86 protein-coding genes, 2 pseudogenes, 1 riboswitch and 1 other annotated feature (1 of these 90 cut by a window edge) are annotated in these 87,029 nt (G+C 38.0%); of the genes and pseudogenes, 45 read left to right on the top strand and 43 right to left on the bottom strand.

The window, feature by feature from the left end; translation table 11 throughout:
* Nucleotides 1–125 precede the first annotated feature (125 nt).
* Nucleotides 126–1,766: an Nramp family divalent metal transporter gene (locus tag CBG10_RS06015; protein WP_179225400.1), complete on the bottom strand. Its 1,641-nt coding sequence runs from the start codon at nt 1,764–1,766 to the stop codon at nt 126–128.
* Nucleotides 1,767–2,289: 523 nt separating this feature from the next.
* Here CBG10_RS06015 and CBG10_RS06010 point away from each other — a divergent pair.
* The 6 genes from CBG10_RS06010 to CBG10_RS05985 all read left to right on the top strand — a co-directional run bounded on the left by CBG10_RS06010 (nt 2,290) and on the right by CBG10_RS05985 (nt 8,415).
* Nucleotides 2,290–3,300, top strand: coding sequence for a zinc-dependent alcohol dehydrogenase family protein (locus CBG10_RS06010; RefSeq protein ID WP_003665087.1), 1,011 nt, complete (start codon nt 2,290–2,292; stop codon nt 3,298–3,300).
* Nucleotides 3,301–3,560: 260 nt separating this feature from the next.
* Nucleotides 3,561–4,073 (top strand): TetR/AcrR family transcriptional regulator, encoded by a 513-nt coding sequence (locus CBG10_RS06005; protein WP_094503823.1) that lies wholly within the window; start codon nt 3,561–3,563, stop codon nt 4,071–4,073.
* Nucleotides 4,074–4,083: 10 nt separating this feature from the next.
* The gene (locus tag CBG10_RS06000) at nt 4,084–5,142 is read left to right on the top strand and encodes an ABC transporter permease (protein WP_094512000.1); all 1,059 of its coding nucleotides are present in this window, start codon (nt 4,084–4,086) and stop codon (nt 5,140–5,142) included.
* A 17-nt stretch (nt 5,143–5,159) separates the two neighbouring features.
* Nucleotides 5,160–5,846: an ABC transporter ATP-binding protein gene (locus CBG10_RS05995; protein ID WP_019251908.1), complete on the top strand. Its 687-nt coding sequence runs from the start codon at nt 5,160–5,162 to the stop codon at nt 5,844–5,846.
* Between the two features lie 98 nt (nt 5,847–5,944).
* Nucleotides 5,945–7,927, top strand: a complete 1,983-nt coding sequence (locus CBG10_RS05990) for an ABC transporter ATP-binding protein/permease (protein WP_094511999.1) — start codon at nt 5,945–5,947, stop codon at nt 7,925–7,927.
* 251 nt (nt 7,928–8,178) lie between these two features.
* Nucleotides 8,179–8,415, top strand: a complete 237-nt coding sequence (locus CBG10_RS05985) for a hypothetical protein (protein WP_065867209.1) — start codon at nt 8,179–8,181, stop codon at nt 8,413–8,415.
* Nucleotides 8,416–8,519: 104 nt separating this feature from the next.
* On the opposite strand, the gene CBG10_RS05980 is transcribed toward CBG10_RS05985, so the two are convergent.
* The gene (locus tag CBG10_RS05980) at nt 8,520–8,837 is read right to left on the bottom strand and encodes an ArsR/SmtB family transcription factor (RefSeq protein ID WP_003665080.1); all 318 of its coding nucleotides are present in this window, start codon (nt 8,835–8,837) and stop codon (nt 8,520–8,522) included.
* Between the two features lie 163 nt (nt 8,838–9,000).
* Entirely contained in the window at nt 9,001–10,713 is a 1,713-nt protein-coding gene (locus CBG10_RS05975; RefSeq protein ID WP_094511997.1) for a LysM peptidoglycan-binding domain-containing protein, read from the bottom strand.
* Nucleotides 10,714–11,140: 427 nt separating this feature from the next.
* Between CBG10_RS05975 and CBG10_RS05970 the strand changes: the two genes are divergently transcribed.
* Nucleotides 11,141–12,085 (top strand): LacI family DNA-binding transcriptional regulator, encoded by a 945-nt coding sequence (locus CBG10_RS05970; protein WP_094509182.1) that lies wholly within the window; start codon nt 11,141–11,143, stop codon nt 12,083–12,085.
* A 132-nt stretch (nt 12,086–12,217) separates the two neighbouring features.
* On the opposite strand, the gene CBG10_RS05965 is transcribed toward CBG10_RS05970, so the two are convergent.
* The gene (locus CBG10_RS05965; protein WP_003665077.1) at nt 12,218–12,403 is read right to left on the bottom strand and encodes an LBP_cg2779 family protein; all 186 of its coding nucleotides are present in this window, start codon (nt 12,401–12,403) and stop codon (nt 12,218–12,220) included.
* 224 nt (nt 12,404–12,627) lie between these two features.
* Here CBG10_RS05965 and CBG10_RS05960 point away from each other — a divergent pair, with 224 nt between their 5' ends.
* From CBG10_RS05960 to hisS, 3 genes are all read left to right on the top strand, one after another.
* A complete protein-coding gene (locus CBG10_RS05960; protein ID WP_094501425.1) occupies nt 12,628–13,248 on the top strand; it encodes an LVIS_2131 family protein in 621 nt (206 codons plus the stop codon).
* Nucleotide 13,249: 1 nt separating this feature from the next.
* Entirely contained in the window at nt 13,250–14,446 is a 1,197-nt protein-coding gene (locus CBG10_RS05955) for an MDR family MFS transporter (protein WP_094511996.1), read from the top strand.
* Nucleotides 14,447–14,767: 321 nt separating this feature from the next.
* Complete coding sequence (gene hisS / locus CBG10_RS05950; protein ID WP_094511995.1) at nt 14,768–16,045, top strand: histidine--tRNA ligase; 1,278 nt, start codon at nt 14,768–14,770, stop codon at nt 16,043–16,045.
* Between the two features lie 85 nt (nt 16,046–16,130).
* Here the strand turns inward: hisS and CBG10_RS05945 are convergent, their stop codons facing one another.
* The 3 genes from CBG10_RS05945 to CBG10_RS05935 all read right to left on the bottom strand — a co-directional run bounded on the left by CBG10_RS05945 (nt 16,131) and on the right by CBG10_RS05935 (nt 18,951).
* Nucleotides 16,131–16,625, bottom strand: coding sequence for a helix-turn-helix domain-containing protein (locus CBG10_RS05945; protein WP_020843404.1), 495 nt, complete (start codon nt 16,623–16,625; stop codon nt 16,131–16,133).
* Between the two features lie 103 nt (nt 16,626–16,728).
* Complete coding sequence (locus CBG10_RS05940) at nt 16,729–17,367, bottom strand: NAD(P)H-hydrate epimerase (RefSeq protein WP_094511994.1); 639 nt, start codon at nt 17,365–17,367, stop codon at nt 16,729–16,731.
* A gap of 198 nt (nt 17,368–17,565) precedes the next feature.
* Complete coding sequence (locus tag CBG10_RS05935; RefSeq protein ID WP_094511993.1) at nt 17,566–18,951, bottom strand: L,D-transpeptidase; 1,386 nt, start codon at nt 18,949–18,951, stop codon at nt 17,566–17,568.
* A 517-nt stretch (nt 18,952–19,468) separates the two neighbouring features.
* On the opposite strand from CBG10_RS05935, the gene CBG10_RS05925 reads away from it, so the two are divergent.
* Nucleotides 19,469–20,125, top strand: a complete 657-nt coding sequence (locus tag CBG10_RS05925) for a L,D-transpeptidase (RefSeq protein WP_094511992.1) — start codon at nt 19,469–19,471, stop codon at nt 20,123–20,125.
* A gap of 198 nt (nt 20,126–20,323) precedes the next feature.
* On the opposite strand, the gene CBG10_RS05915 is transcribed toward CBG10_RS05925, so the two are convergent.
* Nucleotides 20,324–20,905: a hypothetical protein gene (locus CBG10_RS05915; RefSeq protein WP_094511991.1), complete on the bottom strand. Its 582-nt coding sequence runs from the start codon at nt 20,903–20,905 to the stop codon at nt 20,324–20,326.
* Between the two features lie 84 nt (nt 20,906–20,989).
* Here CBG10_RS05915 and CBG10_RS05910 point away from each other — a divergent pair, with 84 nt between their 5' ends.
* Both CBG10_RS05910 and CBG10_RS05905 read left to right on the top strand, forming a co-directional pair.
* Nucleotides 20,990–22,201, top strand: coding sequence for a D-alanyl-D-alanine carboxypeptidase family protein (locus CBG10_RS05910; RefSeq protein ID WP_094511990.1), 1,212 nt, complete (start codon nt 20,990–20,992; stop codon nt 22,199–22,201).
* A gap of 99 nt (nt 22,202–22,300) precedes the next feature.
* The gene (locus CBG10_RS05905) at nt 22,301–23,122 is read left to right on the top strand and encodes an alpha/beta hydrolase (protein ID WP_225361460.1); all 822 of its coding nucleotides are present in this window, start codon (nt 22,301–22,303) and stop codon (nt 23,120–23,122) included.
* A gap of 185 nt (nt 23,123–23,307) precedes the next feature.
* On the opposite strand, the gene CBG10_RS05900 is transcribed toward CBG10_RS05905, so the two are convergent.
* The 3 genes from CBG10_RS05900 to CBG10_RS05890 form a co-directional block, all read right to left on the bottom strand.
* Nucleotides 23,308–24,429, bottom strand: a complete 1,122-nt coding sequence (locus CBG10_RS05900) for a glycerol dehydrogenase (protein WP_094501445.1) — start codon at nt 24,427–24,429, stop codon at nt 23,308–23,310.
* 156 nt (nt 24,430–24,585) lie between these two features.
* Nucleotides 24,586–26,715 carry an LTA synthase family protein gene (locus CBG10_RS05895; protein ID WP_003665059.1) on the bottom strand — a complete coding sequence of 710 codons (2,130 nt, stop codon included), beginning with the start codon at nt 26,713–26,715 and terminating at the stop codon, nt 24,586–24,588.
* A gap of 125 nt (nt 26,716–26,840) precedes the next feature.
* Nucleotides 26,841–27,104 carry a hypothetical protein gene (locus CBG10_RS05890; protein WP_094511988.1) on the bottom strand — a complete coding sequence of 88 codons (264 nt, stop codon included), beginning with the start codon at nt 27,102–27,104 and terminating at the stop codon, nt 26,841–26,843.
* 140 nt (nt 27,105–27,244) lie between these two features.
* On the opposite strand from CBG10_RS05890, the gene CBG10_RS05885 reads away from it, so the two are divergent.
* Both CBG10_RS05885 and CBG10_RS05880 read left to right on the top strand, forming a co-directional pair.
* Nucleotides 27,245–27,898 (top strand): histidine phosphatase family protein, encoded by a 654-nt coding sequence (locus CBG10_RS05885; protein WP_094511987.1) that lies wholly within the window; start codon nt 27,245–27,247, stop codon nt 27,896–27,898.
* Nucleotides 27,899–28,066: 168 nt separating this feature from the next.
* A complete protein-coding gene (locus CBG10_RS05880) occupies nt 28,067–29,620 on the top strand; it encodes a YfcC family protein (protein WP_094511986.1) in 1,554 nt (517 codons plus the stop codon).
* A 42-nt stretch (nt 29,621–29,662) separates the two neighbouring features.
* Here CBG10_RS05880 and nhaC read toward each other — a convergent pair whose 3' ends face one another.
* Both nhaC and CBG10_RS05870 read right to left on the bottom strand, forming a co-directional pair.
* Nucleotides 29,663–31,072, bottom strand: coding sequence for a Na+/H+ antiporter NhaC (gene nhaC / locus CBG10_RS05875; protein ID WP_094511985.1), 1,410 nt, complete (start codon nt 31,070–31,072; stop codon nt 29,663–29,665).
* Nucleotides 31,073–31,383: 311 nt separating this feature from the next.
* Nucleotides 31,384–32,712, bottom strand: a complete 1,329-nt coding sequence (locus tag CBG10_RS05870; RefSeq protein ID WP_094511984.1) for a nucleobase:cation symporter-2 family protein — start codon at nt 32,710–32,712, stop codon at nt 31,384–31,386.
* Between the two features lie 105 nt (nt 32,713–32,817).
* Nucleotides 32,818–32,916, bottom strand: a riboswitch (purine riboswitch).
* A 166-nt stretch (nt 32,917–33,082) separates the two neighbouring features.
* Between CBG10_RS05870 and CBG10_RS05865 the strand changes: the two genes are divergently transcribed.
* A complete protein-coding gene (locus tag CBG10_RS05865; RefSeq protein WP_094511983.1) occupies nt 33,083–34,516 on the top strand; it encodes a C69 family dipeptidase in 1,434 nt (477 codons plus the stop codon).
* 41 nt (nt 34,517–34,557) lie between these two features.
* Here the strand turns inward: CBG10_RS05865 and CBG10_RS05860 are convergent, their stop codons facing one another.
* Nucleotides 34,558–35,475 (bottom strand): magnesium transporter CorA family protein, encoded by a 918-nt coding sequence (locus CBG10_RS05860; protein ID WP_003665048.1) that lies wholly within the window; start codon nt 35,473–35,475, stop codon nt 34,558–34,560.
* Nucleotides 35,476–35,621: 146 nt separating this feature from the next.
* On the opposite strand from CBG10_RS05860, the gene CBG10_RS05855 reads away from it, so the two are divergent.
* The 3 genes from CBG10_RS05855 to trxA are packed head-to-tail and all read left to right on the top strand — an operon-like array spanning nt 35,622 to nt 37,635.
* Nucleotides 35,622–36,542 carry an RluA family pseudouridine synthase gene (locus CBG10_RS05855; RefSeq protein ID WP_094501456.1) on the top strand — a complete coding sequence of 307 codons (921 nt, stop codon included), beginning with the start codon at nt 35,622–35,624 and terminating at the stop codon, nt 36,540–36,542.
* A gap of 18 nt (nt 36,543–36,560) precedes the next feature.
* On the top strand, nt 36,561–37,316 hold the full coding sequence (locus tag CBG10_RS05850) for a TerC family protein (RefSeq protein WP_094511982.1): 756 nt from the start codon (nt 36,561–36,563) through the stop codon (nt 37,314–37,316).
* Nucleotide 37,317: 1 nt separating this feature from the next.
* Entirely contained in the window at nt 37,318–37,635 is a 318-nt protein-coding gene (trxA, locus tag CBG10_RS05845) for a thioredoxin (RefSeq protein WP_094501458.1), read from the top strand.
* Between the two features lie 67 nt (nt 37,636–37,702).
* Here trxA and CBG10_RS05840 read toward each other — a convergent pair.
* From CBG10_RS05840 to CBG10_RS05785, 11 genes and pseudogenes are all read right to left on the bottom strand, one after another.
* A pseudogene (locus tag CBG10_RS05840) lies at nt 37,703–37,936 on the bottom strand (MATE family efflux transporter); the annotation flags it as partial.
* A gap of 165 nt (nt 37,937–38,101) precedes the next feature.
* On the bottom strand, nt 38,102–38,434 hold the full coding sequence (locus tag CBG10_RS05835) for an ArsR/SmtB family transcription factor (RefSeq protein ID WP_094511980.1): 333 nt from the start codon (nt 38,432–38,434) through the stop codon (nt 38,102–38,104).
* A gap of 47 nt (nt 38,435–38,481) precedes the next feature.
* Nucleotides 38,482–39,045: a cadmium resistance transporter gene (locus tag CBG10_RS05830; RefSeq protein ID WP_094508864.1), complete on the bottom strand. Its 564-nt coding sequence runs from the start codon at nt 39,043–39,045 to the stop codon at nt 38,482–38,484.
* A 65-nt stretch (nt 39,046–39,110) separates the two neighbouring features.
* Complete coding sequence (locus CBG10_RS05825; protein ID WP_003665035.1) at nt 39,111–39,875, bottom strand: ABC transporter ATP-binding protein; 765 nt, start codon at nt 39,873–39,875, stop codon at nt 39,111–39,113.
* Nucleotides 39,868–40,767, bottom strand: a complete 900-nt coding sequence (locus CBG10_RS05820) for an ABC transporter permease (protein ID WP_003665032.1) — start codon at nt 40,765–40,767, stop codon at nt 39,868–39,870. Before CBG10_RS05820 ends, CBG10_RS05825 begins: the two co-directional genes overlap by 8 nt.
* Nucleotides 40,764–41,759 (bottom strand): tryptophan ABC transporter substrate-binding protein, encoded by a 996-nt coding sequence (gene trpX / locus CBG10_RS05815; RefSeq protein WP_094511979.1) that lies wholly within the window; start codon nt 41,757–41,759, stop codon nt 40,764–40,766. The genes CBG10_RS05820 and trpX overlap by 4 nt, the downstream gene beginning before the upstream one ends.
* A gap of 374 nt (nt 41,760–42,133) precedes the next feature.
* A complete protein-coding gene (locus CBG10_RS05810; protein WP_094511978.1) occupies nt 42,134–43,165 on the bottom strand; it encodes a C40 family peptidase in 1,032 nt (343 codons plus the stop codon).
* A 370-nt stretch (nt 43,166–43,535) separates the two neighbouring features.
* Complete coding sequence (locus tag CBG10_RS11495) at nt 43,536–43,730, bottom strand: MFS transporter (RefSeq protein WP_094501468.1); 195 nt, start codon at nt 43,728–43,730, stop codon at nt 43,536–43,538.
* 155 nt (nt 43,731–43,885) lie between these two features.
* A complete protein-coding gene (locus CBG10_RS05800) occupies nt 43,886–44,509 on the bottom strand; it encodes a DUF3278 domain-containing protein (RefSeq protein ID WP_094511976.1) in 624 nt (207 codons plus the stop codon).
* Nucleotides 44,478–44,702, bottom strand: coding sequence for a helix-turn-helix transcriptional regulator (locus CBG10_RS05795; RefSeq protein ID WP_094501472.1), 225 nt, complete (start codon nt 44,700–44,702; stop codon nt 44,478–44,480). Before CBG10_RS05795 ends, CBG10_RS05800 begins: the two co-directional genes overlap by 32 nt.
* A gap of 581 nt (nt 44,703–45,283) precedes the next feature.
* Nucleotides 45,284–45,898, bottom strand: a complete 615-nt coding sequence (locus CBG10_RS05785) for a helix-turn-helix transcriptional regulator (protein WP_094501476.1) — start codon at nt 45,896–45,898, stop codon at nt 45,284–45,286.
* Between the two features lie 207 nt (nt 45,899–46,105).
* Between CBG10_RS05785 and CBG10_RS05780 the strand changes: the two genes are divergently transcribed.
* The 3 genes and pseudogenes from CBG10_RS05780 to CBG10_RS05770 all read left to right on the top strand — a co-directional run bounded on the left by CBG10_RS05780 (nt 46,106) and on the right by CBG10_RS05770 (nt 48,988).
* Entirely contained in the window at nt 46,106–47,647 is a 1,542-nt protein-coding gene (locus tag CBG10_RS05780) for an ABC-F family ATP-binding cassette domain-containing protein (RefSeq protein WP_094511975.1), read from the top strand.
* Between the two features lie 40 nt (nt 47,648–47,687).
* Nucleotides 47,688–48,318, top strand: a pseudogene (locus tag CBG10_RS05775) (putative ABC transporter permease).
* Between the two features lie 76 nt (nt 48,319–48,394).
* Nucleotides 48,395–48,988, top strand: coding sequence for a glycoside hydrolase family 73 protein (locus CBG10_RS05770; protein ID WP_094511974.1), 594 nt, complete (start codon nt 48,395–48,397; stop codon nt 48,986–48,988).
* Nucleotides 48,989–49,059: 71 nt separating this feature from the next.
* Here the strand turns inward: CBG10_RS05770 and brnQ are convergent, their stop codons facing one another.
* Nucleotides 49,060–50,445, bottom strand: coding sequence for a branched-chain amino acid transport system II carrier protein (gene brnQ / locus CBG10_RS05765; protein ID WP_094501483.1), 1,386 nt, complete (start codon nt 50,443–50,445; stop codon nt 49,060–49,062).
* Between the two features lie 51 nt (nt 50,446–50,496).
* Nucleotides 50,497–50,736: a binding site (T-box leader), on the bottom strand.
* A gap of 63 nt (nt 50,737–50,799) precedes the next feature.
* A complete protein-coding gene (locus tag CBG10_RS05760) occupies nt 50,800–52,035 on the bottom strand; it encodes a DUF2325 domain-containing protein (RefSeq protein WP_094511972.1) in 1,236 nt (411 codons plus the stop codon).
* Between the two features lie 135 nt (nt 52,036–52,170).
* Between CBG10_RS05760 and CBG10_RS05755 the strand changes: the two genes are divergently transcribed.
* Entirely contained in the window at nt 52,171–53,250 is a 1,080-nt protein-coding gene (locus tag CBG10_RS05755; RefSeq protein WP_094511971.1) for a DHHA1 domain-containing protein, read from the top strand.
* Between the two features lie 186 nt (nt 53,251–53,436).
* On the opposite strand, the gene CBG10_RS05750 is transcribed toward CBG10_RS05755, so the two are convergent.
* Nucleotides 53,437–53,721 carry a hypothetical protein gene (locus CBG10_RS05750; RefSeq protein ID WP_019251956.1) on the bottom strand — a complete coding sequence of 95 codons (285 nt, stop codon included), beginning with the start codon at nt 53,719–53,721 and terminating at the stop codon, nt 53,437–53,439.
* Nucleotides 53,722–53,947: 226 nt separating this feature from the next.
* Between CBG10_RS05750 and CBG10_RS11490 the strand changes: the two genes are divergently transcribed.
* From CBG10_RS11490 to CBG10_RS11185, 6 genes are all read left to right on the top strand, one after another.
* Complete coding sequence (locus CBG10_RS11490; protein ID WP_225361467.1) at nt 53,948–54,295, top strand: Rpn family recombination-promoting nuclease/putative transposase; 348 nt, start codon at nt 53,948–53,950, stop codon at nt 54,293–54,295.
* Nucleotides 54,282–54,770, top strand: coding sequence for a hypothetical protein (locus tag CBG10_RS11485; RefSeq protein WP_225361469.1), 489 nt, complete (start codon nt 54,282–54,284; stop codon nt 54,768–54,770). The genes CBG10_RS11490 and CBG10_RS11485 overlap by 14 nt, the downstream gene beginning before the upstream one ends.
* A gap of 228 nt (nt 54,771–54,998) precedes the next feature.
* A complete protein-coding gene (locus CBG10_RS05740) occupies nt 54,999–55,958 on the top strand; it encodes an Lreu_0056 family protein (protein ID WP_094511970.1) in 960 nt (319 codons plus the stop codon).
* A gap of 30 nt (nt 55,959–55,988) precedes the next feature.
* Entirely contained in the window at nt 55,989–56,309 is a 321-nt protein-coding gene (locus CBG10_RS05735) for a DUF7671 family protein (RefSeq protein WP_019251959.1), read from the top strand.
* Nucleotides 56,310–56,314: 5 nt separating this feature from the next.
* Nucleotides 56,315–56,998, top strand: a complete 684-nt coding sequence (locus CBG10_RS05730; protein WP_094511968.1) for an NAD(P)H-dependent oxidoreductase — start codon at nt 56,315–56,317, stop codon at nt 56,996–56,998.
* 2 nt (nt 56,999–57,000) lie between these two features.
* Nucleotides 57,001–57,174 carry a hypothetical protein gene (locus CBG10_RS11185; RefSeq protein ID WP_179225360.1) on the top strand — a complete coding sequence of 58 codons (174 nt, stop codon included), beginning with the start codon at nt 57,001–57,003 and terminating at the stop codon, nt 57,172–57,174.
* Between the two features lie 279 nt (nt 57,175–57,453).
* Here the strand turns inward: CBG10_RS11185 and CBG10_RS05725 are convergent, their stop codons facing one another.
* On the bottom strand, nt 57,454–57,831 hold the full coding sequence (locus CBG10_RS05725; protein WP_438861243.1) for a DUF488 domain-containing protein: 378 nt from the start codon (nt 57,829–57,831) through the stop codon (nt 57,454–57,456).
* Between the two features lie 62 nt (nt 57,832–57,893).
* On the opposite strand from CBG10_RS05725, the gene CBG10_RS05720 reads away from it, so the two are divergent.
* The 9 genes from CBG10_RS05720 (at nt 57,894) to cls (ending at nt 67,339) form a co-directional block, all read left to right on the top strand.
* Complete coding sequence (locus CBG10_RS05720) at nt 57,894–58,526, top strand: DNA-3-methyladenine glycosylase (protein ID WP_094511966.1); 633 nt, start codon at nt 57,894–57,896, stop codon at nt 58,524–58,526.
* Nucleotides 58,527–58,529: 3 nt separating this feature from the next.
* Entirely contained in the window at nt 58,530–59,675 is a 1,146-nt protein-coding gene (locus tag CBG10_RS05715; protein ID WP_094511964.1) for an AAA family ATPase, read from the top strand.
* On the top strand, nt 59,672–60,964 hold the full coding sequence (locus tag CBG10_RS05710) for a vWA domain-containing protein (protein WP_094511963.1): 1,293 nt from the start codon (nt 59,672–59,674) through the stop codon (nt 60,962–60,964). The genes CBG10_RS05715 and CBG10_RS05710 overlap by 4 nt, the downstream gene beginning before the upstream one ends.
* A gap of 3 nt (nt 60,965–60,967) precedes the next feature.
* The gene (locus tag CBG10_RS05705; RefSeq protein WP_094501499.1) at nt 60,968–61,261 is read left to right on the top strand and encodes a hypothetical protein; all 294 of its coding nucleotides are present in this window, start codon (nt 60,968–60,970) and stop codon (nt 61,259–61,261) included.
* A gap of 73 nt (nt 61,262–61,334) precedes the next feature.
* Nucleotides 61,335–63,239: a M13 family metallopeptidase gene (locus CBG10_RS05700; RefSeq protein WP_094511962.1), complete on the top strand. Its 1,905-nt coding sequence runs from the start codon at nt 61,335–61,337 to the stop codon at nt 63,237–63,239.
* A 143-nt stretch (nt 63,240–63,382) separates the two neighbouring features.
* Nucleotides 63,383–64,006, top strand: a complete 624-nt coding sequence (locus CBG10_RS05695) for a helix-turn-helix domain-containing protein (protein ID WP_094501503.1) — start codon at nt 63,383–63,385, stop codon at nt 64,004–64,006.
* Nucleotides 64,006–64,509: an O-acetyl-ADP-ribose deacetylase gene (locus tag CBG10_RS05690; RefSeq protein ID WP_094501505.1), complete on the top strand. Its 504-nt coding sequence runs from the start codon at nt 64,006–64,008 to the stop codon at nt 64,507–64,509. Before CBG10_RS05695 ends, CBG10_RS05690 begins: the two co-directional genes overlap by 1 nt.
* 100 nt (nt 64,510–64,609) lie before the next feature.
* A complete protein-coding gene (locus CBG10_RS05685; protein ID WP_094511960.1) occupies nt 64,610–65,770 on the top strand; it encodes an MFS transporter in 1,161 nt (386 codons plus the stop codon).
* Between the two features lie 75 nt (nt 65,771–65,845).
* On the top strand, nt 65,846–67,339 hold the full coding sequence (cls, locus tag CBG10_RS05680; protein ID WP_094511959.1) for a cardiolipin synthase: 1,494 nt from the start codon (nt 65,846–65,848) through the stop codon (nt 67,337–67,339).
* 216 nt (nt 67,340–67,555) lie between these two features.
* Here cls and CBG10_RS05675 read toward each other — a convergent pair whose 3' ends face one another.
* The 7 genes from CBG10_RS05675 to CBG10_RS05645 all read right to left on the bottom strand — a co-directional run bounded on the left by CBG10_RS05675 (nt 67,556) and on the right by CBG10_RS05645 (nt 74,691).
* Complete coding sequence (locus CBG10_RS05675) at nt 67,556–68,095, bottom strand: MerR family transcriptional regulator (RefSeq protein WP_225361470.1); 540 nt, start codon at nt 68,093–68,095, stop codon at nt 67,556–67,558.
* Between the two features lie 109 nt (nt 68,096–68,204).
* Nucleotides 68,205–69,128 (bottom strand): cysteine synthase A, encoded by a 924-nt coding sequence (gene cysK / locus CBG10_RS05670; protein ID WP_094501513.1) that lies wholly within the window; start codon nt 69,126–69,128, stop codon nt 68,205–68,207.
* Between the two features lie 5 nt (nt 69,129–69,133).
* Complete coding sequence (locus tag CBG10_RS05665; RefSeq protein WP_019251974.1) at nt 69,134–69,961, bottom strand: homoserine O-acetyltransferase/O-succinyltransferase family protein; 828 nt, start codon at nt 69,959–69,961, stop codon at nt 69,134–69,136.
* A 241-nt stretch (nt 69,962–70,202) separates the two neighbouring features.
* On the bottom strand, nt 70,203–72,131 hold the full coding sequence (locus CBG10_RS05660) for an ABC transporter permease (protein WP_094511957.1): 1,929 nt from the start codon (nt 72,129–72,131) through the stop codon (nt 70,203–70,205).
* Nucleotides 72,131–72,886 carry an ABC transporter ATP-binding protein gene (locus CBG10_RS05655; protein WP_094511956.1) on the bottom strand — a complete coding sequence of 252 codons (756 nt, stop codon included), beginning with the start codon at nt 72,884–72,886 and terminating at the stop codon, nt 72,131–72,133. Before CBG10_RS05655 ends, CBG10_RS05660 begins: the two co-directional genes overlap by 1 nt.
* Before the next feature lie 112 nt (nt 72,887–72,998).
* Nucleotides 72,999–73,979, bottom strand: coding sequence for a sensor histidine kinase (locus CBG10_RS05650; protein WP_094511954.1), 981 nt, complete (start codon nt 73,977–73,979; stop codon nt 72,999–73,001).
* Entirely contained in the window at nt 73,972–74,691 is a 720-nt protein-coding gene (locus CBG10_RS05645; protein ID WP_080998047.1) for a response regulator transcription factor, read from the bottom strand. Before CBG10_RS05645 ends, CBG10_RS05650 begins: the two co-directional genes overlap by 8 nt.
* Nucleotides 74,692–74,770: 79 nt before the next feature.
* Here CBG10_RS05645 and CBG10_RS05640 point away from each other — a divergent pair, with 79 nt between their 5' ends.
* The gene (locus CBG10_RS05640) at nt 74,771–75,613 is read left to right on the top strand and encodes an aldo/keto reductase (protein ID WP_019251978.1); all 843 of its coding nucleotides are present in this window, start codon (nt 74,771–74,773) and stop codon (nt 75,611–75,613) included.
* 172 nt (nt 75,614–75,785) lie between these two features.
* Here the strand turns inward: CBG10_RS05640 and pnuC are convergent, their stop codons facing one another.
* Both pnuC and greA read right to left on the bottom strand, forming a co-directional pair.
* The gene (gene pnuC / locus CBG10_RS05635; RefSeq protein WP_029507427.1) at nt 75,786–76,538 is read right to left on the bottom strand and encodes a nicotinamide riboside transporter PnuC; all 753 of its coding nucleotides are present in this window, start codon (nt 76,536–76,538) and stop codon (nt 75,786–75,788) included.
* A 250-nt stretch (nt 76,539–76,788) separates the two neighbouring features.
* Nucleotides 76,789–77,286, bottom strand: a complete 498-nt coding sequence (gene greA / locus CBG10_RS05630; RefSeq protein WP_094501527.1) for a transcription elongation factor GreA — start codon at nt 77,284–77,286, stop codon at nt 76,789–76,791.
* A gap of 106 nt (nt 77,287–77,392) precedes the next feature.
* Between greA and CBG10_RS05625 the strand changes: the two genes are divergently transcribed.
* On the top strand, nt 77,393–78,514 hold the full coding sequence (locus CBG10_RS05625) for a hypothetical protein (RefSeq protein WP_094511953.1): 1,122 nt from the start codon (nt 77,393–77,395) through the stop codon (nt 78,512–78,514).
* Between the two features lie 23 nt (nt 78,515–78,537).
* Nucleotides 78,538–78,864 carry a hypothetical protein gene (locus CBG10_RS05620; RefSeq protein ID WP_019252967.1) on the top strand — a complete coding sequence of 109 codons (327 nt, stop codon included), beginning with the start codon at nt 78,538–78,540 and terminating at the stop codon, nt 78,862–78,864.
* Nucleotides 78,865–78,920: 56 nt separating this feature from the next.
* Here CBG10_RS05620 and CBG10_RS05615 read toward each other — a convergent pair whose 3' ends face one another.
* The 4 genes from CBG10_RS05615 to CBG10_RS05600 are packed head-to-tail and all read right to left on the bottom strand — an operon-like array spanning nt 78,921 to nt 81,481.
* A complete protein-coding gene (locus CBG10_RS05615) occupies nt 78,921–79,145 on the bottom strand; it encodes a hypothetical protein (RefSeq protein ID WP_003664967.1) in 225 nt (74 codons plus the stop codon).
* A gap of 13 nt (nt 79,146–79,158) precedes the next feature.
* Nucleotides 79,159–79,665, bottom strand: coding sequence for a YbhB/YbcL family Raf kinase inhibitor-like protein (locus tag CBG10_RS05610; RefSeq protein ID WP_094511952.1), 507 nt, complete (start codon nt 79,663–79,665; stop codon nt 79,159–79,161).
* A 35-nt stretch (nt 79,666–79,700) separates the two neighbouring features.
* Nucleotides 79,701–80,483 (bottom strand): tyrosine-protein phosphatase, encoded by a 783-nt coding sequence (locus CBG10_RS05605; protein ID WP_094511950.1) that lies wholly within the window; start codon nt 80,481–80,483, stop codon nt 79,701–79,703.
* 29 nt (nt 80,484–80,512) lie between these two features.
* Complete coding sequence (locus CBG10_RS05600; protein WP_094511949.1) at nt 80,513–81,481, bottom strand: SGNH/GDSL hydrolase family protein; 969 nt, start codon at nt 81,479–81,481, stop codon at nt 80,513–80,515.
* Nucleotides 81,482–81,675: 194 nt separating this feature from the next.
* Here CBG10_RS05600 and CBG10_RS05595 point away from each other — a divergent pair, with 194 nt between their 5' ends.
* From CBG10_RS05595 to CBG10_RS05585, 3 genes are read left to right on the top strand one after another with little or no spacing between them, the layout of a single operon-like run.
* Complete coding sequence (locus tag CBG10_RS05595) at nt 81,676–82,854, top strand: galactokinase (protein WP_094511947.1); 1,179 nt, start codon at nt 81,676–81,678, stop codon at nt 82,852–82,854.
* A gap of 26 nt (nt 82,855–82,880) precedes the next feature.
* On the top strand, nt 82,881–84,332 hold the full coding sequence (locus CBG10_RS05590; RefSeq protein ID WP_094511946.1) for a UDP-glucose--hexose-1-phosphate uridylyltransferase: 1,452 nt from the start codon (nt 82,881–82,883) through the stop codon (nt 84,330–84,332).
* A gap of 37 nt (nt 84,333–84,369) precedes the next feature.
* Nucleotides 84,370–85,362 carry a LacI family DNA-binding transcriptional regulator gene (locus tag CBG10_RS05585; RefSeq protein ID WP_094501541.1) on the top strand — a complete coding sequence of 331 codons (993 nt, stop codon included), beginning with the start codon at nt 84,370–84,372 and terminating at the stop codon, nt 85,360–85,362.
* Nucleotides 85,363–85,431: 69 nt separating this feature from the next.
* Here CBG10_RS05585 and CBG10_RS05580 read toward each other — a convergent pair whose 3' ends face one another.
* On the bottom strand, nt 85,432–86,043 hold the full coding sequence (locus CBG10_RS05580; RefSeq protein WP_019251989.1) for a DedA family protein: 612 nt from the start codon (nt 86,041–86,043) through the stop codon (nt 85,432–85,434).
* 249 nt (nt 86,044–86,292) lie between these two features.
* Between CBG10_RS05580 and CBG10_RS05575 the strand changes: the two genes are divergently transcribed.
* Nucleotides 86,293–87,029 carry the 5' portion of a cation:dicarboxylate symporter family transporter gene (locus CBG10_RS05575; RefSeq protein ID WP_094511944.1) on the top strand. Its footprint extends 577 nt past the window's final position, so 737 of the gene's 1,314 nt are visible here — the first part of the coding sequence; the start codon lies at nt 86,293–86,295; the stop codon falls past the right edge of the window.

Below are 87,029 nucleotides of genomic sequence, written 5' to 3'. Positions count from 1 at the left end.
ATGAATATGTCCAAGACGCTCCAGTCAATTCAATGTGATTAAGTTGTCGAACCGCCGTATACGGAACCGTACGTACGGTGGTGTGAGAGGTCGATAATTGAAATAATCAATTATCTCCTACTCGATTAATCTTCTACAACTGAATCTTTCATTTGAGCTTCACGTTGGCCGAATCCTCTACCTTCAGCAGCAAACCGCTTGTCCCCTTTATAGAGTTCAACACAAGTCCAGATAAGAAGAGCAAGAATAACAATGATTGTGGTATAAGCGAGAACGTCAGATGTTCCTTTTGACCAAATACCAAAGCCTTCGTAAGTTGCAGGAAGGTTGTAAAGGTTTAAGAAGGTAAGGGCAATTACAGAAATCCAACCACAAACCTTAACCCAGCCCCTATTCTTAAATTCACCCATTTCAACTTCACTGTTAGTCATCATTAATAATGGTAACATTGAGAACGGAAGGGCAAAAGCTAAGAATACCTGTGAATTTTCCATTAAAAGGTTCAAGGCGGTATGTTGTTGGATAGTATTTTCACCGCTCGTCATTGCAACACAAGCAATAACCGGAATAACGGAAATAATCCGAGTAACTAACCGTCGTGCCCATAAAGGCATTCGCATATGAATGAAACCTTCCATAATAACTTGACCAGTTAATGTTCCAGTAATTGTTGAATTTTGCCCAGAAGCAAGTAAAGCAACGGCAAATAAAGTAGATAATACACCTGACTTAGCAACAGCAATTAACACTGGATTACTAAGCATTGAGGTATTGTTTAGGGCATCATACAGACCGAAGAAAGAGCTATCTTGAACAGCACCAGTCTTGAAAACAGCAACCCCCATGATCAAAAGGAGGGAATTAACGATAAACGCAAGAGATAATTGGATATTTGAATCCCAAGTAGTAAAGCGAACTGTTTGACGAATACTATCAAGATCATTATGATCGATCTTCCGAGTCTGAGAAATAGCTGAATGAAGGTATAGGTTGTGAGGCATAACTGTTGCACCGATAATACCTAGTGTACCAGTTAATGGAGTGATGCCACCGATTTCAGGATGTTGAGCAATTGCTTTGGCTGATGGAAGAAGACCCATAAATACGCCACCCCAGTTAGGGTTAGATAAAGCAACTTGGTAAGCAAAAACAAACAAGATTACCAAAATCAAACATGCAACAATTGCTTCGATTTTCCGGAATCCGATCTTGGTTAATAATAGCAGTACTAAAACATCAAGAACAGTAATAAATACAGATGGGATTAACGGAATATGGAACAGTAAGTTTAATGCGATAGCAGCTCCGATAACTTCAGCGATATCCGTAGCCATAATCGCCAACTCAGTCATAATCCATAAAATAATACCTAATGCTTTACCGGTACGTGCCCGTGTTGCCTGAGCAAGGTCCATTTGGCTCACGATTCCGAGTTTAGCCGCCATGTATTGAAGTAACATCGCAATCAAACTTGAAATCAAGATAGTAGTCATTAAGGTATATTGGAAACTCTGTCCACCAGTAATTGAAGTTGACCAGTTACCGGGATCCATGTAACCCACGGCAACTAATGCACCGGGACCAGAGTAAGCGAATAATGTTCGCCAGAAGCCTTTTCCACGAGGAACTTCAACTGTTCCGTTGATTTCCTCTAGTGATTTACCGTTAGCATATTCAATTAATTTATGCTTACGGTGTTGATTCTTTGTGTCGTCCACGCCAAATCCACCTTTCATTTGAGTTTTGTTAATTAGATTGGAAATCATAATTAACTAAGTTCGAATACTTTGTTAGGGTAACATAAAAAAATATATCCTGCAATGGAAAATCGCCGTTATAACGGCCGTTTGGGCGATCCTGAGGAGCGGTTGGAGATAAGTTTTGGCGTACCTAATAGCAGTTAAGCGCTTGCAAAAATGTAGAGAAATTTTCTATATAAATTTAGAATTTTCTTCTTTATATGTAGAAACATTGGATTTATTGAATATAAAACTTAAATTGGCTAAAAGAAGCTTTGTGAAATTATGTAATTGAAAAATGATGGTAAAACCATTTATGTAATAGCAAAAAAATAGCATAAACTTAGTGAAGAAAAAAATATTTAAAAATATTACTTTTTTTCAAAAACCTTTTATATCGGCTTTTGTTTGAGTTTATATTTAGTGAGTTTAACGTTTTATGATGATAAAAAGAATGTGAGGTAATTGTTGGACGTTTGACAATTAAGGCGTTTTCACACTATACTAACACTTGACAAATGATTAAATTCACAAGAGAGGTATTTTGATTATGAAGGCACTTGTTTTAACAGGTAAAAAGCAACTTGAAATTGAAGATATTAAAGAACCTGAAATTAAGCCTGATGAAGTCTTAATTCACACTGCCTACGCTGGTATTTGTGGTACTGATAAGGCACTCTATGCTGGTCTTCCTGGATCTGCATCAGCTGTTCCTCCTATTGTTTTAGGTCACGAAAACTCAGGTGTAGTTACAAAAGTTGGTTCAGAAGTTACTAACGTTAAGCCAGGTGATCGTGTAACTGTTGACCCTAACATTTACTGTGGTCAATGTAAGTACTGCCGGACTCAACGCCCAGAATTATGTGAACACCTTGATGCTGTTGGTGTTACTCGTAACGGTGGTTTTGAAGAATACTTTACTGCTCCCGCAAAAGTTGTTTACCCAATTCCTGATGATGTTTCATTAAAGGCTGCTGCCGTGGTTGAACCAATCTCATGTGCAATGCACGGTGTTGACTTACTTGAAACTCACCCATACCAAAAGGCTTTAGTATTAGGTGATGGTTTTGAAGGTCAATTATTTGCACAAATCTTAAAGGCACGTGGTATTCATGAAGTTACCTTAGCTGGTCGTTCAGACGAAAAGTTGGAAAACAACCGAAAGCACTTCGGCGTTAAGACTATCAACACTACTAAGGAAGAAATTCCTGCTGATGCATATGACATCGTTGTTGAAGCTGTTGGTTTACCAGCTACTCAAGAACAAGCACTTGCAGCGGCTGCTCGTGGTGCTCAAGTATTAATGTTTGGTGTTGGTAACCCTGATGATAAGTTCTCAGTAAACACTTACGATGTATTCCAAAAGCAACTTACAATTCAAGGTGCCTTCATTAATCCTTACACTTTTGAAGACTCAATTGCCCTTCTTTCTTCTGGGGTTGTTGACCCACTACCACTCTTCTCACATGAATTAGATCTTGATGGTGTGGAAGACTTTGTTAGTGGTAAGTTAGGTAAAGTTTCAAAAGCTGTTGTTAAGGTTGGCGGCGAAGAAGCTTAATCTAGATTGAGATAAAAATTAAATCTATTGAAAACGAGGCGAGATAAATTTCTCACCTCGCTTTTTTATGCTTTATTTCATATGCAAGTGAATGTAATTAGCAATTAAATCAAACCTTAGGCAAAGCGCTACAATCGCAAAATTTGCAGAAATAGCAGTATTATAATTTTTATCCAATGATTGACACAGTGTCACTTTAGTGATAATGTATAAAATATATTCACAGTGACACGGTGTCACGATGTGGTGGAGGAATTAAGATGCCAAGTACAACATTTGAAAATTTAAATCAACAGAAAAAAGAACTCATTACTAATGCACTATTAACAGAATTTAGTCAACATAGCTTAGCAAGTGCCCAAGTTGCACGGATTGTAAAGCAAGCTGGAATCGCCAGAGGAGCATTTTATAAGTATTTTACAGATTTAACGGAGGCGTATCAGTATCTTTACCAAGTGGCAATTTTAGAAATCCATACACCAATTACCCGGGCTAACCACATTTTAGCTGCGAGTGATTATGTTAATCAGATTAAAGCTTTTGTAGATGAGATCAACGGAAGTAAGTACCGTGATTTTATGCGTTTACACTTTCAAACAAATGAGGGATTGTTACGTGATAATACGCAACCGCGAATTAAAATTCATAGTGCTCAAGAATGGAGTGTAATGGTTTTAAGTCATGAAACAATTAAGGATTGCCTTCTTCAACCCAATAAACAAGGTGAAGCAATTGAACGGCTATCCAAGGTACTAACTGCACTATTGCAGTAGGAGGTAGAATATGTTTTTAGCACTAAAAGAAATAAAACATGAAAAGCTGCATTACGGATTAATCGTTGCCATGATTGTTTTGATTAGTTACTTAATGTTTTTCTTAATGGGAATGATGTTGGGATTGCAAAATGAAAATGATGCTGCTATTAAAGAGTGGGGTACGGAAACTGTTTTTCTAAATAAGAATAGTAATGATAATCTTGGACAATCGATTATTACTCGCGATCAACTAGCAGGTAAGGGTCAAAAAAATGTTGCGCTTGTTGGACAGACACCAGTAGTTCTTAAAGAAAAAGGAGCAAGTAAAGAAAGTGCTCAATTTATCGGTTTAGATCCTGACCAATTTATTTCCCGGGAAAAGATCAAGATTACAAGTGGTCGTCAAGCCGAGGGAAATAACGAAATTGTTGTTGATAAGAGTTTAAGCAAAAAGGGATATCATTTAGGAGATCGAGTAACAATCAATTCTCAAAATGAGAAATATAAGATTGTTGGTTTTGTCAATGACGCTAAATTTAGTGTTGCGCCCGTCGTATATGGTAGTTTGCCAGTTTGGCAGGAACTGAGAGGATTAAATAGTTCGGCCGTTGCTAGCGGACTCTTTTCTGACCATAATCTTAGTAAAAGTTCTTACCCCGATCTCCAACACTATACTGTTAACGAATATATTAATAAGCTACCGGGATATTCAGCACAAAATAATACCTTTACTTTTATGATTGGGTTCTTAATGGTAATTTCGTTAATTGTAATTGCGGTCTTCTTATATATTCTTACCATGCAAAAAATAAGTCATTATGCAGTTATGCGCGCTCAAGGAATTCCTGCGCGGCACTTAATTCTTGCAACGGTTACTCAATCAATTTTCCTAATGATTAGTGGTGTAATAGGGGGAATCCTTTTAACCCTTCTTACGAGTGTGGCAATTCCAATGTCGGTACCAGTTATTATGAATTGGCCACTAATTAGTTTAATGGCAGTAGGATTAATAGTTCTTGGGATGATTGGTTCATTATTACCAGTGCGAATGATTATTAAAATTGACCCAGTACAGGCCTTGAATTAAGATGGGAGGCAAATGTTATGTCAAAATTGAAGTTAGTAGATGTTAACAAATATTATGGCGAAGGAATTAGCCGTGTTCATGTTCTTAAAGATGTTAATTTTTCTGCTAAAGCGGGAGAATTAAATTTGATTTTAGGACCTTCTGGATCAGGAAAGAGTACCTTTTTAACAATTGCGGGCGGTTTACAAACACCTACTTCAGGAAAAGTGTTAATTGATGGAATTGATATTGAAAAGTTATCTTCTAAAAAGCGTGATGAACTGCGCTTGCAGAAAATTGGCTTTATCCTTCAGTCCTATAACCTATTACCCTATCTAAATGTGGCGGATCAATTTAAACTTGTTGATCGCATAAAGAAGAGGGGGAACGTTTCATCGGAAGCCTTTAATGAATTATTGGAAAAGCTTGCGATAAAAAAGCTGCTCAAACAATATCCTTCTGAGTTGTCAGGAGGTCAAAACCAGCGGGTAGCGATTGCGCGTGCACTTTATACTGATCCTGAGATAATTCTTGCAGACGAGCCAACAGCGGCCTTAGATAGTAATTTAGTAAAGATAGTTGGGCAATTATTTCATGATCTAGCTAAAAAGAGAAACAAAGCGGTGATTGCTGTAACCCATGATTTACGTTTACGTGAATATGCAGATAATGTTTACGAGTTAGCTGATGGAAAGCTGACATTAAGTGAAAATTACTCAGAATAATAATATAAATAATGTTAAAGAATTATGAGTAAAAGGCTTTTTCATCACGAACCTTGCTATAATAAACGGACTAAATAAATAGTAAAGGGGAGGATGCAGTGGCTTTTTTAGAATTAAAAAACATATATAAATCGTATTATCTTGACAAAGAGGAATTCCCAGTTCTTAAAGGGATTAGCTTACAGTTTGATCGGGGAGAATTTGTGTCCATCCTTGGTGAATCAGGTGGTGGGAAGTCCACTTTAATGAATATCATTGGGGGACTTGATCGTAACTTTGAAGGTGAAGTCCTTGTAAATGGTAAACTCCTTGACCATAAAAAGGAAAAGCAACTAGATAGCTATCGGCGTGCAACGGTGGGTTATATCTATCAGTCCTATAACTTAATCTCTCACTTGACGGTACTGGATAATGTTTTGGTTGCGTTAGATATGACAACCTTGACTAAGGAAGAACGTCGAAAGCGTGCACTGGAACTCTTAGATAAGGTTGGTTTAAGTGAACAAGTAAAAAAGCATCCGAACCATTTGTCAGGAGGTCAAAAGCAACGGGTAGCGATTGCTCGGGCATTAGCAAGTGACCCGCAAATTATTATTGCTGATGAACCAACAGGGGCCTTAGATGCGCAGAATACAAAAGAAGTATTAGCATTATTAGACGAGATTGCTCGCGATGGGAAACTAGTGATCGCCGTTACTCACTCTCAGGAAGTAGCGGATAATGGGACGCGAATTGTTCATTTAGCCGATGGAAAAATTGACGGCGATGAAAGATTACGTCCTGCTTATCCGATTCCAGAAGACCCCACAGAGATTACTCCACGAGTTCTACCAGCGATGGCGAGCTACCGAACGGCTTTTAAGCATTTGACCTATAACTTTTGGCGTAATTCGTTAATTATACTTGGAACCGCAATTGGTATTTTTGCGGTACTCTTATTTAGTGGTTTAGGTAATGGGATAAATGGTTACATTCAAAATCAGATTAACTCTCTTGCTAACCCGCAGGCAATTACCGTATTTAAAAACACAACTGGTAAAAAGATGACCCAGGAACAAATTCAATCATCGTTAGGACGAACGATGGCGGCTAATCCCCAATCAATGACGATTAGCGACCATAATATTGACCGGTTACGAAAGCTTGATAATGTGTCGTCTGTCCAGCCGGGAATTATGGTGAGTGCCTTTCAGCTTGATTATAATGGAAAAAAGCAGAGTGGAACTTCACTAAGTACCTGGAGTAAGGCAATTACTAGCAATTCAATCAAGCAGGGGCATAAACCTAAGAATGGTGAAATCGTTCTTACAAAGCAACAAGCAATCCAATTATCAAGTGCCAAAAATTATAAGCAAATGGTTGGTAAAACTATCCGTCTTTCATTTACATGGATAGATGGCAATAATAGTCCAGTTCCCGTTTTTGGAAACTTCAAGGTAGCAGGGATTACAGAAGGTGCGAGTGCCGGAACTTCAATTACTTATTCCACTATGCGTGCTCTGCTTCAAAAAGCGAATGCCTCTACGGCTGCTAATTTTGCAACCGTTAATGTAACAAATCTTGACAATGTTCAAGGAGTAGCGAATAAGATCGACAATCTTCGTGGTAGTAATAACAAACGAATATTAGGAGCGATTACAGTCGGGTCGATTCTTAAAACTGTTAATACTTATGTTAGTCTTGCTTCCACGGTTCTTGCGTCAATTGCTGGAATTTCATTACTTGTATCCGCATTAATGATCATTGTGACAATGTATATGTCAGTTTCGGAACGGACAAAAGAAATCGGTATTTTGCGAGCCCTCGGTGAACGAAAGAAAGATATTCGTCGCTTATTTACCTCTGAATCTGTCTTTATTGGACTGTTTTCAGCAATTCTTGCACTACTAATTGTTGCAGTTGTAACAGTTATTATTAACCATGCTCTGTATGGCTTGATTAAATATAATATTGTGCAAATTACTGTTGGAAATGTAATCTTTGCAATTGTAATTGCGATTGTAATTTCGTTTATTGCCGCATTGCTTCCTGCACGTCGGGCGGCAAACCTTAATCCAATTGATGCATTAGCTGCAGATTAGTTAAAAGGGAGCGAGACAGAAGTCACTCGTGACTTCGTTTTTCGACGCGAAGCTAGCCTCTGGGAGCCCCCGCAAGCAACAATAGGCCTCCAACGTTCGGTTTTTTTGCCGGGCGTTGGAGGCCATTGTCGTACTGCGCCATTTGTCTTTTATGAAAGGAACCTGATTTATGTCACAGTCCCTTTTTACTTTACTAAAAAATATTTTAGGTAGACCAAAAACGAGGTATAATAAAAACGGAGGTGAGAAGAATGACAACAATTTATGTTCATGATAATAATCAATCACAAAATATTACTTGTTCTGATGGCTCACAAGGTGTGTTGCGGGTTAGTAAACTGAATAATGCAATGCGGTATAGTTTTAAGTTTTATAGTCATGCACATCTTGGGTTTTGGTTAGATAAGCATCAGTTCTATGATGGCAAGTCATTGATTGTAAAAGGAGTTTTGGAAAATGAACGATTAGAAATTAAGTTTATTAACTAACGAAAAGACGTTTAGAAGTCATCGTCTAAGTTTGACTTAGGATGAGTTCTAAACGCCTTTCTTTTATTTCAATGGGGGGATCCCAAAGAATATTCACTAAATTATTAGATGATTTTTTCTGCATGACTTAATACATCAGCGATCAAGGTCATTACCTGCGGATCCTCTAAATGATAGATAACGGTTTTCCCTTCTCGCCGTTGTTGAACTAAATTATATTTTCTCAATAGTTGCAGCTGGTGAGAAACCCCCGATTGTTCCCAGTTCAACTTCATACTAATTTCTGAAACGCTCATCGAATGTTGAATCAGCAAATATAATAATTGTAATCTTTTAGGATTTCCTAGTAATTTAAATAATTGACTGATTTTATTAACATTTGGAATATCTGTTGTCCAACGGTCTACCACAATAAATATCACTTACTTTCTATAAACTCCCTAATAGTAATTTAGTGAATATTAACAATAAACTGCCTAACTTTATTCTAGAACAGAAAAGAATTTTTTTAAAACAAAAAAGCAAGAGGTATAGAATTTATTATACTTCTTGCTATATATTGTTTAATTATTTCGAATGGATCAACTATAGTGACAAACGTTGTCCTACAAAGATTGTGTATGGACTTTGAATGTTATTCTTAGCTGCGATTGACCGCCAGTTTAATCCGTGGTAGGCGGCAATCTTTGATAGTGAGTCACCACTTTGAACTACGTAATTTCCATGATTAGTAGTGGAATAGTGTGAAGTGGTTTTTTGTGTACTAGCACTATTGTTAATCCGTAATTGTTGGCCAACCTCGATTAAATTAGGATTACTAATGTGGTTAGTTGAAGCTAATGCAGATGTTGTAGTGTTAAAACGAGCGGCAATTTGTGAAAGGGTATCACCACTTTTAACAGTGTATGTGCCATTAGCACTAGTAGTAACTTGTTTATTTTGCTGGCTTTCTTGATGGTTAGTAGTAGTATTTTGAGCTGTAGTTTGATGAAGCGTTAATACTTGACCTACATGAATCATATTAGGGTTACTAATATGATTGAGCTGAGCTAATTGAGTATAAGTGGTGTTAAATTTACCCGCAATTCCTGAAAGGGTATCGCCACTTTTAACGGTATATGTATTACTGTTAGTGGTAGTATTGGTTTCAGTTTGCTTAGGGGTTGTTTGTTGCTGTTGTTGTTCAGCAGCAGGTTGACGAACCAAGAGCCGTTGACCAATATAAATACGGTTAACATTGTGGATATCATTTAAGGCGGCGAGGTTATTTACAGTCGTATTAAATTGTCCGGCAATGCGTGATAAGGTGTCTCCACCCTTAACAGTATAGTAACCGGTGTTAGAAACAGTTACGTTGGTTTCTGGAGTTTGAGCACTTTCGGTCTGCTTATTTGTAACAACTTTACCAGAAAGGGCAACGGCATCTAACTGGTTTAAATTATATGTTTGAACAAAACGAATTAAGGTACTAGCATAGTTTGGATCAGTAGCATAGCCGTCTTGCCGAAGCTTATTTGCAACAGATGCATAATTAGTGTCACCAAGTAAGTTACGGTAACGACTATTTACATTGAGAAAGCGACCATGGTCAGTAACTGATTCGGAGTTGTTAGCGTAGGCCCGGAAGTTGGCGTTAACGTAAACACTCCGGCCACCATAAACTTCTCGCGTACGCATTACAACTGAATTTCCATTATAGGAACCCTTAATTCCAAATAGGTTATGGGCTTGGGTTGATAAGGCTGAACGGCCCCAACCACTTTCAACGATAGCCTGGGCGACTGTAATTGAAGGGAGAACCTTGTATTCATTCCATCCTTGGATTGCACCTGGAGCAACACTTTGGATAAATGCTTGTTGTGGAGCGTTATTACTGAAATGGAGGGTACTTAAGTCCGTTGTGGAGTTCTCTTGCGGTGCAGCAACGGCACTAGCAGCCTTTGGAGCAGCAGGAGCAGCTTGTTTAGCTTCGGTAGACTGTGCTGAAGCTGAATCAGCTGTGGCTTGGCTAACGACAGCTTGACTGGCATTAGAGGCAGCAGTACTTTCTGCTGAAGCGCTATTTGCTGTGCTTTGAGCGACAGCAGAAGAATCAGCGGCACTATTTGTATTATTTTGTGTATTGGCAGTAGTTGTAGCGGCAGGTTCTGCAGAAGAAACTGAAGCATCATCGGCATGAGCAACAGCGCCGCTAGCAGTTAATAAGGTAACAGCAGTTAATCCAGCAAAGACCCATTTTTTTCCGCTTTTGTACATCTTAAAATGGGTTGATGGATCATTATTAGATTGACGATTCATTGGCAGTGACTCCTTAATTTATATTTGAAATTCCTAAACATTACTCTTAAAAGTGGCTTATTAATCATTTCATAAATTAAAATAATCTCAAAAAGGTCAAAAAGTTTAAGAAGTTCTAAAGATTCAACTACCTATAAACTAGCATTAATTCTCTTTAGCGTCAATTTAATTTGAAGGTAAAAAAGCAAGTGAAATCCTTTAAAACTGGGGAGAAAATGTCATAAAATCAATAATTATCATCTTCACAAAATATGCTTTATCAAATGAAAAATATTTTTAGATAGATGATAAAATAAACATATGTAATAAAACCTATTTTTGTAAAATTAGCGATTAAAATTATATTTAAAAGTAACCGTCGATTGTTCAAATGTGGTGAGCTATAATAATGGAATAACTTAAACGAAATTAATCAAGGAGTTTTAGAATGGTTGCTAAGTTAAAAGATGTTGCTCAATTAGCGGGGGTCTCAGTAACTACTGTTTCAAGAGTAATAAATAATTATGGTTCTTTAAGTCAAAAGACGATTGACAAGGTCCATGCGGCGATGCGAGAGTTGAATTATCAACCAAATGCCTTGGCACGGGCGATGCAGGGGAAACCATCTAAGTTCGTTGGCTTGATTTTTCCTAATTTAATTAATCCATTTTTTGCAGAATTAGCAAATGAACTTGAACATGAATTATTTAAAAAGGGTTATAAAACAATTATTGCATCATCGGCACAAAATCCGGAAATAGAGCATGAATACTTAAATATGTTGATGGCAAATCAAGTAGATGGGATTATTTCGGGTTCTCACAATCTGGGGATAGAGGAATATCATCAACTTACTGCTCCCATTGTTTCTTTTGATAGATACCTTGCTGACAATATTCCAATTGTTGCAGCTGATAGTTATCATGGGGGTGAACTAGCAGCGAAGTATTTAGTAGAACATGATGTAAAACACTTAGCGGTAATTGTGGATGAAGATACTTCTGTTTCACCTACCATCAATCGAATTCAAGGGGCACTTGATTTTTTGAATAAACAGAAACGAGATTTTGAACCTTTGGCTATCCAGCATTTGGATCTTGAGGCTACTTTCCCTGGTAATTATGATGGAGTGCTGGCTTCTAATGATGTCCAAGCATTAACGATTAGCAATCTTTACTACCAGGCAGGAAAGCAAATAAATAAAGACTTTTTCATTACAGGTTATGATGGTTCACGATTAATTCGGAAAGTAGCGCCTTACCTTCCAACAATAATTCAACCAATTCCATTATTGGCACAAGAATTAATTGAAACTTTAATGAAACGAATAGAAACACCTCATGAAGAGATCGAAACTAAACTTATTCCAGTTGAATTCTATCAACCACAATAAACAGAAAAAGGACCTAGAAGAAAGTGATGTTTTCTTTTAGATCCTTTTTTAGATTAGAGCAGAGAAATATTATTAGTTCTGCTTTAGAAGGTATTAAATTTTGATTTTGCCACAATGGCATGAATGGTTATGTTACTTACTTTGCATGAACCGTTGAAGCAATTCGACTTCCTCTGAAGTTACTGGGGTATTGGATGATTTAATTTCGTGAATTCGTTCAACAGATAAATGACTGCCGAAAGCAACTTCATTATCATTTAAGTCATTTTCGCGCTCAAAATTAATCAATTCTTGAGCAAGCTCACTCAAATTGTCCATGAAAACATTCCTCCTTAGTAGGTATATTATTAAATAATACTAACCTTATCTCTTATTCTAAATCAAGACACAGTTTGTTACCAAAAATTAGTTTAGCACAGTTTGAGCTTATCCTTGTAGTTATTTTATTAAATTTATTCGTTTGTTATTAAGATTTAACGACAAGTAGATCAATTTGTGTGATAATCATAGTAAATAATTTAGAGAATGGAGTATTGAAAATTATGAGTTGGAATTGGCTAGGATGGTTATCGTGGATATGTGCAATTGTCTTTTTTTGTTATGTAATCCATTATATCCGTGTTAAACAATTAATGCTGATAGCGAAGACAAAAAAAGTATTTAAATTAAACTTAGTGATTCGTTATGTGATCTTATTAGTTGTCTCGCTATGTTGGCTCGGGGGAATGGCATATCTCACATTTTTCCGCCCAGTTGATATTAATAATCACCACCAAACACAGACTTCAATCACTTATCATCCCCTTCAAATGGGAAATAATTCAGATGACTTCTATTATGTTTTAGCGACCCGTAGTAAAAGCGGCAAGCACCCAATTGTGTCATATACGTACTGGGCTGGAAATGATAAATACACAACAAATTCACGGTATGGATCAGTTGCTGATGGATCACGGATAGTTACCTTAGATGCGAGTGCTTTGCCATGGGATAAAAAGCAATTAGAAAAAGAGGATGCCAAGACAGGACATGCTTTTGCAGCGGTAATGGATGTAAAGTATAAAAATACGGTTATTAATGGTTTAGGATTAAAAGCAAATCATAGTGCGGTAACCTATACGCTCTTACGTGTACCTTCCTCTGATATGGTATCTGAACGTTAAAATGGAACAGCAAACAGTAAAATTAAAATGGGTTGCCCTTGCAAGTCTGTTAAACAACACTGGGGCAGCTTTTTTATGGCCGCTTACAACTATGTATCTTCATAATTACCTTGGGCAAACTTTGACAACTGCTGGCCTTGTAATGTTAATAATGTCAATTGCCATGATGATGGGAAATTATTTAGGAGGATGGTTGTTTGACCATTGGAAGCAATATCAAACAGCCATCTTAGGAGTTAGTCTATCTACGCTAGCGATATTCTTATTGATCTTTATTCATGGTTGGCCCTGGTATGCTGTCCTAATTACGATTAATAGTTTTGGTGATGGAATCAATGCCACGATTGTTAATTCTTATGGGACGTTGGTTAGTGATCATTCTTCCCGCTATGTTTTTAATTATATTTATATGGCCTTTAATATTGGGGTTGTGATTGGAACGTTGCTGGTTGGCGTTCTTCTGCCGATTAGTGTAGTGGTAGTTTTTGCTGTAGCAACAATCTTTTATGCCTTGTTAATGCTAGTAGTAGTTTTAACATTTAATGTGGCTGTAGATGCAATTAAAGATAATTCAGAGATACAAGAACACTATCATGGGTCCCGCCAATTACATTCGCGATGGATCATCTTAGTTTGGTTTATTCTCATAAACTATATTACGGTTCATTTAAGTTATTCTTTATGGGAAAGTGTAATGGCAGTCCATATGACAAACATGGGGATTCCATTCTATGCCTATAGTATGCTATGGACATTAAATGGGGTGTTAATTATTATTGGACAACCACTTGTTAATAAGTTAAGTCCCTATGTTCGGTTATCGACGCAAATTATTGTGGGAATATTTATTTTTGCCTTATCCTTCCTCTTATTAATTTTTGCTCGGACCCTGACAGCTTTTGTTATTGATTTTGTAATCTTAACAATTGGTGAAATGACCAGTTTTGCTGGCCTGCCTGCTTGGATTGCGCAACTGACTAATGTTGATGAAGCTGGGCATTACCAAGGACTGCTTAATATTATGATGTCGGTTGGACGGGCGATTGGTCCATTGTACGGTGGATTTGTCATTGAAAAAGGAAGTTATCAATTTTTGTTTATTTCAGTCTTTTGTCTAATGGCCGGTACTCTGATTATTATCTGTCTTTATTTATGGCATTTACACCGAGTTCAGCGACAGCTTAATTTAGATAAATGATACCCAAAATTTGTAAGCTATGGTAAAATCACTAATATATTATAAAAGCATTGACGTAGAAACAAAGTGCCTGTGTAATTGACAGAGATCCAGTTGAGCTGAGAGCTGGAAGCAGGCATGATCCACCTCTACTAGCTGAAAGGATGAATTTTAGTAGTCTGTTCCGGTGATTCCGTTATCGTCAGGAGTTAACGCAACTCCATGAGGCAGTGACTGTGAGGTTACTGTAAAATAGAGGTGGGACAGTGATGAATATCGCCCTCTAAGGCTGTTAAAGTCTTAGAGGGCTTTTGTTTTTATACGTAATGAAAGGGGAAACATATGGATTATCAAAAGCCAAAGGGAACTGCAGATATCTTACCAGGAACTACAAGCATTTGGGAAAAAGTAGAACAAAATGCGCGCGAAGTTTTTAACCAGTTTGGATACCGTGGAATTCGAACACCGATGTTTGAAGACTATCATGTTTTTTCACGAAATGTGGGGGATACTTCAGATATTGTTGAAAAAGAAATGTATGATTTCCATGATAAGGGTGATCGGCATATTGCATTACGTCCAGAGGGAACAGCTGGAGTAGTACGGGCTTACGTAGAAAATAAGCTCTATGGGCCAGAATATCCTAAACCTTATAAAGTTTATTACATGGGGCCAATGTTCCGGTATGAACGACCACAATCAGGGCGGCAACGTGAATTTCACCAAATTGGGGTTGAAGCATTAAACAATGAGTCACCACAAATTGATGTGGAAGTTATTTCAATGGCAATGGCTCTCTTTAAAAAGTTTGGGGTGCCAAATGTTAAATTAGTTATTAATACTCTTGGGGATAAGAAGGTTCGTGAAGATTACCGTGAAGCATTAATTAACTACTTGAAGCCTCACTATGATGAATTAAGTAAAGACTCTCAAGAACGGTTATATAAGAATCCATTGCGTGTGCTTGATAGTAAAGATGAGGGTGATAAGAAGATTGTTGCGGAAGCCCCATCAATCCTTGATTACCTTGATGAAGAGTCACAAGCTTACTTTGACGAAGTGCAGGCCTTATTAAATAAATTAGGAATTGATTTTGAAATTGATACCAATATGGTGCGGGGACTAGATTACTATAACCATACTATTTTTGAAATTATGTCAGACTCACCAGTATTTGGTGGCGGCTACACGACTGTTTGTGCAGGAGGTCGCTATAATGGTTTGATTAGTCAACTTGGTGGTCCTGAAGAAGGTGGAATTGGCTTTGGAATGGGTGTTGAACGGTTGACGCTCTTACTCCAAGAAGAAAATCCTGCATTTGCTCCTCAAAACCAATTGGATGTCTTCTTTGCGAGTGCAGATCAACAAGGGGATGAAATGGCGTTTGAAGTCCTCAGTAAAATTCGTCAGCAAGGAATCGTGGCTGATAAAGATTACAGCGGGGTAAAAGTTGGTAAGCAAATCAAAGAAGCCTTCCGTCGTAATGCGAAGTACTTTGCAGTGTTTGGCGCTCGTGAAGTTGAAGAAGGAACCTTCCAATTAAAGAATGCTGCTACTAAGGATGCAAAAACTATTAAAATTAGCGATTTTATAGCAAATCCGGCAGAATATTTGAAATAACTAAAATAAACGTAAGCAAAAAAGCAGCGACTAAGAGATAATAGCAAAATTCTCTTAGTCGCTGCTTTTTTGATCGGATATCATTTTAATGGCAAATATTGCCAAGAGCGTTGTAATTTACGTCACGGTTCGCATAATCCTCTGTTAGCTTGTTTACGAGCCGGTCTAATTCTCGTTGTTCATTTTCACTCAATGTGTGGTAAGCAGCTTCAGCAATCTTGTCACGACGCTTTAGCAAATTATCAGCAACTTCGATACCTTCAGTGTTAAGCTGAATTTTGTAGTCTTCCTCGTTAATTGGGGTGGTAGTTGCCAAATTGTTTGTTACTAATGCCTTGGTAGCATCTTCGAGGTCGCTCGGCCGGTAATTGAAGTCGTAAATTAGTTGTTTGCTAGTTAAACCGTCATCATGTTTACGTAAAATTCGGAGAAGACGGTGAAAATTGTGACGATCAGGAAAACCAGGTAGGCAATAATCACCATGGCGTTCTTCTTCAATATGTACTTGGCACTTTAACATTGATTGGTATTTTTCAAAGTTCTTTACGTCTATAAATAATTTGGTTGTTAATTCTGACATATTGTTTACCTCCAAATTGGTTCACCGCAACGTTCGTCACTTATTATAATAATGTTAATATTCAGTGATTAATAGTAAAAAGGCTTGGTAAATAATATTACAATCAGTCTACTGCATAAGTTCCCATATCATTAGCAACGACAACATTTCCTGCGTAATCTTTTCCGTCATTCTTAGTTAAGCCGACCTTATTATAGGCAAAAGTGACGGTTGTCGTAGCTCTAACAGCAGTCCCCATTACTTCTCCAGTATCAGTATTAACTCCTGATGGCATATCTACTGCAACGACAACCGCATCCGTGTTATTAATCGCATTAATCGCGTTGGCATAAGCTCCTTTTACTGTGCGATCGATTCCAATTCCAAACATGGCATCGACAATTAATGTTGCCTTATTAAGGACAGCGAGATCAGAAGTTTCAGGAATTTGATAATGGTGCGCGATCTTTTCTTGTGTTTGGTGTTCAGCAGACGCATGCTTAGGATTCCCTATATTGAGGATTGTTACATGGACACCAGCAATATGAAGCAAGCGTGCGATAGCTATTCCATCCCCGCCATTGTTTCCACTGCCAGCTACTACTGCCACATCTTTTAGCGCAATCGGAAAAGCATGTAAAATTTCATCGCGAACGGCTAAGGCAGCCCGTTCCATTAACACAAGGGAAGGGATACCGATTGTATTAATGGTGTAAGAATCGTAATGTCGCATTTCTTCTGCAGTAACAATTTTATCAGTCATAATCTAAGCCTCCTAAGGTTAAGATACATTTTTACTGTACCACTATTTTAGAATTATGAGGTGCAAAGGGGAATTTTTTACGTATATATTAATTAAGAGAATAAAAAGTAAGCTAGCTTGCGAGTTTTTCACCATAGTCCGGTTAGGTGTTCTTTTAAAATAATAAAGAGGCTGGGGGTTCCCAACCTCCTTAGAGTATTAATAAATAATAACGGGTTCATTCTGCTTTAAATCATGGAAGGCTTGTCCAGCCACACTTGGTTGCATATTAATACAGCCGTGCGAACCGTCGCTTAGGTAAGCAGTCTTTGACCAATTATGACGCCAACTTGCATCGTGGAAGCCACATCCTGTTAAAGTAAATGGCGACCAATAATTAACTTTACTTGCATAACTTGATCCATCATCGTTTTGTCCACGGAGAACTGAAGGGCTTTGCTGGTACATGATATACCAGACTCCCTTTGGCGTTTTGTTACCTTCATTATTAGTCCCACTAACAATGTCTGTGGTAAGGACACATTTACCATCTTTGTAGAAATAAGCTTGTTGGTCAGCTAATGAAACTTCAGCATAAGTGTCTCCAATACCATTATTAGATGTAACATTGTAGCCGAGTCCAGCAGTATTATAGCCTTTACCTTCAATATCATGTTCACCATCAACTTCTTGGCGACCATCGATAATTGCTTTAGTTAATGAATTGCCAGCTTTTTTCTCGCTAATTTTCCAACCATAAGAACCATTAGCTGTAGTGGTAATTTCTGCTCCAGAATGAGTCCTAAATTTAAATGGTTTATCAAGAGTTGCATGTTTTTCATTAATTTTCTTTACTTGTTTATTTAAGGCCGTAGTGTCGAAATTATACTTGCCATTTTGATAAGTTGCCCGGGTAATAATTTGATTGGTAGTAAGGCTATACTTTTCATTTTGAACAAGGTAAGTAACTTTCTTCCCTTTTAACTTATTTAATTGTTTTTCCTCGTTCTTAACGGTTTTGCTATTTGCAGTAATCGGCTGTTCTTTATGTAAAGTAATGTTAATTTTAGTACTTCCTGCTTGATTATTTAGTTGATTAACAGCATTTTGTAAATCATATTTATTACCTTTAACTGCAGGAATTACAGTAACTTTATCATTGTGGTAGACTGCATAAGCATTAACGGGAGCGTTACGACCTGTGTTGAGCTGACGTACTTTGTTAGTTAATTTGTTTTTAGCAATATTAAGCGAATCTTGATTAAAGTTATCAGGTTTTATTGATAAGTTGGTTGCTTTATGTGATGGAAAAAATGTAAACTGCTTTTTAAGTGCTTGATTAAATTTTTGTTCATCATTATTGCTAAAGTTAGCCTTCATTGATTTAGTTTGGTAAACTAGCTTATTGTCAACGTATACCTTGGTTGCTCCAGAGGTCCCTTTTACCTTATCAAAAGCCTGCTTAGCTGTTAATCCCCCAACGGCAACATTATTAATGGTTACGTTTTTATTGAAATGATTTTTCTGGTGAACAGTCATTCCAGCAATCATTATAATTAGTAATGCTCCTATTCCTGCTATCCAGTATTTAATATACGATTGCATTGTCCCTTCCTCGAATTGAAAATAAATAATTATGTTCCTATCTTAGCACGGAAACTTAATAACTCAATAAAAAACTTATCAAGTTATCGTGTTCTTAAATAGCGATCAATCCCATCTAAAAGAAACTTAAAAAATAAGCAAATATTTAATAGCAGGAATACTTTGAAGAAGATCCGCCAATTAATTATTTTTAATGAAAATTGAAGAAGATCATAAATTATAACTAAAAGAATAAAAAGAATGTTAGCTCGTAAAATATCTTTTGACCATTTATGATTGATGGTATAAGACCACATATTTGCTATGAATGAAAAAACGGCTGTCATAATAGAATCCTCACAATTACTTACGTAAGATTTGCATAGATGATGGCAACGATAAAGAAAAAGATGGCAGTTAAGTATGAAATTTTAAGATTATCTCGCATTTTTTACACCTTTTTGAAAGTATATTGAATAAAAAAATTCCTATTATTATAATAATGATGTTTTGAATTATCTGTAAAGGAGAAATTAATTTGAACTTACGAGTAAAGCATTGGATTTATGGAATATTCTGCTTATTGGTGGCAATAATTGCAATCGGTCCAGAATTACATGCTGCTTCGAATACACATCCCCAAAGAGCAGTAGTTGAATCGCAAGTAGACGAAAAACCAACACAAGAAAAGAAAGTCGATAATAGTGAAAGCCATATGCGCACCCCAATTGATTGGCATAAGCCTTCAGAAACGGTCCCATATCCAGATTTGAATAAAGTGAAAGATTTTTGGATTAAAGTCGATTTAAAAAATAATCGGACATATTTGTATGATGGTTCAAAGGTCATTTACACAATGTATAGCACAGGTGGAATTTATAAAAAAGATCCTAAAACAGGTAAGCTGAAAAGCGCGACCCCGACAGGAACATTTTATGCTCAACAAGAACGAGGAGATAGCTTTTTTAATCGATCGTTAAAAGAGGGAGCTAATTACTACGTTTCTTGGAAGAATCATGGAGAATACTTGTTCCATAGTGTTCCGACTAAAGCGGACGGAAAATATAATGAACAAGAAGCTGCTAAACTTGGAAAAACACAGGGTTCTCACGGGTGTATTCGGCTTTCAGTGCCAGACGCACAATGGATGGAAAAGAATTTGCCGGTCGGTACTAAGATTGAGATTGTCGGCTAATTTTGTAGTGCTAAAATTTTAAAGATAATCAAGATCAGATCGATTATTAGAAAGAAAAAAATTATTTGCGTGATTGAAATTTTGATTAATGGGATGAAGTATGTAAGAAGATTATAAAAGATAATTATTATTAGTGAAATAAGATTACTTCCAAATAAGTGATTAAAAAAACGTCCATATTTTAATCGTGAAATCATATTAATAGTCCTCCTTAACTATTAAGGGTGTATTTTTAGGCAAAGTTTGAAGCCATTTAGCATCGGGGGGTGACACTTGGATAGTGTTTTCGATCTTGGGTGCTTTTCGTAGATTGCGTGGGACCTGATGATTATTCATATCTGTAACGGGGGTTTCAATGTAGTTCCCATCATTAACGCCTAACCAGTTCTTAGCGATGGCTTGCTGGGAACCATTAATGTGATAAATTTGCTGCCCCCGAGCATGAAGTAAGCGAAAAGAATTCTTTTGTGCTGGTAAATTAATTTGTGCGTGGATGATGTAAATAACTTGTCGCTTATTTGAGTTGATAACTAGAATTCTTTTTGCTTGTTTGACGGCGACCAATTCAATAGGATCATTATCGATCTTAGGATATGTCCAATTTTCAGAGGAACGATGGATATTAGGGGCGCGAAGGCGATTTTGGTTAAGAATTTGGCTTGTTTTGCTAGCTTGAGGAATAAATCTAGTAGCATTATATGTGTAAAGGTTAAAAATTAGAATAAAACTAAGGAATAGGCCAGTTGAGATGAAAAGCAGAGATTTAAGTTCTTTATTCATAATGAATTCCTTTATTATTTATTATTTATTATTTATTATTAAATTTATCTTACCGTACTTGGAGAAAATAGGAGAATAGATTTTATGAAAAAATTGACAGTTTTTATTTTATCTCTATTCATGATGCTAATGGGAGGAAGGCAATCTGTATTAGCAAATAGTCGAATTGATGCTTCTGCAGCGATCATGGCTGATGCTTCAACAGGGCAAATTATCTATAAGCAAAATGTAGATAAGGCTCTGCCAGTGGCCTCAATTACAAAATTATTAACTATTTTAGTAATAGAAGATGAAATCCAACAGAAGCAGCTTTCGTGGGATACTCAAGTAAAAATAACTCCTGAAATTGCGGCTATTTCTAATGATGCTGCTTATTCTTCAATCGGACTAAAATCTGGTCAATCTTATTCAGTTCGGACATTAATCAATGCAGCCCTTGTAAAGTCAGCTGATGGAGCGACCGTCGCACTTGCAACTGCTACCGGGGATGGGACCGATGAATTTAATCTTAAAATGATGCAAAAAGCCAAAAAAATTGGAATGACTAAGACAAATATTGTTAATTCAGTCGGATTAGACAATGGAGATATGAAAAGTTTTAAGTTAGCTGATCTTCCTAACAATGCTGCTAATACAATGAGTGCACGTGATGTTGCCATTTTATCGCAATACTTTGTGACACATTATCCAGAACTTTTACAAATTACAGCACAAAAAGAAGTAAAATTTCAAATAGCGAAAGATCAAGTTAAGACTGAAAAAAATCTTAATAAGATGTTACCGGGAGAACAGTACGCTGTAAAAGGAGTAACGATTGATGGTTTGAAGACGGGGACTTCTGACAGTGCGGGAGCTTGTTTTGCAAGTACAGGTAAGTATCAAGGACATCGCATTATTACTGTTATCTTACATTCAAAAGGAAGCAATAAAGACAACCGATTTAAGGCTACTCAGAATTTATATAAGATCCTTAAAACAGAGGACCATTTACAAAAAATAAAAGTTCCATCATCAGTAACAACACGTAAAGTAGCTAATGGTGTTGAAAAAACAATGGAACTCACGCCGCAACAAGTAACTATTTGGAGTCCGTATGATACAAAAACGGACTATACAATTGGAACACAATATAAAAAGAAAAAATTAGAAGCACCTATTTGGAAAGGTGAACGTGTCGGCAGCTTAAGGATAACGAGTGATCAGTTAGAAACGCTTAATGGGGAACCATTAACTTACTCTCTATATAGTGCTAATGATGTTCGCCGTGGAAACTTTTGGCAACGTCTCCTGCATTAAAATAAGTTTTGACTGCATTATTGTTCTTAGGCTTATAATCTAAGTAAACAAAAAAGCGGGTGAAATTATGAAAAAAGCCATATTGGGATTGGTGTAGTGATAGTAGTTGTTATTCTGGCAATAATTGGTGGGGCAGTTTGGCGTCAGCAAAAACATAGTAAGTATGTGCAATCAACAACGCCAACGCTATTTTTCCATGGTGGAGGCAGTAGTTATCATGCAGAAGAACACATGGTAAATGCTGCTAAAAAAGCTGGGGTAACGAGCACAGTCTTGCAAGCTGATGTTGCTAATAACGGAAAAGTTACTCTTCATGGTTCAATGCATAAAGGGGCCATCAATCCAATTGTTGAGGTGAATTATGATAACAATAGGCAGTTGGATTTTAATAAGCATGGCGAATATGCGACAAATGTTGTAAAAGCATTACAGAAACGCTATCGCATAACTAAGATTAATATGGTTGGTCATTCCCTGGGAAATATTTCGATTATTTACTATATGTTGCAAAACGGTAAAAATCAGAATATGCCTCAATTACAAAAACAGGTTGATATCGCAGGTCATTTTGCGGGATTGAATTTTAAACAGGTACCTGCTGCTATCCAGCAACCAGTTGGAATGAAATTAAATAAAGACGGCAAGCCAAATGAAATGAACGCTACATATCGTCAAATGACAGAAGTACGGCAAACCTATCCTAAAGGTCAAGTAGCAGTTCTTAATATTATCGGTGATATTGGTAATCATACAGATGGAACTGTTGATAATGCATCGTCATTATCACTCAAGTACCTAGTAGCTGCTCGGGCAAAGTCGTACCGTGTCCTAAAAATAACAGGAAAAGATGCTCAACATTCGAAACTTCATAATAATGCTCAAGTTGATAAGGCATTAATTAATTTCTTGTGGAGTAAATAACAAAAAGGAACTGTGACATAAGTTAAGTTACTTTCATAAAAAGCAAATACGCAGTACAACAATAGGCCTCTAACGTCCGGCAAAACCGAACGTTAGAGGCCTATTGTTGCTTGCGGGGGCTCCCAGAGGCTAGCTTCGCGTCGAAAAACGAAGTCACAAGTGACTTCTGGCTCGCTCCCTTTTTATTACATCTGGCTATGATGACAATGGTGACTATTTAAATATTGTTTAGTATATGCATCAACTGCTCGCAATGCTTGCGCAACGTCATCTGGAGTTACCTTAAATGGCAAACGATCCATGGTATCTTGTTCTGAACAGGCGGCTTTTCCAGCACTGAGCAATTCTTCATCAGTAACATTTTCTAAATGTAGATCAGCAAGAGTAGTTGGGAGGCCTAAAGAAAGAATAAATTGGAAGTATTTGTTATAACGTTCTTTGTCAGCACCTTCGAGCATTAATTGGGTAAGTGTTCCATATGCAACTTTCTCACCGTGTGTTAAATCATGTGTTTCTTCTAAAATTGTTAAGCCATCATGAATAGCATGAGCACCGGATAAACCACCACTTTCAAAACCAAGACCACTCATCAGGGTATTAGCCTCAACAATATTAGAAAATGCTGGCGTAACGACATGTGCTTCCGCATCCGCTACAGCTAGGTGCGAGTAATTAAATAATGTCTCTTCACATTTCTGGGCGATTGCATTTCCAACAAGGGTTTGTTTTTCACCAAGCATTGTATCACTATGAGCCTGAGCAACTGCTTGTGCCTCAACATTGGTAGCTAAAGCATCGGCAATTCCAGAAATAAGCATCCGAACGGGACCATTAGCGATAACTTGAGTATCAACTAAAACCAGATTAGGGTTTTGGTTGTAGAAACGATAATGATCGAAGCCACCGTCATCAGTGTAGATTACTGAAAGACGAGAACAAGGTGCATCATTTGAAGCCAATGTTGGCATAATTACAACTGGTAAGTTAAGGTTATCGGCAATCGCTTTGGCAGTATCAACTGTTTTACCACCACCAAGACCATAAACGACAGTTACATTATTTTCTTTACCAATTTCTGTGACCCGGTTTACTTCGTTAGTGGATGATTCACCATTAAATTGAACACGGGTGACATCATAACCGCTTTCTTGAAGATATTGTTCAAACCGCTTACCTACAATTTTATAGACTGTTTCGCCAGCCAATAGTAACGGCTTTGTACCAAAGTTTTTAAGATACTTATCACTTTCAAAAAGGACACCTTTACCTTGAATATACGACGATGGTGAGCCAAATTCTTCAACCATAAAAATCCCTCCATTATTCTTTGTGTATAAGTTAACAATATCACTTTTGCTACTGGAGGAAAAGTTTAGTTGATTGAAATTAGCTTAAACTTAAAAACAGAGCCTAGACAAAACAAAATGTTCTGCTAGGCTCTATTATGCTATGTTGTACCCGTGCTATTTATTATTAGCGTCGGGGTTAGTGATCTTAATACGGTTGGAATCAGTAGAAGAGTGGTTTTGCTCAGGGGCGTCAGTGCTGTAGTCATCTACAGTTGAACGGTCACCATTTTCTGAGTAAATACTTGTTGATTTAATTCCCTTCTTCTTTTCAATTCGCTGTGCTCGTTTTAGACCATTTGAATAATTGTAATCAGCTGGGTTAACGTTTTTAAACCCTTTTGGATGGTAGAACCGCAAGAGATTCTTTTCGTTTAACGAATCAGAAAGAGTTAGTTCTTCATTTACAAACTCTTGATCCTTCTTTAACTTCTCTTGCTGCTTCTTGGTAAGTTTAGCTTCTTTACCGGTCTTATTATTGTAAATTGTTCCACCCACACTCGTATAAGTTGGCGTAACAAAATCCCGATTACGGAAGGCAACCACTTGGTTATGCTTGCTAGAGAAGAGATCGGTTCCAAATTGAATATAGCGTTTACTGCTAATTCCTAATAAGTGAAGGAGGGTTGGAAGAACATCAACTTCTCCACCATAGGTATGATAAACTTTTCCGTGACCCGTACCAGGGATGACAAACATTAGTGGTACGCGTTGAAGCTGAGCATTATCAAAGTCAGTCCAATCATCTGCACTCTTTCCAAGAACACTTGCTAAGGAAGTATTCTCGCTGTTTGAAATCCCATAATGGTCACCATAAATCATAATAATTGATTTCTTATCAAGACCAGTCTTTTGGAGATAATTAAAGAATTCCTGAATTGATTGATCAAGATAATGAGCTGTTACAAAGTAATTATCGACGTTACTATCCCCGGTATTAGTTGTTTGGAAGTTTGGATCTTTATCTTCATCATCAAGCGTGTAAGGGAAGTGGTTAGTAACAGTGATATATTTAGCGTAGAATGGCTGCTGTAAACTTTGGAGATACTTGATCGAGTTTTTGAATAATAACTTATCTTTAAGTCCATATCCGGTAGCCTTGTCTCCAGAAGTATCGTAATAACTAGCATCAAAGAAGTATTGGTAACCTAAATTCTTGTATACATTATTGCGGTTCCAGAAACTAGCGACATTTCCGTGGAAAACAGCGCTCGTGTAACCGGCACGTTGATTAAGAATAGCTGGAGCGCCTTGGAAAGTATTGTCACTCCCTAACGTGGCAAATAAAGATCCTTGTGGCAAGCCAAATGTACTAGTCTCTAAGAGGTTTTCTGCATCGCTGGTTTTACCTTGACCGACTTGGTGGAAGAAATTATCAAACGAGTAGGTATCCTTGCCGTTATAAAGTGAGTTAAGGAATGGGGTAACTTCTTGACCGTTGATCTTCTTGTTAATTAAAAATTGTTGAAAACTTTCAAGGTGGATGATAATCACGTTACGGCCCTTGGCAATTCCATACATTTGTGGATTGGCCGGAGCGTAGTGCTTATCAGTGAACTTCTTAACTTTTAGTAGTTCAGGTTTAGTAGCACTTTGTCGCATATTATTGATATGTTGCGATTTTACTAAATCATAACCAGTAAAAGTATCAATACCGAGATATTTTACAATGTAGGAACGATCAAATGTCCGGCCAAGCAGTTGCGGACGACTCATTTCTGCAAAAGACAAATTAACCCCAAATAAGACAAGACCAACGGAGCTAAATGCGAATGCTAACCGTGTTCCAATTGCTCGTGGATCAAATTTGATAACTTTACAGAGCATTAAAATAAGAATTACGACGATATCTAACCAGTAAAAGACATCATGGAAGTTAGTGAGGGCAAGTGAACTACCACTTAAACCTTGATTAACTTTTGAATAACCAGTCATCGTAGCAATTGTCATAAAATCGGTAAATTCACGATAATAGATGACATTTAAATAGAGTAATAATGTGTTTGCAATGTCTAAGCCCATAATAACCGGGTAGAAGAACCGCGAACGCTTAAAGTAGAATGCTAAACTGTAAATAAAAAAGGTGGTCGCTAACGGGTTAAAAATTAAGATAAGGTATTGAAAAATTCCCGTAACGCCAAGCTTAAAGTCAGTAAAGTAAGCAAACAGGGTCTTTAACCAAAAAAGGATAACTAGGAGGGTGAAAAAACCAATCCTAGTATCCACAAATTTGCTTAATTTTTTCATTAGGAATGTTCCTCGCAATCAATATGGTTTGTTCTATATTATCGAAGTGCAATTTCGACAAATCAAGAATTATTTTATCATAGATTACTATAAAACATTCTTTTTATGGAAATCGTTGAAGAAACTTAATTCTTTGCTGGGACCAAGGCAGGAACAGAAACCCAGTCGTAACTAAATAATTTTTTTAGCTTTTTATTTACTGGAATCCATATCCCTGCTTTCAAGATATCAACCAATGATGCCCGTAAAGTTTTATCTTCCCGATACTGTTTAGTTAATGGAATCTTGAGTAAGTGGCCTTCTTCAGTAATTACGGTAACATTTTTCAGAGTAACATTAATAATCTTAGCAGCAACAATATTTGGTTGACTAGTGTCTCTAAGCTTCATAATAATTCCTTCCTTCTATATTTTCTATATTTTTTAATCTACGTGGAGAATATGAAGAATCTGTGTTTAAAGCTCAAAGTTAATACTTAAATAGTTTTAAGAGTTTGTAAGCGGTACAATAAGATTATGGAGGGATTGTTATGACTAAATTGAATATTTATCTTGTTCGCCATGGACAGACTTTTTTTAATATTTACAATAAATTGCAAGGGTGGAGTAACTCCCCACTAACTATGAAAGGCAAAGAAGATGCAAAGGTAGCTGGCGAGAAATTGCAAAACATTCACTTTGATGGGGCCTTTTGTAGTGACCTTTCCCGAGCCATGGAAACAGCACAAGTGATTTTAAATCTTAATAACGCTAATTCTGTAGCTCATCCAGTCACCGCTCCTTATTTTCGGGAAGAGTTTTATGGATCATATGAAGGAACAAATATGGATCTTGCTTGGTACAATGCGGGTGCCCCTCATGGCTTTAAGAACTTCCGTGAAATTGTAACCGCATATTCTATCGGTCAAGCCAAAGACTGGTTAAAGGATGCTGATCCATTTCATGACGCCGAAAACAATGAAGAGTACTGGCAACGAATGGACAAAGGAATTGAATTAATTCGGAATGCTGATTTACCTAACGACGCCAATGTTTTATGGGTAAGTCATGGAAATACTGTTTTAAGCTTAGTAGAACGTTTTGGTCATGGAAAGTATGATGTGACTGAACGCCCAGCAAATGGAAGTCTGACACGCGTAATGTTGACTGATAATGATATAGAAATTGTTGAATATAATAAGTAGCCTAAGTAATAAAGGTGAAAATGTTAAAAAGCAGGTAAATCTAATGGGTTTAACCTGCTTTTTAAATAATAAATATGCATTTGTTGAATTAATCTGACTTATTACGAAGTTTGTTGAAAACGCTTGCTAAAATTAATAAAAGGGAGAAAGGAGACTTAAGGAGTGAGGATGATGGGAAAAGCAACAGCAGGGAAAAAGTATCGGTTTAAATTAAAAATGCCAGGTGCATTTACAATTTTATTCTTTCTGACAGTGATCGCAGTAATGCTTACTTGGATTGTTCCAGCGGGAAGTTATTCTAAGCTAGCATATGTTAATAATCATCTCCAAGTAACGCAACCAACTGGAGAAAAAATTAGTTATCCTGCGACACAGACAACATTAGATAAATTGCACATTCAAATTGATGTCGACCAGTTTAAATCAGGAGCAATTAATAAGCCAATTTCAGTACCAGGAACTTATAAACGGCTTGAACAGCATCCGGCTTCGGTCAGCGATATTTTCTCTAGTATGGTTGATGGTACAATTGAATCAGTTGATATTATGATTTTTATCTTAGTTTTAGGTGGTTTGATTGGTGTTGTTAAAGCAAGTGGAGCTTTTGAATCTGGACTAGCAGCATTATCTACCAAGACTAAGGGGAAAGAATTTATTTTGGTGTTCCTCGTGACAGTTTTACTAGCACTTGGTGGAACGCTATGTGGGATTGAAGAAGAAGCGGTTGCCTTTTACCCAATCTTAGCCCCAGTTTTTATTGCGATGGGTTATGATTCAATTGTTTGTGTTGGGGCTATTTTCTTAGCAAGTTCGCTTGGAACAACATTTTCAGTAATCAATCCGTTTTCAGTTGTAATTGCGTCAAATGCTGCTGGGACAACTTTTACGCAAGGAATGGCAGGACGAATTTTTGGCTTGGTAATTGCAGTTACTTGTTTATTATTTTACCTGCATTGGTATGCACGCAAAGTACAACAGAACCCACAGTTTTCCTATTCGTATGATGATCGGGATAAATTTGATCAAATGTGGGGAATGGCTACTAGCGAAGAAAAAGATCAGCAGTTTACATTAAAAAAGAAAATTATTTTAATTTTATTTGCTTGCGCCTTCCCAATTATGATTTGGGGAGTAATGGCCAAAGGATGGGCTTTCCCTAACATGGCATCCGCTTTCTTAACAATTGCTATTATTATTATGTTTTTAGCTTGTTTTGGGCACCAAGATGGTTTGGGAGAATATAAGACCACAACAGCTTTTTCTGATGGAGCAGCTAGTTTAGTCGGTGTATCATTAATTATTGGTTTGGCACGAGGAATTAATAAAGTGCTTAATGATGGCTATATTTCTGATACAATTCTCTATGCTTCTTCAAAAATGGTTGCACATATGAACGGATCGTTTTTCATTATTGTGATGATGCTGGTATTCTTTGTCTTAGGTTTTATTGTGCCATCATCATCTGGTTTAGCAGTACTAGCAATGCCAATTTTAGCGCCACTAGCTGATACGGTTCATATTCCGCGATATACTGTTGTTACCGCATATCAATTTGGTCAATATGCAATGTTATTCTTAGCGCCGACTGGGTTAGTTATGGCAACTTTGCAAATGCTCGATATGCGATATTCCCATTGGTTGCGTTTTGTGTGGCCGGTAGTTGTCTTTGTATTAATCTTTGGTGGGGGATTATTGGTAACAGAAGTATTAATTGCAGGATAATAAAAAAGTCTGGGTAAGAGGAATTCTCAAACCCAGACTTTTTTAAGCTTCCTTTATTTGCTTTTCGTTCGTAGCATTGCGTTGATTTCCTTTTTGCCACTTCAAACCAATTCCAGTAACCCCACTTAAAATTGAGAAAACTGGTGAAAACAGACTAAAGAAAGCAAATGGTAGGAAGTGAAGGACTGGTACACCAAGAGTTGAGGCGACGAATGATCCAGCAACACCCCATGGGATTAAGTAGTTAATAACACTTCCGCCATCTTCAAGGACACGACTAAGAGCTAATGGTGAAAGACCCATTTTATCAAATGCACCCTTAAATGCCTTACCTGGAAGAATAACGGAAAGGTATTGTTCCCCAACAAAAAGATTGATTCCAATACCAGAAAGAATTGTAACAGTAATAAGACTGCCAGGCTTATGAAGGTGGTCAACAAGCGGCTTCATTGCTGACTGAACAATGTTAAACTTCATCAAAATTCCCCCAAGCGAAAGGGTAACGATGATCAGGGAAACTGTTCCCATCATACTGCTAATCCCACCACGGGTAAGCAGCGTATTAACAGTTGCATCGCTAGTGTGAGCAACGAAGCCATCACTAATTAATTTGGCGAGGGATTGAAGAGAGGTTCCTGGCTTTTGGAAGAAGATCATGACTACTGTAACGATGATATTAATAAATAAGGTTGGAATAGCAGGAATGTGGCGCCATGCACAGATAAACATTAAGGCGATTGGTAATAGGGCCCACCATGAAATTGTAAATTGTTGATTAAGAATAGCCATTGTGTGGGCGATCTTGCCAGCACTCATATGGGAACCGGAATTACCAAAGAACCAGAATAGAATTAGTGACACGATAAAAGAAGGAATCGTTGACCACATCATATTCTTGATATGGGCGAAAAGGTCACTACCTGCGATTGCCGAGGCAAGATTAGTTGAATCAGAGAGGGGTGACATTTTATCACCAAAAACAGCTCCCGAAATGATCGCACCCGCTACTAGCGCAGGATTAGCATTAAGTGCAACGCCCATTCCAAATAAGGCAATTCCGATTGTCGAAATAGTTGTAAACCCACTACCAATGGATAGACCGACTAAAGAACAGACAATGAATGTTGATGGAACAAAAAATTGACTGCTAATCAGTTTGAAGCCGACAATCATAATTGTAGGGATGACTCCAGCTTGAATCCAAACGGCGATTAATGCGCCAATAAGGATAAAGATAAAGATGGGGATGATTGCGGTACCGATTCCTTCTTGGATACCTTTATGAATCTCGTCCCAACTAGCACCACGAAACTTGACCCAAAAAATAAGTAAAGCTATGACAAATAGGACGGGGATCTGTGGTGACAAGCCAAACTTAATCACGGCAGTTCCTAAAATTATTAGCATGATAAGTAAGAGAGTTACTGCCTCTTTAAAACGAATACTCTTCATCGTTGTTCCTCCTTAGAAAAGAAATAAAAAAGTCCCGTTGATAAAAGTATCAACGGGACGATTATTGTAATCGCGGTACCACCCACCTACGCATCTTGATTTTATGCGCACTCATATCAGGTGGTAACGGCACTGAATATGGCCGGACAATTCAGATCACGTGATAATTCGAAATACTCCGCCTGACCGGTTCGCACCTCACCACCGGCTCTCTTACACCCAACGAAGACTCTACTGAAACGATAATTGTTGCAATTATAATATCGTGCTGAGATTTGAATGTCAACAACTAAATTAAAAAAGAATGAGAATTAATCATGATTAGCCCACCGATGATTAAATAACAGATTAAGAAGAACGGCCGAAAGACTGGTGACAACAATCCCATTACCAAGAATGATTTGAAATTCTGTTGGCATATGCTGGAATAGTTGAGGATACATGGTAATTCCTAGTCCCAATCCGATTGAAATAGATGCCGTAAGAAGGTTAGCGTTATTAGAAAAGTCAACTTTATGGAGAATTTGTACTCCTTGAACGCCGACCATCCCAAACATCACAATCATTGCACCGCCAAGGACCGGTTCTGGAATAACCGTTGCGAGAGCGCCGACTTTAGGTAAAAGACCAAGTAATAAGAGTAAAAAGGCGGCATAGTAAACGGGTTGGCGACTTTTCACTCCAGACATTTTAAGAACACCCACATTTTCAGAAAAAGTAGAATAAGGGAAGGTATTAAAAAGTCCGCCTAAAATTGCAGCAATCCCTTCAGCACGGTATCCACGTTCTAAGTCGTTAGTTGTTAATTGCCGGCCAGTAATGTCACTAAGGGCAAAGAACACTCCGGTTGACTCGATCATTGTCGTGAGCGAAACAAGAATCATTGTGATCATGGCACTCATATCAAAACGTGGAACGCCAAAGAAGAATAATTGCGGAGCGTGGAACCAAGCAGCTTCACTAACCGGTTTAAGAGAGACAAAGCCTAATGCGCCCGCAATGAAAGAAGAAATTAAAATTCCTAATAAAATAGCGATTGACTTCATAAAGCCACGAGCAAAGGCATTGAATAATAGAATGATAGCAATTGTTAGAAAGCCGATAAGGAGGTTAGCGGGATCACCAAATGAAGCAGCAGTTGGCGTACCTCCTCCTAAGTCTTGAAAACCTACTGGAACAAGGGTAAATCCAATAATAGTTATTAAAGATCCAGTAACGACCGGTGGAAAAAACTTCTTTAAGCGGGCAAAAAAGCCAGCAATTAGGAAAACAAAGATCCCAGCTGCAATAATGGCCCCATACATATAAGTGATTCCTAGCTTTCCACCAATTGTTTCGAGGGGAGTAACAGCTTGAACTGCACACCCGAGGACAACTGGCAAGCCAATCCCAGTTAATGGTGTTCGCTTTAATTGTAAGAGGGTTGCAACACCACACATGAAAATATCGATCGAGACCAGGTAAGTCATTTGAAGTGTGGAGAAGTGTAAGTAATGTCCAATTAATAACGGAACAAGAACGTCTCCAGAATACATTGCAAGTAAGTGCTGGAAACCAAGGACAAAATTTTGCCATTGACGAGTGAAATCGATTTTAGTGTGACGACTAGGTGCTTGAATAGATGAAACAGGTTCTTTCAAAATATACCTCCCCAAAAATTAACACGCCTAAATAAAAATAAGAGACTGAAAAAATTCAGCCTCTCTACCGATTTTTAAAAGCTTGAAGTTAAAAACAGACAGTGTCAGTTTTTAAGAAGTGCTTATAGTCTAAAGTTTACGGCTTTAGGTAGAGACTAACCGACCATATTTCGGTATTATATAGGCTATTTATTTAATGTAGTTATCCTAGCACTAATACCGAACATTTTCAATGCTTTGTTCGGTATTAATGATGTTTTAGATTGATTTGTATGACTAACATTCAGCTTTTTTTTCTTATGATCCGGTTAATTCCAGATAGTGGTATTATTAGAAAGTACAGTAACTACTGTGGAAGGAAGCGTATATTATGCAAAAGCTAATGAGTAGTTGTACGGCAATGCTTGTTGGAAAGAATGCTACGATTGATGGCTCAACAATTATTGCACGTGATGAAGATGCTGAAGATGGAGTCAATCCCAAGACTTTCAAAGTATTTCCAGCCAAGGATTACACCGGTGAACATTATGTTTCAAAATATAATGGGTTAACTGTTGAGATGAAGGGACAGGGATGCCGTTATACGGCAACTCCCAATGGCGTGCTTGATGAAGGACGCTGGGATGAGCAAGGCATTAATGAATATAATGTTGCAATGAGTGCGACAGAAACCGAAATGACAAATGCCAGGGTGCTTGGTCATGATCCGTTAGTAGAAAACGGAATTAATGAAGATTCAATGGTTTATCTTGTCCTACCATTTATTAAGTCTGCCCGTGAAGGTGTTCAACGGCTTGGATCATTAATTGAAAAGTACGGTACTGGTGAAAGCAATGGGATTGCCTTTAGCGATAAGGATGAAGTTTGGTATTTTGAGACCGGTGGTGGCCATCAATGGGTTGCCCAACGGATTCCTGATGATGCTTATGCAATTGCACCAAATATTATGTGTATCGAAGAGATCGACTTTAACGATCACGATAGCTTCATGTATGCGCCGCAAATTAAAGATTTTGTTGAAAAATATCATTTAAATCCTGATCCACAAACGTTTAATTTCCGGAATATTTTTGGCACACAGGATGAGGCAGATGCCTACTACAACACCCCTCGTTCTTGGTATGGTCAAAAGCTCTTTACCCCATCCTTAAAACAGGAGCCTACCAGCCAAAAAATTCCATTTATTCAACATGCAGAAAAGAAAATTGCCGTTGAGGATGTAGAGTACTTCCTCTCATCGCATTATAACGGTACCCCTTATGATCCAATGGGAACTTATGCGTCTGGAACACCAGCGGAACAGCGAAAATTCCGTTCAATTGCTCTTGATCGTAATCAAAGTTCATGTATTTTGCAAATTCGGAATGACGTCCCAGCACAATATGCTGCTATTCAATGGATTAATTTTGGCTTTTATTGCTATAGCCCTTACGTTCCGTTCTTTACAAATATTAGTGATACTCCGGCAAAATATAAGTATGCAACCGATGATGCCCAGCCGGATAAGAGTGCTTATTGGCTAAATAAACTGTTAGAAGTGATTGTAGAACCACACTATCACGAATTTATTAATGAAGTGAATGATTTCCGTGATCGGTGTCAAAGCTATGGTGTAGGACGAGTAGATACAATTACAAGAACAGCTCAGATTCAAAACTCAGCTAATTTAATTAACTACCTAACTGAACAAAATATGAAAACCGCTAATCATGTTCTGAATGAAACGCATGAATTGATTAACCAGCTTTTGCATGAAGCGTTGTTAAATTCTAAGTTCCAATTTGAACGTGGCGATAACTTATAAAAAATCGGAAGCCTAAGAAAAAAGTTCTCAGCTTCCGATTTTTATTTCCACCAATGACGATTAATAAGAAAGATAACACATGCCAACATTAAGACAATAGTAATGAAGATTGTAAAAACCCATGAATAGGTCCCGTTTGCGAGGGGTAATTTGACGTTTTCGCCGTAAAAGCCAGATACAATTGTTGGAATTGAGAGAACAATTGAATAAATGGTTAGATATTTCATCGTTTGATTTAGGTCACTGTCAAGAACCTTACTATAGGCATTAGAGACACGGGCAGAAACATCTGAAGTCATCTGTGCCATCTCTAGACCTTGCTGGGCTTCGACAATTACATCATCGAGATCATTATATTGTTTAGTAGTAATGTGATTGCCAAAGCGGCGTTTAAATTCTTCAAGTAGAGACACATTCCCTTTGAGCGAGGTAAGAATGTAAACCAACCCAGTTTCAATCTCCATAAATTGAGTAATAGCTTGGCGTCCCGTTCGCCGTTGAAGATTTTGTTGAATTTCTTGTCGCTGCTGGTCTGCACGACGAAGGGGGCCAAAATAGTCGGTTGAAAGTCGATAAAGAACTGGGAAGACTAAGTTTAATTTGTCGTCATTTTCACCATGCTTCTTTAATAACTGTAGCTGATTGGCAATTATTCCATTTACAAAGTTCGTTTTTGCATTTGTAAAAGTAATAATATTATTAGCGGTTAGCATGATGCCAATTGGTGCAGTCTGTGGAGCTGTCACAGCATGAGTTGGCACATAGACATCGAAAATTAATAATGTGACTCCTGCATCTGGGTCAATTTCAACCCGAGCTTTTTCGTAGGGGTCAATTGCGTAATCAAGTAATTCTTGAGTAACCTCATATTTTTCAATTAAATCTAATCGTTCATGGGGGAGAGGTTCGAATATACTTATCCATTTACTATGATCATTAATTTGTTCTGTTGTTAACATCAGTACCCATCCCCTTAAATTTACTCATACTCTATTCAACGCTATTATCGGATAAAAGTAAACCGGCTTAAAAATATTATAAATATTTCCTGGGAAATACAGTAAAATAATCTTATCAGAATTTAGGCGAAAGAGAGGTGAGTAAAATGAAATATCGGTGGCAAATTAGTGAAAAGTTAGCTGATGACCAGGTGACAAAACCATTACGCAAATTGCTGCATGATCAATGGCTGCTTCCTAATCGTCTAATCCACTATTTACGAATTAGGCGGACAGTGCTTGTTAATGGCAACTATCGATCCATGAATGAGATTGTTGAGAAAAATGATAATATTCAATTATTATTTTGTGGTGATGAAATTCGTACCCCTGCCGCAAATGATTATATTCCGTCTTCACAATCACACTTAGAGGTCCTCTATGAGAATCGCGATTTGTTAGTAGTAAATAAACCGCGGGGACAAAAAACACACCCTAATTACCATGGCGAAACAGGGACGTTAATGAACGATGTTGCAGGCTATTTAGCGCATAGTCAAAATAATGCTTATATGGTTCATCGGATAGACTTACAAACGAGTGGAGCAGTAATTGTTGCTAAGAATCCAATTGTTGTCCCAATTCTTAACCGATTAATTAGTGATGGACAAATTCACCGACAATATTTGGCGGTAGTGGAGGGTAAGATGGCTCAGAGTGGAAAGTTCGATTGGGCAATTGGGCGTAATCCAGTGAATCCCCATCTTCATCAAGTAAACGGACAAAACGCGCAGCCGGCCTTGACCTATTATGAAACATTGGCAAGTAATCACGAACGTTCCTTGGTGAAACTTCGCTTAGTAACTGGCCGTACACACCAACTTAGGGTTCATTTGGCGCATAGTGGTCATCCAATTGTTGGCGATCCACTTTATAATCCTTTATCAACAGAGGGGATGCTGCTTCATGGTGTAGCGCAAAAACTCATATTACCCTTCGTAATGAAATCTTTAAATATTAGTGCGCCATTACCGTCGTATTTTGAAAATTATTTGGTAAAATATAACTTAGCTAAAAAGCAAATTTAAATTAAGGGAGGACATTAATTGTCACTTTTAGAGAAGTTGTATGGACCATTTTTTGATCCACATAACTGGGCAACAGTCGTTACATCAGGGCAGGATTGGTTAATCATCTTTTCGTTGGTTATGATTGAATGTTTACTGTCGGTTGATAATGCTGTTGTGTTAGCGGCTCAGACACGTGTATTACCAACGTTAAAAGAACAAGAAGAATCACTTTTTTATGGTATTTGGGGTTCTTACATTTTTCGGTTCTTAATTATTGGAATCGGAGTATATCTCATTAACTTTTGGGAAATCAAAGTTATTGGAGCTGCTTACTTAATTTACCTTGTCTATCGTTACTTTCATAATAAGTTCTTTGGTAAGCGAGCAATGCGAAAGACCCGTGAAGGTAAAACGCGTTTAACTGGACGAAAGCTTTTTTGGACAGTTGTTTTACAGATTGAATTTATGGATATTATTTTCTCCATTGATTCTGTTTTGGCATCATTAGCTGTCTCTAATAATCCGGTTATTGTCTTAATCGGTGGTCTGATTGGGATTGCATGTATGCGAGGAATTGCTGAAGTTATCATGAAACTGATGCGCAAAGTTCCTGAATTAGAACCGATGGCATATATTTTAATCTTTGTGATTGCTATTAAGCTCTTTTTAACGATTCCTACAATCGATATCGAGATTCCATCAGGGATTTTCGGTAGTTTTATCTTGCTTGTTTTTGCGGTAACGATTATTATTCACTTTATACGTAAATCACAGAAAAAGAAGGTAGAATAAAATGGCAATTGATGCGACAGCTGAGACATTTGATAATGATGTTCAAGGCTCAATAACGATTGTTGACTTTTGGGCACCATGGTGTGGTCCATGTAAAATGATGGAACCAGCTATGCAGAAGCTAGAAAAACAATACGGTGATAAAATTAAATTTGTGCGGATGAATGTTGATGGAAATCAGGAAATTGCACAACGGTATAAAGTGATGAGTGTGCCAAGTCTGGTCCTTTTTAAGGATGGACAGGCGAAAGAAAAAGTAACTGGATATTATCCAGAAGCTAAACTAGCTCATTACTTTGAACGAAAAATAACTGAATAAATTAAAAAAGCTTCTAACGTTTGAAAAAGTTGAACGGTAGAGGCTTTTTTGTATATCAAAATCTATTTTATTTAAAACGTGGACGATAGCAATAGAAGAAAATAGGTGCCAGGATAAAGGTTAAACAATCGGAAATAGCTTGAGCAGCAATGATTCCAGTATAACCAAATAATTTTGCGGAAATACTAATCACTGCTCCGAAAATCAATCCCTGACGACAGAATGATAACCAAAATGCAAGCGTTGCTTTTCCCATCGATTGGAACATGGTTGTAAAAACAAGAATGATACCAGCAAAAGACCAAAGATAATGAAAACTGCGCCCCAAGCAATCACTTTTAAATCTTCTTGTAACAATTTACTTCCTATTGTAGGTTAGCTAAAGCAACAATAGGAAGGCAATATTAATAGTCAAAAAGAGTAAGTGGAAAATAAATTTTTTTAATAGTTATTTTCCATTCACTCTTTATTTATATAAATTTCGGGGATGTGGCTCGCCCTTTATTTCGTGTTTAACGTGTTTTAGCATGTCATCAATCATTTCAATAACATGAGGATCATCTAAAGCATAGTAAACGCGTGTCCCTTCTTTATGGCGACTGACTAACTGGTAGCGATATAAAATACCGAGCTGTTTTGAGACGATCGGATGCGCAAGATGAAGATCATTAACGATTGTTTTAACATCAGCCTCACCGTCATAGTGCCGAAGATAATATAGGATGCTTAAACGCGTACTATTGCTTAGGACTTTATAGATTTTAGCAGCTTCATCAATAAAGACTTGTATAGAAGACAATGGTTGCTGCTCCTCCTTTTAATCGGTTTAGTAATTATTATACCAAACTAAAGAAGGTGAATAAGGTGGGTAATTAATCCACTGTCCCAAAAAACATAACAACCAACACCGATATAGATAACCTTCATTAAGATTTCGCTATAACGTTGCATTGCTTGCTTAATTAGTGGAATATTACCAATTCCCTTAATGAGAATCACAATCGCAATTGAAAGGACTGCGATAAAAAGAAGGGACTGAGTAAATTGTTGGAAAGTAAGATTCGTTAAAATTGGTAAGAAAATTGAGAGGTTGCAACCAGCGCAAACTGCCAGATAGGTGATTAAGGTGGTAATAATTGGGCCATGCTTTTCGGTATGAGTTGGGTCTTCATCGTTGTCATGGAGAGCCATGTAAATTGGTAGAATCCCCAGTGTTCCCAAAATCCATTCAGGGAGGAAAATGGCGAGTGTTTTTCCTAGTAAAAAGCTGATGGTAACCAGAACAAGAAGGGCGCCAAGATAGCCAATGATTACATCACGAAGGTTATACCTTTCGAGTAAAAAGATTAAGATGAAAAAGAAATCGAGGTTTACGGCAAGAAATGTGATAAAAATAATCCACCAATTCATAATTAAATCTCCTATATGTCAAATTCGATATATTAAATATATACCGAAAATAGTATATAGGCAAACTATCCTTCAAAATAAGTATAAAGTTTCTCAGGGGTAAGAGATTTTCGTTGCTCTGCATTAAAATCTGCTTTGATTTCACCGTCTTTAAGCACGATTAGACGATTCCCATACTCTAAGGCATCTTCAAGGTTATGAGTAATCATTAGGGCAGTTAAGTGATCTTTGGTGATCCGTTCATTAGTAGCGTGTAATAGATTTAGACTTGTGTGTGGATCAAGAGCAGCAGTATGTTCATCCAGCAAAATAACGTCAGGTCTTTTAATTGTTGCCATTAAAAAGCTTAATGCTTGCCGTTGTCCCCCAGAAAGGGCGCCGGTAGCTGTATTCATGCGATTCTCGAGGCCGTTATTCATTGTTGCAGCTAGCTTGGTGAAACGGTCCATGTTACTTTTTAACTTCCGGGGAATAAGATGGCGACGCTCACCACGTTTAGTTGCTAATAGCATATTTTCAGCAACCGTCATTCGTGCAGCTGTTCCCAGTTTTGGATCCTGAAAAACCCGGGATAGGAAAGCCGTTCGCTGTTCTTCTGTCGTATTGGTAATATCTTGTCCATTGTGCAAAATTTTTCCTTCATCAGCGTGTAGGTTTCCGCCGATGACATTAAAAAGGGTCGATTTACCAGCACCATTCGTTCCAACGATCGTAATGAAGTCTCCCTCATTAATTTTAAGGTTTAAGCCTTTAAGAATAGTGGTTTCACTAGATGTACCCTTATTAACGATGGTTTTGACTCCCTGCAATTCCAAAATAGGTTTATTCATGAGGCCGGACTCCTTTCAAGATTGGCTTTTTAAGGTGAATACGTTCTTCAAGTTGTGGCAACATCATGCAGATTGCAAGGACAACTGAGGAGATAAGGTTCAGGTCATTGGCGGAGAAGCCAAGTTGTAGCACGGCAAGTAAGATGATTCGGTAAATGATACTACCAAGAGTAACGGCGACAAGTCGCTGGTTAAGCGTTAATTCACCAAAGGCTACTTCACCAATAATGATTGAGGCAAGGGCAATAACAATCGTTCCAATTCCCATATTAATATCAGCGTATCCATTGTTTTGAGCAATCAAAGCACCGCAAAGGCCAACGATTCCGTTTGACACCATTAGGCCGATGATGACCATTGTGTCGGTATGAATCCCAAATGATTTTGCCATCACCGGATTATCACCAGTTGCGATAAAAGCCTGACCATAATCAGTTGAAAGGAAGAAGACTAGGATTACGGTAATAATCGCAATCGTAACTATTCCCAAGAAGACACTATCAAAGTATTGGGGCAGACTTCGCATGAATTCACCGCTAAAGAGAGTCTTTTGGCCAAGCAATGAAACGTTTGATTTACCCATAATGCGGAGGTTAACGGAGTAGGCGGCAGTCATAGTTAGAATTCCGGCTAATAAACTTGGGATTTTTCCTTTAGTGTAGAGCAATCCAGTGATCAAACCGGCGAGCATTCCCGCCCCAATCGCAATTAAAGTTGCCAGAAAGGGATTAATGCCATGTGTGATTGCGGCGACAGCACTGGCAGCACCAAGAGGGAAAGTCCCTTCAACAGTCATATCAGCAAAATCAAGAATTCTAAAAGTCAGGTAAAGACCAAGACCAAGTAAAGCCCATAATAGTCCTTGACCGATTGATGATACAATTAAATTCATTTGTAAACCTCTCCTTTCGTTTCTGCATCCTTTTCAAATTGAGCGGGAATTTGTAAATTAAGTTTTCGAGCCTGCTTAATGTTGAGAACAGGAGTCCCATGCTTCATGTATTTAATTGGGGTATCAGCGGGCTTTGACTTGCCCTTGAGGATTGCGATCGTCATCTTTGCACCTTGGACACCTAAAGCACGTTGATTAACACTGTAAGTTGCAACGCCGCCTTGCTTAACCATTGTGTCAGTTGCCGGGAAGACTGGCTTATTAGCGGCATCGGCATTCTTAATTAAAGTTTGCATTGCTCCAGCGATCGTATTATCTGTTGGTACAATTACTGCGTCGACTTGGCTAAGCATTTGCTCGGAAACCTGATTTAGATCGTTACTGTTAGCAATTGAATAGGCCTTCAAATTAATATTCATCTTGCGACATTCACGTTTGATTTGGTGGTAACCGGCTACTGCTGAAGCATCACTTGAAGTGTAGATGACTCCCAGTGTTTTCATTCGTGGCATGAATTGCTTGATCAAATTGAGTTGTTCGCGAATTAGTGCTTGGTCAGATACTCCAGTAATATTGCCACCAGGATGCTGATTATTTTTAACTAATCCAGCTGCTTTTGGATCGGTAACAGCACCAAGGACAATTGGTGTTTTGGTAGTAGAATTAGCTAACGCTTGAGCAGCAGGGGTCGTAATTCCAAAAAGAACAGTTGAGTTATCATCAACGAGTTTTGAAGCCATTGTTTTAAGATTACTTTGGTCACCATTCGCGTTTTGATACTCAATCTTGATGTTCTTACCGTTGTGGTAACCTTCCTTTGCTAATTCATCGACATATCCTTTGTAAATTTCATCTAACGCTGGGTGGTGCATTAAGGTTAACACACCAACTTTTGGAATTCGTTGCTTAGTTACGAATCCATTGTTTTCTCTAAAGAATGCGAAACAAAGGAAAGCGATAATAATTGCAATTAAACTATACATTCTTTTCATCTAAAATCTCACCTCACAAAATAATAAAAAAACGAGAGCCCACATGACGGACCCTCGCTTTTGGAAAGGCAAAATAAAAGTCCGCATGTGGATCCATGCGGACTGAAATGAACATCAAACTCAGCCGGCACAGATGCAATCTGTTCTTCAGGTCGCATCCGTGACGAAACAACCTGAATTACCGGCTTTGCCAACGAGTATTAACGTTGATAGTTTGATATACGTTCATTATACTTACTCCCTACATAATTGATTGTTGTTAAGTATAACCAATGATAATAAAGCTGTCAATATAATTATTAAAATTTGCTAAGAAAAAAGAGTAAGGTAGAAGAAAATCCTCTATCTTACTCAATAATTATACTAGTCGTATCCTAGTTCATGCTGATGTAGAAACTAGGGGTGTAGTAGTTGATGTTACCACTTTGGACATTTTGACCTGGTGTAGGAGCTTGGATGTAACCACCATTACCAGTAGCGATTGCAACGTGGTAAGGAGCACTATCTGGACCCCAGAAGTAAAGGTCACCGCTTTGAGCGTTTTGGATATCACTGTGGTGGGCACCAAGGTTAGTTTGTTGGTAAGTAGTCCGATAGTTGGAACCAAGGCCATATGCATATTGAACTAATCCTGAGCAGTCAAATCCGCTTGGTTGGTTACCACCCCAAACGTATGGAGTACCAATTTGTGCTTGAGCAACGGCAACCGCATTAGCAGTAGAACCATTACCTTGGCCGGCAGCAGTTGAAGTTGCTGGAGTAGCAGTTACAGCAGCAGTACTTTGAACAGTAGTGTTGCTTTGTGGAGTAGCAACTGCTTCAGTGGCAGCGTATGTAGTTTGTGTTGGAGCTGCAGTGTTAGTAGTAGCCGCTAAAGTAGTAACGTTGTTGTTAGTATTTGCAGCACTAGTTTGAGCAACGTTAATAGTAGCAGAGGCAGCACTTACTTGGGCTGGAGCTTGGGATGCAACACTAACTTGAGTAGCAGTAGTGTTGTTATCAGAAGCAGCAGATACGACTGTTGTTGGTTGTGCTTGGTCGGCTACATTGCTTGCGTTTGTAGTAGAAACAGCTGGAGTAGTTGGTGTAGCTGTTGTTTCAGTAGTTTCAACGGCTGCTTGACTAGCAGTAGTGTTATCAGTTGCAGTAGGTGCAGCAACGGTTGCGGCAGCAGAAGCAGTACTGATAGCAGAAGATGGGATAACTAATTGTTGACCAACGTAAATTACGTTAGGGTCAGCTAATTGGTTAGCAGTAGAAATTGAATCAACAGTAGTAGCGTATTGTTGAGCAAATCCCCAAACTGTATCTCCTGATTGTACTTGAACTTGTGTGTCAGCACTTGCAGTGTTAGCAACAGCTAATGCACCAGCAGCACCTAAGGCAGCAGCAAGGACTTTTGACATTGTTTTTTTCTTAGCGATAATTATTCACTCCTGAATTATTGTTTGTTTTTTCTTTTATGCATGCAACTAATTTGTGCACTCTTTTACTATATGATGATATTGTGAAGAAGATATGAAAAATATCTTAAGGGTGGCGGTTGTTACATAATTGTTAAATTGCTGTAATAATTTTCTCCTCAAATTATTGGAATAAAAATTCTCCATACGCGACAAAGCGCTGTGACTGCGGGAAACAGGACAGTTAGAAGAAGGCTATCAATTTTCACATTGAGGATCCTTTTTTATTAGCCGAAATCAATTTGTTCTAGCATTTTCTCTCGACTTATTTGATCTAATCTAAGATATTTAAGTATTATAGGTAATCTTAGTTTTACTTTTGATTATTTTTAGCAGCATAAATAATTAAGATCACGCCATTAGTTATCATAAGAAGCATATATAGAAAAAATAGTAGATTTGGTAATGTATCCCAATATTTATTGAGGACAATTATACCGATAATAAATAAAGTATTTAACGCTGAACAAAAAGGAACGATTAACCCGTTATTGTTATCTAATTTCATAAGTTACTCCTCTTACCTATTAATTTATCTAATAGTATCAAACGAGAAGGAAAACTACCATAAATCTTGAGGACAAAAAAGTAATTTAAGATGTAACAAATTATTATAAGTTTATTATTAAGTTTCATAATGTTGTCTCTTTTTTGTAAAACTGATTATCTATGTATTAACAGGAGACTAGTAATGACGATAATAATAAATAAAATTAACCAATACTTTTGATGTAAGTGATTTTGAGTTATCTTTGTATCATTAGAATCGCTTTTGATTTGATGTGTTTCCCAAGTACCCATTAATAGTCCGTAAATAAGGCCACTGACAATAGCACTACTAATTGTAGAAGGTTCTGTAAGTAATGGAATTAAGGTTCCTTTATTAGATAGCCAATCGATAAGGATTGTTAATCCGTACATTACAATTGCAAAGTAAATTCCTAAGCCAATTGCTCTTTTAATAAATTTTTGTTTAATCTTGCTCTCTTGTTTAGCTTCAACATCAATTTCTGTTAAATGATGTCGTTTAGTTTCATATAGAATATAGCCTGAAGAAGCAAAAACAGTTAATAGTAGGACGCTTACTACGATATCAAGAGTAAGTTCAGAATTATTAGTACTAAGCATTAAAAGGCTAGCAATAAAACTTAATAATAGATTTATTGATAATAAAAATATGGCAATATTATTACCGATTCGATTGAGTTCATTACGGCGATATTCATCTAATGGTCCATGAATACCGTAAAACCACTTAATGATTTTGGTACTGATTGTTTCTTTCATCTGTATGTTCCTCCCAAAATAGTGAATTAAGATCAGTGTTTAATGCTTTAGCTAAATTAATACAAAGTTCTAACGAGGGATTATACTTATTATTTTCAATTAAGTTGATAGTTTGCCGAGCTACTCCAATTTTTTGAGCTAGCTTTAACTGGGATAATCCTTGATCTTTTCGAAATTGTTTAACACGGTTCAAATATTGATTTCCCTCCTTATGACACATATATATGACATCTATGCTAGGAATTTTATCATTACTTAAATTTTGTGTCAATTATATATGACAAAAATAAATAGACATAGAAGTACATTGTTGTTTCCATGTCCAATAAATATGATTATTCCATTAGCAAGTTAGCTGAAGGAATCTATATTCATATAGTATTTCTTCAATATATAAATTAATCTAAAAATAATTCTTGAATTTGGGATTATTTATTTTTAAGTCTATGTTTCTCATGATTATAGCCATTTATAAAACTTATGACTTCTTGCATTCTATTTCCGGAAATTAAGTTTAAAAGTACAAATGGTAATTTAGGATAAAATCTAAATTTTTTGCTAATTTGATAATCTTCGTATGCCTGATGTTTTCCCATTTGAAAGTCAGATAAGTTCTTTAAATCCTTAATTTTAGAGGGGTTGGAATTGTTCGATTTAGAAGTATAACCTTGAGAGTATAAACCGTGTTCATAATTATGCTTAATCATATCATGGAGTTGGAATAGTAACATTTTGAAAGTACCTTCACCTTTGTTTAGTATTTTGAATAGGGTTCTATTTAAACATGTATTTTTGAAAAATATTCATTAGTCCGACCATTATGAATACTAAAGTTCCTAAATAATTATTAGCATCATTTCGAATGATTACCATGATTGCAATAATGATAATCAAAATTCCAAAAAATATTTTACCAATTAAAGAAAATTTCTGATTAAAAAAATTAGTTCCTTTTTGTCTGTAGGTTTGTTTACTCATTCCTAAAAAGAACGGTTTTACATGCTCACCATAAAGGATAGCTACTCCGAAAATAATTAAAAAAGAAAATGTACAAAAATTAACGATCGGAGAATTATAATTTACTAAATAATTTGTTAGCAAGAAAAACAATCCATACATTATGAAAAACAGTCCTCTAAAAATACTAAAAGCGCTATAGGCCTTTCCTTGGTCCAAATACTTTTTCAAATTTTTGTCTCCTTTAAGCAAAGTGTCAATTGAGATTTTATATATGTCACTAATCTTAACGAGTGTGTCTAAATCGGGATAACTTTTTCCTTGCTCCCAGTTGGAAATTGTTTGCCGAGTGACATGTAATTTTTCGGCAATTTCAGCTTGAGTAAAGCCTAAATTATTGCGTTGTTTTTTGATATAGTTTCTGAATTCCATTATGGTGCTCCTGTGTTTTTGGATAAGTATATGAAATTTATCAAGCAAAAGCTAGCAAAGGTTTGTTGCATACTTGTTATATCAATGGTTTCGGTAAATAACTTACTTGCTGGAATTATCCCAATAAATTGAAGCCCATGCCTAAAATATGATAGTATGGATAGCAGTTTTAGCTCGTAATAAGTAAGAAAAAGAGGAGAGAATAGAATGGCAGTATTAGATGTTGAAGGCTTGACAATGAGCTATGCCGATAAAAAGCTCTATGAAGACGCCAGCTTTCAACTAGAAAAGCACGAACACATGGGGATTGTCGGGCAAAATGGTACCGGGAAGAGTACCTTGATTAAGATCTTGATCGGGAAAACCCTCCCGGTCGATGGCACTATCAAATGGCAAAAAGGAGTCAAGATTGGATACTTAGACCAGTACGTTGATATTCCAGCGGGGATGACCTTGATTGACTTCCTTCATACTGCTTTCGCGGAACTTTATCAGCTTAATGACCAGATGAATAAACTTTATGCGGAATATGCAGAAAAGATGGATGATGATCTCCTCACCAAAGCAGGCCGAATCCAAGAAAAACTTGATGCTAATAACTTCTATGAGATTGAAACGGAAGTCGAGCGGGTAATGAATGGTTTGGGATTAACTGATATCGGTAAGGATCGTGTTGTCTCTGAGATGAGTGGAGGACAACGGTCAAAGATTATCCTTGCCAAGATGCTATTGGAAAATCCAGATGTTATCTTACTAGACGAACCGACAAACTACCTTGATACAGCTCACATTGAATGGTTAATCGACTATCTTAATGATTTTGATGGAGCTGCAATGATCATTTCACACGATTATGATTTTCTTGAACAAGTTACGAATACAATTTGTGATGTATCATTTGGCAAGATTACTAAGTATCGGGGTAGCTTCCAACAAGCGATGCGCCAAAAGGAAGAGCGCAAAGAAGCTCAAGAGCGGGAATATGAGAAGCAGCAAGTCGTCATTGAAAAGGCGCAACGGTTTATTCGGAAAAACAAGGCCGGTTCAAAATCGACTATGGCTAAGTCACGGGAAAAGATGCTTGCGCGAATGAAGAAAATTGATCCGCCTGAAGATAATCTAAAAGCAACTTTCCATTTTCCATATGAAAATACTGGATCAGCGAATGCGCTGCGGGTAGAAAAATTGTCAGTTGGTTATAATCGACCATTACTGGCACCGGTAACTTTCTCAATGACAATGGGTGAAAAATTATTGTTCACTGGATTTAACGGGGTTGGTAAGTCGACTTTGATCAAATCGATTTTAAAGAAAATTCCAGCGTTGGACGGAAAAGCAACTTTCTCCCCATCAGCCCGGATAAATTACTTTGATCAAGATTTGGAGTGGGATGACCCAACCCTTACACCACTGCAAACAATTCAAAATATGTTCCCCACGATGCAGCCACGGACGATTCGGACAAAACTTGCGCGTGCCGGAATCAACGCCGCCAACACGATGAAGGAAATGAACCTTTTATCAGGGGGCGAACAAACAAAAGTTAAGTTGGCAATCCTTGAATTAACCCCATGTAATTTCCTCATCATGGACGAACCGACAAATCACCTGGATGATGAAACTAAGGAAGGTTTGAAGAAAGCCCTGCAAGATTTCCCAGGAAATTTAATTTTGGTTAGTCACGAACAAGGATTCTTTGAAGGATGGCTTGATAAGATCCTGAACGTTGAAAAACTTAGCTTGAAATAGAAATATATGAGACAATGAATTCAAAAAGGAGGGGAAACGAGTGCCCTATTCAACTTCTGAAATCATTGTCTTATTTTTCACCTATTCATTTATTGGCTGGTTATGGGAAACTTGCTACTGCTCGATTAAGGACCATCATTTTGCCTACCGTGGATTCTTATTTGGCCCTTATTGTCCGGTGTATGGATTTGCCGTTACAACGATTTTGATTACTACCTATCCGTTCCAAGATAATATTTTTCTGGGGGATTGGCGTTGTCTTGCTGGTTAAGTTTGTTCAGCCGTTTATTCAACGGATTATTAATTGGGAAGAATCATGGACCCACGGGATGCTTGCCTTAATTATCGTCTTAGTGATGGGAACTGATACTATCCTCAGCGTTATTAGTGTGGAAAAATTCCATATTACAACTCAGCAATGGGATGAACGAGCAGCCGCGTACAGAAAGAAATTGCTGAATCGACTTGAAAAAGCAGCTCCTAAGGATAAATTGGCAATTAAAGATCATCTTCAAGATTGGCAACGGCATTTTGCTCAATATCTAAACAAAGAGGACGCTGGCAAGCAACTAAGCTGGAACCATCGTCGACTAATCAAGAGCTTTCCTAAATTGAAGATGACTGATAGTAAATACTTTAATAACTATAAAAATGATCTTAAAAGTAAATAGGATTATTGTAAATTCTCGCTTTCTCATAGTGAAGTGGTTATAATAGCGTCAAATTCATAAAAAGGAAAGACACATCATGAAAAAAGAAACAAAAATCATTTGTGGAAGTGTGCTTGCGTTTTTGATTGTTTTATTTGGGATTGTGGCGATTATTATCCACGAATCTCCCCAAATTCAACGTGAGACCCACCCGACAGATATAACCGTCAATGAATTTGTTCGTCAGATTGCACCAGCTGCTCAACGTGAGCAGAAGAAATATCATATTCCGGCTAGCATTACGATTGCACAAGCAGGACTTGAATCTAACTGGGGTCGGAGCCGGTTAGCAAATAAATACAATAACTTATTTGGAATTAAAGCTAACAATGACGACGAAAAGGTGCAAATGTATACTACTGAAAATATTCGGGGTAAAAATGTTCAAGTAAAACAATACTTTACGGTTTACAATAGCTGGGCTGATTCAATTAATGCGCACACATTGCTCATTGTAAATGGAACTGCTGATAATCATGCACGTTTCCATGGAGTACAAACAGCAAAAACTTATCAACAGGCAGCTTATGAATTACAACGGAATGGTTATGCGACCGATCCGGATTATGCCAGCAAGCTGATCTATGCGATTAAGAAGTTTAATCTTGCCCAATACGACAATGTTAAATAAATAATTTAAAAGCGTGAGAAACGACTCTTGTAATGAGCTATTTCTCACGTTTTTTACCTATAAGACACTTATTAATCTGCTTCGCTTTGCATATTGGTGGAAGCAACCCGTTGATGACGGTACCAGTGAACTAAGAGACCAAGGACTAAGCCGACAAGTGCTGGAACAAGCCAGGATAATCCCATACTTGCAAGTGGTAAGTTATTTCGCAAAGCGGCAACAGATAAACCAAATGAACTTTGGCTAACAACCGCTGGGAAGGCAACAACCATATCACCGAGAGCTGGCACAACGGTGAAAAGGACCACGAAGAAGTAGATGACGCCATCACGGTTAAAGAGTGGTGATGTCACAGATAAAAGAATAAGCACCATTGATAATGGGTAAAGGAACATTAACATTGGTGTTGACCAAGCGATGATTTGGTCTAAGCCAAAATTAGCAGTAAGGAAAGAGGCGAGGCAACTAAGGGCAAGCCACGCATGGTAGCTAACCTTTGGAAAGTGCTTATGGAAGTCTTGAGCAAAAGCAGCAACTAAACCAACAGCCGTCGTTAAACAAGTGACAGTTAACAAGAATGCTAGTACAACTTGTCCAAATGCACCGGCATAAGCATTAACTAATTGGTTAAAGGCAACTCCACCATCTGGGGAAACTTTGAAACGGCCAAGAGACATTGCGCCAAGAAGGATTAGTAATAAGTAGATAAAAGCAACGGCACCCATTGAGAGAACACCAGCCTTTGCAACGACTTTGGATACGTCTTTTGCTGACCGTTGTCCCATAGAACGAACGGCAGTTACCACTGTTACCCCAAAAGCAAGACCGGCAAGAGCATCCATCGTGTTGTACCCTTCAAGGAACCCGTTAGTGAGCGCACCGTGAACATAAGCACTGGTTGTTGGTGCAGTAGCAGGGTTACCAAGCGGTTTAGCAAAACCAACAACAAATACTAAGAACAAAAGTACAAGGAAAACTGGATTTAATACTTTTCCGATGTTAGCTAAGATATCATTTTCACGGTATGAAAAGAAGAATGCAGCAGCAAAGAATAGTGCTGAGAATAATAGCAGTGCAACTGATTGGTATTGCTTATCAACGAAGGGAGCAAGACCAACTGTAAATGAAACAGTGGCGGTCCGTGGTGTACCGAATAATGGACCGATTGTTGCGTGAATAAGAACCATAAAAGCTAAAGCAAAGCCAACGCCAAGTGGCCGACCAATGTCAAAAACACCTTCTGCACGAGTAACCGCAACGGCGAGAACTGACAAAAGCGGTAAGAGAACTCCGGTGATCAAAAAGCCAACTGCAGCTGGTCCCCAATGACTACCAGCTAATTGACCAAGGTGTAATGGGAAAATCAAGTTTCCGGCCCCAAAGAATAAACCGAAAAGCAATGATGCAACGACTAAATAGTTTTTGAATGTTAACTTGCGCGATGTTAAATCTTGCATGTTTTCTCCTCCTAATCTGATCCCAACAAAAAAGTCCCTTAGCCAATCTGGCTAAGGGACGCTGAGCGTGGTACCACCCTATCATTGTACTGCTATTGCTAACAATACCTCACGCGTACGGCCATAATGGCGATACGCTGACACGATAATGGGTGTAACCACTACAGCTTACTGGTATTTAAGCTGTAGACTCGAAAGTGATTTTCAATTAGAGTTAAAACTGTCTCCTCACACCAAACGAGACTCGCTGAAGCTATCGTCTAACATACTCTTCTTTCTCATTGCGATCGAATAATTAAATTGTTGTTATTAATATTAACCATTTTCTCATAAAAGTCAATAGTAAATTAAAAATTATTTATAATTTTCCAAATCTTCGCTACTTTCGGCGTATGCAGGGTCACCATTTAATGCCCGTGCTATTGCTCGTTCAACTGCGGTATTTGAGGTTACATTAGCAATTGCAAGTGGCTTTTCATATCGTTTAGCATGGTGGTTTGCGAGTTGACTAATTCGATGATGAATTGCATCGATGCAGACAATCACAAAGTCCGCATCTCGAATTTCACGTTTTAATTTACTGCTGGAAACTTTTTCTTCTGCAGATGCGTCTAATCCGCGGAACAGACCGTGGTGTTTATCAACGACTGGTTTCAGGCCTTTAACCTTGCTACGGATTCCGGTAATAACAAGTACCTTTCGTTGATGGAGGTCATAATCAAGTTTCTTTTCATAATCATGACGAGGATTAGCAGGCTTTTTAACAACTTTTGGTTTAGCTGGTTGCTTAGTTGTATCATAATCTTGCTTTTCATGAATCCAGCGAATCGCGCCATCTTTGGCATCAGTTAGGCCATTTCCTCGATCATAGTAGGCAAAATCAATAACCATTCCAGGCTTAATATCGCGGCCTGGGTACTTAAAGGGATCAATTACGATGGTATTTTCTGGCGCTTTGTCAACGATTGAATTATCCTTAATTGTTTTACTCAGTTGAAGGACATCAGAACCGGGCACGCGTTTTAATTCACCATATTCAATCACATTGACTTTTTTAGGAGTGTAATCGCTAAGATGGTCACCGGTGATCCGCCGAATAACTGGAAGGCCACGAACCTTTTGCTCATAGTCTAGTTGGGCAATGTCGCCATCTTCAACGGAAAATGGTAATGTATGCAGAATTGCTTCCGGGTAGTAACGATGATTAATCTTAGCACCGCTTAATTTCCGGTGTACTAAGTAGCGGTTGTCGGCTGCTAGGCGTTCTTCTTCGGTGATTTCTTTTGGTGCTTCGACTGAAGGAGATGCGGCTGGTCTTGCTATTGATGTTGACTTTTCTTTATCATTCGCTGGTCCAGTAAGCAGTGACTTCAATGTTTTGCGTGCTTGCGGAGGCAACTCGTTTGACGATTGAATTTTGCGTTGAACAAACCGAGGAGCATTTTGTTTAACGGGTTTGCTTTCCTGATAATGATTTAAAATATTAAGAATGGTGGTAAGACTCCGCTGTGTCTGCAGTAAGCTTTGTGGATCATCAGCGGTATTATTTAAGAGGTCAATTAATTCTTGACGATAATCATAAACTTCCATATTGTTTTCCTTTCTTAAAATAAGTTATTAATTTTAATGATAGCAGTTCGTTAGCGGGATGTCAGTAATTAAGTGTGGTTTAACCGATTTTCTACGGTATAATAAGAAACAAAATCAGAATTGCGAGGATCGAAAATGGCACAACGGTTGATAAAATTATTTTCCCACAATGATTTAGATGGATTCGGGGCTCCCTTATTATTAAAAACACTACAACCAGTAATGTTTGAAGACACAGAGTTTGATATGACAAACTGTGGTGCTGGACGAATCGATGAAGAATTAAGTCGGTGGATGCAGACTGCAGAAGTAGGGCGCTTTACAGATGTTTACATCATGGATATGACGCCGGATAGCGATTATTCATTTAAATTATTGAATGAACGTTTTGCTAATCATTGGCTTGTCTTTGACCATCATGAAAGTGAAGCGGAACTACGACAAAAGTATGCGGCCAATAGTATCGTACCTGCTGATCCAGCAGTTAACCCAAGTGCCACAAGCTTGGTATGGGATTGGTTAAAACAACAATCGTCTTTTGCAAAGGTTGATGAACGACGGCAAAAGGATCTTGCTTATCTTGTGGAATTGATTCGGGCATATGATACTTGGGATTGGCAAAATGATCCAGAAATGGATGAGCAGGAACGAATTGATGCTGATAATCTTGATCAGCTCTTTTGGTTTTACCCCCTCCAAGATTCGGAAGAGTTTGTCCAAAATGTTTTTAAGACCGGCTGGCAACAATATCAGAAAGAAAATCAGCTGTTGATCCGAACCTTAAACGAACGGCGGGCTAAATACCTTAAAAGCCATTTGAAAGATGTTTTGATTACAGATATCGATGATCATAAATTTGGTGTTGTATATGCAAGTGACTATAAGTCTGAAATCGCTCACGAATTATTAGTACAACATCCAGAAGTCGATGCGGCCTTGGTAGTTAGTCCGGTTAGTGTATCGCTTCGGAGCAATGGTAAGCTGGACGTGGCTAAGTTTGCTGAAAAGTACTTTAACGGTGGCGGACATGCTGATGCTGCTGGCGGGCGGTTAATAGTTAACCCAATAGAAGTCGGCGAGCAGGCGGTGATTGATGATCTTAAGCAAACTATCATTAATCAGCAAAATGAACAAAAATCAAATGAAAGTACGCTTGCCGATAATCTTGATCCAGAAGTTGCAGCTAAGATGGCGGCATTGTTTGGGAAGAAGTAAGTATATTTTCAGTACATAGTAATGAAATGCTTTTATATGTTTTAAAATTTAAATAGTTTAAGTCATCAATCCGGAAAATTGAGAAGAGAGTGTGGAAAAAACTGAAGTTTTTCCACACTCTCTTCTTTTTTGCTAAAAAAGAACCATGACTCTAAGCCATAGCCCTGTAATTGAAAAGTAAACCAATCATGCGGTTGTGTGACCGTTGTGGGTAACGCTGTTTTCACGATAACCAAAGTAGAATTGGATAGCAGCAATTGCAATGTTGACCCAATTCATTGTAAGGAACCAGCCATTAAGTGCGTTGCCGTCGTGCGTCATACCGTAGTATACCCAAAAACCAATTACGATAGCACATACGTTAATCCATGCGAATGTCTTTTGTAGAATTTGATTGTTAAGGGCAAACCACATCCATATAACGTTTACTACAAACCAGATTGCAAGAATCCAAAAGATAACGTCGAACATAGTATTACTTCCTTTCAACATCCTATCTACACATACCATAGATAATACCTAATAAAGAAGATTTACTTTTCACTATCTATTATAGTCGAATCTTATCCATAACCAAAAGATAAAGCATTATTAATATGCATTAATGATACATTGGAAAAATATTGAGTAAAAAAGTGCAAATCCTTGCTTTTTACGTATATATCTTTATAGAACTATTTAACAGGAGGAGATAAGGATGAATGAATTCTTGCGCAAAAAGTGGGAGATGGCGGACTTAGCCGATGACTATATCTTCAACAAACTGATGCTTGATTATGATATTTGTTTAGAAGTTTTACGTCGGATCTTACCCGACTTGCATATTAAAAAGATTAAGTTGCCTAATAATCAGCAAGAGTTTGCTGTTGCTCCTGATGCTAAGGCAGTGCGTTTTGACATCTATACGACCGACGAACAAGGTAACCATTATGATATTGAGATGCAAGTAGCTGATCACCACAATATCGCTAAACGAATTCGTTATTATCAAACCGCCAGTTTCATGGAGACCTACGACAAAGGACAGCCATATGAACAAGCTTGACGATTCCTATGTGATTTTCTTCTGCAATTTTGACCCATTCCAGCTAGGTCAGCAACGTTATGTGTTACATAAGCATATTGATGAAATTCCCAAACAAATTATAGAAGATGGACAAACCGATATCTTATTTGACGTCCCTTCCTTGCGTCACGATGTTGATCCTAAGGTGCAGGCGTTTTTAGATATGATTGCCCAGCGAGAAGTTGAAGCGACCGATCCGCTTGTCGTAAAATTAAAGGAGAGAATAGCAGTTGTAAAGCGGAACCGGAAATGGAGGTCGGAATACGTGCGACGTTCAGTATATGAAATGGATCAAGAAATGCGCGAGAAAAAGATTCGTGAGGGTGAACGTAAGATACGGGATGGCAAACGGGAGATATTAGAAGGGAAACGTGAAATTAAAGAAGGCCAGGATCGACTCAAAGAAAAAGAACAGCTAATTCAAGAAAGAGAACAAAAATTACACGAAAATTAGCAGACGATAATTAAAACATCTATTGTGGCAATGAGAGAGCTAAATATTGATGAAACAACAATCAAGAATAAAAGAAAAGTTTGACTTGTCAGACAAAGAAATTAAGGATTATTTTGCTGAATAAAATGAAAAGGAAGTCTCCAAATCAATTATGGAGGCTTTTTAGGTAACTCCTAAAGATTAAGGTATAATAAGAATCTAAATATAAGATCTGTGGGGAGTATCTTTATGAGAAAAATAGCCCTAATTTTGATGCTTTCATTGACGATGATGGTCATGGTAGCTTGTGGGAAAACATCCTCAAGTACTAATAGATCAACTAGTAGTATGACTAGTTCTTTATCGAGTACACAACAAACAAGGGGTGATGCAGCACTAAATGCTGAACGATTAACGCCTGAGCAAACTGCTGCGCTTGTGTTGTATTATCGTGATGCGCATATGCCGGGAGCAAATGATTATGATTATTCTGCTGATATGGAAAACAATGATCAGGGAGCAACGGTTAAGATTTATGATAAAGGTGCAGTGCCATGGGGAGAAGGACCCTCTGCTAAGACTTATCCTAAGGGCGCCAAAGTTTTATATACTATTAAATTGACTTCCAAAAGTGATGAAGATGGCGATCGTTTAAACTCAACCTACTATACAATTGTCGGGAATAAGGTTTACTATGCGAACAGTAGTAACGGTATTCGCAAAACAGGCGTAACACTCGCTGAAATGGTGACGTATGCCAAAACTCATGGGGAAGTTAATCGTGTTTTGAAAGTAGCAAAAAACACCCAAATTATTGATATGCGTGGTAAAGTTACACTTACGGATAAGGACGGATTAACTACCCAGCAGCTAGGAACATTAGTTGCATTGTTAAAGGACCCTGATTGGTTTAAGAATGAGATTCAAAATGGTGAAATGTATTACGGAACACATTATGGTTATGATGAAACTGCGGATTATCAATATGTAACAACACAGGGTGATCCGACTAGCTATATTTGGTTTAAACGTAAAGGCAATGATATCACGATTAAAATGATTGAACCGACTGAAAATCAAAGTGTGACAGGGGCACGAATGACTACTACGCATACTACTGTTACGAATTTGATAAATAATTACTACACAAGTAAAGACCAACAGGATGAGGTTAATACCTATGTGGACCAATTAAAAGCTGAACCGTAAAATTAGATTAATTACTAAGAAGGATATATTATGAGTAAAAAAGATAAGTATGATGTTCAAAAGTTTACCGGGATTCCTGTCGAAACAGATGCTAGCGGAAAGTATCAGTTGAAATTTGACCAAAATGGCGAGGCAAAATTGCATACTTGGCGAACTGGAAAACATACTAAGGGGAAATTTAATCATCCAGGTCAGTTAATGCTGACGGAAAATAACTTGACTGTTGTAATTCTAAAAGCAGAACCAATGGCTTTTAAGGATCGTCATAGTGAAACGCCGCTGCAACGATTTTTAACTGTCGATGTTACAGAAGATGTCTTGAAACAAGGCCTTGCAGAATTAAAGGAGTGAAATTGATGAAAACACTGGTGATAGTGGCTCACCCTCAACTTGCGAATTCATTGACTGAATCATTTTTAAAGGCAGCCGCTGATGATGAGAATAACGTTATGTGGCATGAATTAAAAACACCTTTTGATATTTCTCAAGAGCAGGAATTACTTAAATCGGCAACCCGAATTATTTTTCAATTTCCGCTGTATTGGTATAGTGCGCCAGCGATCTTAAAGCAATGGCTTGATGAGGTATGGAATTCACAACTTACAAGTAGTCATTTGCTAAAGGGCCGTGAATTGGGGATTGTTACGACGGTTGCTCATCCTGCCTCTGCCTTTCAACCAGGTGCCAGTCAAGGATATACAATTGCTGAAATTTTACGACCATATCAGGCTTTAGCGTACGCAATGGGAATGAAGTATTTGCCACCATTGCCGATCTATCAATTCGCCCAACAGAGTGAAGAAGAGCGGCAGTCATTATTTATCCACTATCAGCAATATTTGACCTTAGATAAATTCTTGCATTTTAGCGATCAGACGCAATGGTTTATCGGTCGCCTTAACGCCAAAATTGCTCGCGAGTTAGATCCTCTTCAACAAGCTAAATTAGAACAATTATTATCACTTTTACAAGACCAACAAGAAGAGCTAGATGATTTACACACTTCTATCGGCTGGCTACGAGAAAAAGAGGATGACTAAAAATGAATGAGAATCAACAATGGGCACATGAAGAACTAACAAAATTAATGAAAAATAGCCCAACATATGAAGAGCAAGCTTTTTACCGGGCATTAGATCAGTTAATGCTTAAACAAGCACAACGCATGGTCAATGCCGCCGGTGAGCTCGATGGTCGTAGTTGGGCTGACAAATAATTGATTTAAAAATATAAAGCAGAAGTCTACCTACCACTTCAATAATAGACTTCCACCTTATCAGATAATTGTTTCAAAATGAAACTAGGGGGTTATTGGTACCCGTGATTCTAATTGCACGATTAGAAAAAGTCACTAAAAACTTATAAGGACTTTGGGAATATTGATACCTTATAACTAAGTCAGTGAAACGATGGGTACTAGAGAATTATGAATAAAATCCTCATATATTATTATAAAACAAATTATTCCTAAAAAATACAAAATTATTGATTTATATTATTTTATAGCGAGTTGTAAATCTTTTCGAAGCTTGTCAGCAAGAATAACTGCTTGATTATGTTCTTCATCTTTTGCTCCGTAAAGGAGAATAACGTTTTGGCTTGACAACTGACTTTGGACAATTGCCTTTAATGAATTATAGTAAACAGGATTGTTGGTTAATTCTGCTAGATAACGCTTTTTGAATTCTGGATAGCGAGCGACATCATGACCAAACCATTTCCGAAGCTCAGTACTGGGTCCGACTTCTTTGAGCCACTTATCAAGATGTGCATTTTCTTTTGAAATTCCGCGTGGCCAAATGCGGTCAACGAGGATGCGATAACCATCTAAATCAACAGGTTTAGTATAGATTCGTTCAATTTTTAGTTCCATCATGTCAATCTCCTTTAATTAGTGTTATGTTTAGGATAGTTCTTTTTAGGAGGAAAATAAATATGCTAACAAAATATCAACAATTTTTTACTGGACGGCCCACAGTCGAAATTGCGAAGAATCTTTTAGGGAAACTAGTAAAATACCAAACTAAAAGTGGAATCATTGGTGGTTATATTGTTGAAACAGAAGCATATTTAGGAGAAAAGGATTCTGCATCGCATGCCTTTAATGGCCGACGCACTGGCTACTCGGAATCTTTGTATGGGATGCCCGGGAATATTTACCTATACCAAATCCGTGGACATTATTGTTTTGATATTGTGGTTCAGGATGCAGAAGAGCCTCAAGGAATTTTGCTCCGCGGAATAGAACCAGCACTAAATATCGATAAAATGATCGAAAATCGGCACATGTCAGGGGTAAATATTACTAATGGTCCTGGCAAATTGGTACAGGCGCTTGGAATTCATTCACGAGATTTAGACGGGCAGCCAATGGAAACAAGTCCACTAACGGTTGATTTACATAATTATAAAATTCCTGGAGAAATCGCTATTTCTGCGCGGATTGGAGTTAATTTAAAGGGAAAAGACGGTCTAAGTCCACGCCGCTTTTATGTAAAAGGCAATCCCTATGTATCAAATGTGAAAAAACAAGACATGGATCTGGAATGTCATGGCTGGAAGGGGTAAATAATGGCACTAACTTATCAACAACTATTAACGGCAGTTCCTGTTGTTCTCGATGCGGGGAATGTTCCGAATATTGTCGGGGATGCGGGGATCGGTAAATCTGCTTTAGTTCGTGAAATTGCTGCTAATCTGAATGCGGCATTATTCACTACGGTTGTCAGTTTAAGTGAAAAAGGAGACCTTGCAATTCCAGTTCCCCCATTGACCAGTGAATCCTTTGTTGAAACGAAAAATTATGGCCGCCTTGCAAATGTACAATTCGGCTACTCTGAAACTTTAATCAGCATTATTAAGTATGCCGAGGCCCATCCTAATCAATCAATTATTTGGTTTTTAGATGAATTTAATCGCGGAACGCAAGCTGTTCAAAGTGAATTAATGAATCTGGTCCTTCAACGAAAGATTAATTCTTTGCGGTTGCCTTCCACAGTGCGGATCATTATTGCGGAGAATCCTGATTCTACGATGGCAGGCTTTACTGATCGTGAATATGGTGTTGAGACTGGGGATGCTGCAATTAAAGATCGGACAGTTCGTTTAGTGATGACGAGTTCGACGGCTGAATGGTTAAAATGGGCCAAGGCTGTTGGAATTAATAACCTTGTTTCCGCCTATCTTACGCAATACCCTGAACAGTTATTAGTTATTGATCCAAATAATGAAGATTTGGCTCCTACGCCACGTGCTTGGGAAAGGGTTTCCCGCAATCTTGACCAATTACAGGCGTTAGATCAGAGAACGCAAAAAGAACTTGCTGCTGATATATTTAGTGGTGACTTAGGTGATGAAGTAGGGGTGGCCTTTGCTCAGTTTGTCCTTGGACAGGGTCAAGAGCTTACAGTGGAAACCTTGAAAGACGCCAAAGATGGCAAGGAGCAGTTTGAAAATGCTGATGAAGCAACCAAAATTCAAGTATTACGGTCATGGCTAAGTCCTAAGCTGGCATCTGCAGAAGAGGCAACTCTATTTATTAAGTATCTCCAATTAGTTAGTGAGGATGGGCAGTATGCGATTGTTCAAACAATTGGTGAAGATTTCGTTGACCTCTTGCAAGTAATGTATGAGCAAGCCATCAAACATCCCCAAGGCTCTGTAGCGCAACTTTATCAATATTTCGCGGAGGTTGCGACGCGTGGTGATAATCGATGAGTTTAGGTGACTTCCTGGTACGGTTACATCAAAATGACGGAAGCGATAATCATGTAACGTCCGCGCAACGGATTAAGGAGGCAATTATTAGCATCCTACAAAAACAACGACTTTTTGGTGAGGTGTTGTTACAGCTTCCACGAGAGAATGATTTACAGTTACCCGCAATGATGGGATTGAGGTGGGAAGACAATCGCCTTGTACTGGTTATTAATCCAGAAAAGTTAGCGCACGTTCGTAATGATGAACTTCGAAGTTTATTAGAACATGAAGCCCTTCATCTTATCTGGATGCATCCATTACGTTATGCTTCTTATCCTCATCGAGATTTAGTCCAGATTGCAACCGATGTAGCGGTAAACCAGTACTTAACTGAGCCACCCCAGGGAACAGTAACCCTTAGCCAATTGGAGAAAGTGCTTCGTCAAAAACTAATGCCAAAATTAGATTCGCAGGATTATCTCAATATATTAGAACAGCTACCTGCTGAACAGCAAGAAAAATTACATCGGTCAGGCCTTAAATTGAATGGCAGCAAACAAAAGGAAAATGCAACGGCAGATAAAGTTAAAACAGCCGATACTCATAACGGCTGGCAGGAACCTAAGACAAGTCAGCAGGTCAGCAATCAAGTCGTACGCTTAGCGAATATTAAGCAGATTTTGAATCGTTCTTGGAAACAAACCCCGCAACGAGATCGTGGGTTATTACCGGGTAACATAAAATCACAGTTGAAAAAAACTTGCCAAACCAGAATAGTTGATTGGCGGCAGATTCTTAGGCGGCAGTTTGGATTACTTGCACGAGGACAAGTTGAGTCGCATGCTCGCTTTAATCGTCGACAGCCACTAAGAATGGATTTGCCTGGCAAAGTTACGAGATTGGATCCGGCTGTTGACATTTTTGTTGATAATTCTGGATCAGTTACCGACCAAGAAATCAGTCAAACACTAACGACGCTTGAAAAGATGCTTAAGAAAACAAAACTGACAGCTAGCGTTTACTCGTTTGATGCCCAGGTGACTGCCAAGCAAAAACTACATGATGGTAAAAAAATTGATTTTAGACGAACCGGTGGCGGGGGTACAAGTTTTCAGTGTATTTTTGACTATCTCCATCAGCACCACCTCACTAAACGTAATCGTATAATTATAATTATTACTGATGGGTGGGGAGAGGAAAGAATCAATAATTATCATTATCAAAATGTTTATTGGCTAATGATGACAAAGGCTAATCAATTATCAGTTAAAGAGCCACCGGGAAGAGTATTAGAAATGAGGGGATAATTGATGACGACAATTTTAAATCCACAGGCCATGCAAAAGGTACTTACCCATAGCAAGGAATATGAGCGAGCAATCGGTCTTCTTAATAAACGGTGGGATCCAGATGAGCAGCCGATCTTTCGAAATGTTCTCCAGTCGGCAGATGTTCAATTTGCTCGGCAGCTCCAAATTGCTGGATTGATTAAAGGAAAGCTTGACTTAAGCAGTTACCAGGAAGTAAATCAATTACTGATGCAACATGACTCATGGTTTTCAGAAAGTGCCCGGAAAACTTTATTAAGTCCTTTTATAGATTGAAGCAAATTTACATGAATTCCTAGTAAGCATAGTATAATAGTAAGTAATGTAACCTTTTAAGGAGGCCCTGCACATGGCAGTGAATAACGAATTAATTAAAGACGACTTATACGAAGCAGTGAACGGGGAATGGCTAAAGACGGCGAAGATTCCTGATGATAAGCCAGCTACTGGGGGCTTCAATGACCTCGTTGATGAGATTGACAAGCAGCTAATGGATGACTTTGATGCCTATGCAGCGGGGAAGGAAAAGTCTGATGATTCTCGGTTTAATGAGATGATTAAGCTATATCGCCTCGCTAAAAAGTTTGATTGGCGGAAGAAGGTTGGCCCACAACCGCTTAAACGGATGTTAGCAAGCGTGGAGAATCTTAATTCATATGAAGATTACCAATCTCAATGGAAGAACTGGATTTTAGCGGGGATGCCTTCACCAATTAGTTTTGATATTGACGCTGATATGAAGAATGCGACTGTTTATGCTTTGTTTGCCTCATCACCGTCGCTCATTTTACCTGATAAGAGCTACTATGAAGCAGAAAAGAAGGCTCAGCACGATCAACTACTCCAACTATGGTCTTCAATGGTGGAAGCCTTGATGGATAAGCTGGGGTATAGCAAAGAAGAAGCAAAAAAGATTATTGATGATGCAATCAAATTCGATGCCCTTCTTGCGCCAAATGTAAAGAGTGCGGAAGAAGCGGCTGATTACAGTAAGATGTATAATCCACAAACGGTTGCAGAACTAGCCAGTGCGACTGACCAACTTGATATTGCGGCAATAATTAAGCAGTTAGTTGGGGAAGAACCGGAAAAGGTAATTGTGACAGAACCGGAATACTTTAAGGCCCTGGATAAGATCTTACAAGATAACTTTGAGCTCTTTAAAAACTGGGCATTAATTCGTGTTATTCGCGAAAATGCTAGTTACCTTGATGATGAAATGCGTGAAATCAATGGACGTTATGGTCGAGCACTTTCTGGAAGCAAGAAACCAGTTAGTCAGCGTAAATTTGCGTTCTATCTAGCACGTGACATGTTTAGCCAAGTAGCTGGGGATTATTATGGGAAGAAGTACTTTGGACCACAAGCTAAGGCAGACGTGCATCACATGGTTGAGCAAATGATTAAAGTCTATAAGGGACGCTTGACCAATAATCAATGGCTTAGTAAGGATACTCGTGATAAGGCTATTCTTAAGCTTGATAAACTGGGCATTCAAGTCGGATATCCAGATAAAATTCCCGCTCTCTATGATCAATTTAAGGTTGATGAAGAGGAATCATTGATTGCAAACTTAAATCAATTAACAGTGACGGCTAATAAAGAATTATTCAGTCGTTGGAATAAACCTGTTGATCGGATGCGGTGGGAAATGAGTGCGGCCACAGTCAATGCTTACTACCACCCATTTAAGAATATCATTGTATTCCCAGCGGCAATCTTACAGGCGCCGTTCTACTCGTTGAAGCAAAGCAGCAGCCAAAATTATGGTGGAATTGGCGCAGTAATCGCTCATGAAATTTCTCACGCCTTTGACAACAACGGGTCATTATTTGATGAGTTTGGAAATCTTAATAACTGGTGGACAGATGAAGATTCTGCACACTTTAAGCAATTAGCTCAAAAGATGATTGAAGAATTTGATGGGATCCCATTTGCTGGGCAAAAGGTAAACGGGAAGCTCACGGTTTCTGAAAACATTGCTGATGCAGGAGGCCTTAGTTGTGCACTTGAAGCAGCAAAAACTGAAGCAGACTTCAATGCCCAAGAATTCTTTATTAACTGGGCAACTATTTGGCGAATGAAGGCAACTGAACAGTACATGCAATTACTGCTTTCAATTGATGTTCATGCACCGCAAAAACTGCGTGCTAATATTCAAGCAGAAAATCTCGATGACTTCTATACGGCATTTGATATTAAGCCTGGGGATGAAATGTACCGGGCGCCAGAAGATCGGGTTCATATTTGGTAAATTAATATTCGCAGAAGGTTGGAATTTTCTCCAGCCTTTTTGTTTGCTATGATTCTTAGCGTGACAAACTTCGCCTTCTTCGGTAAAGTTTAAGCATAGTTAATTTCCCGGGAAATAAATTTAATTGAAGGTAGGAGAACTTATTGAAATTTGCCGATAAAATGAAATTATATCGTCGTCAAAAAGAATGGACTCAGCAGGATGCAGCAGAACGATTATTGATCTCGCGTAAAACAATTTCTAGTTGGGAAAATGGTCGGAGTTATCCTGATATTTTTATGTTGGTTCAAATAAGTGATCTCTACCATGTTAGTTTGGATGATTTATTACGGGAGGATCATGAAATGATAAATAACTATAAAGAAGAGCACACTATGAACAAACGAGTAGATAAAATTTTTGTTCTTTGTTATTTTTTGAATATTATTGGCGCTGTAGTTATAGTACTAAAACCAATTTTACCTTTGTTAAGTAATTACTTACCAAAACCGGTATTTACGATTATTTCTTTTGTTATTGTTTCCAATTTTATTATATTAGTCAGTTATGCTGACTGGTCTAAAATAAAAAATAAGCCTGGATTTTGGATAACGTGGCTGATTATAACGCTATTAGAAGTAAGATTAACATTTCCGGTCAATGTCCCAATAAATGACAATGGAATTGGATATATCTTCGGTGCGTTAACAGGAAATGTATTGGCAGCGTTATGTTTAACTTGTATTGTCTGGCTATTTCCGCAATTTAAAGAAAGAAGGGCTAAATAATGCCGCAAATCAACGTGATCAAAGGAGATATTACCAAAATAAAAGCTGATGCAATCGTTAATGCTGCTAATACAACTTTAATGGGTGGCGGTGGTGTTGATGGTGCAATTCATCGAGCAGCTGGTCCAGCGTTATATGGCGCCTGTGAAAAATTTCATGGATGTCCAACGGGAGAAGCACGGATAACTGGCGGCTTTAACTTGCCAGCTAAGTTTATTATTCACACGCCTGGACCGATTTGGCATGGTGGTGATAATGGGGAAGATCAATTGTTAGCCAATTCTTATCACAATAGCTTACTGTTGGCTGATAAACATTTATGTCGGACGGTTGCCTTTCCTTCTATCAGTACAGGAGTGTATGCTTTCCCGCTTGAAAGGGCAGCAAAAATTGCGATTAAGACGATTAAAGATTTTCTCCCGACTGCCAATTATGTTGATCAAGTAATGATGGTTTGCTTTGATGATAAAACCTTTGCTGCTTATCAATCACAACTTTATTAAGCTAAATAGTTCAAAACTATTGGAAATCAATTGTTAAACGTTTATAATTTTCTGGATTGACTTTTTCCAGAAAATTTTTTGTTTTAAAAGGAGGTTTATTATGAAGCACACAACATTACGATCGTTCACTTTTATTCTTGTTGCATTTATGCTGGGATGTAATGAGTTTATGGTTGTGGGGGTTTTATCAGATATTGCACGGAGTTATCATGTTCCACTTTCCACAGTTGGTTTTTTGGTGACAGCTTTTGCAGGAGTCTATGCGATTAGTACGCCAATTATTACTACCTTAACTAGCAATTGGAATCGATATAAGCTTCTTATGCTATTAATGACCGTCTTTTTTATTGGTAATACTTTAACTGCAATAGCACCAACACTTGGCTGGCTCCTATTTGCGCGAATTATTACTGCTGCCGTCGCTGGAACCATTATTTCATTAATTAACTTGTTAGTTAGTATAATTACACCAATGGACAAGCGGCCAATGGTTTTAGCGTGGGTCGGTGCAGGTTTTAGTATTGCATCGGTCATCGGAGTTCCACTTGGTACAACAATTGCTACGTTACTTTCATGGCATGATAGTTTTTGGATCATTTCGGGATTAACATTAATTGTGTTTGCATTGTTAGTCTGGCTTACTCCTCGTGATACACCTCAAGTTAAAGGGAGCATTTTAGAACAGTTAGCGTTATTAAAAGATCACCGTGTTTTATTAGGAATTGGAATCACGGTGGCTGTTTTAAGCCTCCAGTATACTTTCTATACTTATGTTCGGCCGCTAATTACTACTGTGATGGGCTTTAGCTTAACTAGTCTAAATTGGCTGCTGCTTCTTTTAGGGGTAATGAGTATTATTGGTAACGAAATTGCTGGAATCGTTGCGAGTCACAATGGGGTTCAGAAACTGCCGATTGTCTTTATTCTCATGACAATCTTAAGTCTTGTTCTTGCGATTGCATTAGGAAATAAGATTACAGGAATGCTTGTTCTAGCAGCTCTTTGTGTCGTTGTAATTATATATGGAACAACTATTCAACTGGTATTTATTAGTGTGGCAGAAAAAGAATATCCGCAGTCATTAGCTTTAGCAACATCATTAATTTCAATTTTTGCTAATGTTGGGATTTCACTTGGATCCTTTACGGCTTCGACGACTGTTAACTTTGCTAATTTAACGATGCTTGGCTATGTAGGTGCAGTGTACGGACTTTTAGCGATCGGCTTATCTCTAGTTCTTCGTCGTTTTTACCGAAAATAATCTCTGAACCTGCTGAAAAGTAAGCAAATAATGGCTATAATGAATCAGTAATACTACTAGGGAGATTATTAAATTATGGATATTGTTTGGACATGGGATGTTGTTCGCCGCATTATTGAAGTCCTATGGTTAATTAACATTGCTTTTGCAGTATGGACTGTTTTTCGTAGTCGTCGGGATATTGCATCAACTTGGGCCTGGCTATTAGTCTTAACTATTTTGCCAGTAGTTGGATTTATCCTGTATCTTTTTGTGGGACGACAATTATCCCATGATGAGATATTCAGTATCCAAGATGAACAAAAACAACTACGGACCAAATATCTTGAAAAGCAACGAAAGCTAAGTGAAGAACATGAATTAATGCCAAAGGGAAGCCGGTTGTCGCGTGATCGCCAGTTGGTTAACCTTTTTTTGAGTTTGAATGATTCAGTAGTAACCTTTAATAATAAAGTTCACGTATTTATTGATGGGAAAAAGAAGTTTGATAAGTTAATTGATGATATAAATCATGCAACTGATCATGTATATATTGAATACTATTCCTTTTATGCTGATAATCTAGGGAAGCGAGTGTTGGTAGCCTTAGAAAATGCAGCTGCACGGGGAGTAAAAGTCCGTGTTCTCTATGACTTAAGTGGGTCTCATGGGACTACTTTCAAATTTTTTAAGCATTTAGAAGAGTTGGGTGGAGAAGCACAAGCATTTATTGCTGCTGCCAAAGCTTATTTTCAAACGCCACGGTTAAACTATCATCTTCACCGTAAACTGGCTATTATCGATGGCAAGATTGGTTACATTGGTGGATTCAATATCGGTGATCAATACCTTGGCGAAGATCCTAAGTTTGGTTATTGGCGTGATACCCACCTCCGTGTCGTCGGACAAGCAACGATGATGATGACGGTGCGGTTTGCGATGGACTGGAATACAACCTGTCGGAAAACTCATAAAAAGAAAATTGACCTTGAAAAAGAATTTAAGAATTTTGAACTGGTTGCACCAGATGGCGATCAAGATGAGGTTCCAATGCAAATCGTATCTTCTGGACCGGATAATGAAAATTATTCAATTCGACGGGGATATGAATCAATTATTAGCTCAGCACGAAAATATGTTTATATTCAATCGCCCTACCTTATTCCAGAAGATTCAGTGCTGGAAGCATTAGTAATTGCCGCAAGAAGTGGAATTGACGTACGAATTATGATCCCATGCATGCCCGATCACCCATTTGTTTATCGGGCAACGGAATATTATGCTAAATACTTAGTGAATAATGGGGTAAAAGTTTACAAGTACAATAATGGTTTCATCCATTCAAAAACGATGGTTAGTGGGAGCAACATTGCTTCTGTTGGTTCGGCAAATACGGATTACCGTAGTTTTAGACTTAATTTTGAAGTCAATGCATTCGCGTACAATGAAAAACTAACAGCGCAATTAAAGCAAGACTTTGAAAATGATATGAAAAAGAGTACGTTACTTACGCCTGAGTATTTTGCTAATCAATCAAAGTGGCAGAAATTCAAGCAATACTTCTCGCGCTTGCTTTCACCAATATTATAAAATATAAAATGACCAAGGTTCAGCAACTGTGCGACCTTAGTCATTTTTTGTTAATAATAGTCTTCAATACAATAGTTTTTTTGATGACAGTTGTCACACGTAAGGTATCTCGTATTAGGAGTGTGGTGTGCAAAGAGCCACTTACTAAGCGATACCCTAAACTGATGAGAACAATGAGGACAAATATAGCAAGTATGATGATAATAATTTATGGTACTATACCAAACTAATATAACAGTAATAAGGAGACCTAGCAGGCCCCATAGTAAATTCTTTTGGTAAAAAAGAAAGTAAAGAATGCTCCCCCCAAAGAATGAAGTCGATAGTGATACCAATAAGAAGCAATTTAATTCGTAGCTGTTTTAACTTTTTTGTATTTTTGATCTTATCAAAAATACTTTGACTAATATTTCCTGGGAAATCAGAATGTTTATTCAAAAAAGTTTCTAATTGAGATAAACTTGCTAATTGTTCTGAAGCATCTTTAATTTCCTGCTTGATTTTTCTTCGTTGGTTAACAATTAGGCTTTTTAGGGTATTATTGCCAGTGTCATTAATAATCTGTTGAATATCTTTTAAGCTGAATCCTAGTTGTTTATAAATTAGAATTTCTTGAAGTTGTTTAAGGTCTTGATCATTATAATGGCGCAATCCGTTTTCAGTTCGTTTAGCATGAAGCAACCCACGGCGGTCATAATATTGGATTGTTCTGATTGAAACATTACATTTTTTTGCTAATTGACCCGTTGTATACATGCTATTCCCTCCTTTCATACTAGTAAGTGTAGCTAATAACGTAAGGTCGCGGTCAATAGAAAAAAGGAAAGAGACTAAAAATATCTTAGTCTCTTTCCTTTTTTAATTTTTAATAATTAAATAATTCTGTTGAAAGGTAACGGTCACCGCCATCAGGAGCAACAGTAATAACTTGCTTACCCTTACCAAGCTTTTTAGCAACTTCAATCGCACCTTTGATATTAGCACCAGCCGAGATACCAACAAGAATTCCTTCTTGATGCCCGACTTCACGTGCCGTTGCAATAGCGTCATCGCTCTTAACTTCAAGGATCTCATCGTAAACATTAGTATCAAGAACTTTCGGAACAAAGCCAGCACTGATACCTTGAATCTTATGCTTGCCACCTTTTCCTTCTTTTAATACTGGAGATTCTACTGGTTCAAGAGCATAAATTTGAACATTAGGATCAGCTTTTTTCAATGCATGACCAACCCCAGTAAGTGTTCCTCCAGTACCAACACCAGCAACAAATGCGTCAGGAATATCATCGCCAAATGCTTCAAGAATTTCTTTTCCTGTAGTTTCTTCATGAATTACTGGATTTGCTGGATTATCAAATTGCATTGGCATAAAGTAACCTTTTTCCTTACCTAGTTCTTCTGCTTTTGCAATTGCACCTTTCATTCCGTCGGCACCGGGAGTAAGAATAAGTTCGGCCCCATAACCTTGCATGAGTTTCCGGCGTTCAACACTCATTGTTTCTGGCATGGTGATGACAAGATGGTATCCCTTGGCAGCGGCAACCATTGCTAACCCAACGCCAGTGTTTCCAGAGGTTGGTTCGACAATGGTGCCACCTGCTTGTAATTTACCAGCTTTTTCCGCTTCTTCAATCATGGCAAGGGCAATCCGATCCTTAATTGAACCACCAGGATTAAAGAATTCAAGTTTTACATAAACGTCTGCTGCATCTTCAGGAACAACGCGATTTAATTTAACAATCGGAGTATTACCGATTAAATTTACGATTGAATTAGTGATTTTCGTCATATTAATTACTCCTTTACAAATTGTTGTGTAACTATGTGGTCCGCAACTGAATGAAGCCAATTATCAAAGAATACTCGTTGAGTAGTTGCCCAGCTAAATTCAGGATCTTTCATATGAAGCGGATCGCGAAAGTAGTTTTGCGGCTTGATGTACTCAACGCCAGGATAAGCATTCCGTTCTCGTAAGTATTCCTTTAAAAGGGCGTCCTTTCCGTATTCAAGATGGGAGAAGAGAAAGTATTGGTTCTTTTCTCGAGCACGAAACGAGAATAAGAGATTATTTTTGGTCACAGCATTAATAACTAATCGTGGATCTTTCATAATCTTGTCAATATCAAGTTCGGCATAGCGAGCATGAGGAGCAAGAAAGCCATCAGGTAATCCTTTTAAAAGGGGATCTTGCGCGCGCAAATAATTGTGGAAGACGCCAAAAATTTTTTCAGGTAATTGAAATTTTGGAATATCATAAAGGTAGTTAGCAGCGGCCATTGCTCCCCAGCAGATGTAAAGTTGCGGTATGTTATTGGCAACTAATACGTCAATTAGTTGATGAATCTCATCAAGATAAGTAATTTCTCCAAATGAGAGCTGTTCGATCGGTGCGCCGGTGATAATAAAAGCATCCATTGTGGCAACTTGTTTTAAATCTAAAGGCTGGGAAATCTCTTGAACAAGGTTAGGGACAGGGCGAGACATATAATGCATTTGGGGATAAAAGTATTGTACATCTACATTGTAGGGCCCCTCAGAAAGTACTTTTGTAAATCGCAGTTGAGTATCTACTTTGTCATGCATTAAGTTAAGAATTCCTATTCTTAATGGAGTTGCCGTCATGAAATCACCTCAATATAATTTGAACCAAACTAAAAGCTGTCACTAAACAATAACATAGGTTAATCTCGCCTAAATAAGGGCAGTTTAATCTGTCGTGAGTCGTTTAGCAACAGCTTGTAATTTTTTCTATGATGGTGGTGTTAATAAAAATCATGAGCGACATCTCCTCATTTTATCGGCCGTACTTATTTATAGTAATTAAAGTGTAACCGTTAAAATAAGAAATGTCAATTTATAGTACTTAACCTTGCTCAACGATTTTACGGTACATCCTGGTGGTAAATCCGTAAATAGCAAAGTAAAGGCATAGGAGGACAAGAGTGATTGAGACAGCAATTATTGCCATCAATCGAACATTATAGAAATTAAATTGAATTAGAATTTGCCGAATTGCAGGGATCGCAAAGCAAAGATTAGTTATTGCACCAACGATTGGCAACATAAAGACCATCAGTACTTGACTGTGAATACTCTTGGTTGTTTCTTTCTCGCTTAAACCAACTTGTTGCATAGTTTTAAAGCGATATTGATCTTCATAACCTTCAGTAATTTGTTTAAAGTAAATTACAACAGTTGTCGTGATTCCCAGGGCAAAGCTAATAAGAATTCCTAAAAAGACGATTCCGCCATAGAGACTGGTCAATTGACTGCGAAGGTTTGTCCGGGAAGAATATGCTTGGTTTGGCAAGTGGAGCTGGTATTGAAGATCATTTTCAAAATTAAGATGGGCTTTCTTACTGCCATTTAAGTGATAATTAATTCCTGTAAAGTTAATTGTGGCAGTATTGGCTGGAAGTTTATTTGTGATTATAAAGATTGGTGAGTAGATAGCGTGACTTGGATTAAAGTAGTAGTTAAAGTTATAGATAGGAGTAGCTTGATATTTTTGTGAACCAATCTGTAAAGCACCACGATGCTCTTTAGCAGGGGAATAAATCAAAGCCTTATTTGCTGCTAATTTAATATGTTTATCTGCAATCCGATTATAAGTTGCAGTTGACATGGTAATGACTGTATTGGTAGTTTGATTAGTCATCTTCTCTAAATTGCCCTGGTTGATGAAACGATTATTTTCCCAGTAGCCATATTGCGGAGTGCTCGTTGTAAAACTAACGGGCTTATTAAGGTGAGCATGGTGTTTTTTGGCAACAGAATTGATGGTCGATTCTTGTTGGGCAGTGAGTTTCTGTGAGGTGATAATTGTAAGGTCGCATGGGGCAAAAGAATTAACCGTATCATTAATGCCGGCATACATAGTTAAGGATGTAAATAAAATTACAAGAACAGAACTGCATAGTAAACAGATCGTTGCAAGACTAGCACCATTTTGTTCCATCCGTTGCAGCATGCCAGAAACCGCAATAAAGTGGCGAGGGCGATAGTAATACCCTTTGTTTTTTTGTAGGAGTTTGAGGACAATGATGCTACCAGCAATAAAAATGAGGTATGTTCCAATCACAACTAAAAAGACGGCAGTCATGAATGTTGTTAAAGCGGATATTCGCGGCTTAACCGTAATTGTAAGATAATAGGCGTAGGCAAGAACTGCAACACCCAAAAGTCCGGCAAAAGTAAAGAGCTTACCATGATGCGCGATTTTAGTTTGTTGGGGATGCCATAATTCATTTGGATTTAGCCGGAATAGTTTGATCAGATCAATGACCATTAAAATTAAGAAAAAGCCACCAATGATGACGATTGTATTTATCACAGCGCCCCATTCAATACAAGGTTGGGATAAATGATCGATTTGCAAGAGATGAGCAAAACCAAGAAAAGCGAGTCGATCAAAAATAACCCCAAATAAAATCCCAAGGAAAAGGCTAATTACTAAAAGATAGCACTTTTCAATGACGGTTAACACTTGTAAGTTACGTCTCGTCATCCCCAGCATACTATAAAGGCCCATTTCTTGTTGACGCTGTTGCCATAAGAAGCGGTTGACATAGATCATAAACGCAAGTGTTACAAGGATAATAAAAGTTGATCCTGTCTGCATTAATGCCTTAGTAACCGCCGCGCTTGGTAAATCTTTAAGACTGCGATTAATTTCAACTGCCTTAAAAATATAGTTAATAGCGACTAGCATTGTCATTGATATAAGGTAAGGGACGTAAACTTTAAGATTACGCTTAAAACTCGAATTAATCAGTTTGAAAAAGAGCATCATTATTCACCGCCATTCGTTAAGGCCATCATTGTCTGGCTAATTTGTTGTTGGTAGTCTTTAAGTAAAAGATCACCACGATAGAGTTCATGATAGATTCGTCCATCCTTAATGAAGAGTGTACGTTTAGCATGACTAGCAGCCGCGGCACTATGCGTAACCATAATAATTGTTTGGCCGTTAGCATTAACTTCATCAAAGAGTTCAAGAATTTCGTTACTGGTATTCGAATCTAAAGCTCCAGTAGGTTCGTCAGCGAGAAGGAGGTCAGGGTGGGTAATTAACGCCCGAGCAATCGCAATTCTTTGTTGCTGGCCTCCAGAAATTTCACTGGGAAAACGATCAATAATTTTATTAATACGTAAGCGATCAATTAAGGGCTTGATCCGTTCTTCCATTGTTGCTACTGGAGTTTTTGCTAGAACAAGTGGTAGATAGATGTTATCGCGATTTGAGAGACTGTCAAGTAAGTTGAAATGCTGGAAAACAAAACCGAGATGTTCCCGCCGATAACGAGCTGCATCGTCTTTGGAAAGCTGCCGGAGATCTTGACCATTAAGGATTGCCTGTCCGTTGGTTGCTTGTTCTAAGGTTGCAATTATATTTAATAAGGTACTTTTACCAGCACCAGATTCTCCCATAATTGCAACATACTCTCCCTCTTCAACTTTAAAGGTAATATCTTTTAAGGCCATTACTGGATTAGCGGAGTTAGGATTATAGACGCGTTGAACGTGTTGAAGGTTTAATAATGTCATAGTAATTTTCCTTTCTGGTAGAGAACTAATTTTGATTATGTCTTAATTATAAAAAGGTTCTGTGCAACTTCCTACTTACGGAAGTGTACAGAACCTTACAGTTTTGTAAGAATTAGTTTGATGATCTGATATTATCTGGTAAGAAAGATAGAATAGCTGTCGTTCCCTGAGATTGAACTGATGAGATGCTAACCTTGAAATTTAAGTACTCAGTAACTTTTTTAACAAGGTACAGTCCCATCCCGGTAGCAGCAGTTGTTTGGTGTCCGTTTTTTCCAGTAAAGCCGTTGTCAAGGATTCGCGGAAGATCATTCATTGAGATGCCGCACCCATGGTCAGCGATCCGCAAAGAATTCATTTCCCAGGAAATATTAATTGTACTATTAGGAAATGAGTATTTAATTGCGTTTGAAAGTAGTTGTTCAATGCAAAAATGCAACCATTTACGATCAGTGAGAACTTTAATTCCGTCCAAGCCGGTTAATTCTGGAATCAATTGTTTATGAATGAAGACCGCAGAATTTTGTTGCAAAATATTATTAATTAAGTTGGCAATATCAATCCATTGAAAATCGTAATCATGATTATTAATTGCTAGTCGTTCGTCATTTAACAACAAATTGAGATAATAGTTAGCTTGATGGATATTCTTTTTTACTTCTGTACTTGCGACAGTTGGGGCATTTTCTGCCGCGGCATTAAGACTTGTCAAATAGTTTTTAATTTCATGAGTAAATAATTCAAGGTGGTCAAGTTGTTCGTGTTGAGTTGCTTGTAACTGACGGATTGTGTCAATGTTTTTTGCTTGTTCATCTTGCAATAGTTCAACAAGTTTTCCCTCAGTCATATTGGTAGGAGTAAATTTATCGAGCTGAGAAACATTTAAATGGCGCAATCGATAATATTTAATTGCACCACTACTGATAAGCCACACTATAAAAAAGGGAAGAGAAAAGCGAATCACATCGCCTAAAAAAACAGTTGGAAGATTATATAAAATTACTAAAAGCCCAACCAGACCTAGGAGAAAAAGATAGCCAATAGTAGGAAGCAGGATTGAGCGCCAAAATAATTTGAAATAATGTTTATTCATTGTTTTCCACCAATCGATAGCCAAGGCCACGTTCTGTGTGAATGCATTGCCGTAAACCAATTGTACTTAGTTTAGTTCTTAACCGACTAATATTAACGTTAAGGGTGTTCTCATTAAGGTATTTGCCACCTTGCCATAACCATTGAAGTAATTGTTCCTTAGAAACGGTTTTATTACGGTGACTGAGTAAAACTTGTAGCATAGCACCTTCAGTTGGAGTGAGCTGGGCAGTACCGTTTCCGTTTGTAAGAATATTAGTAAGGGGATTGAATGAATTATGATCCCACATTATTTCCTCTGCATCAGCCGTTTGCTTATTTCGCCGTAACAAAGCTTGAATTTTAGCTAAAAGCACTGTCATTGCAAATGGCTTCATAATATAATCATCTGCCCCCGCGGCCACTGCATGCATGACATTGGTATCAATTTCAGCCGCAGAAATAACTATAATCGGTACTTGACTATGTTTACGAACCTCTTGAGTCCAATAAAAGCCATCGAACGTCGGGAGGGTAATATCAAATAAGACAAGATCTGGGTTTGTAGCAAGAATTTCATTTGCAACGTTTTGCCAGTCGTTAACTGTGATGACGTCGTGTTGCCATTTATTTAATTCTTGAGTTGTGGAATGGATAATATCAGGATTATCTTCAACGATAAATATTTTAGCCATAATTGTTTCCCCGTAAATAGATTTAAACTCATCATACATTAGTTTGTTCAGAAAGGAAAATTTCGATATTGACAATCCTCAGTTACTGATTAAAGATAAGGAAAGAAAATGATTTTTAATGGATATTAAGGACAACCTATTAACCCTTGCCGATGGAAATAAAATGCCTCAAGAAGGTTTTGGCCTTTATAAGGTAGATGGCCAAGCGACAATGAATCAAGCAGTCAAAAAGGCATATGAAGATGGGTACCGGCTTTTTGATACGGCTCAGTTATACGGAAATGAGCAAGAAGTTGGGACGGCTTTTAAGCAATTAGCCATTCCGCGCGATAATATTTTTGTGACAACTAAAGTGGCAGAAGAAAATCAAGGTTACGATAAGGCCATTGAATCTGTCAAAGAATCCTTACGTAAATTACAAATGGATTATGTTGACTTGTTGCTTGTTCACTGGCCAATTGAACGATCATTTTTTGATACCTGGCGAGCTTTTGAAGAAATGAAAAAAGAAGGGCTGACTAGGTCAATTGGTGTAAGCAACTACCAAATAATTCATCTTCAATATTTAGCAACCCAAGCAAATGAAATGCCGGTTGTTGATCAAATTGAGTTGCACCCGCTATTAACGCAAAAATCACTATTACAATTTAATCATCAACATCAAATAGTAACGCAAGCCTGGAGTCCATTAGGGCGAGGAGCAGTTCTCAATGAACCAGTATTAAAAGATATTGCTGCTGCTCATAATAAATCCACCGCGCAAATTATACTGCGGTGGCATCTCCAGAATGGTGTTTCTTTTATTCCCAAGTCAGTTCATGAAGAGCGAATTGCCCAAAACGCTGATATTTACGATTTTGAACTTAACACCCAAGAAATGGCACAGATAGATGCATTAAATGCTTATCATCGTACTGGTCGTGAACCAGAATTAGTTTATGAATACAATAAACAATATTAAACAAAAAAACAGGGAGCGAGACAGAAGTCACTCGTGACTTCGTTTTCGAGCCCCCGCAAGCAACAATAGGCCTCTAACGTTCGGTTTTGCCGGACGTTAGAGGCCATTGTTGTACTGCGTATTTGCTTTTTATGAAAGTAACTTAACTTATGTCACAGTCCCGTTTTTATATCTATTCTAAGCCCAATTCTTTGGCATAGGCTGCTTCTTCCTTACTGAGACGTTGGCGTTCACGTTCGTTGTACCATGGTGAAATGGTAAAGGCGAGAACATCATTAATAAGGTAAATTGAGCTGTTAACGGCCATTGCTAAAGTGGCAGATCCTTGCTTATAAGAAACAAACCAGAGTACTAGTTGCGCAAGACCAGATGCAAGCCACCAGAAATATTGGTTGTTAAAACGCAAGAAGCAAATAACACCAGCGGAAAGACTGATGGAAAAGCTGATTGCATCAATCCATGGTCGTGGATCGTCAGTAAGATGACCGATTAAATAACCAGAAACGAGATAGACAATAATTGTTGCAATGATGGCAACCGTCCATGAACGAGCATTGAATTTACGGATCTTTGATGCCATGTTAACATTCCAATTTGCGGAAAGTAATACTGGTAAATCGAGGGTAATAACATAGGCGATTTGTTCGGCAATACTTAAATAATTTTTAGCACTAAAACCAGCAATGATGAAACATAATGCCGATAAAATACCTAAGAAACCATTTACCGACTTAGCAGCATTAATTGCTAAAACGCAAAGTACTCCAAGCGTGGTTCCAATAAATGTAATGACAGTTACCCACGTTATTGGAGCACTAACTAAAGTCATTACCTGACAGCCAAGACTGAAAAAGAATAGGTAATAATTTTGTTGTGGCCAGCCCTTTAATTGGTGGGCAAGAAATTTAAAATAATCGCTAATCATTAATCTAACTCCCTCTACTATATGTTGTGCAATTTTGTGGTTACTGCCGGCTAGTAACACAAGATATTGTGGATGTGAAAAAGCAACGTTTAATAGTATACCGGGTCAAAATCAGGGATGCAATACCCAAAATTTTATTTAATCAGTCGCTTAGATTAATTGAAGGGCGGAAAATTAACCCTATCGTTGAAAATAATAAATTTAAAAATTTCCTTTAGCGGATTACGAAATATCGAATGACTTATCAACACTATAATTCAATTTTAACAATTTTAACTTTATATGAAGATTGCGGCGCTTCAACAGTTACAGTGGTCCCAGCTGTTTTGTGAAGAAGGGCTTGACCAAGGGGAGAATCAAAGGAGATTTTTTGTTTGGCAAGATCAGCTTCCTGCTTTCCCACAATATGATAAGTTTCTTGTTCATGGTCATCCTCAAATTCAATTATCACGGTTGTCCCTAAATCAATAGTGTGATCATTCTTGGGGGTCACAATTTCAGCATATTGAAGCTGTTTATTGAGGTACCGAATCCTGCTCTCAAGGTGGCGTAATTCACGCTTAGCAGTACTATATTCTGTATTTTCGGATAAGTCACCAAGCGCACGGGCTGCTTTTAATTGTTCAATTTTTGCAGGTCTTTGCTGTTGTAATTTTGCAATTTGTTCTTCAATTTCATGATAGCCATTTGCAGTCATTTTTTGAAAATAGACATTTTTCATTGCTTCTTGGATCTTTTTTCGTTGCATTGGTATAGTTTCTCCTTGTATATTAGCAATCTTGTTATATTTACTAGATATAATTATGATATGATAGAAAGGAAAATTCAATTTGGAGACGGAGGATATATAGATAATGAACGAACAAGAACAACATATTAACCAGTTTCTTACTTCGTCCAACTATCGTCAGTTATCTGCTAATCAGCAAAAGCATGCACAGGATATTTTGACGCGTTTTAATAACCAAATGGCAAATGATCAGCATTTGACCGATACTACTTGGACACCAGAAGCAGTAAAAGCGGTCATGGTCGGGGAATTTATCGCTGATCCAGCACTAACTAATCAATTTGGAATTGCGGTTGTTCCAGTTTTGCGAGCTTATCAAGAATTTTTGAAAGTTGAAAATCTTGCGGAAGTTGTAAAAGCAATGGAAGAACAACGGACAAAGATGAACGAGTGTCGGAAAGCACATAAGACATGGGCACAATTACATGGGGATGCGGAAAATGACGAAGCAGAAGCAACCCCGGTTCAAGCTAGTCCTGCTAAAAAAGAAATTACGTGGACACCGGAGAAGTTCAAGGACTTATTAGCGAATGTCCAACAAGCTATTAAGTCAGCTTCCCAATTCAATAATCTTGAATTAGATGATGTTGAATTGAACTATGTTGTGCAAGAGTTCTTGGAATTAATGGTTCAAGAATGCAATGAATATCCAGGTCAATGGACTTTCGGCAACTTGCAACGCGTATTGGGCATGATGATGCCATTAGATCCACATATTTCAATTAAGCAAATTCATAACATCGTACCGAGCGCGCAGGCCTTGTTTGAATACTTGAAGCAAAATGATTACATCAACATGGATCAATACAAGTTGGGCTTAAAGGCAATTGCTAATATGCAACCATCAGAAGACATGCTTGCCTCATTAAATCGTGATGAGCGTGAAACTCAATTAGTTTTATCATTCATCAATAGTAATGGTATCGATACTGATGATGCAGATGTAGCAGAAGCGTGGATGGACGATCATAAGCAGGAAGTTGCTGACTTTATGCGTGGCCTATTGAATCCATGGGGCGAATATGAACGTAAACGCCTGCTCAAGCGTCAACGCGAAATGCAACAAAAGCAACAAGTGGCTAAGCGTAGCGATAACAAAATTGATTCACAATTAAAGCGGAAAAAGAAGTCCCTTCAAGGAATCAAGTTTAGTAAAAAGGCTCGGCGGAAATTACGTCGCCATTAATTTTTTAAGAGGAGGAATCCATAATGAGCGTTGAAATTCCAGAAAATATGGAAGAAGTAGCAATGCAGCTGGCTCAACATCAAGTACGTGGTGAGCAAGTTGACGAAAAGACTGTTATTCAAAATGCTGTTCGGGATATACTCCAAGCATTTTTTGATGAAGCTCTTGAAGGTCATTACGATGATGTGAAGTGGGATGGGGATGACCTAGTCGTTACGGATATTATGGGTGATGAAGCAGGACGCATTCAACCACAATCGAGCTCATTTATTGATGACTTTAAGAACGATGCTGATTCATTAATTGAACGGCTTGAAAATGCGACAGCTAAAATTGTTGGTGGTCGTTAAGATTTTTATCGAAATAGAAAATGACCCGTGGAAATTTCCGCGAGTCATTTTCTATTTTAAAGCCGATTTTTAATTTCGTAGGGCTTTGATTTTTCGTGCTCAGCTGGTAAGGCATCCTTAGCGTAAAAAATTGCGTATTCTTTATCGTTAGGATCTTTGGCGATGACAAGTTCGTCATTGTGACGTGCTTGTTTAAAAATTTGTCCCTTTCGAACAGCTTCATTATAGTCATGAATATTAGCGACTGAATCGCCTGGATTAAAGAAAATTCTTGTTTCCATTATAAGTTCCTCCTCATGCACGACTTGGCAAATCGATTTGTGCTTTTGCTAGAATATGACCCTTGGCCGCGTGGATAAAGTCATTAAGCCAGTATTTATTTTCTAAGGGTAGAGTATCGTCTAACGCAAACACCATTAAAGTATAATCATGAGTTTTGTCGGGAGGTTGTGGACCCACATAACCACTAGTAATCAATGGGTTTCCATTAACCAACGAGCCGGCATTGCTATTATTCCCCTGCACAAATTTATCTGCTAATTCTCGACTAGCATTTGCAGGAATATCTGTTAACGTTGCTGGAATGTTGGCAGCTAACCAGTGGATCCAAGTAAAACCACAGACAGGTGTTGAGTCATAATCAATAAAGACGATTGCAAATGTCTTTGTATCTGCTGGTGCGTCGGTAATTTTAATTGGAAATGACTTAATTGGATGGTCAGCTAGCATATCAGCTGCTGGCGCATATTTACCATATTCATCTGCTAACATCCCATTAACTAATGGTACTGAGATTTGCATAAAAATTCCTCCTTATAAGACAATTATAATCGAGCCTAATCTAAATACAATTTTCGTAAATCTTTTATTTCGGTAGGAGTAATATCAAGGCAGTTGTTGAGATACTGATTAATATTTCCATAAGTCTGGGTAATATTTTTGATTGCTGTATTTAAGTAATCAGGAGCTACTGAGGCAAGGGCAGCCCGATTTGTCACTAGTGCCTCGCTGGCTCCATGATTCCGCATATCTTGCAGCCAGTGATTACGAAAATCCTGAGTAACAGTATTCGTTAGCAGGTAATCTTCCATAATAATCTTTTGCTCAACGCCAAGGGCACTGAGGATGAGATAAGCAGCCATTCCTGTCCGATCTTTACCAGCAGTACAATGAAATAGCAAGGCACCGCGTTCATTATTCAATAAGAGATTAAATAATTTCTGGTAAGCCTGCTTAGCTGAAGCAGCCGTGGTCATTCGGTGATAAACATCAATCATATGGTGATAACCGTTTCCTGGCTGTTGCATCTGTGCGGCGATTTCCTCATCACTATGCGAGGCGTCTGTTTCGTCGGCTTCGAAAACAGGTAAATGATAATATTTTGCTTGGGAAGGCACTCGATCAGGATCTTTCTTTACTTCGTCGGGAGCGCGGAGGTCAATATCGAGCGAAATAGGAATATTATCTAAAACGGTGAGATCATTTTGATCTAAACGAGCAAGTGAACCAGTACGAATAAGACGATGCCATTTTATTTGATGACCATCTGCTGTGGGATAACCTCCAAGATCACGAAAGTTGTACCCATTCTTTATTGGAAGTAAGCGTTGGTTAGCCATGAGAATCCTCCTCGTATTAACTCTTACTACTATTGTACACTGAATTGAGGTAAAAGCGGTTGTAAAGCTTGTGCAAGCATTTTTCCTTCATTAATAGCGCCCGCTTGGTCAGGATGGAGCCCATCAGTAAAGCTATGGTGCCAAGTTTTAGTTTCAATTATCGAACAGTCATGTTTAGTGGCAATTGTGCGGATCGCAGAAGCAAAGGTCTGACTAAAAGGAATTATGATTGCTAAGGGAGTATGAGGAAAAGTTAGCTTAACTTGCTGGATAAAAAGATCGAAAGCGGCAATAAATTGAGTTAGAGGGAAACGACGGTCATTAACGCCTAAATTAATCACGTTGAGATCAGGGTGATTAGGCGTCCATAATGTCTGATTGTCAATTTTTCCTAAAAAGACATCGGCAGTTGGGACCCCGCCAGTAGCAGGTCTTAACACTCCCCCAGCAGAGTAGGCTATTCGAACACTATCGACATTAAGCAGATCTGCACAAATTCCCGCATAGTTAGTTTCTGGTCGGTAGTCAGCAGCAGGATGGTTCCCAACTACCCAACAACCGGCCGTAATTGAATCACCAATAAAGTTGATCAAAGGTCGCTGGGGGGCTGCCGTAATTTCGCCCCTATCGAGATAAATATTTTTAATTGCAAAGCCTTCATTACCTTGCCACACTTCGTCAATATCAGTATTACCGGCTGCCATTATTTCGATGGTATGTAATGTCGAATCAAGTGGAATATCAATTTTTTCTAAGCTAGCTTGTGCCCGTTGCCACTTTCCGCCATCAATTCGAAAAGCAAACACTTGGCTAGGAGATAGGGAATTTTGATTTGGCAAAACAGTAATTTGACACTTTTTAGCATCTGAAACCTTAAAACGGAGGTAGCTTCCAAGGTTAGTAGTGTATAAAGTGGGACTATTATCAAGCTTTTTAATAGTCCAGCGTCCGGTACGTGAAGCAAACTTAATTAGATCAGTTGGTTGATATTTCTTCATTTGAATCCTCCAATTCTTTAAGACTAGTTTAGCATTAAAGAATATATTATGTTTATCAAACTTACTTTGGTGTAATCGTTTTCTTTGTTGTGATGAATTATTTGTAAGCGCTTATTGACGAGGTGATTAAAAAGTAGTAAATTGTATTTAGTAAAAGTTTACTAATGTTTGTTTGATGTATGGAGGTTATGCTGATGGATAAGCAACAATTTTTAGCTGAATACCAAGACGTATTTAAAGAACCGGGTAAGGATGTATTCTTTTCACCAGGCCGGATTAATGTAATCGGGGAACATACTGATTATAATGGCGGTCATGTTTTTCCATGTGCGATCAGTATTGGAACCTATGGGGTATATGGTCCGCGTGAAGATACAACAGTCGCCATTTACTCAGCTAATTCGGCAAAAGAAGAAGATAGTAAGATTATTACTTTTGACATTAATGATACAGAACCGCAAAATGCTAAAGATGAAAAGTGGGTTAACTACTTTAAGGGGATGTTGGTTTATCTAAAGCAACGGGGCTTCAAGATTGATCACGGATTTAACTTATACATCCACGGTTTTCTTCCTTATGGTTCAGGCTTATCGTCATCAGCATCAATTGAAATGTTGATGGGAAATATCTTGAAGGATGAATTTAATCTTGATATTGATGAAATTGAATTAGTTAAACTTGGTCAAAAGACTGAAAATGATTTCGTTGGTCTTAATTCCGGAATCATGGACCAATTTGCTGTCGGAATGGGTAAAGAAAATAATGCAATTTATCTTGACTGCAACACGCTTGAATATAAGTATCTGCCACTTGAACTTGGCGATTATGAAATCATTATCATGAGTACTAATAAGAACCACTCCTTAGCTGGTTCCAAATACAACGAACGGGTCCAAGAATGTGAAGAAGCAGTTAAGCGTCTTAACAAGAAGCTTGATATTAACAAACTTGGTGAATTAGCCTCCGATACATTTGATCAATACACTTACTTAATTGATGATGACACACTGATTCGTCGTGCCCGTCATGCAGTTAGTGAAAATGAACGGACAAAGAAAGCCATTGATGCAATGGAAAAGGGCGATCTTGAAGAATTAGGCCGTCTGATCAATGCTTCTCATGTATCACTTAAATATGATTATGAAGTGACTGGTAAAGAGCTTGACACCTTAGCAGAAAACGCATGGGATCAACCAGGCTGCCTTGGTGCTCGAATGGTCGGCGGTGGATTTGCCGGCAGTGCGATTGCCATTGTTAAGAAGTCAGAAGCAGAAAACTTCAAAAAGAATGTTGGAAAGATCTACCGGGACAAGATTGGTTACGATGCCAGTTTCTATGATGCTGAAGTTGTTGATGGACCACATAAGCTTTAATAGTATTTTAGTGGGGGAATGAGAAAATGAAGTTAATGGAAAAGTTTGCTGACCAAGTAATTGCTAGTGGAACTTATGAACCACTCGACCGGATCTATGTCTTGAACAAGATTCGGGGCTTTGTTGGTGATGAAGATGTTGAAGCTAAAGATGATGAACCAGTTGTGAGCCAACTTGTTGATTTAGCTGTTAAACGCGGCAAAATTGATGATGGTCAAACTGCTAAAGAAATCTTAAACGATCAGCTTTATGATTTGCTGACTCCAACGCCATCAGTAGTTAATCATAAATTCTGGGAAAAGTATCAACAATCTCCAGCCACTGCAACTGATTGGTTCTATCACCTATGTACTAGCAATGACTATGTTAAAGTAGCTGCTATCAAGAAGAATGTTGTCTTTGATAAACCAACTAAGTACGGCAATCTTGAAATTACCATCAATCTTTCAAAGCCGGAAAAGGATCCCAAAGCAATTGCAGCAGCTGCTCATGATACCGCCAAGAAGTACCCACAATGTGCCCTTTGCATGGAGAATGAAGGTTACAAGGGACGCCTTGGACAAGCAGCACGAAGCAACCACCGTATTATTCGGATAACAGTAGGTGGGCAACAATGGGGATTCCAGTATTCGCCATACGCTTACTTCCATGAACACTGTATCTTCCTCGATAGTAAGCACGAACCAATGGAGATCAATCGGCAAACTTTAATTAACCTAGTTGAAATTGAAAAGCAATTCCCAACCTATTTTGTTGGAAGTAACGCTGATTTACCAATTGTTGGTGGTTCAATGCTTGCTCATGAGCACTATCAAGGTGGGAAGCATATTTTCCCAATGATGAAAGCCTCCATTAAGAAAGAATTACACTTTGCTGAATATCCAGCTGTTGATGCGGGAATTGTTAACTGGCCAATGAGCGATATTCGTTTAACTAGCACAGATACTGAGCAACTAATTGATCTGGGTACACATATTATTAAGGTATGGGATCAATATAGTGATGAAAGTCTTAACATTAAAGCTTTTGATGGACAGACGCGGCACCATACTGTTACCCCTATCATGCATCGGGAGGGCGATAAGTTTGTTCTCGATTTAGTTTTGCGGGATAATAATACTAATGATGAATATCCGCTTGGAATCTTCCACCCACATAAAAAACTATGGCACATTAAAAAGGAAAATATTGGTTTGATTGAAGTGATGGGTCGAGCAATCTTACCGGCGCGGCTCAAAGATGAATTAAATGAAGTCAAGAAGTTTTGGCTTGGCGCTGAAAATAAGATTGCAGATAGTCATCTTTCATGGGCAAAAGAAGTTCAGTCAAGGATTAATCTCACCGCGGATAATGTCGATGAGGTTATGGAACAGGAACTGGCTAATGTCTTTGCCAATGTTCTAGAAAATGCGGGAGTCTTTAAGGATGATGCAGCTGGAAATGAAGGTTGGCAACGATTCGTTGATGCCTTAAAATAGTTTTAACCTAAAATGAAGAAAGGGGCGCTGAAGCAGTATGGCAGTAACATTACATGATATCGCGGATAAAGCAGGGGTCTCTATTGCGACTGTATCGCGAATTTTAAATAATGATGTGACGCTTTCTGTAAATGAAAAGACACGTCAGCGAGTGTTAGCCACTGCCGAAGAGTTTAACTATACTAAGCATAAGCGAGCACGCAATAACCAAGTACAACGAGTAGCTGTTGTTCAATGGTATTCTCTTACGCAGGAATTGGATGATTTGTATTACATGGCGATTCGGATGGAAATCGAACGAGCAGCTCAACAACAGGGACTACAGACGGTTCCGGTTTATCAAAATAATATGGAAGAAATTCCTCGCGATGTTACGGGCATCATCGCGATTGGAAAATTTAGTGATTCGCAAGTTCAAGCATTGCGGTTAGTAACTTCTAATATTGTGTTTGTTGATTACGATAGTTTGGCTGCCGGTTACGATTGCTTAGTACCGGACTTTGAAAATGCGGTGCGTTCGGTTATTTCAGAATTTGTTAGCGAAGGCATTAACGATATTGGTATGTTAGCAGGAACTGAAAAAACAACGGACCGACAAATTGTTCCGGACTTACGGCGATTCTATTTTGAAAGTAACTTGCGTCAACAAAACCTTTATCATCCAGAATTTATATTTGCTGGCGACTACACCTCGATGTCAGGATATAACGCGATGAAAAAGGCAATTGCGACGCTTGGTGACCGTATGCCGCATGGAATCTTTGTAGCAAATGATCCGATGGCAGTTGGCGCGCTTAAAGCGATTCAAGAAACTAAAATTAACGTTCCGAATCGAATCGCTCTGATTAGTTTTAACGATACGGCAATCGTTAAGTACGTTTATCCAAGTATGTCAGCAGTACATGTTGCCACTGATGAAATGGCGCATGCCGCGGTTGATATGATGATTAAACGTCTGCAGAATCCCAATAATGATCCATGTAAGACAGTTGTCGGCACTCACTTGATCAAACGGCAAACAACCCGATAGCATATCAAAAATGATTCAGTTTTAATAGTAATGGTGCTAGAACCCTTTACCAATAAAAACTGAATCATTTTATTTTTTTATTCTTTTTTGGTACCACCGATAAGCAAAGTACAAACCAATGATCACCATAACGATGATAGCAACGGTTGTATAATCATTAAAGATAATAACAATTTTATTCCATGATTGGCCCACCCAAGCGCCAAGAACGACAAGCAATGTGTTCCAGATGGCGCTCCCGATAGTAGTAAGAAGGCAAAATTTTCCTAATGAAGTCTGAGCGATCCCTGCAGGAATAGAGATTAAACTGCGGATAACAGGAATACAGCGGCCATAGAGAATGCCGCTTGTCCCATGTTTATTAAACCAATCGACTGCTTTTTTAGCATCATCTTGATGAAAGCCCAAAAGCTTAAATAAGCGATGGCCAAGAAGGCGTTCAAGACGGTTAACAGTTAACTGGCGGCCGAGAGCATATAAGATAAGTGCCCCAATAAGTGAGCCAATTGTCGCGGCGATAATTACACCAATAATTGATAATGAGGTGGTGGTCGTCATGAATCCGCTCATTGTAAGAATAATTTCGGATGGTAGCGGTGGAAAGACATTTTCAAGGGCAATTAGTAAGGCAATTGCAAAATAACCAAACTGATCAATAAATTCCGTTATCCAAGCGTTCATAAATTACTCCTGTTCAATTAAGTACTCTCTAAACACTCTATCATATTAGAGAAATACTTAGTAGCGGTCTTATTTTTCTTTAGTGAAAATTACGAATTATAAATTAGGATTATTATATTGAAGTGAATAAAATACCTATAAAGAGCAAAAAGTGTTCGGATTTAATTAAATAAAATCTTAAAAATTGCTAAAATCTTACTAAAAATGTGCTAAAGTATAATAAGACTACATAAGGGAGATTGATATAAAGTGAAGCGATATCGTTTCGGGCGCCTCAGTATGGGCTGGCAAATTATGATTGGGCTGGCCCTTGGTATTATTTGTGGATTAATTTTCTATCAAAATAAGAGTGCCATCACTGTTATGCAAAGCTTAGGAACAATCTTTATCCGGCTGATTCAAATGATCGTAATGCCAATTGTTGTTTCTTGCTTGACTGTCGGAATTGCTAATATTGGTGATATTAAAAAGTTAGGTCGAATTGGTGGAAAAACATTAATTTATTTTGAAGTTTTAACCACGGTTGCGTTGATTTTAGGAATCGTAATGGCTAATGTTACTCATCCAGGGTCATTTATTGATATTCATAAACTTCATGCAACTGATATTTCGCAATATATGTCCACCGCAAAATCTGCAGAACATAATAGCGGATTTTGGCCATTAATTTTGTCGATTATTCCAACGAACATTTTTAAATCCATGTCTGATGGTGACATGATGCCTGTTATCCTGTTCTCTGTTCTCTTTGGATTAGGGATTGCAGCTGTTGGGGAAAAGGCTAAAATTTTAATTGATGTATTAAATGCAGTTTCAGAAGTTATGTTCAAAGTTACTAATTGGGTCATGAAGTTTGCACCAATTGGGGTCTTTGGTTTAATTGGAATGACAATCGCCGAAATGGGTATTAGCGCTTTGCTGCCATTAGGATTATTTATTTTGATTGCGTATGTGACAATGCTAATCTTTATTATTGTTGTCCTCGG

Source organism: Limosilactobacillus reuteri (assembly GCF_002254085.1).
Taxonomy (GTDB): Bacteria; Bacillota; Bacilli; order Lactobacillales; family Lactobacillaceae; genus Limosilactobacillus; species Limosilactobacillus reuteri_K.
Note: the sequence above shows the minus strand (reverse complement) of the source record. Positions and strands in the feature narration are given on the sequence as shown.

Bases quoted from the DNA above. Each gene is read 5' to 3' on its own strand.
- CBG10_RS05985 (WP_065867209.1), top strand. From the start codon at position 8,179: ATGACAACAATTTATGTTCATGATAATAATCAATCACAAAATATTACT.
- CBG10_RS11495 (WP_094501468.1), bottom strand. From the start codon at position 43,730: ATGAAATTAGATAACAATAACGGGTTAATCGTTCCTTTTTGTTCAGCG.
- CBG10_RS05620 (WP_019252967.1), top strand. From the start codon at position 78,538: ATGAGCGTTGAAATTCCAGAAAATATGGAAGAAGTAGCAATGCAGCTG.
- CBG10_RS05640 (WP_019251978.1), top strand. From the start codon at position 74,771: ATGGATATTAAGGACAACCTATTAACCCTTGCCGATGGAAATAAAATG.
- CBG10_RS05825 (WP_003665035.1), bottom strand. From the start codon at position 39,875: ATGAATAAACCTATTTTGGAATTGCAGGGAGTCAAAACCATCGTTAAT.
- CBG10_RS05855 (WP_094501456.1), top strand. From the start codon at position 35,622: ATGAAATATCGGTGGCAAATTAGTGAAAAGTTAGCTGATGACCAGGTG.
- CBG10_RS05910 (WP_094511990.1), top strand. From the start codon at position 20,990: ATGAAAAAATTGACAGTTTTTATTTTATCTCTATTCATGATGCTAATG.
- CBG10_RS05685 (WP_094511960.1), top strand. From the start codon at position 64,610: ATGAAGCACACAACATTACGATCGTTCACTTTTATTCTTGTTGCATTT.
- CBG10_RS05675 (WP_225361470.1), bottom strand. From the start codon at position 68,095: ATGTATACAACGGGTCAATTAGCAAAAAAATGTAATGTTTCAATCAGA.
- CBG10_RS05735 (WP_019251959.1), top strand. From the start codon at position 55,989: ATGAGTAAAAAAGATAAGTATGATGTTCAAAAGTTTACCGGGATTCCT.
- CBG10_RS05590 (WP_094511946.1), top strand. From the start codon at position 82,881: ATGAAGTTAATGGAAAAGTTTGCTGACCAAGTAATTGCTAGTGGAACT.
- CBG10_RS05785 (WP_094501476.1), bottom strand. From the start codon at position 45,898: ATGGAATTCAGAAACTATATCAAAAAACAACGCAATAATTTAGGCTTT.
- CBG10_RS05755 (WP_094511971.1), top strand. From the start codon at position 52,171: ATGGCACAACGGTTGATAAAATTATTTTCCCACAATGATTTAGATGGA.
- trxA (WP_094501458.1), top strand. From the start codon at position 37,318: ATGGCAATTGATGCGACAGCTGAGACATTTGATAATGATGTTCAAGGC.
- CBG10_RS06005 (WP_094503823.1), top strand. From the start codon at position 3,561: ATGCCAAGTACAACATTTGAAAATTTAAATCAACAGAAAAAAGAACTC.
- CBG10_RS11490 (WP_225361467.1), top strand. From the start codon at position 53,948: ATGAATGAATTCTTGCGCAAAAAGTGGGAGATGGCGGACTTAGCCGAT.
- CBG10_RS05885 (WP_094511987.1), top strand. From the start codon at position 27,245: ATGACTAAATTGAATATTTATCTTGTTCGCCATGGACAGACTTTTTTT.
- CBG10_RS05935 (WP_094511993.1), bottom strand. From the start codon at position 18,951: ATGCAATCGTATATTAAATACTGGATAGCAGGAATAGGAGCATTACTA.
- CBG10_RS05595 (WP_094511947.1), top strand. From the start codon at position 81,676: ATGGATAAGCAACAATTTTTAGCTGAATACCAAGACGTATTTAAAGAA.
- CBG10_RS05665 (WP_019251974.1), bottom strand. From the start codon at position 69,961: ATGACGGCAACTCCATTAAGAATAGGAATTCTTAACTTAATGCATGAC.
- CBG10_RS06000 (WP_094512000.1), top strand. From the start codon at position 4,084: ATGTTTTTAGCACTAAAAGAAATAAAACATGAAAAGCTGCATTACGGA.
- CBG10_RS05610 (WP_094511952.1), bottom strand. From the start codon at position 79,665: ATGCAAATCTCAGTACCATTAGTTAATGGGATGTTAGCAGATGAATAT.
- CBG10_RS05900 (WP_094501445.1), bottom strand. From the start codon at position 24,429: ATGGTTGAAGAATTTGGCTCACCATCGTCGTATATTCAAGGTAAAGGT.
- CBG10_RS06010 (WP_003665087.1), top strand. From the start codon at position 2,290: ATGAAGGCACTTGTTTTAACAGGTAAAAAGCAACTTGAAATTGAAGAT.
- trpX (WP_094511979.1), bottom strand. From the start codon at position 41,759: ATGAAAAGAATGTATAGTTTAATTGCAATTATTATCGCTTTCCTTTGT.
- nhaC (WP_094511985.1), bottom strand. From the start codon at position 31,072: ATGAAGAGTATTCGTTTTAAAGAGGCAGTAACTCTCTTACTTATCATG.
- CBG10_RS05800 (WP_094511976.1), bottom strand. From the start codon at position 44,509: ATGAAAGAAACAATCAGTACCAAAATCATTAAGTGGTTTTACGGTATT.
- CBG10_RS05965 (WP_003665077.1), bottom strand. From the start codon at position 12,403: ATGGACAATTTGAGTGAGCTTGCTCAAGAATTGATTAATTTTGAGCGC.
- CBG10_RS05895 (WP_003665059.1), bottom strand. From the start codon at position 26,715: ATGAAAAAATTAAGCAAATTTGTGGATACTAGGATTGGTTTTTTCACC.
- CBG10_RS05690 (WP_094501505.1), top strand. From the start codon at position 64,006: ATGCCGCAAATCAACGTGATCAAAGGAGATATTACCAAAATAAAAGCT.
- CBG10_RS05915 (WP_094511991.1), bottom strand. From the start codon at position 20,905: ATGAATAAAGAACTTAAATCTCTGCTTTTCATCTCAACTGGCCTATTC.
- CBG10_RS05960 (WP_094501425.1), top strand. From the start codon at position 12,628: ATGAGTTGGAATTGGCTAGGATGGTTATCGTGGATATGTGCAATTGTC.
- CBG10_RS05740 (WP_094511970.1), top strand. From the start codon at position 54,999: ATGAGAAAAATAGCCCTAATTTTGATGCTTTCATTGACGATGATGGTC.
- CBG10_RS05600 (WP_094511949.1), bottom strand. From the start codon at position 81,481: ATGAAGAAATATCAACCAACTGATCTAATTAAGTTTGCTTCACGTACC.
- CBG10_RS05945 (WP_020843404.1), bottom strand. From the start codon at position 16,625: ATGTCAGAATTAACAACCAAATTATTTATAGACGTAAAGAACTTTGAA.
- cysK (WP_094501513.1), bottom strand. From the start codon at position 69,128: ATGACGAAAATCACTAATTCAATCGTAAATTTAATCGGTAATACTCCG.
- CBG10_RS05605 (WP_094511950.1), bottom strand. From the start codon at position 80,483: ATGGCTAACCAACGCTTACTTCCAATAAAGAATGGGTACAACTTTCGT.
- CBG10_RS05585 (WP_094501541.1), top strand. From the start codon at position 84,370: ATGGCAGTAACATTACATGATATCGCGGATAAAGCAGGGGTCTCTATT.
- CBG10_RS05890 (WP_094511988.1), bottom strand. From the start codon at position 27,104: ATGAAGCTTAGAGACACTAGTCAACCAAATATTGTTGCTGCTAAGATT.
- CBG10_RS05860 (WP_003665048.1), bottom strand. From the start codon at position 35,475: ATGTTAACAACAGAACAAATTAATGATCATAGTAAATGGATAAGTATA.
- CBG10_RS05955 (WP_094511996.1), top strand. From the start codon at position 13,250: ATGGAACAGCAAACAGTAAAATTAAAATGGGTTGCCCTTGCAAGTCTG.
- CBG10_RS05655 (WP_094511956.1), bottom strand. From the start codon at position 72,886: ATGACATTATTAAACCTTCAACACGTTCAACGCGTCTATAATCCTAAC.
- CBG10_RS05625 (WP_094511953.1), top strand. From the start codon at position 77,393: ATGAACGAACAAGAACAACATATTAACCAGTTTCTTACTTCGTCCAAC.
- CBG10_RS05865 (WP_094511983.1), top strand. From the start codon at position 33,083: ATGCAAAAGCTAATGAGTAGTTGTACGGCAATGCTTGTTGGAAAGAAT.
- CBG10_RS05580 (WP_019251989.1), bottom strand. From the start codon at position 86,043: ATGAACGCTTGGATAACGGAATTTATTGATCAGTTTGGTTATTTTGCA.
- CBG10_RS05770 (WP_094511974.1), top strand. From the start codon at position 48,395: ATGAAAAAAGAAACAAAAATCATTTGTGGAAGTGTGCTTGCGTTTTTG.
- CBG10_RS05975 (WP_094511997.1), bottom strand. From the start codon at position 10,713: ATGAATCGTCAATCTAATAATGATCCATCAACCCATTTTAAGATGTAC.
- CBG10_RS05645 (WP_080998047.1), bottom strand. From the start codon at position 74,691: ATGTATGATGAGTTTAAATCTATTTACGGGGAAACAATTATGGCTAAA.
- CBG10_RS05705 (WP_094501499.1), top strand. From the start codon at position 60,968: ATGACGACAATTTTAAATCCACAGGCCATGCAAAAGGTACTTACCCAT.
- CBG10_RS05720 (WP_094511966.1), top strand. From the start codon at position 57,894: ATGCTAACAAAATATCAACAATTTTTTACTGGACGGCCCACAGTCGAA.
- CBG10_RS05760 (WP_094511972.1), bottom strand. From the start codon at position 52,035: ATGGAAGTTTATGATTATCGTCAAGAATTAATTGACCTCTTAAATAAT.
- CBG10_RS05615 (WP_003664967.1), bottom strand. From the start codon at position 79,145: ATGGAAACAAGAATTTTCTTTAATCCAGGCGATTCAGTCGCTAATATT.
- CBG10_RS05750 (WP_019251956.1), bottom strand. From the start codon at position 53,721: ATGTTCGACGTTATCTTTTGGATTCTTGCAATCTGGTTTGTAGTAAAC.
- CBG10_RS11485 (WP_225361469.1), top strand. From the start codon at position 54,282: ATGAACAAGCTTGACGATTCCTATGTGATTTTCTTCTGCAATTTTGAC.
- brnQ (WP_094501483.1), bottom strand. From the start codon at position 50,445: ATGCAAGATTTAACATCGCGCAAGTTAACATTCAAAAACTATTTAGTC.
- CBG10_RS05820 (WP_003665032.1), bottom strand. From the start codon at position 40,767: ATGAATTTAATTGTATCATCAATCGGTCAAGGACTATTATGGGCTTTA.
- CBG10_RS05780 (WP_094511975.1), top strand. From the start codon at position 46,106: ATGGCAGTATTAGATGTTGAAGGCTTGACAATGAGCTATGCCGATAAA.
- CBG10_RS05725 (WP_438861243.1), bottom strand. From the start codon at position 57,831: ATGGAACTAAAAATTGAACGAATCTATACTAAACCTGTTGATTTAGAT.
- CBG10_RS05830 (WP_094508864.1), bottom strand. From the start codon at position 39,045: ATGAATTGGTGGATTATTTTTATCACATTTCTTGCCGTAAACCTCGAT.
- CBG10_RS05710 (WP_094511963.1), top strand. From the start codon at position 59,672: ATGAGTTTAGGTGACTTCCTGGTACGGTTACATCAAAATGACGGAAGC.
- CBG10_RS05650 (WP_094511954.1), bottom strand. From the start codon at position 73,979: ATGAATAAACATTATTTCAAATTATTTTGGCGCTCAATCCTGCTTCCT.
- CBG10_RS05715 (WP_094511964.1), top strand. From the start codon at position 58,530: ATGGCACTAACTTATCAACAACTATTAACGGCAGTTCCTGTTGTTCTC.
- CBG10_RS05660 (WP_094511957.1), bottom strand. From the start codon at position 72,131: ATGATGCTCTTTTTCAAACTGATTAATTCGAGTTTTAAGCGTAATCTT.
- CBG10_RS05970 (WP_094509182.1), top strand. From the start codon at position 11,141: ATGGTTGCTAAGTTAAAAGATGTTGCTCAATTAGCGGGGGTCTCAGTA.
- CBG10_RS11185 (WP_179225360.1), top strand. From the start codon at position 57,001: ATGAATGAGAATCAACAATGGGCACATGAAGAACTAACAAAATTAATG.
- CBG10_RS05940 (WP_094511994.1), bottom strand. From the start codon at position 17,367: ATGACTGATAAAATTGTTACTGCAGAAGAAATGCGACATTACGATTCT.
- CBG10_RS05880 (WP_094511986.1), top strand. From the start codon at position 28,067: ATGATGGGAAAAGCAACAGCAGGGAAAAAGTATCGGTTTAAATTAAAA.
- CBG10_RS05810 (WP_094511978.1), bottom strand. From the start codon at position 43,165: ATGTCAAAAGTCCTTGCTGCTGCCTTAGGTGCTGCTGGTGCATTAGCT.
- pnuC (WP_029507427.1), bottom strand. From the start codon at position 76,538: ATGATTAGCGATTATTTTAAATTTCTTGCCCACCAATTAAAGGGCTGG.
- greA (WP_094501527.1), bottom strand. From the start codon at position 77,286: ATGCAACGAAAAAAGATCCAAGAAGCAATGAAAAATGTCTATTTTCAA.
- cls (WP_094511959.1), top strand. From the start codon at position 65,846: ATGGATATTGTTTGGACATGGGATGTTGTTCGCCGCATTATTGAAGTC.
- CBG10_RS05995 (WP_019251908.1), top strand. From the start codon at position 5,160: ATGTCAAAATTGAAGTTAGTAGATGTTAACAAATATTATGGCGAAGGA.
- CBG10_RS06015 (WP_179225400.1), bottom strand. From the start codon at position 1,766: ATGATTTCCAATCTAATTAACAAAACTCAAATGAAAGGTGGATTTGGC.
- CBG10_RS05700 (WP_094511962.1), top strand. From the start codon at position 61,335: ATGGCAGTGAATAACGAATTAATTAAAGACGACTTATACGAAGCAGTG.
- hisS (WP_094511995.1), top strand. From the start codon at position 14,768: ATGGATTATCAAAAGCCAAAGGGAACTGCAGATATCTTACCAGGAACT.
- CBG10_RS05730 (WP_094511968.1), top strand. From the start codon at position 56,315: ATGAAAACACTGGTGATAGTGGCTCACCCTCAACTTGCGAATTCATTG.